Raw genomic sequence first — 113,741 nt, forward strand, 5'->3', positions numbered from 1 at the left:
CTGGGCGAGTTGTGGAACCTGACCGCCCTGGCCGCCGACTGCCGTACCACCGGCCGCTGGGACAGCCTCCTGACCGTCAAACCGCTCCACCTCACCGGCGGAGTCGGCTCACCCGCCAATGCCACCGCGCTGCGCTGACCTGGACTGCCGTGGCGTTTGCGCAGCGGATACCCACCGTGACCTGTAGGGAGAGATGCGCAGCACGCCGTCGAGTCCGAGTCGACGCAGGACGCGTTCGGAGTGAGGCGCGTGGACACCGGCATGTCCGGGAGCCCTGTCTGCCGCAGTGTGCCGTCGATCAGCACGTACAGGAGGGACTGGTCGTGCCGTTGGACGGAGTGGTGCCGCCCATGGCGGCCAGGTAGTCCACGATCGCCGAGAACCCGGCGCACCGGATGTGGCAGTCGGCAGTCGGCCGCCCGCGCCAAGGCAGGGGAGCAGTGGTACGAGTCCGGTTACGTCTTCACCACCCGCACCGGTCGCCAGGTCGAGCCGCGGAATGTCTACCGCTCCTCCACCCGCGTCGCCGAATCCAACGGCCTTCGCGTCATCCGGTTGCACAACGCTCGGCACGGCCACGCTCCTCACGGCGGCCGGAGTTGCGCCCCGCGTACGTAGGGGCCCGCTCCACCCGAATTCGGGTGGAGCGGGCCCTGTGAACTGGTGCCCCCGGCAGGATTCGAACCTGCGACACCCGCTTTAGAGGTCGTTTTCCTCTGTAATGCGGTGTTGTCTCTAGCTTTGCGCCCCCCTGATGGTCTGGTGCTGGCGAGTCTGCAGTGCGGGCCGCGGCTGGCGAGGCGGATGGTGTGGCGTCTGGGGCGAGAGCCGATCTACGCCTGTCTCATTCCAGGACGCCCGGATCTGTCCCGTGCTCCCGCGAGGCAGAACCCACGCCTGGGCGCACGCCCTCGATCGGCGGTATGCCCAGGTGATGACCGACCGTCGCGCGTATCCGAGTGATCTGTCCGATGCCCGCTGGGAGTTGATCGAGCCGGTGCTGTCCGCGTGGCGCTTCGAACGCCGCGGCCGGGCCCTGGACTTCGGCAGGCCGCCCCAGCACGACCTGCGCGAGATCATGAACGCGATTGACTACGTGGACCGCACCGGCTGCCAGTGGGCCTACCTCCCGCACGACTTCCCGCCCCACCAGACGGTCTACGGCTACTTCGCCAAATGGCAGACCGACGGCATCTTCGCCCAGCTCAACGGCCTATTACGGGAGTTGGTACGCCAGCAGGAAGGTAAGCACCGCCATCCCTCAGCCTGCGTGATCGACGCCCAGAGCGTGAAGACCTCCACCTCCGTCCCCGCCAGGACGCAGGGCATCGACGCGGGCAAGAAGATCGTGGGCCGCAAACGCAGCATTGTCACCGACACCCTCGGCCTGCTGCTGGCGGTGCTGGTGACCGCGGCCGACGTCCAGGACTCCACCGCCGGCCGCCCCCTCCTGGAGCAGGCCGCCACCGACCACCCCACCCTGCGCAAGGTTTGGGTCGACGGCGGCTACCGCAAGCACTTCGTCGAGCACGCTGCCGCCCTCGGCATTGACCTCGAAATCGTTCAACGCACCCCCGGGACCAGGGGATTCACCCCGATCCCGAAACGCTGGACGGTCGAGCGAACCTACGGCTGGCTCATGCTGCATCGGCGCCTGGCGCGCGACTACGAAACCCACCCGCACCGCTCCGAAGCCATGATCCATATCGCCATGACCGACCTGATGGCTCGCCGCCTCACCGGCGAGAACACCATCTCCTGGCGCGACCCGACATCAGCGGATCAAATTCGCATCCCGGGATGAAACAACGGGAGAAAACGACCTCTTAGGCCGGATGACCTCAATGAGCTTGCGGCGTCCGGCCTTTCGCAGTGCGGACGGGGACCCGTAGCGTTCCAGCAGCCAGGTCACCGCGATGTGGTCCAGACGCGGGCCCAGGACGCGTTCCAGCGACCGGTGGAACTGGGTGAGCAGGCCGCGGATCCGGTTGTTGGTGCGGGTGGCCTCGGCCGCCAGGTCCTGGTCGAAGCCGACCAGGACCGTGAGTTCGGCGGTGATCTCGTCGGTCAGTTCCAGCGAGCGCAGGGTATGCGGCATGGTGCGGGCCGCGTCCGCGATCACCGCAGCGTCCTTCACGTCGGTTTTCGCCTCGCCGGGGTAGAGGTCGGCGATCCGGCGCATGGACAGGCCGGGCAGGTAGGCGACCTTGCAGCCGGCGTCCCGGGCGACGGTCAAGGGCAGGGCGCCGATGGAGGCGGGCTGGTCCACGATCACCAAGACGGTGCCGAACTTGGTCTTCAGCTTGTCGAAGACGTCTCGCAGCTTCGTTTCGGTGTTGGGCAGTTGCTTGTCGAAGACCTTCTTGCCGGCCGGCGTGAGTCCGTGACCGTGGTGGGCGCTCTTGCCGACGTCCAAGCCGAGGAAGACGACGCCTATCTCGTCACTGTCGTTCAAGCCGTCCTCCCGAACGGATTCGTGCCGTGCTGGCCAGGGCGTTGGCGTCGTGCGCGCATCCACGTTATGCAGACCTGCCGCCCGCGAACGGCCGGGCGTTGCGCCTGGCCAGGCGGTAGTCGGACCTCTCATCAGCGTCTCCAACGGCGCCTCTCGGGCCCGGTGACACCCCCCCAGGTCATGCCTTCGACAGGGGGAACAGTCATGCCGGGCCCGGAGGCCAGCGGCCCTCTTGCAGGACCGCGGAAAACATAACGGGGGAGTTACGTGAGCGCCGACCTCAAACGAAGTGGGGCCAAAACAGCTTGGAACAAGGGGCGCACGAGACGATCCGCACGCCCCCTGTAGCCCCTCGTTGGAGCCAAAACAACTTGGCATCGTGGTCCCAAAAGAAGGATCTGGCTCACTTTGCGGATGCTGTTGGTGATCTTCAGATGGCCAAGTCCCGGCAGAGGCGCCGAAATTGGCTGGCTGGTGTGATGGGACGCGGTGGGGTGGTGCCGGGTGGAAGGCATCCGCTGAGGCGGATGATGTTCGTTCCTGCGGCGGTGAGTACGTGCTGGACGTGGGTTTTCGCGATGCCGTGGTAGCGGCAGTGCCGCAGGCCGTGGGTATGGACGGTTTCTGAGACAGTCGCCGGTGAGCACAGCGAGGGCGAGGCCGCCGCGGTGTGTGGTGACCACCGCGTCGACCTGCGGTACCGGCCGGTGTCCCCCCACGGCCCCTCGACCACCGCGACATCGGGTCGTGGGCTCCGGCCGGTCGCCATGCACGGCATCGTGTCCCAGTGAGGCTGGGCGAGTGATCCTACCGCCCGGCGGTACAGCGCGACCGCCGGGCGTTCCCGCGTCGTCCGCGGGTCGCAGATGGGTCAACTCCCTTGGCGGACACGGATCTTCTGGTGTTCCCCCAGTGATACGTTTACGCCGTCTGGAAATTCAGTTCGAATATGGGTGGGGTTCACTTCCATGGGCAATGTCCGAAGAAATCTCCTGACGGTGGCCGGCGTGATCGCGAGCGGCAGCGCAGTGGTCGCGATGGTGGCGACCCCGGCGGCTGCCACGACGTACGGCGCGGGGAGCAGGGGCCTGGACTCGTTCACGTACTTCAACAACGACGGCGAGATCCTCACCTCCGAGGACAACAACGCCGACGGCCACGGCGCCACGGCCCAGTGGCGTTACAGCGGCTCGTCCACCGTCAACTCGTACTACAATCCCAACGGCGCGGGAAACACGAAGACCTGGAACCTCTCCCTGCCTGAGAACAGGTTCATCGATATCCGCGCCTGCCTCCAGGACGGCGCCGGAGGTACTCCGTGGGACTGCGGCCCGTGGGAGGGTGCCTCCACTGGCTGACCCGCCTCCCGATACCTGAGGTCGATCGCATGGCGCTGGAAGCAGTGGTCCGGGACGTGGACGACATGATCTTCGACTACACCACCGCCAATCGTGTCGGCATGCACGGACACCTCGCGGCCGAGGGCCTTCTCGACGGGTACGACAGCGTCGAGGAGGCCCTCGTGAGCCGGCGGCAGGTCTGCGAGGTGCACGCCGGCAGGTAGCCAACGGTTGGCGGTGAGCGAGTTGTGTCCTCCTCGCCTCCTGGCTGACCTTCTCCCGGCCAGGACAGCCAGGTGAAGGAGGTATCGATGGGTGCAGTTCGTGTCTCACACAAGATCACCAACAGCATCCTTTGCGTGAAGCCAACACGGTGAGTGCTGGTCGGCAAACGGCCCGCCCACCGGCGGGACGTCGCTGGTTACGTATCGATGACAATGGGGCTGTCCCGATCAGGCTGGCGCCGGCCGATCGGAAGGAGACGCCTGGAAAGCGAGGCGTGCACGCGGGCGGCAAAAGCCTCGATGTCCTTGACGTCCGCGCCCGCCTGCACGGGGTTGTACCAATAAGCTTCAGGCTGGGATTGTGGCCTCAGTTCGTGCCACAGGATCCTGAGATACTTCGCGTCCATCTCGATCTCCAGTGCGCCGCTGGCTCGTTCACGAACTGGGCAGCGACCTTGTAGCCGCGCACATCGCCGGAGGGGAAGTACACGACCTCGACGAGCATGCCGTCGATGTGGCTGAGCAGGTGGACGAACTCCTCCATGGTGGAGGCGGCGGCCACGGCGGTCCGTACGATGGCGCGCGAGCGCTCGCGGGCGGGCTTGTCCTGGCCGGTGCGGCGGGCCTTCTCCTGCTCGGCGCGGGTGGGCCGCTTGGCGGCGGTGCGGTCGCCGCGGACGACTTGGAGCAGGCCGTATTCCTTCTCGATGGTGGCGAGTTCGCGGTCGGCGGTGTGGTAGTCGTTCCAGTGCCGGGCGGTGCGCAGATCTGCCCGGACCTTGGTGGCGGCGATGTGGATGTGGTCGGGGGCGTGGCGGACGGCGACCCACCGGCAGCCGTCTGGATCGCCTTCCGGCGCGATGCCGGTGGCCGCCACCACGCGGCGGGCGATGTCGGCCCATTCCTCGTCGCTGAGGATGCGGTCTTCGGGGGCGGCCCGGAGCGAGCAGTGCCACACGTGCTGCTCGGGCGCGCGGCCCAGCCGCTGGGCCTGCTTGACGTGCAGGTTGAGGTCGGCCACGAGGAGCTTCCTGGTGGCATCGAAGTCGTCACTGCGGCCGGGGTCGGGGGCAAAGCCGTCCCAGGAGGCGACCAGGTGCGGGTCGGTGTGGTCCTTGGCCTTCTTGGTGTCGAACAGGTACCGGACCAATCCGGCGGTCCCCTTGCCGCTTCGGATCTTCGCGATCACCGGGCCGCCTTCTTGGAGACGGCCTGGTTCGCGGCTGCCGCGATATGGCGGACGGTGGTGCCAACCGCGGTCAGGGTCTGCTCGGCCTGGGCCAGGACGACGGTGTCCCCAGGGTGTGGATGGCCACCGGAGTTCAGCTTCCTGGCGATCTGGTTGATGTTGTGGCCGATCTTGGCGACCTCGCTGCGGAGAGCGGTCAGTTCGTCGATGTAGTCGTCGAGCGGGGTGCGCTGACCGGGCAGGGCGAGGTCGCCGTGGACGCGGGCCATGACGACAGCGCCGACGTAGTGGGCGCCGGCGATGTTCAGCGAGCGAGCCTCGCGGAGGATTTCTGTCTTCTCGTCGACGCTGTAGCGCACGTCGACGCGTTCTTTGCGTTGCACGGCTTCGCGCTGGCGGCGGCGGGCGACGCGGTGCAGCTCGGCGGCGTCGGCGGCACGCGGCAGCTGGGCGGCGGCGGTGCCTGCGGGCTGTTCCCCCTCAGGCACCCCCTGGTGCCCGAGCCCCTCCGCCACCCCCGGGGCGGAGGCATCCCCGTTGATCCGGCCCTTGGACGGTCCAGCGGGATACCTTGCTGCGCTGTCTGGGGCTGAGGTGGTGTGCGTCTGCTGCTGAGCGGTGGGGAGTTCGTGGTGCTGTTCGTGCATGGTGGTGCTCCGATGGTGAGGGGCTGTGTCACGTGCGTCGCATCCGTCCCATGCCTGGTCAGGACAGGTACGGACACTCGGGCAGGTACGGAGAAGTCCGTCCCGGTGAGGACATCCGTCCCCGCGCTGACCTGCGCGGGGACGGATGCGACGCAGTGATACGGACCCAGGGGGAGGCGGGTCAGCGGGCGGGCTTGGGGTCGGCGGGGCCGCCGGGCGGGCCGACGGGCAGCTGGCCCGCCTGGGCGGCAGGTGGTTTGCCCTGGGCCGGGTGCGCAGGCCTGGCGTCGTGCGCGGGGGCGGGCGCCGTCTCGGTGAGGTCGGGGCAGTGCCGGGCCCAGCTGTCGAGGAACCGGTTGCGGGCGTACCCCTTGGCCTGCTTGCCCTTGTCGAAGGGGTAGTTGGCCGGGCGGATGTCGAAGTCCCGGAGCATGTTGCCCAGGTGGTGGGCGTTGAGTCCCTTGGTGCCGTGTTCCGCCCAGGGTGCGTCGGGGTTCTGGAGCAGGGCGGTGACCAGATCCAGGGAGGACAGGGCCTCGGGGTTGCCGTGTGCCTGGAAGATGCGGTGGATGTCGTGCAGCAGCCGGGTCTTCAGGTTGGTCTGCTCGTCCTGGACGGCCTCGTACCGGGTCATCGCGACACAGGCCGCACGGGCGCTGGCGGGCCAGTGGCCGCCGACCAGGTCGGCGATGATGACCAGCGGTTCCCAGGTGTCCGCCGCCCGGTCCTCCACGGGCATGGTCGGCGCCATGCGGCCGGCCGTGGCGCGCAGCGGGCCCAGCCAGGCGGCCAGCTTGTCCCGCAGTGCGTTCAGTTCCGGTGTGGCGTAGCGGGAGCGGAACGGGGTGACCTTCTCGCCTGGCTTGCGCTTTTGCATGCGGAGCACGACCGCCCGGTCCGTGATCGTGTCGGGCAGGTCGCCGATCGAGGCCAGCGCGGCCATGGCGAAGGTGGGATACGGGGTCGGCTTGTGCTCCGGACCGGAGATGCGCCAGGCGGGCCGGTTGCGCTGGTGCCCGGCGTTCAGCAGGCCGCGCAGTTCCTCGTTCTCGCCCGCCTTGCTGAAGATGGTGTCGGCCTCGTCCACCAGGATCGTGCGCGGGTTCTTGCCGATGACGCGGAAGAGCACCGCCGTGGACATGTTCACCGTCATGATCGGCTGGTGGACGGTCTCGTGGAGCACGTCCAGAACACGGGACTTGCCGCAGCCCTTCGTCGGGCCTACGACCGCCAGACACGGCGCGTGCTGCAGAACGCTCTGGATGTGCGTGGCCGCCACCCACAGGGTGGCTGCTGTCAGCGCCTCGTCACTGGGCAGTACGACGTACTTGCCAATCACCGCCCGCAATTCATCCAGCAGTTCCGCACCCTCACCGGAACCCGGTTCCCCAGGGTCTGCCGGTCCCCGAGGAGGCCAGGAGCGGGTCCCGTGATCCGGTCCCCGTGCGTCGACGGGACCGGTCCCCTCCTGCTGGGCGGCTCCCGCCACGGGGTTGTCGGTCCCCGGCGACTGGCGGGGACCGTGCTCACGGTCCCCATTGCGGTCCCCTGGTGCAATGGCCGTCTCTTGGGGATTGGTCCCCGTTTCCACGCCGCTGGCCTGCGGGTTTGCGCCGGATGTCGATACGGAGACCGGGGCGTGCGGGGACCGAGTACCGGGCACGTCGCGGGGTCGGTCCCCAACAGCTGCGTCAGCGGACGACTGGGGACGGTCCCCGTGTGCTTGCGCATCCGCCGGGGGCTCGACGGTCCCCGACGCCGGGGACCGTGTGTCCGCTGGATCCCTGCGGCGCCAGGGGATGCCCTCGCCGGGGACCGCGGGCGTGGGCCAGCCGGTGGGGGGAGGTGTTCGTGGTGCTGGGGGACGTAGAGTCCTCCATAGGCGTTCCTCTCCGGTGCGGGGCAGGACGGGCAAGGTCCCGCCCCTCACCAGCTTGTTCGTTCAGGGATGGGCAATTGGCAGGGGAGTCTTCGGCCCTCGGCGTTGGCGCGCCGGGGGCCGCTTCGTTGTCCGCGTCGGACGCGGGGGCAGGCCGTGAGGTCGTACGACGTCTGGGCGTCCAGCCACGCGTCCACCTCCCGCCAGCGGTAGCGCAGGTGACGGCCGACCTTGTGGACACTGGGGCCGATGCCCCGGTACTTCCACTGGTAGAGCGTCTTCACCGGCACCCCGAGGTACACGGCCACGTCGGCGGGAGTGGCGAGCCGGTCACGCTCGGCGTCGGCAAGGCGCGGGGAGTGGTTCGGCAATGAGGTCTCCATATCGGAATCAGGGTTTTGGACGGCAGGCGTGGACAACACAGCCACACCACCCGTGGAAGCATTCAGAGTGAATTCTGAACATCCCGGCTACTTCCCTCGGCGTCGCCGGGGAAGACCAAAACAGCAAGTGCGGATCCCCGGTTGCCGAAATCGCTCTCGCGGGAGCCGAAATTTTCTGCGGCGAAGCAACCGGCTGAGGTGCCGGAATCCGGTACCTCAGCAGCTCAGAGGCGGTGTCCAGCAATCAGCAGCGACACGGCCAGCCCGCCGGACAACGCATCCGATAGGCGCTCAAATCGCCCACCTCTTTGACGCGGCGGGAAGGTAGCACAACCTCCCCGCTGAAACGGCTCGTGATGTACCGGAATTCGACGAGACGAACACCACTTCGCCCTCGGACGGCTTTTGGGGAGTTTAAGAACTAACTCTTTCCATGACGGGCGGATGCAAGTTACAGCTATCTGTCATGCCGAACCGACCTGTCGAAATAGGCCCCGCCGGCCTCCACACCGCCCGCGCCATCGAGCACCTACGCCTCGTGCGCGGCCTGACCCAGCACCAGCTCGCCGCCCGCTGCACCGCACTGGGCCGCCCGATGGCCAACACCGCCCTCAGTCGCACCGAACGCGCCCGCCGCCGCTGCGACGTGGACGACCTCGTCGCCCTCGCCACTGCGCTCGGCGCCCCTCCCGCAAGCCTGCTCCTGCCGCTCCCGTCGGTGTCCGGTGATGACCGGAGGGGGTACTAGTTGGCGCGGGTCTGGATTGAGGACCGTATAGGGCACGCGGCGTACGTACGGGCCGTGGCGGACGCCAAGCGGGCAGGACGTACGCCACCGTGGCGCTACCGCGTGCGCTGGTACGACCCCGACGGCAAGCCGAAGATGAAGACCTTCACCCGCAAGGTCGACGCCGAGGCCGAGCGGACGAGAATGGAGTCCCGCCTCAACGACGGCTCCTACCGTGATCCGGCCGCCGCCCGCGTGAAGTTCGCAGAGGTGGCGGAGTCCTGGCTGGCGGCGCAGCTCCACCTCAAGCGTTCAACCCGGGCTCGCTACCGCGGCGTTCTCGACGTCCACGTGATCCCCAAGTGGGGCACAACCCCGCTGGACCGCATCCACTTCGAGGACATCGCCGAGTGGCTCGCGGACCTGCTGCCCGGCGAGGCGACCGGCGGCAGGAAGCTGAGCCCTCGGTCTGTCCGCAAGGCGTACGTCGTCCTCAGCCGCGTTCTCGGCTACGAGGTCAAGGCCCGCCGTCTGGCGGTCAACCCGGCTGTCGGCGTGCCCTTGCCGAAGGTGATGCCGGCTGACCACGTGTACCTCGACGACATGCAGGTCGACGCGCTGGCCAACGCTTCAGGCGCCTACCGGGTATTCATCCTGCTGCTGGCCTACACCGGACTGCGCTGGGGCGAGGCATCCGCGCTCAAGGTGGGCCGCGTCGACCTGGACGCCTGTCGGGCCCACATCGTGGAGGCGTACGCCGAGGACAACGGCAAGCTCTACCTCGACACCCCCAAGAACCACGAGCGCCGGTCCGTACCGATCCCGCGGTTCCTGGCCGAGGAGTTGAAGCCCCACGTCCAAGGGCGGGGAGACGAGCAATTGCTCTTCACGGCCCCGCAGGGCGGACCGCTACGGGCACGCAACTACCGTCAGCGGTTCTTCGCGCCGGCGGTCGTGAAGGCTGGGCTGGGGCACCTCAAGGTCACCCCGCACAAGCTGTGTCATACGGGCGGCCTCGCTCGCTATCGCCAGCGGCGCGGACGTCAACGTCGTACAGACGATGCTGGGCCACAAGTCCGCGACGCTGACCTTGGACACGTACGGGCACCTCTTCCCGGACCGCCTGGACGAGGTCTCGAAGAAGATGCACAAGCGCCGCGCCAAGCAACTGGCCAAGGCGAAGGCCAAGCTGGAGAAGGCGGAGCGGAAGGCCCGTGAGGCCGCCGAGGCGGTGGCCACCCTGGAGGAAGACGCCGCGTGATGTGTGCCTGACCCGTGCCGGGGCGCCGTAACCGAAGGGGGCACTCCGCCGCGCTGATGCGGAGGAGTGCCCCCTTGCGTCTCCCCGGATCAGGTCAGTCGCGGCCGGCGGCCTTCCTCCCAGAACCGGTCCATCGCAGCAGCGGCAGCATCCCCGACCAACCGCTCGATCCCCTCGGGCACCTCGCGCTCGTCGAGGACGAAGAGCCTCCCGCCGACGAGGTGCGTGGTCGTCTTCCAGCCGAGACGCCGTCCCGCTTCCCTGGCGGCACGCTGCACGTCCTTGAGCTCGCCCATCTCCGCAAGATCGTCAGCGCCAAGGATCAGCTGCCCGTAGTACCCCTCGTACTCCGGCTTCAGCGCAGCCCGCATCTGCGACTCAAGCCGGTCGACCAGCTTCTCGTACCGTCGCCGGGCCAGCTCATCCATCGCGGGCATCGCACAGCTCCGCACCTCCGCCCGCAGCCGCATGTGTGCCATATGTGTGCTGCGAGTACGAAGGCCCTCCCGTCCGACGGACGGAAGGGCCTCTGACCAGGTGTTTCTCTGTGCCCCCGGCAGGATTCGAACCTGCGACACCCGCTTTAGGAGAGCGGTGCTCTATCCCCTGAGCTACGAAGGCGGGGATCTCAGAGAGATCCGGCGACTAGCGTAGCGGATAAGGGATCGGCAGTGGACAGGTTCCCGTCTCCGCAGGTCAGAGGGTGCCCCGTAGAGGGCTGGGCTGGGCCGGCCAAGGCGCCGCGCCTGGACTCACATCCACCCCCACCCAAGAGCGAGCCAACACCCGAACCATCCCGAACTCGCCCAAACATCCCCCGCCCCCCACTACCCAACCCGCTGCATAGCCCTCCGACGCCGTTCCGCCATAGCGGACCCGGACTCGCGGCGGGCCATCCTGCGCAGTAGGGGTGGGGCGAGGAGCAGCCCGGTGATGGTCCAGGCGCTCAGTGCGCCGACTGTCTCCAGGTGCCGCCAGGATTCGCCGATTTCGGCGGTGACCGCGTCGGTGGGGAGGAGGGCTGAGCGGAGGGCGAGGCCCAGCCAGTAGACGGGGAAGGTCTGGCCGATGATCTGGAGCCAGTCGGGGAGCTTGGACAGGGGGAAGTAGATTCCGGAGATCACGATGAGGCCCATCACCGGAAGCATCAGCAAGCCGATGGTGCGGGGGCTGTCGACGAGGGAGCCGATGACGGCGCCGATCGGGAGGGTTGCCAGGAGGCCCAGCGGTACCGCCCAGGCCAGCGTCAGCCATGCTCCGGCGCCCTGTTGGGCGACGTCTTCGACCAGGAAGAGGCCGGCGGCGAGGGCCAGTGCCATGGAGACGAGTGCCGTACCCGAGACCATGATGATCTTGCCGACCAGGTGGCCGACCATGCCGTGAGGCACGGCCTTGGCCCGTAGCAGGGTGCCGTCCTCGCGTTCGGTGGCGAGTAGTTGGGCCGTGGTCATGATCCCGGTGAAGGCGAGCGTCATCCCCACCATGCTCGGCAGCATGAACGCGCCGGCCGAGATGCCGGCGCCCTTCAGCGCCTCGTCCCCGACCAGGAACAGCGGCACTATGAGCAGGACCGTCCAAAGGACGTGTCCGAACACGTCCTGGCCGGTGGTGAAGGTCTGCCGAAGCTCCGTGCAGCCGCGCCGCACGCCTGCCTTCGCCGCGTACCACACCGGGCTCATCGCGATCCCTCCGCGAAGGCGTCTGCCGCCCGCTCGCCGGAGATGTTCCCCGCCTCCGACTCGCGCACCATCGTCAGGTAGGCGTCCTCCAGGCTCGCCCGGCGCACCTCCAGTCCGCCGATCGCCTCGCCGTGCTCCTCGAACAGTCGGCGGACGAAGGGGGTCGGTTCTGTCGTCGCCTGTTCGAAGGGCTTCCCGTCCCGGGTCCAGCGCACGGTGGCCTCGGCCGACGCCTGCCGGGACAGCTCCTCGGCCGGGCCGTCGGCCACGATGCGGCCACCGGCAAGGATGAGGATCCGGTCGGCCAGCTTCTCCGCCTCGGCAAGGTCGTGCGTGGTCAGCAGAACGGTGGTGTTCTCGTCCGCGAGCCCGCGCACCAGGCCGTGGAACTCGTTCCTGGCCTCCACGTCCAGACCGGCCGTCGGCTCGTCCAGGAACAGCAGCTCGGGTCGGCCCACGATGCCGATGGCCACGTCGAGACGTCTGCGCTGCCCGCCGGACAGGGTCCCGACCCGTTTGTCCGTGTGTTCGGTGAGCCCCACGGCGGCGATGAGCTCGTCGATGTCCCACGGCCGCCGTACGAGGGCGGTGGAGTACGGCGCGTAGTACGAACCGAGCTGGGCCAGCAACTCCCGCACCCGCCACTTGCCGTGGTCGCGCCAGGACTGAAGCACGATGCCCAGGCGCGCACGCCACCGCTCGTCGCCGCGAGCCGGATCGGTGCCGAGGACGGTCACGTCACCGGCCGAGCGCATTCGGAAGCCTTCCAGGACCTCGATCGTGGTCGTCTTGCCCGCGCCGTTCGGGCCGAGCAGCACGACGACCTCCCCTCGACGGGCCGTGAAGCCAACCCCCTTCAGGACGTCCTGGCTGCGGTAGCGCATCCGCAGATCGCGTACGTCGATGACCGTGTCGCCCGCCTGCGGCGGGCTGCTCCCGGCCCCTGACAGGGCGTGAGCGGTCGTCATGGTGTTCCCCCGTCGGTCTTCAGTCTTCTCATGGTCGTGGTCGTGGTCGTGGTCAGGCAACGACCGTCTGGCTCTTTCCCGGGCGAACACATTACTTAACGTTTACCTACGCATGCCGGTCTCGAATGGTCGGGGTGCCGCCCCCGGAGCCGGCGGGTGCTCAAGCCGCCGGCACCCGCGTGAACCTCCCCGCCACATGCAGGTCCGCCTCGATGCGCCCGGCGGTGGTCCGCAGCTCGGGCAGGATGTCGCGGACGCATTCGTCGACGGTGTGGCGGGCCGCGTGCATCGCGACGTTCACGGCGGCCACGACCCGGCCGGTGCGGTCGCGGACCGGTACCGCGATCGAGCGCAGGCCTTCCTCCAACTCCTCGTCGACCAGGGCGTATCCGTGGGAACGGACCTCGTCCAGCAGGGCGGAGACGGCTGCGGTATCCGTGACCGTGCGAGGGGTCAGCGCGCGCAGTTCGCCGAGCACCAGGGCGGCTTTCGGTATGTCCGCCAGCATCACCCGCCCCAGCGAGGTCGCGTACGCGGGCAGCCGTGTGCCGACCGTGATGTTCACGCTCATCACCCGGCTCATGGCCACCCGGGCCGTGTACTGGACCTCCTCGCCCGACGGCGTCAGGACCGCCAGCGACGCGGACTCGTGGACCCGGGCGGACAGGTCGGCGAGGTGCGGGGTCGCGATGTGGGCGAGGTCCGTGCGGGAGAGGGGCGGGAAGCCCAGGGAGAGGACGCGCGGGGTGAGGGTGAACGTGCGGTGCGGGGCCGGGGCCACCAGGCCGAGGTGTTCGTAGGTGATCAGCGCCCGGCGGGCCGTCGCCCGTGCCAGGCCCGTCGCCTTCGCGACCTCCGTCAGGGTCAGCTCGGTGCGTCCCTCGCCGAAGGCCGTCAGCACCGTCAGTCCGCGGGCCAGCGACTCGACGAACTCCCGCCCGAGCTCCTGCTTCGACGCTCCCGTCCAGGTCGCCAGCCCCGACGGCGACGGAGCCGGCTCCGTCGGCGGGGTCTCCCGCAGTTCGCGTTCCATGTCCGCCACCGCTGCCCGCAGCCGGGGGAGGAGGGTGTCGCGCAGGTCGGCGGCGGTGTGGCGGCTGGTGTGGCTCACCACGCTTGCCACGCAGGCGACTTGGCCGGTGCGGGGATCCCGTACGGGAACGGCGACCGCCACCAGGCCCGGTTCGATCAGCTGGTCGTCCAGGGCCCAGCCGTCCGCCGCCGCCTGCGCCGTCCGGTGCTCGAACTCGTCGTCGGGGTGGGTGTGTTCACGCGGTGGTACGGCGGGGAAGTCCCGGTCCTGCGGGTCCGCCGCCCGGCGTGCGCGCCAGCGCGTCCACTCCTCGTCCGTCCACTCGGCGGCGAACAGCGGTCCGGGCGCGGTGCGTTCGGCCGGGAGCAGGTCGCCGATACGGAAGCTGAGGGACATCGCGCGGCGGCGGGTGGCCTGATGGATGAAGCGGATGCCGTCGCGGTCGCCGACCGCCAGCGACACGGACTCGTCGAGTTCGTCGGCGAGGGCGTCGGCGCGCGCGTCGAGCAGCGTCGGCAGGCGGAGGGCCGACAGATACGCGTTGCCCAGTTCCATCAGGCGGGGGGTGAGGACCACGTCCCGGCCGTCGAGACGGACGTATCCCATCCTCGCGAGCGTCGACGTGATCCGGTCGACGGTGGAACGGGCCAGGCCGGTCGCCCGTTCCAGACCGCTCGGGCTCAGCGTGCCGCCCGCCTCGGTCAGGTGCCGCAGCACGGCGATCCCGCGCATCAGCGGGGTGACCGCCTCAGCCGGAACGGCGGCGGGCTGACCGGCCGCCCCCAGGGCGGCCGTCGTGATGTTCGCGGGCATCGGTTCTCCGGTACGACGGTCGCGGCAGGCCTACGGTAATCCGCGCCCGGTTGCGCCATTGTCGCGCCGGCCATGGTGGACGGTCGCGGCAGGTTTCCGTCGGGCCTGCGTGCCCGGCGGCAAATGGCCCCGCCCGATTCGCCTCACCCCCGTCTCACCGGTACCCCCCGATTCCCCTCACTCCCGTCTCACCGGTACCCCCCGATTCCCCTCACCCCTGCCTCACCCGCACCCTCCGATCCCTCCGATCCCCCTCACCCCCGAGTCACCCGCACCCGATAGTCCCCACCAAGCTCCGCCCCCGTCACCGCGATCCGGATCCCGCGGCGGGGATCCCGGAAGTCCTCGCCGGGGGCGAAGGGGGCGTCGGAGAGTTCCGCGTGGACGTTCGGGCTGCGGGTGCAGCCGCCGCTGTCACGGCGTGAGTCGTACACCGTCACCGGTCCCTGGCCGGTGTCCACGCCGGCGTCGACCTTGTAGATGAGTACGCCGGGGCGGCAGACCGTCTCGTCGTTGCCGGAGCGGGTGCGCAGTTCCACGGCGTATCCGGTGCGGGTGTCGACGGGGACGAAGACCAGCTTGGGGCCGCCGGCGCGGGACAGCGGGGTCAGGGCGTAGTCGGTCGTGCCGCGGGTGGCCGCGCAGTTCACCTGGGCCGCGTCCAGCCAGCCCAGCTTCCACTTGTGCCAGCCGAGGAAGTCGTTGTTGGCGCCCCAGTCCTCGCTCATGATGTCCCAGTGGCCGACCGCGGCCCCGCCCTCCTGGGTGTAGAGGTCGGGCAGGCCGAAGACATGGCCGTTCTCGTGCGGCAGGACGCGGTAGCCGGTCTTCGCGTAGGTGCCGGAGCCGTCGTCCTGGCGGGAGTAGACGAAGGACGCGTTCGCCACCGGGACGCCGTCCGCCACCGGCGCCTCCGTGTTGCCGGCGAAGGTCACCGACAGGACGGTGTCCAGCGCGGAGGGGCCGGCGTTCGGGGTCATCAGCACGTTCAGGAAGTCGTACGACCGGAAGTCGACCTTGGGATCGGCCGTGGCGACGAGGTCCTGGACCAGATCACGGTAGCCGGGGTCGAAAGGGGCGCCGCGCTCTATGCCGTACGCCTTGAAGGGCTTCGGCAGGCGCAGCCACTGCCGTACCGGCATCTCGGGGCGGTAGTCCAGGCGGCCGTACGAACTGGTGCGGAACCATTCCTGGGTCTGCGGGAAGAACTCGGCGTAGCGGTCGAGCGCGGTGCCCTCGCCGGGCGCGTCCGAGAAGTCGATCATGAGGGTCAGGGCGCGGACGGTGCCGGTGGAGCGGGAGTAGCCGCGGGAGGTCGGGACGCCCTCCGACATCTGGACGGACGAGGTGCCGACGATCATGCAGGGACCGTGGGTGGCGGAGCGGGCCAGGGCGATCGAGCCGGCGCCGGCTGTCGTGGAGGTCGCCACCAGGTGCCCCGTACCGGCCGAGGTGCTGACCGTGAAGGTCAGTACGGTCACGGCGGCGAGGGCGACCAGGCGGCGCGGGCGTATCCGACGGCTGGCGGTCGGCTGCGGCATGCACGGCCCCCTTCGCTCCGGGCAGCCGCAGATCACCGGCCGCACCCTTCAGCCGCAGATCACCGGCTGCATCCTTTCGATCACCCTGGGGCGGAGGGTGGACGGGGCGCGCGCTGGAGGGGCCGAACGTGGGTTTCCCGCCAGTAGTGGTGTGACTCAGGTCACAGGAATTCTCTTCGAAGGCGGGAAATAACCGGGGATCGTTTCCCCGTTTAGACATGTGTCCGCGCGAAGCGGGGAGCTCTTCCCCGGATCGCACCACAGTCACATCGCACCACCGTCATATCGAGGAGTACACCGTGCAGACCGCGACCCCCGTGCAGAAGAAGGTGAGCCGGCCGCGCGCCGACGCCCTGCGCAACCGGGAGCGGATCGTCATCGCCGCCCGCGAGATGTTCGTCGAGTTCGGCCCTGACGTGCCGCTCGACGAGATCGCCCGCCGGGCCGGCGTCGGCAACGCCACGGTGTACCGCAACTTCCCCGACCGCGACGCACTGGTCCGCGAGGTGGTCTGCTCGGTCATGGACCGTACGGCCGAGGCGGCGCACCAGGCGCTCGCGGAGACCGGGGACGCCTTCGAGGCGCTGGAGCGCTTCGTGCACGCCGCCGCCGACGAGCGGATCAGCGCGCTGTGCCCGATGATCGCCAGCACCTTCGACCAGCACCATCCCGACCTGGTGGCGGCACGGGAACGGGTCGAGAAGCTCATCGAAGAGGTCATGGCACGCGCCGAGAAGGCCGGCCAGCTCCGCTCCGATGTGGCCGTCGGCGACGTCATGCTCGCCGTGGCCCAGCTCAGCCGGCCGCCGGCCGGCGTGGGCTGCATGAGCCTCGACCGTTTCGTCCACCGACACCTGCAGCTCTTCCTGGACGGACTGAGGGCGCCGGCCCGCTCTGTCCTGCCGGGGGTGGCCTCAACCATGGAGGACCTGCGGAGCCAAGTCTGACCGATTAGTTCAGAGCTTCACGCCAGTCGAGACACACAGCTTCCGGCCGTCAACGAGGACGAGCCGTCCCCTTACTTCACCGTTTTTCCGTCCCGAAGTCCCGAAGTGGGTATCCCCATGTCTGAAACAGCCTCAAAGGCTCCCGGCGCTCCGGCCCAGTCCGGTGATGCCAACCGCTGGAAAGCGCTCGTCTTCATAGCGCTCGCCCAGCTCATGGTCGTGCTCGACGCGACCATCGTGAACATCGCGCTGCCCTCCGCCCAGCAGGACCTGGGTATCTCCGACGGCAACCGGCAGTGGGTCGTCACGGCCTACGCCCTCGCCTTCGGCGGACTGCTGCTGTTCGGCGGGCGGATCGCCGACCTGTGGGGCCGCAAGCGCGCCTTCGTCGTCGGCCTGATCGGCTTCGCCGCGGCCTCCGCGCTCGGTGGTGCGGCCACCAATGAGGCCATGATGTTCGGCGCCCGCGCCCTCCAGGGCGTGTTCGGCGCGCTGCTCGCGCCCGCCGCGCTCTCCCTGCTCGCCGTGATGTTCACGGACGCCAAGGAGCGCGCCAAGGCGTTCGGCATCTACGGCGCGATCGCCGGTGGTGGCGGTGCCGTGGGCTTCATCCTCGGCGGTGTGCTGACCGAGTACATGGACTGGCGCTGGACGTTCTTCGTCAACATCCCGTTCGCGATCGTCGCCGCGCTCGGCGCGTACTTCGTCATCCGTGAGCCCGAGGGCGGCCGCAACCGCAACCCGCTCGACATCCCGGGCGTGCTCCTGTCCACCCTCGGCCTGGTCGCGCTGGTCTACGGTTTCACGCGCGCCGAGTCCAACGGCTGGGGCGACTCCACGACCGTCGGCATGTTCGTCGCCTCGGCGGTTCTCCTGATCGCGTTCGTGGTCACCGAGGCCAAGGTCAAGGCCCCGCTGCTGCCGCTGCGCGTGATCACCGACCGCAACCGCGGCGGTATCTACCTCTCGCTCGGTATCGCGATCATCGCGATGTTCGGCACGTTCCTGTTCCTGACCTACTACCTGCAGATCGTGAAGGGCTTCACGCCGATCAAGACAGGCTTCGCCTTCATGCCGATGATCGTCGGCATGATGATCGGCTCGACCCAGATCGGTACCCGCCTGATGACCCGGGTCCCGGCCCGGCTGCTGATGGGCCCCGGCTTCCTGGTCGCGGCGGTCGGCATGCTCCTGATGACCCAGCTGGAGATCGGGTCGTCGTACGCCTCGACGATCCTGCCGGCGATGGTGCTGCTCGGCCTCGGTATGGGTACGGCCTTCATGCCGGCCATGTCCCTGGCCACGTTCGGCATCGAGCCGCGTGACGCCGGTGTCGCCTCCGCGATGGTCAACACCTCGCAGCAGGTGGGCGGCGCGATCGGTACGGCCCTGCTGAACACGATCGCCGCCTCGGCGACGACGACGTACATCGCCGACCACATCGGCTCGGCGACCTCCCGCTCCCAGCAGCAGCTGGTCCAGCTGGAGGGCATGGTGCACGGCTACACCAACGCCATCTGGTTCGCCGTCGGCATGCTCGTGCTCGCCGCGGTCATCGTCATGGTCCTCGTCAACGCCGGCAAGCCCGACACCTCTGCGGTGGCCGGTTCCGGCGAAGCCGTCGAGGACGAGGTGGCGATACCGGTCGTCGCCCACTGAGGCAACGGCCACCCCTTCGGGACCGACTCGTATGCGCGGGGGAGGGGACGCCCTCGCACATACGACTCCCAGGACCTGCCCCGGCTACCGGGGCAGGTCCGCCCCTTTTTCGCCTACCGGAGCCAGGGCAGATCCGCACCCGCCTCGCTCGGCTGCAAGCCCTCCGCGATGATCTGCATGATCTCGCCGAGGGACTTCTGCTGCTGCGGGGTGAGCCGGTCGAACAGGGCCTGGCGTACGGCCTCGACATGGCCCGGCGCGGTGCGGCGCAGCTCCTCCACGCCCGCCTCCGTCAGCACCGCGAACTGGCCCCGCTTGTCGGAGGGGCAGTCCTCACGCCGTACCCAGCCGTTCTTCTCCAGGCGCGCGACGGCGTGCGAGAGACGGGAGCGGGTGATCTTCGCGGTCATGGCCAGCTCGGTCATCCGCAGCCGGCGGCCGGGGGACTCGGCGAGGGAGACCAGTAGGCCGTAGTAGATGTGCGGCATGCCCGCGTCGCGCTGGAGCTGGCGGTCGAGGTGGTCCTCGAGGAGGTAGGTGGCGTGCACATAGAAGCGCCAGGTGCGCTGCTCCTCGGGGGTGAGCCAGCGGGGCTCCCCAGCCTGTTTCTGCTCGGGCGCTGATGTGGATGCCGTGTTCATGTACTCCACTGTACGAGGCTCTCTTTGAAGGTTAAACAAATCAGGCGTAGCATGACGAGAGGAGTTATTTAGAGTTCAAGTAATGCTTCGAGTAACAGCTTCCGGGAGGGAGTCGCCGTCATGTCCGCCGCCACTCAGGAGCGCATGCCCGCCCTCTATCTCAGCCACGGCGCCCCACCCCTCGCGGACGACCCGATCTGGCCCGGCGAACTCGCCGCCTGGTCCGCCGGCCTGCCGCGCCCCACAGCGATCCTCATGGTCTCCGCCCACTGGGAGGAGGCCCCGCTCGCCCTCGGCGCCACCGAGACCCTCCCGCTCGTCTACGACTTCTGGGGCTTCCCCGAGCACTACTACCAGGTTCGCTACGAGGCTCCGGGCGCCCCCGAACTCGCCGATTCCGTACGGAAGTTGCTGCGCGCGCCCGGTATGCCCGTCCAGGACGTCCCGGACCGCGGCCTCGACCACGGCGCCTACGTCCCGCTGGTCGAGATGTTCCCCGAGGCCGACATCCCCGTCCTCCAGATCTCCATGCCGACCCTCGACCCGGCCGGGCTGATGGAGATCGGCCGCAAGCTCGCGCCGCTGCGCGACGAGGGCGTGCTGATCGTCGGCTCCGGCTTCTTCACCCACAACCTGGCCGCGCTGCGGCACACCGGCGGGGGAGTGCCGCGCTGGTCGTCGGAGTTCGACGACTGGGGCCGGCAGGCGCTTGAGGCGCGTGATGTGGACTCCCTGCTGGACTTCCTGAACAAGGCCCCGGCGGGCCGGTACGCCCACCCGCGCACCGAGCACTTCGCCCCGCTGTTCGTGACACTGGGCGCGGCGGACGTGGCCGGGGAGCTGGACTCGCAGCGGTCGGTGATCGACGGGTTCTGGATGGGGATGGCGAAGAGGTCGATTCAGTTCGGGTGACCTACGGAGCCTTCCCGGGTGACCTACAGCGCCTTTTCGTACCAGGCCACGTCCCAGTAGCGGCCGAACTTGCGGCCCACCTCGCGGTACGTGCCGACGTGGCGGAAGTCGAAGCGCTCATGCAGCCGCGTGGACGCTTCGTTGGGCTGGGCGATGCCCGCGTAGGCCCGGTGCAGGTCCTGGTCGGCGAGCGCCTCGAAGAGGGCCTTGTAGAGGAGCGTGCCGATGCCGCGGCGGCCCGTGCCGGGGGCGACGTAGACCGTGACCTCGACGGAGGTCCCGTAGGCGGGCTTCGCTCGGTAAGGGCTGGATGTGGCGTAACCCAGAATTTCCTGTGAGTCCCCCGACGTGGCAACCATCAGCCGGTACGGGCCGTCTACAGGGTGGGAGAGCAGCCAAGGGCGTCGCTCCTCCGCAGTGAAGGCGACCGTGTCGAAGGTGATGGGCGTCTCGCGTACGTAGTGGTTGTAGAGGTCGGTGAGGGCTTCGAGGTCGCTCTCGACTCCCGGCCTGACCTGCACCTCTGTACGTTCCGACGACATCATGCCTCCTCGTGTGGCGGCACAGGGTACTGCATGATCAGAAAAATAGAGGGACGGGTTGGGAATTCTGTCCTGATTCCAGTCGTTGTTTCCAACGGATGCAGGGAACCCGAGGGGTGAACCGAAGAGTTACTCAAGGTGTGGACCGGGCATCCGAAGGACCCACCCGCTGACCTCACCATCGCAAGGGAGCACGCATGGCAACCGGTGCCGTCGCCCGTCGTCAGTCCGCCAAGGGCCGGACCGACGCGGCACGCAGTGTTCGCGCCCACGGCGGCGAAATCGCCGACCGCGACCTGGTCGGCATGTACCTCGACGAGATCGCGCGCACACCTCTGCTCGACGCCGCCAAGGAAGTCGAGCTGTCCGAAACCATCGAGGCCGGAGTGTTCGCGCGACAGGTCCTCGACGGCGAGACGGAGTCCAAGGCGGACGCCACCCGCGAGGAGCTCGAGGCGCTGGTCGCCGAGGGTGAGCGGGCCAAGGACATCTTCATCCGCTCCAATCTCCGCCTTGTCGTGGCCGTGGCCCGCCGCTACCCGCGCAGCGGCCTGCCCCTGCTGGACCTCATCCAGGAGGGCAACGCCGGCCTGGTGCGCGCGGTGGAGAAGTTCGACTACCGCAAGGGCTTCAAGTTCTCGACGTACGCGACCTGGTGGATCCGCCAGGCCATCACCCGCTCGATAGCCGACCAGTCCCGCACCATCCGGCTCCCCGTCCACCTGGTGGAGGAGCTGGGCCGGATCCGTCGCATCCAGCGCGAGTTCAACCGGGAGAACGGCCGCGAGCCGGAGCCCGCCGAGATCGCCGCCGAGCTCGGCTCGACGCCGGAGCGCGTGACGGACGTCCTGGACTGGGCCCGCGACCCGGTCTCGCTGAACATGGGGGTCGACGACGACGGCGACACCCAGTTCGGCGACCTGCTGGAGGACACCTCCGCGGTCTCGCCCGAGCAGTCGGTGCTGACGCTGCTGCGCAGCGAGGAGCTCGACAGCCTCATCGGGCGCCTCGACCAGCGCACCGCCTCGATCATCAAGATGCGGTACGGCATCGAGGACGGCCGGGAGCGCACGCTGACGGAGGTCGGCAAGGAGCACGGCCTCACCCGCGAGCGGATCCGTCAGATCGAGAAGCACGCCCTGCTGGAGCTGAAGAAGCTGGCCCGCTCCACCGGGTTCGACGCGGCGGCGTAAAACCGGCGGTGTAAGGCGGATTTCCCGGGGCAGACGCATTCCGTCCGGAGCGCTCAGGACACTGGGCGCAACGGACGGCGTACGACTCCCCGAGTCGCGTACGCCGGGTGGCGAAAGACCGCGCAAACATGGCGGGGGAACGCCGCTTCAACCGTCGGACCCGCGGGAACAAGACCTCCGACCCCCCTGAACCACGTCCCGACGCCCTCCCCCCGGCGCCGGGACTTACCCAGAGCCGGGCTTCCGGCGCCCCTCCCCCCGGGCGTCGGAGCCCGGCTCTGCCTCGGTCGCCGTATCGGGGCATGCTGGAGGGCAGGCCACCCCGTACCTGAACCACGGGGTGGCCCGCCGAATGGCAGATTGTGTCACATGGGCATAGCCTGCCGAGTGTGAGCAGCCCCACCCCCGCACCGAACCGTGCCGCGTCCAAGGCGCCCTCCGGACCCCCGCCGATGTCGTTGACCGAGCGACGCAAGGCGGAGACCCGGATGGAGATCGCCAGGGCGGCGGCCGGCCTCTTCGTGAAACGCGGCCTGCGCGCCACCCGCGCCGAGGACATCGCCCAGGCCGTGGGTATCGCTCCGCGCACCTTCTATCGCTACTTCGCGACGAAGGAGGAGGCCGTGGCCCCGCTCTACGCGGCGGGCGCACAGCGCTGGGCGGAGGCCGTGCGGGCGGCTCCCGCCGAACTGCCGATCACCGAAGCCCTCGAACACGCGGTACGGCACACCCTCACGCCCGGTGCCGGTGTGTCGGCGTCCTCCTGGGAGTGGGTCCGCACGCTGGTGCGCCTGGCCGAGGCGAGCCCTGCCCTGCGGAAGGTGTGGGCCGAGGTCTGCCTGGCGTCCGAGGCGACGATGGCCGAGGTGCTGGCGGGGCGGGCCGCGACAACGGTCACAGAGGGCGACGACAACGTTGCCGAGAACTCCCCGGCCTCCTCTGAACTGCGCTTCGCCGCCGCCGTCGCCAGTTCCGCGGTACGGGTGGCGGTCGAGGCATGGGCATCGGGCGAGTCCCCCGCGTCGGGACCGGACGGGCCGGCCGCGTCGGCGCTGCGGAACCTGGAGGCGGTACGGGCTTTCTGGGGGAGTAGGGGACAGGGGACAGGGGGCAGGGCGGACCGGTGAACGGGCCCGCGGACGCCGGTCGCCGCAACCCCGCTACCCGTAACCCCGCTCCCCTTGGCCCCGCGCCCCGTATCCCCGTAACCCCGCTCACACTCCGCCCGCCCGGCTCAACCGCCCACCCAACTCCCGTACACACTCCACGAGTTCGGTGGGCCCCTGCACCGCGAAATCGGCCCCGAGCATCGCGAGCCGCACCGCCAGCCACTCCACCGGATCACTCGTGGACGCCCGCAGCCGGCACCTGTCCGCGCCCAGTGGCTCGGGCGTGCCGAGCCATGCCGGCACCCGTGCCCCGACGACCTCGGCGGACGCGGCGAACGTGACCATGAACTCGTAGGTCTCCTGCTGCCCCCGGATGGACTGCCGCAGATACTCCGCCGCGCTGCCCGTCGGCAGCTCCCGTGGCGCGAACCGCGCGCCGGTCGCGAAGGGCTCGCTCACCCGGTCGACGCGGAACGTACGCCAGTCGGCGCGATCGAGGTCGTAGGCGACGAGGTACCAGCGGCGCCCCGTGGACACCAGCCGGTAGGGCTCGGTCACGCGTCGGGACTCGGTGCCGTCCTTCGCCCGGTAGGCGAACCGCAGCCGCTCCCGCCCGGCGACGGTCGAGGCCATCACCGTCAGCGTCTCGGGTGCGATGCTCGCCCCGTCTCCGCTGGTCAGTGGGGTGGTCGCGGCCTGGAGGGTGGAGACGCGGTGCCGCAGTCGCGCGGGCAGCACCTGCTCCAGCTTCGCGAGCGCGCGTACGGAGGCCTCGTCGACGCCCTCGACCGCGTGCCCCGCGCCCGCCCGCAGGCCGACCGCGATCGCCACCGCCTCCTCGTCGTCGAGGACGAGCGGCGGCATCGCCTTGCCCGCGACCAGCCGGTAGCCGCCGTCGGACCCCTTGGTCGCCTGTACCGGATAGCCCAGTTCACGCAGCCGGTCGATGTCCCTGCGGACCGTACGTCGGGAGACGCCGAGCCGTTCGGAGAGCTCTCCGCCGGGCCATTCGCGGGGCGTCTGGAGGAGGGAGAGCAGTTGGAGGAGCCGGGCCGGAGTGTCCGTCGTCATGAGTTCGAGGATGCCGCAGAACTAGGACATGAACTGGCCTAATGCGGTCCTAGCTTGAGGACATGACTTCCAGCGAGACATCTGAAACATCTCCGGGCACGCCGACCGCCCCGGCGGACCGCCGCCGTTGGATCGCCCTCGCGATCGTGATGACCGCGGCCTTCATGGACCTCGTCGACGTCACGATCGTCAATATCGCGATCCCGTCGATCCAGCGGGAAGCCGGTGCGTCCTGGAGCCAGATCCAGTGGATAACGGCCGGTTACGCGCTCGCCTTCGCCGCAGGACTGATCACCGGCGGACGGCTCGGCGACATCCACGGCCGCAAGCGGGTCTTCCTCGTCGGCATCGGCGGCTTCACCGTCGCTTCCGCGCTGTGCGGTTTCGCCGCGAACCCGGAGATGCTGGTCGCCGCCCGCATTCTCCAGGGGGCGATGGCGGCGCTGATGGTGCCGCAGGTCCTGTCGATCGTGCACGCCACCTTCCCCGCGCACGAGCGGGGCAAGGTGTTCGGGCTGTTCGGCGCGATCGTGGGCCTTGGGGCGGTCTCCGGTCCGCTGCTGGGCGCGCTGCTGACCGAGTGGAACCTGTTCGGCCTGGAGTGGCGGCCCATCTTCCTGATCAACCTGCCGGTCGGCATCGCGGGTCTGGTCCTCGGCCGCCGCTTCATCACCGAGTCCAAGGCGCCGCGGGCGCTGAAGCTCGACCTCGTCGGCGTCGCCCTGGTGACGCTGGGTCTGCTGATGCTGCTCTACCCGCTGACCCGCGGCCGCGAGCTGGGCTGGCCGCTGTGGGGGTATGTGTCGATGGCGGGCGCGCTCGTCGTGTTCGGGTCGCTGGTGGCGTACGAGAAGCGGAAGGCCGTCCGTGACGGGTCCCCGCTGGTGGAGCTGTCCCTGTTCAAGGTGAAGAGCTTCGCGGCCGGCATCGCGGTGCAGACCGTCTTCGGGGTCGGACTCGGCGTCTTCTTCCTGGTCTGGACGCTGTACATGCAGACCGGGCTGGGCTGGAGCCCGCTGCGGGCGGGGCTGACGGGTGTGCCGTTCTCGATCGCCGTGTCGACGGCCGCCGGGATGTCGGTGCAGAAACTGGTCCCGCGCTTCGGACGCAAGGTGCTCCAGGCGGGCGCGCTGACGATGGCGGCCGGTGTGCTGCTCTACCTGTGGGAGTCGGAGCGGTACGGCCTCGGCATCGCCTCCTGGCAGATGGCGCTGCCCCTGATCGTGATGGGCGCGGGCATTTGCCTGATCTTCGCGCCGCTGACGGACGCCGTGCTGTCGGAGGTGCCGCGGGAGCACGCCGGTTCCGCGTCGGGGCTGATCAACACCGTGATGCAGATGGGCAACGCGCTGGGGCTCGGGCTGGTGTCGGTCGTCTTCTTCGGCCGGATCGGCGACCATCTGACGCGGGCTCAGGTGGGCCCGGCCTTCGTGGACGCCTTCCAGTACGCGCTGGGATGGGTGGCCGTGGTGATGGGCGCGATCTTCCTGCTGATGTTCGCGCTGCCGAAGCGGCCGGCTCAGCATGTGGAGGGTGCCGAGGACGAACTCCCGGTGGTCGAGAGGGAGCCCGAGTTGGTGTCCTGAACGAGGAGCCGCCGAGGGGCCGACGAGGAAGGGCCCGGTATCTGTTTCCGCAGGTGCCGGGCCCTTCGGGCATGAACGGAAGTCTGAACTAAGTCCGTTCATGCCCGAATGAGGTCCGAACCTGTTTACTTTCTGGAAATCCGAGCGTAGCCTCCGAAACGAAACCACAAGTTCGGGCAAGGGTCGGAGGCGAACGGGCATGTACGCACCGGAGCGGCAGCAGGAGATCCTCCGGCTCGCCCGTGATGGCGGGCGCGTGGATGTGGTCTCGCTGGCCGAGGAGTTCCAGGTCACGGCCGAGACGATCCGCCGGGATCTGAAGGCACTGGACCGCGCGGGCCTGCTGCGCCGGGTGCACGGCGGTGCCATCCCGGCCGGGCGCCTCGACTTCGAGCCGGACCTCGCCGAGCGCGAGACCACCGCGGCCGACGAGAAGGACAACATCGCCAAGGCGGCCGTCGCCGAACTGCCGACCGAGGGCACGATGATCCTCGACGCCGGTACGACGGTGGCGCGGCTGGCGGCGGCCATCCCGCTGGAGGCCTCCCTCACCGTCGTCACGCACAGCCTGCCGATCGCGGCCCGCCTCGCGGACCACCCGGGCATCCAGCTCCATCTCGTCGGAGGGCGCGTACGGCACCGTACGCGCGCCGCCGTGGATGCCTGGGCGCTGCGCGCATACGGCGAGATCCGGGCGGACGTCCTGTTCGTGGCGGCCAACGGCTTCTCCGCCGACCATGGCCTGACCACCCCGGACCTCGCCGAGGCGGCGGTCAAGCACGCGGCCCTCGCCGCCGCCCGCCGCGTGGTACTGCTCGCCGACTCCTCCAAGCACGGCCAGGAGCACTTCGCCCGGTTCGGCGCCCTGAGCGATGTGGACCTGCTGATCACCGACAGCGGGCTGAGCCCCGAAGACGCCACCGCGATCGAGCGCGGGGGCACGGAAGTAGTGCGCGCATGATCCTCACGGTCACCCCGAATCCGTCCCTGGACCGCACCTACGAGGTCCCTTCGCTCGACCGTGGCGAGGTCATCCGCGCCACCGGCGAGCGCATGGACCCCGGCGGCAAGGGCGTGAACGTCTCGCGTGCCGTCGCGGCCGCCGGACGGCGCACGGTGGCGGTTCTGCCCCTGGGTGGTGCGCCGGGCGCGCTCGTCGCCGATCTGCTCGACGCGCAGGGCATCGAGGTCGCACCGGTCCCGGTCGCCGGAGCCACCCGGTCGAACATCGCGCTCGCGGAGGCGGACGGGGTGCTCACGAAGATCAACGCACCGGGTCCCGAGCTGTCGGCGGAGGAGCAGGAGCTGCTGTTCGAGACGGTGCGCACGCAGTCGCGCGACGCCGACTGGATCGCGTGCTGCGGGAGCCTGCCGCGCGGGCTCGCGCCGTCGTGGTACGCCGAGCTGGTCGCGCGGGCACACGCAGGAGGTGCGCGCATCGCGCTGGACACCTCGGGGCGTGCGCTGCTGGAGGCCCTGCGTGAGCGGCCCGACGTGGTGAAGCCGAACGCCGAGGAACTCGCCGAGGCCGTCGGGCGACCGCTGGCGACGGTGGGCGACGCGGTGAAGGCGGCCGAGGAGTTGCGCGAGATGGGCGCCCGCGCCGTGCTCGCGAGCCTGGGCGCGGACGGACAGCTGCTCGTGGACGGCACGGGCGCCTGGTTCGGCAGCGCCCGCGTGGACGCCGTGCGCTCGAACGTGGGCGCCGGTGACTCCTCGCTCGCCGGCTTCCTGATCGCCGGCGGCACCGGCGCCGAAGCCCTAGCGTCCGCCGTCGCCCACGGAGCGGCCGCCGTCCAGCTGCCCGGCAGCGTGATGCCGACGCCGGGCGACCTGGACCCGGCGGGCGTCACGGTCACGACCGAGGTGCCGGTGGACCGCGTACTGAAGGAGCCGGTGTCATGACCGATGTGACGTCTTTCACCGCTCATACGGCTTTTGCGTCATTGACGGTATTTACGACGATGGCGTCATCGGCGTCGTCAGAGTCATCGGCGACACCGTGCGGACCGGCCTTGAAACGGCGAGGCGCCCCGTTGCCCGCGCCCGCCGCGGCCGACGGCCGGCAGGGCACCACCCTGAGCCGCTCTGCCGACCCGCGGAGGCGGGGTCTCCCCTACCCCGTCTCCGCACCCCCCGAAGCCCCACACTGCACCCCCGTCCCCACCCCTCCCGCCCACCCCACTCCCAGGGCGATACGCGAGCGAAGGAGCCCGCGATGAGCGACATGATCACCGCGGACCTGGTCGATCTCGACCTGTCCGCCGATACGAAGGAAGCGGCGGCCCGTGCCCTCGCCGAGCGCATGGTCGCCCTGGGCCGGGTGACCGACCTGGAGGGCTTCCTCGCCGACGTGGCCGCCCGCGAGGCACAGATGCCGACCGGTCTCGACGGCGGCATCGGCATCCCGCACTGCCGCAGCGAGCACGTCACCGAGCCGACGCTCGGCTTCGGCCGCAGCGCCGCCGGCGTCGACTTCGGTGCGGCCGACGGCCCCGCCGACCTGATCTTCCTGATCGCCGCGCCCGCCGGCGCCGACGACGCCCATCTGACGATCCTGTCGTCGCTGGCCCGGCAGTTGATGAACACCGAGTTCACGGACGCGCTGCGGGCGGTGGGCGACGCGGCGGCCGCGGCCGCACTGATCCGCGGGGACGAGGCGCCGGCGGAGAGCGGCGCCGAGGGCGCGTCCGAGGGCGTGCAGGGCGCCGAGCGCGCCTCCGAGGACACCGCTGCGGCGTCGGGGGCGGCCTCCGCCGGCGCCGCAGCGGTCAGCACGGCGCAGGCGCCGGAGCCGGACGCCCCGTCCGGCTCCGGTGAGCGTCCCTTCCGTATCGTCGCCGTCACCTCCTGCCCCACCGGCATCGCCCACACCTACATGGCGGCCGAGTCGCTGGAGAACGCGGGCCGCGAGGCGGGCGTCGAGGTCGTCGTCGAGCCGCAGGGCTCGGCCGGCTTCACCCGGCTCGACCCGGCGGTCATCGCGGCGGCGGACGGCGTGATCTTCGCGCACGACGTGCCCGTACGGGAGAAGGAGCGGTTCGCCGGGAAGCCGACGGTCGACGTCGGTGTGAAGGCGGGCATCAACCGGCCCGGCGAGCTGATCACCGAGGTGCGCGGGAAGGCGGAGCGCGGTGAGGCGACGGCGGCTTCGGGCGCCCCGACCCCTGTCGAGCGTGCCGGCGACTCCTCCGAGGGCTACGGCAGCAAGCTGCGCAAGTGGCTGATGTCCGGCGTCAGTTACATGGTCCCGTTCGTCGCCGCCGGCGGTCTGCTGATCGCCCTCGGCTTCGCGATCGGCGGCTGGGAGGTCAACAAGGCGCCGTCGGTCATGGACCACTTCGCGTGGACCCAGGTGGACAGCTGGGGCGCGCTGCTGTTCCAGATCGGCGGCGTGGCCTTCCAGTTCCTCGTCCCGGTCCTGGCCGGCTACATCGCCTACGGCATGGCCGACCGGCCGGGTCTCGTGCCCGGCTTCGTCGGCGGCGCGATCTCCCTCACCATCAACGCGGGCTTCCTCGGCGGTCTGGCCGCCGGTCTGATCGCCGGTGGCGTGGTGATGGCCATCCAGAGGGTCAAGATCCCCGCGGTGGTGCGCGGCATCATGCCGGTCGTGGTGATTCCGCTGATCTCCTCGGCGATCGTCGGCTTCCTGATGTTCGTGGTGATCGGCAAACCCATCGCCGAGGCCCAGAAGGGGATGACCGACTGGCTGAACGGCCTGTCCGGCGCCAACGCCGTCCTGCTCGGCGCCCTGCTCGGCCTGATGATGTGCTTCGACCTCGGCGGCCCGGTCAACAAGGTCGCGTACACCTTCGCCACCGCGGGCATCGCGGTCGCGAGCCCCAGCGACTCCGCGATGAAGATCATGGCGGCGGTGATGGCCGCCGGTATGGTGCCGCCCCTGGCCATGGCCCTGGCGACGACCGTGCGCGCGAAGCTCTTCACCCCGACCGAGCGCGAGAACGGCAAGGCCGCCTGGGTCCTCGGAGCCTCCTTCATCTCCGAGGGCGCGATCCCCTTCGCCGCGGCCGACCCGCTGCGCGTGATCCCCGCGTCCATGGCGGGCGGTGCGGTCACCGGCGCCCTGTCGATGGCCTTCGACGCCACGCTGCGCGCCCCGCACGGCGGTGTCTTCGTGGTCCCGCTGATCGGCAACCCGTTCCTCTTCCTGATCGCCCTCGCGGCGGGCGTGTGTGTCACCACGGCCCTGGTGATCGTCCTCAAGGGTCTGCGCAAGCCGGCCCCGGGCGCGGTGACCGCCGAGACGGCCGGTTCGCCCGCGGCGCCGGCGGAGGCCAAGCAGCCGGTGGCGGCGTAACGGCGCACACGGCAGGCATGGTGCGGTCGGCCGCGGCCCTCTCCGGAGGGCGGCGGCCGACCGCATCTCTGCTTGTGGCGCATGGGCCGTGAGCCGTCCGGCTACGGCAGCCGTGGGCCGCCCGGTGGGTCTCAGGAGACCTGCGCGCCCGGTGGGTCAGGAGACCTGCGCCGCCCGCCGCTCCATCGCATCGCGGGCCGCGTCCTCGGTGACGTAGACCTCGCACATGTGCCGTCCGTCCGGCGTCGCCGTGTGCTCGACCTCCCAGAGGGAGATCTCCTCGCCGTCGCGCAGCAGGAAGGCGTGCTCGTACAGCGCGTAGCACAGTCCCGCGCGTCCGGCGCGGCACGGGCGTCCGAAGGCCTGGGTGATCTGGTGCGCGCACGCCGTGGCCAGCAGTGCGGCCGTGTCCGTCCCCGGCCGGTCCGGGTTCTCCGCGCGGCGCAGGACCCGGCGCGCGTGGTCCGCCGAGTCGTCGTGCACATACGCGTGCCGGGGCACCGGGATCGGGGACAGCTGCACCGTCACCGGCAGTTCGAAGTCCGGCGCGTCCGCGGGCAGCGGCAGCCGGGCGGTGGCGGCGCGCAGCTCCTCCTCGTCGATGTACACCTCGTGCTGCGGGGCGCTGCCCGGCGCGGTGTTGTGGACGAGCTCCCAGAGAGTGAGCGCCGAGCCGTCGGCGAGAAGCCAGGTGTGGCGGTACGTCTCACGGTGCAGCCCCGCGCTGTGGTGCGCGGAGTGCAGCGAGCTGTCGTGCGCCAGCGCGCAGTCGAGCCGTCGTATCGTCTCGTCGGGCAGCTCGAAGGAGTTCAGGGCACGGCCGAGGAGTCGCGCGAGATGCTCCTCCGGAGACTCGGGCGACTCGGGTGGTTCGTACGCTGCCGTCTCGTACGGAACGCTCAAGGTTTCTCCCGGCGTTGCTGCATGTCACCTTGTGGGTGCATACCGTAGCCCCTCGGTCGGACATCATGTCCGGGAACCGAGAAAACGTGCGCACGGAAAACGCGCGGGCCGCGTGGGAAGTTCCCACGCGACCCGATGATCCGTCAAAACGTGCTGGTGAGAAGAGATTTGCCCGTCACTCGGCGACTAGGCCGCACTTCCTGCGAGCCACTCGCTCCACGGCATGTTCCAGCCGTTGAGCCCGTTGTCCGGTGACACCTGCTTGTCGGGGGAGTTCTTGACGATCACCACATCCCCGATCATCGAGCTGTCGTAGAACGACTTGGCGGGCGTGTCCCCCTGGGCGCCCTGCACGTCCTGAAGCCCGACGCAGCCGTGGCTGGTGCCCTGGTTGCCGAAGGGCGGATTGCCCTTGTTGTACCAGTAGTTGCCGTGGATGAAGGTGCCGGAGGTCGTGAGCCGCATCGCGTTCGGCACGTCCTTGATGTCGTACGCGTTGGCGAGATCGACCGTCCGGCTGTCCATACGCACCGTCTTGAACTTCTCGGAGATCACCATCTGCCCGTTGTACGTGGAGAACTCCGCGCTGCCCGCCGAGATCGGCACCGACTTGACCGTCTTGCCGTCCCGTACGACCGTCATCGTCTGCGTGTTGACGTCGACCGTGGAGACCTGCGAGCGCCCGATGGTGAAGGTGACGGTCTTCTTCTGCACGCCGTAGACGCCATTCGCGCCCTGCACGCCGTCCAGGTCGATCTTCATCGTGACCTTGGAACCGGCCTTCCAGTACTCCTGGGGCCTGAAGTCGAGCCGCTGCGCCCCGAACCAGTGCCCGGCCACCTTCTGCCCGCTGCTCGACGTCACCGTGATGTGCGACTGCACGGCCTTCTTGTCGCTGATCACCTTGTCGAAGTTGAACGACACCGGCATTCCGACACCGACCGTCGTCCCGTTGTCCGGGGTGTACGTCCCGATGAAGCTGTTCTCCTTGGACACGGTGGTGAAGAGGGACTTGGCCGCCACCGACTTGCCGTCCGCGTCCTTGGCGGTCGCCGCTATCTCGTACTTCGTCCCGCGCTCCAGCTGCTCCGCAGGCTTCCAGCCGGCGCCGTCGGCGGATATCTCGCCCGGTACGGCGGTCCCCGCGCCCGCGACCGTCATCTTCACGGCGGTCAGCTTGCCGTCGCTCACCTGCACGCCGGTCGTGTTGATCGACGCGTTCGTCGAGCCGTTCTTCGCCGAGATGACGACCTTTGCGGCGGACGACTTCGGATCGTCCTTGCCGTCTTTGCCGCCCTTGCCGTCGTTACTGGCGTTGGCATTGCCGCCGCACCCGGTGAGGGCGAGGGCGCCGACCATGAGGACGGCACAAGCCCCCAGTGCGCGCCGTGCTGCTATGTCCGGCGTTGTCACTAGCTGCTCCAGGTTCATGTGATGTGAGTGATCCGCTCCCGTGCGTGGAGAAAGAGCGGATCGGCACCTGGTCGGGTTCCCTCCAGTCGCAATGAATGCCATCACGTGACAGAACCGGGACAATTCCGCGCGGGAACCGGACCCGCACGCTCCCTGGCCGCGGGCCAACTCCTCCCGTATACCGGCAAAGGCACCGCCTGGCGCCCGCGCATCGGCCTGCCGCCGTCACTGCCTCCCGTTCAACTCCCCGTACAACTCCCCGTACGACGGCCACGCCCCGCCCGGTCCGTCCACCGACTCGGCGGCGTGCACGGCGCGCACGATGGCCCGCATCACCAGATCCGCACCCGCCGAGAGGAGCTCGTTCAGCGCGAGGGGCTGGGCGGCGTCGAGAGCGCGCTCTCCCGTCGCCAGCGTGAAGACGGTGTCCCCGTCGTTGAGCAGATGCACCGGCCGCACGGCGCGCGCGATCCCGTCATGCGCCGTGCCGGCCAGCTTCTGCGCCTGCGCCTTCGACAGATCCGCATCCGTGGCCACCACGGCAAGCGTGGTGTTCAGCGGCGGAGGGGCGTTCTTGGCCGCGATCTCGGCGAGACGCCGTCGCGCGGCATCGTGGACGCGCGCCTCCGGCCGGCTCATCCGCCCCTGGAACAACTCCCCGTACAGCACCCCCGTTTCCGGATCCATCGCCGAACCCGCCGCGTTCGCGACGACCAGCGCGGCGACCGTGATCCCGGAGTCGAGGACGGTGCTCGCGGTGCCCACACCGCCCTTCATCTGCCCGACCGCCGCGCCCGTACCGGCGCCCACGCATCCCTGCGCCACATGCCCGCCGAGCTCGCTCGCCGCAGCCGCCTCGACCGCCGCCCGCCCGGTGGCGGCGTCCGGCCTGGCCCGGAAGTCGCCGCCGCGGCCCAGATCGAAGACGCAGGCGGCAGGCACCACCGGAACGACATGCGCCGGGTCCATCCCCACCCGCACCCCGCGCCCCCGCTCCTCCAACCAGGCCATCACCCCGGACGCCGCGTCGAGCCCGTACGCGCTGCCACCCGTCAGCACGATCGCCTCGACCTTCTGCACGAGGTTGCGCGGATCGAGTGCGTCCGTCTCCTTGGTGCCGGGACCGCCGCCGCGTACGTCCACGGCGGCAACGGCGCCGCCCTCCGGCGCGAGGACGACCGTGGTGCCGGTGAGCCAACCGTCGCCGGTGCGCGTCGCGTGTCCCACCCGCAGCCCCGCGACGTCTGTCAGAGCATCAACTGTCATACGCCCAGTCTTGTCCAACCACGGACGTCGTCCTATGACCTCCCCGGCCCTAGGTGATCGGCTCGGTCACCTGCCCCTCTCTGTTCTCTCGGCCGGCCGTGCGGGCCGTCAGCGTTGTCCCGGTCGCGACCGCCATTGCCGAGACCAGGCCGGCCGCGAGCACCGCCCACTCGCCCAGGAACGTGCAGCAGATCACCAGCAGGGCGGTCGTCGGCAGCACCAGCTGCTGGGTGATGCCCACCTTGAAGTGGCGGGAGTGCAGTACCCAGACGGTGAGCAGGTAGAGCGCCGTCGGCAGCGTCACCGAGGCAGACGCGGCCAGCGTCGAGATGTGCGCCTTGCCCACGGCCTGCTCGACCGCCACCTCCAGGCCCGCACCGATCGCGGCCGCCGAGGCGAAGACCAGGTAGTGGCCGTAACCCCACAGGAACGACTGTCTGTTGGAACGCAGGTGAGCATGGATCGGCACCACGAAGTAGATCCACCACGCGGCGAAGATGATCAGCAGCCCGCCCGCGGCGATCGGCAGCAGGTCGCCCAGCTCGTCGTGCTCGTCGATACCGGCCTTCATGGCGACCGTGGCCGCGGCGACGGTCTCGCCCAGCACGATGATCGTGAACAGTCCGTACCGCTCGGCGATATGGCGTGGATGCCATGCCGTGGGGTGGTCCTTCTCCGCGTACGGCGGCACGCACATCTCGAGGATCGCCATCACCAGGAACAGCCAGGGCCTGGCGTCCTCGGGCAGGACCACCAGCCCCGCCCAGCCGACCATGCACAGCAGCACGCCGCCGGCGTACCGCAGGGCCATCGTCCTCTCCGGCCCCTGGCTCGACCTGGCCACCCGCAACCACTGAGTCGTCAGGGCGAGCCGCATGATCACGTAGCCCAGCCAGACCGCGAGGAACTCATGGTCCTCGAACGCCCGGGAGACCCCGGCCGCCAGAACCAGCACACCGGCGATCTGTACCAGGGTGACGACCCGGTAGAGGACGTCGTCGTTGTCGTACGCCGAGGCGAACCAGGTGAAGTTCATCCAGGCCCACCAGATGGCGAAGAAGACCATCGCGTAGTTGAGGATCCCCTCGCCCGCGTGCCCCTCGGCGACGGCGTGCACCAGCTGGATACCCGCCTGGGCGATGGCCACGACGAAACACAGGTCGAAGAAGAGTTCCAGCGGAGTGGAGGCCCGGTGCGCCTCACCACGGCCACGGGCCGTGAGCTTGCGCAGCGGCCGGTGGCTTTCGGGTGCGCGGGGGGAGTCCGGCGCGGGAGTCGAACTTGACGTCATGACTCCAAGCACAGCAGACAACCGGTGGAAATTTCTTGTGAACGCCTTCACAAGGGGGTGGCTATGGCGGCTCGGGCCGCCGCCCGCCCAGGCGCCGTACCCTGAAGGCATGAGCACCGCCCCCGAGCCCGAGCCGCGCGCCCCGAAGCCCGCGTTGATCTTCGACGACCCGCTGGACCAGCAGTCCTCGGACGACACGGACCGCGGCTGGGGCGAGCGGCCCGGCGCCGAGGGCAGCAGCGCGGCCGACCTGAAGCGCTTCCTCGACGAGAAGCCGCCGCACCACCTCTGAGCCCGGCGGGCCCAGCAGGCACCCGCCCGCCGGACCTCCCGAACCGTCGCCGCTACTGCTCGTTGTGCCCGGAGCCGCGCTGCGCGACCAGAGCGTCGCGGATCTCCTTGAGCACCTCCAGCTCGGTCACCTCGATGACCTCGTGCGTGCCCTCCTTCGCCTTCCTGCGGGCCTCCAGACGGGCCAGGTACTTCGCCATCGGCAGGACCATCAGGAAGTAGACGACCGCCGCGGTGATCACAAAGCTCAGCGCCGCGCCGAGGACCGAGCCCCACAGGAGCCGGATGCCCTGATCGCCCTGGCAGTCGTCGCTCAGACAGGAGCTGTAGTTGTCGAGGTTCTTCGTGCCGATCGCGCCGACGAGCGGGTTGATGATGCCCTTCACCACCGCATTGACGATGTTGGTGAAGGCGGCACCGATGACCACCGCAACTGCCAGGTCGACGACGTTCCCGCGCATCAGGAAGGCCTTGAAGCCGCTCCAGATGCTCGGTTCCTTCTTCTCGCTCACCGCGGAGCCTCTCCTCGCACACACAGGTTGTGGAACAAAACGCTCCGCAACCTACGTCAGCCCGAGGCGGCCGTGTCCAATCGGGTAGCTCGTACGAGGGGTTCGACACGAACTCACGCGTAAGGCAGGCCGGTTGACTCAGCACAGCGTCACCGCCAGCCGTGCCATCGCGCTCGCACCGGCGAGACGTGCCGCTGTGGCGCGCGGTACCGAGAGGACGACCAGCGCCCCGCTCTCGGTGGCTGCGTCCACCGGCTCCGGCACCTTCGTCACCCGCGCCCCACGGGCGACCACCCGCGCATCGCCGCCCGTCGCGGTCTCCTCGGCGGCGATGACGTCGACCCGGTCGCCGGGCCGCAGCAGCCGGACCGTCTCTCCGTCGGCGATCCGCACCGGCGCCGCCACCGACTCGACGGCGCGGTGCTGTCGTACGGGATCGGTCGCGGACGCCGACTCCGCGCGAGCCGGGGGACTCGCCTCCGGATGTCCGCGCGCGGGTTCGGGGCCACCGGGGCCGGCTGCCACCAGCGCCGCGGCGGTGACGGCCAGACCGGCTGCCACGGCCCGCCGCCGGTGCCGTACGAGACGGCGCAGTTGATATCGCCCGCCGCGCACCCGCACGGGGGCGAAGTGCGGCACCTCGCAGGTCGCGGGAGCATCGGTGCCGAGCGGACGCGGCGAAATCGGAGAGAGGGGAGAGGGGGAGGGAGCGGGAGTGAAGGGCATGCGGACCACCAACCGTGACGAGGAATCGGCTTTCCACGCCACGATGAGGCTTCGCGCCGCCGCTCGCTGAGGCCGGTGCGCTACTGGCGGGTTGTGGACAACTCCCTCACCCGAACGGGAAGTTCCGCCTGTCCGGGCGCGATGCTTCCCCGGGGCCGGGATTCCTCCCCGGCTACGGCAGCTCGAACCCGGGGTCCATCCCGCCCAGCGCCGTCGTGCACAGACAGTCCCGCTCCTCGACGGCGGGCAGCGCGGCGACGGCGTCGAACAGCACGCCCCGCAGCCGGTCCACATTCGCTGCGAAGACCTGGAGAACCTCGTCGTGCGAGACACCCTCGCCGGTCTCGGCGCCGGCGTCGAGGTCGGTGACCAGGGTCAACGACGTGTAGCAGAGCTGAAGTTCACGGGCGAGCGCCGCCTCGGGGTGCCCGGTCATACCCACCACGGCCCAGCCCTGCGCCCGGTGCCACAACGATTCGGCACGGGTGGAGAAGCGCGGTCCCTCGACCACGACCAGCGTGCCGCCGTCCACCGGCTCCCAGTCGCGCCCCCGCGCCGCCTTCAGCGCCGCCGCCCGTCCGGTCGGGCAGTAGGGGTCGGCCAGGGACACATGCACCACGTTCGGCACGGTGCCGTCGGGCAGCGGAAACCCGTCGAAGTACGTCCCCACCCGGGACTTCGTACGGTCGACCAGCTGATCCGGCACCAGCAGTGTGCCGGGCCCGTACTCGGGGCGCAGGCCGCCCACCGCGCACGGGCCGAGGACCTGGCGCACGCCGACCGACCGCAGCGCCCACAGGTTGGCCCGGTAGTTGATGCGGTGCGGCGGCAGATGGTGGCTGCGTCCGTGCCGGGGCAGGAAGGCGACCCGCCGTCCGGCGATCTCGCCGAGGAACAGTGAGTCGCTGGGCGCCCCGTAGGGGGTGTCGACCTGGATCTCGGTCACGTCGTCGAGGAACGAATAGAAGCCGGAGCCCCCGATTACGCCGATCTCTGCGTTCGCCATGACCAGCACACTAGCTGGCGTCGGCCGGGTGCAGCTGAGGGCCTCGGGAAATGCCGGGAACCCTGTCGTCGCGTGACGACAGGGTCCCGTGAGCGAGCGTTGCGCGCCTTACGCGGCGGAGCTGCTGCTGTTGGACGAGGTGCCGGTGCTCGACGACTTCGAGTCCGAGGACGACTTGGTGGTCGACGAAGACGAAGACGACGACGAAGAAGAAGACGAAGAGTCCGAGGAGGACGTCGACGGCTTCGACGACGCCGGCGCGCTGCTCGACGAGGAGCCGCGGCTGTCGTTGCGGTAGAAGCCGGAGCCCTTGAAGACGATGCCGACCGCGGAGAACACCTTCTTGAGGCGGCCCTGGCAGTTGGGGCACTCGGTCAGGGCATCGTCGGTGAACTTCTGCACCGCCTCGAGGCCCTCGCCGCACTCGGTGCACTGGTACTGGTAGGTCGGCACTGTCTTCCTCCTGGCACTCTCACTCAGTGAGTGCTAACGACGGTCCATAGTGACGTATTCCTCGGGATCAGTCCACTGCCACCGGACTGCGGTGACCGACGCCACGTGCGACCGTGCGGCTGCGGGGCCGCGTCGCCAGCCGCGAACGCAGTGCCAGCAGCGTCGCCAGGGCCAGCAGCGTGCCGCCCATCGGCACGAGGAATCCCGCACCGTCCCAGTAGCGATCCTCCAGCTGTCCGGCAGCCGTGACGGCGGCGGCCTGTCCGAGCGCCACCGCACCGGTCAGCCAGGTGAAGGCCTCGGTGCGGGCGCCGGCCGGGACCAGGCTCTCGACCAGCGTGTAGCCGGTGATCAGCGCGGGCGCGATGCACATGCCCACGAGCAGGCCGAGACCCGCGAGGACCAGAACGGAGTGCGCGGCCCACAGTCCGGAGGCCGTCAGCGCGAGTGCGCCGTACGCGACCACGAGGCGCCGCTGCGGAGCGACCTTCCAGGCGATCGCGCCGCACACGAGGCCGGAGAGCATGTTCCCCGCGGCGAAGACGCCGTACAGGACGCCGTTCAGGCCGGGTTCGCCGAGGGACTCGCTGAACGCGGCCAGCGAGACCTGCATGCCGCCGAAGACGGCGCCGATACCGAGGAACGTCACGATCAGGACGCGTACTCCGGGGACACGCAGCGCGGAACTGTGCTCCACGCGCGCGTGCCCGCCCGCCGTGACATGGGGCTGGGTGCTCTTGCGGGCGGCGAACAGCAGACCGCCGATCAGCGTCAGTGACGCCTCGGTCACCAGGCCCGCGGCCGGGTCCACGGCGGTGCACAGGGCGGTCGCCAGCAGCGGTCCGAAGACGAAGGTCAGCTCGTCGGTGACGGACTCGAAGGCCGCCGCGGTCGTCATCAGGGGTGTGCCCTGGAGCTTCACGCCCCAGCGAGCGCGCACCATGGGCCCGATCTGCGGCACGGAGGCACCCGTGGGCACGGCCGCCGCGAACAGTGCCCACAGGGGTGCGTGGGTGAGCGCGAGCGCCGTCAGGGTCAGGCCCGACAGTGTGTGCACCAGCACGCCGGGGATCAGTACGGTGCGCTGTCCGTGGCGGTCCGCGAGGCGCCCGCTGTAGGGCGCGAACAGCGCCATGGCGACACCGGTGACCGCGGCGACGGCGCCTGCCGCGCCGTACGAGCCGGTGGTGTGCTGCACGAGCAGCACGATGGAGATGGTGAGCATCGCGAACGGCTGGCGTGCCGCGAAGCCGGGGAGCAGGAACGTCCAGGCGCCGCGGGTGCGCAGCAGCTGTCCGTAGCCCGGGCGGGAGGCGGCCGGCGAGTTCTTCGACGGCTCGGTGGTGACCGTGGATGCCACGGCCCGTGCCTTTCTGCCACCTGGTGACGCGACCCCGTCAGCCGGGGGCGGCGCCGAGAGCTGTCCTCTTGCGCGGAACTGCGGTAGATACCGGCGCCCACTGCTTCAGGACGTCGCGGCCGCCATACGGTCGCGCCAGCTCTGCGTCAGGCAGAGTTGGTTCGATCAAGGTGCGCCTTCATCGTACAGGGATCACTGCTTGAAGCACCTGTGAATGCGAGAACCGTGGTGGTGTTCACCTGTGATTGTCGCCGCCGTTGGTGCCCAGCCATCCGGCCAGCTTGCCGCCGTGTCCCACGGCCCGCAGCCGTCGCTCCGCCGCGTCCCGGACCGGATCCGTGGCGACGACCAGCAGTTCGTCCCCGCGTCGCAGCACGGTCGTGGGCAACGGAACGAACGATTTTGCGTCGCGTACGACGAGTGTGACGGCGGCCCCGGCCGGCAGCCGCAGCTCGTTGATCTCCACGCCGTGCATCTTCGACCCCGCGGGGATCGAGAAGGACAGCAGATGCCCGCGCAGCCGCTCCAGGGGCGCCGATTCGATGCCGAGGTCGGCGGCCTCGGCCTCCTCGCCCAGATGCAGCTTGCGGGCCAGCCACGGCAGCGTCGGACCCTGGATCAGGGTGTAGACGACCACGAGGACGAAGACGATGTTGAAGATGCGGCGGCTGCCCTCCACGCCGTTCACCATCGGGATCGTCGCCAGGATGATGGGCACGGCGCCGCGCAGCCCGGCCCAGGACATCAGCGTCTGTTCCTGCCACGACACCCGGAACGGCGTCAGGCACAGCACGACGCTCAGCGGACGGGCCACCATCGTCAGCACCAGCCCGATGACGAGCGCGGGCCAGATGTCGTCGCCCAGCTCGTGCGGCGTGACCAGCAGGCCGAGCAGGACGAACATCCCGATCTGGGCGATCCAGCCGAGCCCGTCGGCGAAGCCGAGCGTCGCGGGCCAGTGCGGGAGCTTCGCGTTGCCCATGATCATCGCGGCGAGGTACACGCCGAGGAAGCCGCTGCCGTGGGCCATGGCACCCGCCGCGTACGCGGTGACGGCGATGGCCATGACGGCGATCGGGTAGAGGCCGGAGGCGGGCAGCGCCACATGTCTGAGCCCCCAGGAGCCCACCGCACCTACCGCGAGACCGATGGCGGCGCCGATGGCCAGCTCCAGGAGGATCTCGCCCATCAGCACGTACCAGTGCTCGACCGGGCCCGCGGTCGAGAAGGCGACCACCAGGATGACCACGGGGGCGTCGTTGAAGCCCGACTCGGCCTCCAGCGTGCCGGTCACGCGCGCGGGGAGGGGGAGTTTGCGCAGCACCGAGAAGACGGCCGCCGCATCCGTCGACGAGACGACCGCCCCGATGATGAGCGCCTGCCGCCACTCCAGCCCGATCAGATAGTGCGCCCCCGCCGCCGTGATCCCGACGCTCGCCGCGACCCCCGCCAGCGCCAGCGCGGTGGCAGCGGGAAGCGCGGGCTTGACCTCTTTCCACTTCGTGCCGAGACCGCCCTCGGCGAGGATCACGACCAGTGCCGCGTACCCGATCACCTGGGTCAGTTCGGCGTCGTTGAAGTGGATGTCGCCGATGCCGTCCTGGCCCATGAGGACGCCGATGCCCAGGTAAACGAGCAGGCCTGGGAGCCCGCTGCGCGAGGAGATCCGGACCGCTGCGACGGCGACGAGCAGGACGAGCGAGCAGACGAGCAGGAGTTCGTTGAGATCGTGGACTGTCAGCGGCCGTTCCCTTCCCTGGCTCACACGCGGCACGCGCGTGTGGGCTCACGTACATCGGACACGAAGTCACCGTGCTCCGCACCCAACTACTTCGTTACCTTACCTAACTCTTGACGATTTCTTGACGTTCCCGGGTGCATGATCGAACATCCGTACATCCCGGTTCCCCACTCCGCGTCAAGTGGCGTCGGGCCCTGCGCCTATGGTTGCTCCAGCGCTCATTCAAAAGGACAGCCGGCCCTGCCGCTCGCGTAAGGACAGCAAGGACAGCGATGCCCCCCAATACCACCGCCTCCTCGGGTCAGCAGCCCGGCAAGTCCCGGAGGAAAAAGGGGCGCAAAGCCCGTCTTGTCGTCCTCGTCCTGGTTCTGGCCATCGTCGGAGGCATCGCCTACGGGGCGTACTGGACCATCAGCACCGTCCGTGCCTCCTTCCCCCAGACCAAGGGTTCCATCACGCTCGACGGCCTGACGGCACCCGTCGACGTCAAGCGTGACGGCAACGGCATCCCGCAGATCTACGCCTCCTCCGACGAGGACCTGTTCATGGCGCAGGGCTACGTCCAGGCGCAGGACCGGTTCTACGAGATGGATGTGCGCCGCCACATGACGTCCGGGCGCCTGTCGGAGATGTTCGGCAAGGGCCAGGTCGGCAACGACGAGTTCCTGCGCACCCTGGGCTGGGACCGTGTGGCGAAGAAGGAGTACGACACCAAGCTGTCGGCGGCCACGAAGACGTACCTACAGGCGTACGCCAAGGGAGTCAACGCCTACCTGAAGGGCAAGGAAGGCAAGGACATCTCCCTGGAGTACGCGGCTCTCGGGTTCAGCAACGACTACAAGCCCACCCAGTGGACCCCGGTCGACTCGATCGCCTGGCTGAAGGCGATGGCCTGGGACCTGCGCGGCAACATGCAGGACGAGATCGACCGAGCCCTGATGACCAGTCGCCTGGGCCCCAAGCAGATCGACGATCTGTACCCGGACTATCCGTACGACCGGAACAAGGCGATCGTCCAGGAGGGCCAGTACGACGAGCTCACGCAGACGTTCGAGCAGAACGGCAGCGCGAGCGGCACGTCGGGGACGTCCGGGAGCGGCACGACCGGTCAGTCCGCGGGCTCGTCGTCCTCGGCCCTCCAGACCCAGCTGACGGGTCTCTACGACGTCCTGGACGACCTTCCGACGGCCGTCGGCGTGAACGGCAACGGCATCGGCTCCAACGCCTGGGTCGTCTCCGGCAAGCACACCATCACCGGCATGCCCCTGCTGGCCAACGACCCGCACCTGTCGGCGTCGCTGCCGTCCGTCTGGTACCAGATGGGCCTGCACTGCCGCAGCGTCTCCGCCAAGTGCCAGTACGACGTCAGCGGCTACACCTTCGCGGGCATGCCCGGCGTGGTCATCGGCCACAACCAGGACATCTCCTGGGGCATGACCAACTCCGGCGTCGACGTCACCGACCTCTACCTGGAGAAGCTGACCGGCGACGGCTACCTCTACGACGGCAAGGTCAAGCCGTTCACCTCGCGCGAGGAGACCATCAAGGTCGCCGGCGGCACCTCCAAGACGATCGTCGTCCGCGAGACCAACAACGGACCCCTGCTGTCCGACCGTGACGACGAGCTCGTGAAGGTCGGCAAGAAGGCCACCGTCGACGCAGCGGCCCCCGACCGCGGGGACGGCTACGGCATCTCACTGCGCTGGACCGCCCTGGACGCGGGCACCACCATGGACGCCGTCTTCGCCATCGACAAGGCGAGCGGCTGGAACGAATTCCGCGAGGCCGCCACGCTGTTCGAGGTGCCCTCGCAGAACCTGGTCTACGCCGACACCCAGGGCAACATCGGCTACACGCTGCCCGGCAGGATCCCCAAGCGCGGCCAGGACCACGACGGTTCGCTCCCGGCGCCGGGCTGGGACCCCAAGTACCAGTGGACCGGCTACATCGCACAGGACGAGCTGCCGTACGAGTACAACCCGCAGCGCGGCTACATCGTCACCGCCAACCAAGCAGTCGTCGACCAGGACAAGTACCCCTACACGCTCACCACGGACTGGGGCTATGGCACCCGCAGCCAGCGGATCACCGACTTGATCCAGTCGAAGATCGACGACGGCGGCAAGATCTCCACCGACGACATGCGCCAGATGCAGCTCGACAACAGCAGCGAGATCGCCAAGCTGCTCGTGCCCCAGCTGCTGAAGATCGACATAGACGACCCGGACGTCCGGGAGGCGCAGAAGCTCCTCGAGGGCTGGGACTACACCCAGGACGCCGACTCGGCGGCGGCCGCCTACTTCAACTCGGTCTGGCGCAACATCCTCAAGCTCGCCTTCGGCCACAAGCTGCCCAAGGAGCTGCGGGTCGAGGGTCAGTGCCTGTGGGTCGACCCGGTCAACACCACCGGCCCCGCAGACGAGACCGAGAAGGTGCGCGAGTGCGGTCAGCGCGAGGCCGACCAGGCGCAGCCGGACGGTGGCGACCGCTGGTTCGAGGTCGTGCGCAATCTGATGGACGACGAGAACAGCGACTGGTGGAAGACGCCCCGCTCGGGCACGCGCCCGGCCGCCGACAACCGCGACGACCTGTTCAAGCGCGCCATGATCGACGCCCGCTGGGAGCTCACCGCCAAGCTCGGCAAGGACATCGACACCTGGAACTGGGGCCGGCTGCACCGCCTGTTCCTGAAGAACCAGACCCTGGGCACCGAGGGCCCCGGCTTCCTTCAGTACGCCCTCAACCGCGGCCCCTGGAGGCTCAGCGGCGGCGAGGCGGCGGTCAACGCGACCGGCTGGAACGCCGCCGGCGGCTACGGCGTCGTCTGGGTGCCGTCCATGCGCATGGTGGTCAACCTCGGCGACCTCGACGAGTCGAAGTGGATCAACCTCACCGGCGCCTCGGGGCATGCCTACAGCGCCCACTACACCGACCAGACGAGCAAATGGGTCAAGGGTGAACTTCTCGACTGGTCCTTCTCGGACAAGGCGGTCGAGGAAAGCACCAGTGACACGCTCGTGCTGAAACCGTGAGGCACTGAAATGCCCCTCCACGCACGCGTGGAGGGGCATTTTCATGTTTCACGGGCGACGTTCTCGGCGGCTGAAACGCCGTACGCCCGACGGTGTCACCACCGCGTGCACCGGCCGGTCGTGCGCCTGGGCCGGAACGCGCTCGACGACCTCCGAGTCGTACAGGAGCACCACCAGCGCGGGGTGCGCGCCCGCACGCTCCAGGCGGGCGAGCACACGGTCGTACGATCCCCCGCCGCGCCCCAGCCGCACCCCGCGCGCGTCGACCGCCAGACCGGGCAGCAGGACCACGTCGGCGGCGGTCACCGCGTCCGGGCCCAGCCGCTCCCCGGCGGGCTCGAAGAGGGCCATCCTGCCGCCGTGTTGGACGCGCGCAAGGGAGCCCTCACCGGCGTACGCAGCCCAGTCGAGGTCGTTGTCCGGCAGAAGCGCCGGGAGCAGCACCCGTACGCCCCGAGCGCGCAGCGCGTCCAGGAGCGCGAGCGTTCCGGGTTCGCTCCCCACGGAGACGTACGCCGCCACGGTGCGGGCCCGCGCCAGTTCGGGCAGCTCCAGCGCGCGCTCGCTCAGCGCGTCCGCGGCCTCCCGCACGTCATCCGCAGTCAACCTGTTTCTCACCGCGAGGAAGGCTCGCCGCAACATTCGCTTGTCAGGCTCGGCCGGACGTCCGATGTGGCTCAAAGGTCGTACCCGTACCCTTCCATTGCGCTCATATGAGAGCCAATTAACCGGAGCCACAGATTCTCTACAAAGGCACCGGATAAGGTTGCGGGCATGACTCAGTCGCACCCAAGGATCAGCAAGGCTGTCATTCCCGCAGCGGGCCTCGGCACCCGGTTCCTGCCGGCCACCAAAGCCACTCCGAAGGAGATGCTGCCGGTCGTCGACAAGCCGGCGATCCAGTATGTGGTCGAGGAGGCCGCCTCCGCAGGCCTCGACGACGTCCTCATGATCACAGGACGCAACAAGCGCCCCCTGGAGGACCACTTCGACCGCAACTACGAGCTGGAATCCGCCCTTCAGAAGAAGGGCGACGCGAGCCGGCTCGCCAAGGTGCAGGAGTCCAGCGACCTCGCGACGATGCACTACGTCCGCCAGGGCGACCCCAAGGGCCTCGGCCACGCCGTCCTGTGCGCCGCCCCGCACGTGGGCAACGAGCCCTTCGCCGTCCTCCTCGGCGACGACCTGATCGACCCGCGCGACCCGCTGCTCAAGCGGATGGTCGAGGTCCAGGAGCAGCATGGCGGCAGCGTCATCGCGCTCATGGAGGTCGCGCCCGAGCAGATCCACCTCTACGGATGCGCGGCCGTCGACCCCACCGACGACAGCGACGTGGTCAAGGTCCACGACCTGGTCGAGAAGCCTGCCGCGGCCGACGCCCCGTCCAACTACGCGATCATCGGGCGCTACGTCCTCGACCCGCACATCTTCGACATACTGCGTAAGACCGAGCCCGGTCGCGGCGGCGAGATCCAGCTCACCGACGCCCTCCAGCAGCTCGCCGCGGACGAGAAGGTGGGCGGACCGGTGCACGGTGTCGTCTTCAAGGGCCGCCGCTATGACACCGGTGACCGCGGCGACTACCTGCGTGCCATTGTCAGACTCGCGTGCGAACGTGAAGACCTGGGCCCGGACTTCCGGACCTGGCTTCGCAGTTACGTAGCCGAGGAGATGTAGCAACGTTGAGCAGCGCCGCGCCCCGCACCGCCGGTCAGGACCACCTGTGGTCGGTGGACGAGCACCTGGAGGACATCCTCGCGACCGTCCGCCCCCTCGAACCCATCGAGCTGCAACTGCTCGACGCCCAGGGCTGTGTCCTGGTCGACGACGTCACGGTGCCGGTGTCCCTGCCGCCCTTCGACAACAGCTCCATGGACGGGTACGCGGTGCGGGTCGCGGATGTCGCGGGCGCGAGCGAGGAGTTCCCGGCGGCCCTGGAGGTCGTCGGTGACGTCGCGGCGGGCCAGGCCGAGCTCCTCCAGGTGGGGCCCGGCCAGGCCGCCCGCATCATGACCGGCGCCCCGCTGCCGCCCGGCGCCGAGACCGTCGTCCCCGTGGAGTGGACCGACGGAGGTCTCGGCGAGGGCCCGGTGACCGGGATGCGCGCGCGCAGCCTGGCCCCCGAGGGCGCCGACGGTCAGGTCCAGGTGTACCGGCCCGCCGAGGCACGCGCGCACGTGCGCGCGAAGGGCAGCGACGTGAAGGCCGGGGACCGCGCCCTGGAGGCCGGCACCGTCCTCGGCCCGCCGCAGATCGCGCTGCTCGCCGCGATCGGACGCGGCACGGTACGCGTGCACCCGCGCCCGCGCGTCGTCGTCATGTCCACCGGCAGCGAACTCGTCCAGCCCGACGAGGACCTCGGCAACGGCCAGATCTACGACTCCAACAGCTTCGCCCTCACCGCGGCGGCCCGCGACGCCGGTGCCATCGCCTACCGGGTGGGTGCCGTCGCCGACGAGGCCGAGACACTCCGGTCCACCATCGAGGACCAACTCGTCCGCGCCGACCTCATGGTCACCACGGGCGGCGTGAGCGTCGGCGCGTACGACGTCGTCAAGGAGGCGCTGTCGTACGTCGGGGACGAGGACGAGGCGGGCAGCGGCATCGACTTCCGCAAGCTCGCCATGCAGCCCGGAAAGCCCCAGGGCTTCGGTTCCATCGGCCCCGACCACACACCGCTGCTGGCGCTCCCCGGCAACCCGGTGTCGTCGTACGTCTCCTTCGAACTGTTCGTCCGCCCCGCGATCCGCACCCTCATGGGCCTGCCCGACGTCCACCGGCCCAGAACCCGCGCGACCCTCACCGCGGACAAGGCGCTGACCTCGCCGAAGGGGCGCCGGCAGTTCCTGCGCGGCACCTACGACGACGGCAAGGTGACGCCGGTCGGCGGAGCCGGATCCCATCTGGTGGCCGCCCTCGCGCACGCGGACGCGCTGATCGTGGTCCCCGAGGACGTGGAGTCCGTCGAGCCCGGCAGCGATGTCGAGGTGGTCCTGCTCGGCTGAGTGCCCCAGGTTGGGGGTACCGTGTCGCGCACAACAGGCCCGGCGCCGCACCGCGACGGGCCCGGACCGGGAGCGCCACACACGTCATGACTGTGCCTTCCCGGGGGAAGCCCCCCGGACCCCCTGTGCAGGACCGACTGACCCACATCGACGACGCGGGCGCGGCCCGCATGGTCGACGTGTCCGGGAAGGACGTGACCGCGCGCACCGCCCGTGCCAGCGGCCGCGTCCTCGTCTCACCCCGGGTGATCGAGCTGCTGCGCGGCGAGGGGGTTCCGAAGGGCGACGCCCTGGCCACCGCGCGGATCGCGGGCATCATGGGTGCCAAGCGAACGCCGGATCTGATCCCGCTGTGCCACCCGTTGTCGGTGTCGGGTGTGAAACTGGATCTGTCGGTCGCGGACGACGCCGTGGAGATCCTGGCCACCGTGAAGACGACGGACCGTACGGGTGTCGAGATGGAGGCACTCACCGCGGTCTCCGTCGCCGCGCTCACCGTGATCGACATGGTCAAGGCGGTCGACAAGGGAGCGGTCATCACGGACGTACGGGTGGAGGAGAAGACGGGCGGCAAGTCGGGCGACTGGAGCCGGGCATGACCTATCGCGCACTGGTGGTCACCGCCTCCAACCGAGCCGCCGCCGGGGTCTACGAGGACAAGGGCGGCCCGCTGATCGCCGATGGCCTCACGGGCTTCGGCTGCACCGTCGAGGGGCCGCAGGTCGTCCCCGACGGCGACCCCGTCGAGGCCGCGCTGCGCGCCGCCGTCGACGCCGGGTACGACGTCGTCGTCACCACCGGCGGCACCGGCATCTCGCCCACCGACCGCACGCCCGAGGCGACCCGCAAGGTGATCGACTACGAGGTACCGGGCATCGCGGAGGCCATCCGGGCGTTCGGCCGGGAAAAGGTGCCGACCGCCGCGCTCTCCCGGGGACTGGCCGGGGTGGCGGGCCGGACACTGATCGTCAATCTGCCGGGATCCACCGGTGGGGTGAAGGACGGACTGGCCGTCCTGGAGCCCCTGTTGGTGCACGCCGTCGACCAGATCCGCGGCGGGGACCACCCCAGACCCGGCGCCGGCAGTGGGGGTGCGAGCTGAACAGTCCATCCTGGCCGGCCGTGCTGGTGGACGGCGATGTCGTCCTCCGGCCGATAAAGCTGCGCGACCAGCGGGCCTGGCGTGAGGTCAACCGGCGCAACCGCGACTGGCTGCGGCCCTGGGAGGCGACGATTCCGCCGCCGACGCCGAGCGGGCCCATCGCGCACCGGCCGACCTACCGCCAGATGGTGCGTCACTTGCGCTCCGAGGCGAACGCGGGCCGGATGCTGCCGTTCGTCATCGAGTACCAGGGGCGGCTGGTCGGGCAGTTGACGGTCGCCGGGATCACCTGGGGCTCGATGTGCTCGGGGCACATCGGCTACTGGGTGGACGAGGCGGTGGCCGGCCGCGGGGTGATGCCGACGGCCGTGGCACTTGTCGTGGACCACTGTTTCCGGACCGTTGGTCTGCACCGGATCGAGGTCTGCATTCGCCCCGAGAACGGGCCCAGCCGTCGGGTCGTGGAGAAACTCGGATTCCGTGCGGAGGGGACGCGTCCGCGTTATCTGCACATCGACGGAGCCTGGCGCGACCACCTCGTCTTCGCACTCACCGCGGAAGAGGTCCCCGAAGGGCTGCTCGGCCGCTGGCGCCGGGTGCGTTCGCAGAAAACGCCGCGTACGAACCCGCAGAACACCCAGGGGAATCCCGCGTAGCCCGAAAATTGAATATGTGTTCGAAAATGATCGCTCGATGACCGCCTCCAGGCATTAAATTCACTCCGTCGGCGGCCTGCTGATCGCATCCGTCACAAAAAAAGTTCGAAATATCAGCCAGATCGTGCGACACACCGGCTCAATTGGCAGATGGCCTCACGCAAACCCCTCTACCGTGTGAGGCGTGAGCAGCAGCGGCCTCATCTACGCAGTCATTGTCGGGGCCTGGGCCGCCTACTTGGTGCCGATGTGGCTCCGTAGGCAGGACGAGCTGAACGAGGCCCGTCCGACGGAACGCTTCAGCACAGCCATCCGGTTGCTGTCCGGACGGGCGGGGATGGAGCGCCGATACGCCAAGGACCTGCGGGCGCGCTCCACCGACGAGGGGGAGCCCAGCGCCGCCGACGACCCGGGCACGGTCACCGATTCGGTGGACGTCCGGGCCTTCGCCGTGCCTCCGGCACGTCCGCAGGCGCGCGCGACGGTTCAGCAGCCGGAGCGCTCGGAGTCGGCGCGTGAACAGGCACCAGAAGCAACAGCGCCTGCGCCCAAATCCGCACCGGCACCCGCACCCGCGTCCAAAGCCCCGCACGGATCCGAATCCGCCGCCTCGGCGCGCAGGCGGGTGCCGCCCGCCCGGCGCACGCCCGCCATGGAGGCGGCCGAGGCGCGCGCCCGGCGTACGAAGGTCCTCGCGCGCCGACGACGTACGACGCTGGTGCTCTTCATCGCCTTCACGCTCGGCGCGATCGTCGCCGCGGTCGGAGGGCTGGCGTTCCTGTGGGCGCCCGGCGTGCCCGCCGTACTGCTCAGCGGGTACATCGTGTACCTGCGCTCCCAGGAGCGCCGTCGCTTCGCCTACCAGATGGACCGGCGCCGAGCCGAGGTCGCGGCACAGCGGCTGCGGGAGCGCACGCGTCAGCCGCGTCGGCGCACGTCCGCCGAAGCCGGCGCGGGGGCGGGAACCGACGACCGCGACGAAGGCGCCAAGCCGGAGCAGGACAGCGGGCTCTCGGCGCTCGCCGCCGACCGGCGCGCCCTCGTCGAGCAGACCGATCACGCCGAGTGGGTCGACCAGCAGCGCGAGCGCCAGCGGCGGCCGGGACAGGGCGACAGCTGGGAGCCGGTGCCGGTGCCCCTGCCGACGTATGTGACGGCGCCGGTCGCTCCGCGGGCCACCTCCGACGTGGATCTCGGAGCGCCGGATGCATGGAGCTCGGCGCGCTCCAGTTCGGTCGCCCGGGACAGCGATGCGGGAGCCGGCGCGCAGCAGCGCGGGACCGGCGCCGACTCCGGTGCCGTACGCAAGGGCGCCGAGCAGGAGGACGCGGGCGACCCCGGGGACGACAAGGGGGAAGAAGGCGGGCGCAGTGACGCCCGCCGGGCTGCCTCCGCCCGGCGGGCACGGGAGCGGGGGCGCACGCCGTTGTTCGACCAGTACGAGGACGGGGAGCGTCCGCGGGCGGCGAACGAGTAGCCGAGGCGGCACCGGCACGCGACGCGGCCACGGACCCGGGCGGCCTCTCCTACCCGCCCCACCTGTGCCGTCCCTCCCGACCGGCGACGGAACGGATTTCCAAGCAGCCGGATCGGGGTGCTAAGGTTTCACTCGTTGCAAGGGCCTGTGGCGCAGTCTGGTAGCGCACCTCGTTCGCATCGAGGGGGTCTGGGGTTCAAATCCCCACAGGTCCACCGCAGCGCCGTTCTTGAGGTAACTCAGGGCCGGTTGACGAAATCCCGCCCGGTCTTCGGACCGGGCGGGATTTCGTCGTTTGCGGCTGCGGTCCTCACCCGTCCATGGAGTTGAGCGGCTTCGCGAAGCAGCGGCTGGAGTCGTAGTGGCGGTAGTAGCCGAACTTCTCGCACGGGTCGTAGCCGCTGGATGTGTAGAGGCCTATCGCCTCCGGCTGCTCGATGCCGGTTTCCAGGACCATGCGGACCCGGCCCGCCGCACGTGCGTCCTCCTCGAGCGCGGCGAGCATGCGTCGGGCCAGCCCGCGCCCGCGCATCGCCCCGATGACGAACATCCGCTTCAGTTCGGCGTCGCCGTCCTGGTTGCCCTCGCCGTTCCTGTCCTGGCTGCGCCAGCCGCCGGTGGCCACGGGGCGGTCCTGGTCGTCGTACGCGATCAGGTACACGCCGTTCGGCGGGTCGAAGTCGGACGGGGCGAGGGAAGTGGCGTCGCCGCCGTCGCCGTAGCGCTCGTGGTACTCGGCCTGGACGTCGTCGTTGAGCTTGACGGCGTCGGGGTGGTCGAAGGGGACGCGACGTATATGCATGCTGGTCATCGTAATTCTGTGTAGGGACGCAAATCTGGACTCGGTCCAGTGTGCCGGTAGGGTGCCCGGGTGCTCACTGTGACCTCTGTGAATGTGAACGGGCTGCGCGCCGCCGCGAAGAAGGGCTTCGTGGAGTGGCTCGCGCAGACCGAAGCGGACGTGCTGTGCCTCCAGGAGGTGCGCGCCGAGCCGCAGCAGCTGCCGGAGCATGTGCGCACGCCCGACGGCTGGCACGTCGTACACGCCCCCGCCGCCGCCAAGGGCCGTGCCGGCGTCTCCCTCTACACCCGCCGCGAACCCGACCGCATCCAGGTCGGTTTCGGCTCGGCCGAGTTCGACGGCAGCGGCCGGTACGTCGAGGCCGACCTGCCCGGCGTCACCGTCGCCTCCCTCTACCTCCCCTCCGGCGAGGTCGGCACCGAGCGGCAGGACGAGAAGGTCCGCTTCATGGACGAGTTCCTCGCCTACCTCAAGGGGCTGCGCGAGCGGGCCGCCGCCGACGGGCGGGAGGTCCTGGTCTGCGGCGACTGGAACATCGCCCACCAGCAGGCCGACCTGAAGAACTGGCGCGGGAACACCAAGAATTCCGGGTTTCTGCCGGAGGAGCGGGAGTGGTTGTCCCGTGTGCTCGACGAGTACGTCGACGTCGTGCGGGCGCTGCATCCGGATGTCGAGGGGCCGTACACCTGGTGGTCGTATCGGGGGCGGGCCTTCGACAACGACGCCGGATGGAGGATCGACTATCACGTCTCCACGCCCGGTCTGGCCGCGAAAGCCCTCAAGGGGTACGTCGAGCGCGCGGCCACGCATGCGGAGCGGTGGTCGGACCACGCGCCGGTGACCGTGGTCTACGACCGCTAGGTCTCTTTCTGCATCCGCCGGTCCATCGCCAGCGAGAGCTCCGCCTCCACCACGCTGCGCGCGAGCGGGCGCAGGCGTTGCATGTCGGCCTCGGTGGCGTGGCGCAGGACCACGTCCGCGAAGAGTTCGGCGAGGGCGTCGACGTGTTCGCGTACCTGCTTGCCCGCAGCCAGGACCTCCGCCAGGGGGATGCCTTCGCGGACGAGGGCCGCTGACACGTCCAGCAGGCGGCGGCTGACGTGGACGATCTCGTCGCCGTCGGTACCGAGGTAGCCCAGGTCCATCGCGGCCGCGAGGTTCTCCGGATTGACCTCGCCCTCGAAGCGGGCGGCGAGTTCCTCGGGGGTGAGGCGGACCGGCTCCTCCTCGGTGGGTGGACCGACGCGGAGCAGGTCGGCGACATCGCGGCCGTGTTCGAGGGCCTCCGCCAGTTCCGCGATGCCGCTCAGTGTGTGGCCGCGTTCCAGCAGCGCCGTGATGGTGCGCAGACGGGCCAGGTGGTGGTCGTCGTACCAGGCGATACGGCCCTCGCGGCGGGGCGGCGGGATCAGCTTGCGTTCGCGGTAGAAGCGCAGGGTGCGCACAGTGATACCCGCCAGCCGGGCCAGCTCCGCCATGCGGTACTCGCGTAGTCCTCCGTCTTCTGCCACGTCGGCAGCCTATGTTGTACCGCCGGTAACTTCCTTCTTCCCTACCCCTACCCATCAGTACGGCGCTGCTCTACGCTCCCATTGCGCCAGTGTTCACTGGCAGAGTCGCGGAGCGGAGTGTGGAGGCAAGATGGCCGAGCACGAGCACAGGCATGTGCGGGTGGCGGTGGTCGGGTCCGGATTCGGCGGGCTCGGGGCGGCCGTACGGCTGCGGCGCGAGGGTGTCACCGACTTCGTCGTCCTGGAGCGGGCCGACAGCGTCGGCGGCACCTGGCGGGACAACAGCTATCCGGGGTGCGCGTGCGATGTGCCGTCCCATCTCTATTCGTTCTCCTTCGCGCCCAACCCGGACTGGCCCCGCACCTTCTCCGGACAGCGGCACATCCGCGCCTACCTGGAGCACGTGGCCGACGTCTTCCGGCTGCGGCCCCACATCCGCTTCAACTCCGAGGTCAAGCGCATGACCTGGAACAGCGAGCGGCTGTGCTGGGACATCGAGACGAGTGGGGGCACCTCCCGGGCTTTCGGCACTGGGGGAGGGTCGCTCTCCGCGGACATCGTCATCTCCGCCACCGGGCCGTTGTCCGACCCCAGGATCCCGGACATCCCGGGGCTCGACTCCTTCCCCGGCAAGGTCTTCCACTCGGCCCGCTGGGACCACGACTACGACCTGCGCGGCAAGCGGGTCGCCATGGTCGGGACGGGCGCGTCGGCCATCCAGATCGTGCCGGCCGTTCAGCCCCTCGCCGAGAAGCTCACCCTCTTCCAGCGCACCCCGCCATGGGTGATGCCCCGCGTCGACCGGGCGATCAGCGGCGCGGAGCGCTGGCTCCACAAGCAGCTGCCCATCACCGCCCAGGCCCGTCGTGGACTGCTGTGGGGCCTACGGGAGTTGCAGGTCCAGGCGTTCACCAAGCGCCCCAACGAGCTCGGCATGGTCGAGCAGTTGGCCAAACGCAACATGGGCCGCGCCATCAAGGACCCGGCCCTGCGCGCCAAACTCACTCCCGACTACCGCATCGGCTGCAAGCGGATCCTGCTGTCGAGCGACTACTACCCGGCGCTCGCCCGGCCCAATGTCGACGTCGTCGCGAGCGGGCTCAGTGAAATCAGGGGTTCCACCCTGGTCGCCGCGGACGGCAGCGAGGCCGAGGTCGACGCGATCGTCTTCGGGACCGGCTTCCACGTCACCGACATGCCCATCGCCGAGCGGGTGGTGGGCGCGGACGGGCGGACGCTCGCCGAGACCTGGAAGACGGGGATGCAGTCGCTGCGGGGGGCCTCGGCGGCCGGGTTCCCCAACTGGATGACCATCATCGGGCCCAATACGGGGCTGGGGAACTCGTCGATGATCCTGATGATCGAGTCCCAGCTGAACTACATGGCCGACTTCGTACGGCAGTTGGACGTGCTCGGCGGTCGCGCCGCCCTCGACGCCCGGGCGGATGCCGTGCAGGCCTGGAACGACCAGGTTCAGGAGCGCATGCAGCGCACGGTGTGGAACACGGGCGGCTGCACCAGTTGGTACCTGGACGCAAGTGGCCGCAACACCACCATCTGGCCGGGCACGACGACCGAGTTCCGGCGGGCGACGCGGCGGGTGGATCTGGGGGAGTACGAACTCCTGCGGGCGTCCGACGAGAAGAAGGCCGATCCCGTCGAGAAGAACAAGGCCGAGCCCTCAGAGAAGAACAAGACCGAGCCCTCCGAGCAGAACACCGAGCCCTCCGAGCAGAACACCGAGGTCGATGCATGAGCCGCCTGATGCACGTGGCGTCCGGACCGTACGCCCCGCCCGTCCCCGTCCGCGAGCTCACCGCCGTCTCGGCCGACGGCGCCCGGCTGCACGTCGAGGTGCACGGCCCCAAGGACGCGCCCGCCGTCGTCCTCGCCCACGGCTGGACCTGCTCGACCGCCTTCTGGGCGGCCCAGATACGCGAACTGGCCGCCGATCACCGGGTCATCGCCTACGACCAGCGCGGCCACGGACGTAGTCCGGCGAGCCCCGCGTGCAGTACGGATGCGCTCGCCGACGACCTCGAAGCCGTACTCGGAGCAACGCTCGCGCCGGGGGAGAAGGCCGTGATCGTCGGGCACTCCATGGGCGGGATGACGGTGCTGGCCGCGTCCGCGCGGGCCGGGTTCCGGGAGCATGCGGTGGCGGTGCTGCTGTGCAGTACGGGTGCGTCGCGGCTGGTCGCCGAGTCGACGGTCGTACCGATGCGGGCCGGACGGATGAGGACCGCGCTGACCCGGCGGGTACTCGGCTCCCGGGCGCCCCTCGGACCGGTCACGCCGCTCGCCCGGCGGATCCTCAAGTACGGGACGATGGGCCCGGGTTCGGCCCCGCACATGGTCGAGGCGTGCGCGCGGATCGTGCACGCGTGTCCACGGAAGGTGCGGTACGCCTGGTCGCAGGTGCTGGATCTGCTCGATCTCGGCCACGGCGTACGGGAGTTGGCGGTGCCGGCCGCAGTCGTCGTCGGTACGGCGGACCGGTTGACGCCGGTCGTGCAGGCCCGCTCGCTGGTCGCCGCGCTGCCGAACTGCGTCGGGATCACCGAGCTGCCGGGGCTCGGCCATATGACGCCGATCGAGGCGCCCCAGCTGGTCACCGGGAAGATACGGGAACTCGTCATGACGTACGCGCAGGTCAAGGAGGGCGCATGAGCAGGGTGAGCCTGGAGGGGCAGGTCGCGGTCGTCACCGGGGCCGCGCGGGGCGTCGGCGAACTGCTCGCCCGGAAGTTGTCCGCGCGCGGGGCGCGGATCGCGCTGGTCGGTCTCGAGCCGGACGCGCTCAAGCAGGTCTCCGAGCGGCTGCACGGCGACAGCGACCACTGGTACGCCGATGTCACCGACCACGTGGCGATGGCGCGGGTGGCGGACGAGGTCAAGGAGCGGTTCGGGAAGGTCGACATCGTGGTCGCCAACGCGGGTGTGGCGACCGGCGGTCCGTTCGCGGACTCCGATCCGGATGCCTGGCGGCGGGTGATCGAGGTCAATCTCATCGGGTCCGCGGTGACGGCCCGCGCCTTCCTGCCGGTGCTGCGGGAGAGCCGCGGCTATCTGCTCCAGATCGCCTCCCTCGCCGCGATCACTCCGGCGCCGATGATGACCGCGTACTGCGCGTCGAAGTCGGGTGTCGAGGCGTACGCGCACAGTCTGCGGGCCGAGGTCGGGTACCAGGGCGTGAAGGTCGGGGTCGGGTATCTGTCGTGGACCGACACGGACATGGTGCGCGGGGCCGATCAGGACGATGTGATGCGGGAGTTGAGGCAGCGGCTGCCGTGGCCCGCCAACAAGACGTATCCGCTGGGTCCCGCGGTGGACCGGATCGTCGCCGGGATCGAGCGGCGGTCGAGCCATGTGTACGGGCAGTGGTGGCTGCGGGGGATGCAGGGCGTGCGGGGGTATCTGCCGGGGGTCATCGGGGCCGTGGGGCAACGGGAGATGAAGAGGTTCGCCCATCGCGTCGAGGGCATGCGGACGGGGCTTGTCGGTGCGGGTGGCTCCGCCGATGAGCAGGAGAGGGCTACGCGGCGTAACTGATCGACATGCGTTGCGTCACCACGCGTGTGAATCTGGTCGAGCCCGATTCCCCTCACCCATTTCGGGAGTGAATCCACATGGGTATGAAGGACCAGTTCCAGGACAAGTCCGAGCAGTGGCAGCAGCAGGCCAAGGAGAAGGCCCAGCAGGGCCGCCAGCGCGAGGAGCATGGCCGCCCGCGCGAGGAGCGGGGGCGTGAGCAGGACCCCCAGCGCAGTGGCCGGCCGCGTGACGAGGAGATGGAGCGCCTCCAGCGGGAGGAAGAGGACCGTCTCAGCCAGGACTACGACGCGTAGCCGCTGCGCTCGGCTTTAGCCGTTGACGTGGGGTGCCCTGTGGTTTGGGGCGCCCCACGTTTGCGTTTCCCCGCGGGGTGCGGGTGTGTTGTCGGCTGTCGGCCGGTGGGGGCTTGTCGCGCAGTTCCCCGCGCCCCTAAAGGGGCGTCAGCTTGACCCTCTTCAAGACCTCGGCGGCAATTTCGGTCTTGAGTGGTCCGGTACGTGTGAGTAGTCCGGGGGTGTTGCCGGAGGTGCTGTCTGGAGTAGGTCCAGTGCCAGCTGTACCGCGTCGTCCAGTTGGGCGTGGCGGCCCTCTGCCCAGTCCAGTGGGGTGCGGAGGATTTCCAGGTCCGGGGTGACGCCGTGGTTCTCGACGGACCAGCCGTAGGCGTCGAACCAGGCGGCGTTCATGGGGACGGTGATGACCGTTCCGTCGCCGAGGCGGTGGCGGCCGGTCATGCCGACCACTCCGCCCCAGGTGCGTTGGCCGACCACCGGGCCCAGTTTGAGCAGCTTGAACGCTGCCGTGATCATGTCGCCGTCGGAGGACGTCGCCTCGTCGGCGAGGGCCACGACCGGGCCTCTCGGGGCGTTCGAGGCGTACGACACGGGCTGGGCGTTTCTCGTCAGGTCCCAGCCGAGGATGACGCGGGTGAGCTTCTCCACGACGAGTTCGCTGATGTGGCCGCCCGCGTTGCCGCGTACGTCGACGATGAGGGCCGGTCTCGACACCTCCATGCGCAGGTCGCGGTTGAACTGGGCCCAGCCGGAGCCGCCCATGTCGGGGATGTGGAGGTAGCCGCAGCGACCGCCGCTCAACTCCCGTACGACCGCACGGCGTTTGGCCACCCAGTCCTGGTAGCGCAGGGGGCGTTCGTCGAGCAGCGGGACCACGGCGACCCGGCGTGAGCGGCCTTCGCCCTCCGCCGGGGTGAACGTCAGCTCCACCGTCGTACCGCCTGCTCCGGCAAGGAGGGGGTACGGGCCCGTCTCCGGGTCCACGGGGCGGCCGTCGACGTGGGTGAGGACCGCGCCCTCCCGGATGCCGGTGCCGGCGAGCGGGGAGCGGGCCTTGGAGTCCGAGGAGTCGCCGGGCAGGATGCGCTTGACCGTCCAACCGCCGTCCCTGCATGCGAAGTTGGCGCCCAGCAGGCCCTGCCAGCGCTGATAGTGCGGCGGGCCTTCGTTGCGGCGGGCCGCCGAGACGTAGGCGTGGGAGGTGCCGAGCTCGCCCAGTACCTCGCGGAGCAGGTCCGCGAACTCGTCGGGGGAAGCGACCCGTTCGACGAGTGGGCGGTACTGCTCCAGCACGCCCTCCCAGTCGATGCCGCACATCCCCGGCTCCCAGAAGTACGCGCAGATCAGCCGGCCCGCCTCCTCGTACGACTGGCGCCACTCGGCGCCCGGGTCGACCTCGTGGAGGATGCGGCGCAGGTCGATCCAGACGGTCGTGTCGCCGTCGCCGGATTCGGTGGAGGGCACGGCCCGCAGTTCGCCCTCGTCCACCACGACCAGGCGGCTGCCGTCGCCGCTCACCGCGAACCAGTCCAGGTGCTCGACCAGTTCGGACTTCTTCGCCTTGGTGATGTTGAAGTACTCGAGGGTGGGGCGGCCGCTGGTGTCGTCGGGGTTCACGAACGTCTCGCCGAGGGCGCCCGAGATCGGCCAGCGCAGCCAGACCAGGCCGCCGCCCGCGACCGGATACAGCGCCGAGTACTTGGAGGCGGTGACCGGGAAGGGGGTCACCCTGCTCTCCAGGCCCTCCACCTCCACCGTCACCGCGCCGTCGCCGCCTTCGTCGTCCTCCACCGGGTCCAGTCCGCCCGCCGCCGGGCGGCCCTCCGGGTTCACGGCGAAGGGGGAGGGGGTGGCCGAGGAGAGGGGGACCAGGTAGGGGCGGCAGCCGAGGGGGAAGGAGAGGTCGCCGGTGTGGACGTCGTACACCGGGTCGAAGCCCCGCCAGGAGAGGAAGGCCAGATAGCGGCCGTCCCTCGTGAACACCGGGTTCTCGTCCTCGAAGCGGCCGTTGGTGACGTCGACGATGAAACGGTCCTTGATCCTCGCCATCTTGATCTGGCGGAGCGAGCGGCCGATCCCCGGGTGCGACCAGGTCAGCCAGGCGCCGTCCGGGGAGAAGGCCAGGTCCCGCACCGGGCCGTTGATCGACCGGATCAGCTCGGTGACCTCGCCTCCCCCGGGCTTCGTCCCGGAGGTGCCCCCGGAATCCTCCGTCCCCTCGGCGGTAGCCGCATCAGTGGACACAGTGATCAGCAGCACCCGTCCGTCGTGCGCGGCGATCGCCAGGCGCTCGCCCTGCGGGTCCGACACCAGCTCCAGGACCCGGCCGAGATCGCCGGAGGCGAGTCGGCGCGGTTCGCGGTCGCCCGTCGCCCGCGGCAGGTACGCGATCTCGACGGCGTCCTCGCCCTCCGCGTCCGTGACGTACGCGACCTGGCCGACCTTGCCGAGCATCTCCGGGAGCCGGACCCGTACGCCCGGAGTGTCGGTGATCGTGCGGGCCGGGCCGTCCCGGTGGGTCAGCCAGTACAGGCTGCCGCGCACGACCACCGCGCTCGCGCGGCCCGTCTCGTCGACCGAGATGCCGTCCACGTGCTGGGCGGCGGGCACCTGGTACCTACGGCGGCCCGCGCGCGGTCCGCTCAGACGTACGTCGAGCCTGCGCGGCGCCGAGTCCGCGGTCAGGTCGTCGACGATCCACAGATCGCCGGCGCACTGGTAGACCACGCGCGTGCCGTCGCTCGCGGCGTGCCGGGCGTAGAAGGCGTCATGGTCGGTGTGGCGGCGCAGACCGGAGCCGTCGTACGCGCACGAGTAGAGGTTGCCGACGCCCTCGTGGTCGGAGAGGAAGGCGATCCGGCCGCCGACGAACATGGGGGAGTCGAGGTGGCCGCCGAGGTCCGCGAGGAGCCGGTCGCCGTGCAGCCAGAGGCGGCCCATGGCGCCGCCGCGGTAGCGCTTCCAGGCGGCCGGTTCGTGCGGCGGGGTGCCGGTGAGGAGCAGGGTCCTGCGCTCGCCGTCGAGGTCGGCGACCTGGATGTCGGAGACCGGGCCCCAGGGGAGCTTGCGGCCGGGGGCGCCGTCGGGGGTGACCTTGTAGGCCCAGGTGAAATAGGAGAAGGGTTCGCCGTGTGAGGCGACGGCGAGGATCGTGCTGTGGTCGTCCTTGTCGGGGGGTGTCCAGCCGCAGACGCGGGTGTCGGCGGAGCCCCAGTAGGTGAGCTGTCTGCCGGGGCCGCCGTCCACGGGGACGGTGTGGATCTCGGGGACGAGGCTGCGCCAGGTCGAGTACGCGATGTGGCGGCCGTCCGGCGAGAAGCGGGGGTGGCCGGCCTTGGTGCGGTCGACGGTGAGGCGCCAGGCGCGGCCGGGGCCGTCGAGGGGGGCCAGCCACAGGTCGTCCTCGGTCACGAAGCACAGCAGGTCGCCGCTCAGGTGCGGCAGGCGCAGATAGCTCACCTCCCCATGCTTTTCCGGGGGATGGACCGGAGCAACTTATGAGAAATCGGCGTGCGTGACCCAGCACACGTACGAAACGGTTTCGTTTCGCGGAAGGGTGCGCTACATTCGTCTCGTACGAAACCGTGTCGTTCCCAGGTGGGGAAGAGGTGTGAAGCATGACTGAGGTCGCAGTGCCGCGTCGCAGTCGGATCACCCCCGAGCGCGAGGCCGAGCTGTACACGGCCGTGCTCGATCTCCTCCGGGAGGTCGGTTACGACGCCCTGACCATGGACGCCGTGGCCACCCGTACCCGATCCAGCAAGGCGACCCTCTACCGCCAGTGGGGCGGCAAGGCCGAGCTGGTGGCGAGAGCGGTACGACACAACAAGAAGCCGAGCGGTGCCATCGACGAGGTCGACACCGGGTCGCTCAAAGGCGACCTGCACGCCATGACGATGCGCTCGGACGACTGCGAGATGGAGCGGAACTCCGCGCTGATGCGGGGTCTGGCCATGGCCATGCACGGCAACCCGGACCTCCTGTCGGCGTTCCGGGAACATCTCGTCGAGCCGGAAATGGCGGAGTTCAAGAGCCTGGTGCAGCGGGGTATCGACCGGGGCGAGGTTCGCCCGGACAACCCGGCGATCGACTACATGGTGCACATGATGATCGGCGCCTTCGCTGCCTGCACACTGATCGACGAACAGCCGCCGACACAGGCTTTCCTCCTTTCGTACATCGACGCCGTGGTCCTCCCTGCCCTCGGCGTGTCCGCCTCCCAGTGATTCCCCGCAGTTAGCCCACACCTGACGTAACCGCTCACGTCGTCGGGCCGATCACCCCTGCCACCCACCAGGGCTGATCACCCCTGCCCCAGGGCCTGGGTCGGAACCCCGGCCGGGCGCCCGCCGCCCGGCACGCACGCTCGCCGCGTTGCCGAAACGCCCACGTGGCTCCGCCACGAGAGTGCTTCGGCGCCTTGCGATCGCACGCACCGGACGACGCGCGCTGATCCGGCCGGGATTCCGACCCAGGCCCTACATCCCACGACCTGACCGGGAGTACGCCCTCGTGGCTTCGTTCCTCTACAAACTCGGCCGGCTCGCCTTCAGGCGACGCCACTTCGTCGCCCTGATATGGGTGGCGCTGTTGACGCTCGCGGGTGTGGGCGCTGCAAGCGCGCCCGCTGCGGGCTCCTCCTCCTTCTCGATCCCCGGCACCGAGGCCCAGAAGGCCTTCGACCTGCTGGACGAACGCTTCCCCGGCACCAGCGCCGACGGCGCGACCGCACGGGTCGTCTTCCAGGCGCCCGACGGGGAGAAGATGACCGACGCCGCCAACAAGGCGACCGTCGAGAAGACCGTCCAGGAGCTGTCCGACGGCTCCGAGGTCACCTCCGTCGCCGACCCCTTCAAGGCCGACGCGGTCAGCAAGGACGGGACGGTCGCCTATGCGTCGGTGTCGTACGACGTCTCCGGCATGGAGCTGAAGGACGCCTCCAAGGAAGCCCTGGAGGATGCCGCGCAGGACGCGCGGGACGCCGGGCTGACCGTCGAGGTCGGGGGTGACGCGCTCCAGGCCACGCCTGAGACCGGCTCCACCGAGATCATCGGTATCGCCATCGCCGCCGTCGTCCTCGTCATCACCCTGGGATCCCTGGTCGCGGCCGGGCTGCCGCTGCTGACGGCGCTCATCGGCGTGGGAATCGGCGTCTCGGGCATCACGGCCCTCGCCAAGACCCTCGAACTCGGCTCCACCACCTCCACCCTGGCCATGATGATCGGCCTCGCGGTGGGCATCGACTACGCGCTGTTCATCGTCTCCCGCTACCGGGCCGAACTCGCCGAGGGCCGCGACCGCGAGGAAGCGGTCGGCCGGGCGGTCGGCACGGCCGGCTCCGCGGTGGTCTTCGCGGGCCTCACCGTCGTGATCGCCCTGGCCGGACTCGCCGTCGTCAACATCCCGATGCTGACGAAGATGGGCTTCGCGGCGGCGGCCACGGTCGTCATCGCCGTACTGATCGCGCTGACGATGATGCCGGCGCTGCTCGGATACGCGGGCCGCAAGGTCCAGCCGGCGGGCGAGAAGAGCAAGCTCTTCGGCCGCCGGAAGTTCGCGGCGGCGCAGGCCAGGCCGAACATGGGCACGCGCTGGGCGAGCTTCGTCGTACGCCGTCCCGTCGCCGTCCTCCTCTTCGGCGTCATCGGCCTCGGAGTCGCCGCGGTCCCGGTCAGCTCGCTGGAACTGGGCCTGGGGGACGACGGCTCACAGCCCACGTCCACGACCCAGCGACGGGCGTACGACCTCCTCTCCGAGGGCTTCGGGCCCGGCTTCAACGGGCCGCTGATGATCGCGGGCGACGCCAAGAACAGCGACGACCCGAAGGCGGTCGCGCAGACGACGATCGACGACATCAAGGACCTGGACGGTGTCGTGTCGGTGAGCCCGGCGGCGTTCAACAAGGCCGGGGACACCTTCACCATCACCGTGGTCCCCGACTCCAAGCCCTCGTCGACGCAGACCGAGGACCTCGTCCACTCCATCCGTGACCAGGGCACGGTGATCAAGGGCGACACGGACGCCGATGTGCTGGTCACCGGCAGCACCGCCATGAACATCGACTTCTCGCAGAAGATGAACGACGCGCTGGTCCCGTATCTGGCGCTGGTGGTGGGCCTCGCCTTCCTGCTCCTCATCGCGGTCTTCCGCTCGATCCTGGTCCCGCTGAAGGCGGCCCTCGGCTTCCTGCTGAGCGTGCTGGCGGCGCTGGGCGCCGTGGTCGCGGTCTTCCAGTGGGGCTGGCTGGCCGGCCTGATGGGCGTCGAGGAGACCGGCCCGATCATGTCGATGATGCCGATCTTCATGGTCGGCGTGGTCTTCGGCCTCGCGATGGACTACGAGGTGTTCCTCGTGACCCGGATGCGGGAGGCGTACGTCCACGGCGAGAAGCCGAGCCAGGCCGTGGTGACGGGCTTCAAGCACGGTGCCCGGGTGGTGACCGCCGCCGCGGTGATCATGATGGCGGTCTTCGCGGGCTTCATCGGCTCCAGCGAGTCGATGGTCAAGATGATCGGCTTCGGCCTCGCGATCGCGGTCTTCTTCGACGCGTTCGTCGTCCGGATGGCCATCGTCCCGGCGGTCCTCGCGCTGCTCGGCAAGAAGGCCTGGTGGCTGCCGAAGTGGCTGGACCGCGCGCTGCCGAACGTGGACGTCGAGGGCGAGGGGCTGAAGGACCACTCGAAGGACGTCGATCCCGACGAGGACAGGGAGCTGGTACGCGTCTGACGTACCGCTTCTGATCAAGACCAGCCGGTGAGGGTCCGTGGGGACGGGTGCCCTCACCGGCTTCCCATGTGGTGAGCTAGCGTGCCGCCCATGACGACCTCCGCCACCGAAGACTCCGGAGCCCACCCCCGATTCGCCGACGCCCTGCGGGAGCTGGGGCTCGACCATCTGCACGGCGAGATCCGCCGGTTCCCGGACGCCACCCGGACCGCCGCCGAGGCCGCCGCGGCCATCGGGTGTGAGCTCAGTCAGATCTGCAAGTCGCTCATCTTCGCGGCGGACGGAGTGCCGGTGCTGGTGCTGATGGACGGCGCGTCGCGGGTCGATCTGGAGCGCGTCCGCGAGGAGCTCGGGGCCGAGAAGGTCACGCGGGCCAAGGTGGACGTCGTACGCGAGTTCACCGGGTACGCGATCGGCGGCGTACCGCCCTTCGGGCATCGTACGAAGACCCGGGTGCTCGCCGACCGCTCCCTCCTCGACCACGATCTGGTCTGGGCCGCGGCCGGAACCCCGCACACCGTCTTCCCCATGGAGCCCAAGACGCTGATCGCCCACGCGGGCGGCACCCTCGTGGACGTGCGCGAGCAGACCGGGTGACCCCTCTGGTCACCGCCGCGGTCCTGCTCGCGGCCGTCACCCACGCCGGCTGGAACGCCATCGCCCACCGGATCACCGACAAGCTGGTCGGGTTCACGCTGATCGCGGGCGGCGGTGTGCTGATCGGGCTGGGCATCATCCCGTTCGCGGCGGTACCGGCGGCGGGCGCATGGCCGTATCTCCTCCTCTCCGCCGTCATCCACATCGCCTACTACGCGCTGCTGATGACGTCCTTCCGGCTGGGCGACTTCGGGCAGGCCTACCCCCTCGCGCGCGGCAGCGCGCCCCTCGTCGTGACCCTGCTCGCCGCCGTCTTCGCCCATGAGGTGCCGGACGCGTGGGCCGCCGCCGGGATCGCCCTGTCGTGTGCCGGGCTCACCGGCGTCGCCCTGTGGGGGCTGCGCGGGCGGCGGCCCGACTGGGCGGCCATCGGCGCCGCCCTGGCGACCGGGCTGACCATCGCGGCGTACACCGTGGTCGACGGTCTGGGGGTACGGGCCTCGGGGTCCCCGCTCGGGTACATCGGGTGGCTGATGGCGGTTCAGGGGACGGTCGTCCCGGCGTACGCCGTCCGGCGCTGGGGGCGCCAGACCGTCGCCCTGCTACGGCCGTTCGCCGGACTCGGGCTGCTGGGCGCCGCGCTGTCCGTGGCGGCGTACGGACTGGTGCTGTGGGCGCAGACCAGGGCCGCACTCGCGCCGATCGCCGCGCTGAGAGAGTCGTCGATCATCGTCGGAGCGGCCATCGGCGCCGTGTTCTTCAAGGAGCGGTTCGGGGGCGCGCGGATCGCCGCGGCCGGGCTGCTGGTCGTGGGGATCGGGCTGATGCTGCGGGCGTCATGACGCCCCAGTACCTAGCATCGGCCGCATGGCGACTCTCTGGGAGCTCCTGAAGGACTGCATCCCCGATGACCACGCACGTCAGGTGACGTCCCGGTACTACCTGGACGAGGCGATGAGATCACCGGGCCGGCCGGACCGGGTGGTCGACCTGGGGTGCGGGCGGGGAACCTCCGCGGCACTCTTCCGGCGGTACGACCCGCAACTGCGCTGGCTGGGTGTGGACATCCGTGACTCGCCCGAGGCCCGGCAGCGGACACCCGGTGGTGATCCGGTGCTGTACTACGACGGCGTCCGCCTGCCCTTCCGCTCGGACCGCGTCCCGCTGATCTACTCCCACCAGGTGTTCGAGCATGTCTCGCACCCGCGGGAGCTGCTCGCGGAGATCGGCAGGGTGCTGAGTCCTGGCGGGCTGTTCATCGGGAGCACCTCGCAGTTCGAGCCGTACCACTCCTACAGCCTGTGGAACTACACGCCGTACGGCTTCCGGGTGCTGGTCGAGGAGGCCGGGCTCGCCCTTCAGGAGATCCGGCCCTCGCTCGACGGCATCGCGCTGATCATGCGCTCCTACGACGACCGGGCACCGGAGTACAGCCGGTACTGGAGCGAGGAGTCCCCGCTCAACAACGAGATCGACACCTGGGCCAAGAAGTCCCGGCGCCGCCCGGCCCTGGTGAACCTGCGCAAGCTGACGTACTGCGGCCAGTTCGCGTTCCGGGTCATCAAACGCTGAGCGTCTAGGCTCCCACTGCCTCTGTTGACACCCGCGGTCGCGGCACGGTGATCCCGGACAAGTCGTGCGCCCGCACACTGTTGCGGTCGGCGGGAGAACGGCCCAGCGCGTGGTGCGGCCACAGGCCCCCGGCGACGCGACGGCTGCGCTCGCTCCACTCGCGGGACGCGTCGCCGCCGCACTTGTAGTAGTTCAGGGCATAGCCGCCGGTGTGGATGCGCAGCAGGCAGAAGCCGCCCGGGTAGTCCTTGACGGCGCTGACCTCCTGCTGGGTGACGTGCGGCGCGTGGGTCAGGACCGTGCGCTTGTTGCGGTGGGTGTGGCCCGCGTGGTGGAGGAAGACGCCGGGCGCGGCGGCGTACGCCTCGACGATGGAGCGGGCCTGGCGGCGGTCCAGGCGCTGCCCGCGCCCCATGGGGAAGACCGAGTCCCGCACGGTCAGCGGGTGGTGGCCGAAGACGAGCGTGGGCTGCTCCCGCTGCTCCCGCAGCGTTGCCCGGAACCACGACAGTTGCTCGTCCCCGAGCCCGCCCGCGTCCCCGCCGTTGCCCTGCTTCTCGTAGGTGTCGAGGCCGATCAGCCGCAGTCCGCCCAGGTCATGGGTGAGATAGCCGGGCCCGGTGCCGCCCAGGAAACCGTCGCGGAAGGTGTCTCCGGCGGGCCCGGAACGGTCGTGGTTCCCGCGTACGACGAAGTAGTCCCGCCCATGGACGCCGAAGCCGTCCAGGATCCGTCTCGCCTCGGCGAGGTCCAGCGGCGCCCCGCCCGCCGAGATGTCCCCGGCGGCCAGCAGCACGTCCGCCCCGCGCCGCCGCGCCTCCTCGACCAGAGCCCGGCCCATGATCTCCGGATACGGCGCGAGCCCCGGGTGCTGGGAGATGCCGCGCAGCATCGGCACCCCGGCCACCCGGCCGGCGGTGGTCTCACCGAGGTGCAGGTCGTTGCAGAGGGCGATGGACATCAGGTGGCGGCCGGGCGGGGGCTGCGGGGTGGTGAAGGAGTACGGTCCGCCGCGCGAGCCGATGCCGTGCAGGTTGGTGCCGACCGCGTTGCCGCGGACGAGGTGCAGGGGCGTGGGTGTGGCGGCCGTACCGCGGGCACGGGCCTGGTAGTAGTACGTCTGGCCCGGTTCCAGGCCGGTGATCTCCACCTGGTGGTGTGCGGTCAGTCGGCCTTCGGAAGCGGTGCGGTTGAGGCGGCCGGGGTGCGTGCCGTACACGACCTCGCCCTCGGTGACGGCGGGGAGCATATGGCCCCAGCCGTCGTCTGTGCCGGGGATGCCGGTGAACCAGGTGATGATCGCCCGGTCCTCGGTGAGGGTGACCAGTTCGAGGTGTACGGCGGACAGAGCGTCGGGGTGGGGGAGAGCGGGGCGTGCGAAGCGTGCACGCTGGGCGCGCGTGAGGGCACCGCGGAACATCGCGGGCGCCAGAAGTGCGCCGGAGCGCATGACGTCGCAGGGGCTGGGAAGGGCGGCCAGGACCGCCAGGGGAGCGGAAAGGCAGCAGCGCATACTTCAGGTTGTGCCCTGTTGACGTTAACTGTGACGGTTTTGACGGCGGCGACCTCCGGTCCGGTGTGCGACATCCGTCACCCTCGGCGTCACCCAGGCGCCTTCATGACGTGCTCATGGATGCGCCCGTACGCCGGAAGGAGCACTCTGGAAGCAGGTGTTCCGGAGGTGATCGTCATGATGCACACCACAGTGGGATGGCATGTCGAGATGGAGTTCCAGGAGGACGAGACCCACACCCGGACGGTTGCGCTGGTGCGCTTGCCCGACGGCACGGAGGTACGGGCCCACGGGCACGCCAGCCGGCATCACACCGACCCCAATCAGCCACGGGTCGGTGAGGAGATCGCCGCGGCACGTGCGCTCAACGAACTCGCCATGCAGCTGCTGACCAAGGCGCACGGCGAGATCGACACGGCGTCGGGGCGCACCTCGCATCCGATCCACGTCTGATCCATCCGCATCTGATCCAGTCACGCCTGATCAGGGAGGTTCACCGGGCCGGGCGGGCTCACACGGCTGAGGGAAATCGGCCCGCCCGAGCGGGTCAGGGCGGGCCGGGGCGGTGACGGCGGGCCACGATCACGGCATGACTGAGCGATCCATCGGCCGGCGCGGCGCGCTCGGCACCGTAGCGGCCCTGGGACTGGCCGCCCTGTTCCAAGCCGCGAGCCCCGCACGCGCGGCCGCACCTCTGCGCAACGGGCTCTACACGATCTCCCGCTATCGGCGGCAGCTCCTCACCCTGGAGGAGGCCGAGGGCGCCGTCGTGATCCTGCCGCCCAACTCCGGCGGCGGTCAGGCGTGGGAGGTCGAGACCCTGGCCAACGGCCACACCACCATCCGCAACGTCAAGGAAGGCTCCTACCTCGGCTACGGGGGTTCCCGCCAGGCCTACCAGCCGGTCGTGGGGAACGCCGTCCCGGTCGAGTGGTCCCTGCACGAGGCCGTGTACGGCTACCACGTCGTGGTCCCCGGCACCGCGCTGGCCCTGGACGGGAGCCGGCTGCTGATCCACCCGCCGCGCACCGACCTGACCGCCCTGCGGTCGCAGGACCCGGCGCAGGTCTGGCAGTTCCGGGCGACCTCGCTGTCCCCGCTGCCCTCCGGGTGACGGCCGAGCGCTCCGGAATGGCCTACCCGGCCGTCGCCTGCCGCACCGCCCGCACCAGTGCCTGCGCCCTCGGATCCGCCGTCACGCTCTTGCGGAAGCCGTTCGTGACGTAGCCGAGGGCGATCCCCGTCTCCGGGTCGGCGAGGCCGAGGGCGCCGCCGCGGCCGGGGTGACCGAAGGAGGTGGCGGTGAGCAGGGGGGAGGCGGCGCCGTGCAGCATGTAGCCGAGGCCGAAGCGGGTGCTGATGACGAGGGTGCGGTCGGGGCCCGCGGAACGCTCGCCGCGGGCCAGCTCCACCGTCTCCGGCGTGAACAGCCGTGTCCCGCCGTCCACTTCGCCGATCAGCGAGGCGTAGAAACGGGCCAGACCGTCGGCCGTCGCGATGCCGTTGGAGGCGGGCAGGACGGCGGCACGGTAGGCGGGGTCGTTCTCGTCCGGCTGCGGGGTGATCGCGCCGAAGGCACGGCGGGTGAGGGAGTCCGGGTCGGCGTAGGCGTCCGACACGGCACGCTTCGGGCGGGTCTTCAGGCCACCGGCCCGCTCCGGCGCCTCGACCTTGCCCACCCGTCCCACTCGCGGTATCTCGCCGTCGGGCAGCCCGATCCACAGCTCCGCGCCGACCGGCCTGGCGATCTCGTCCGCGACCAGGTCGCCGATCGACCGTCCGGTGACCCGCCGGACCAGCTCACCGGTCAGCCAGCTGTACGTCTGCGCGTGGTAGCCGTGGTCCGTCCCCGGCTCCCACACCGGCGCCTGCGCAGCGACCGCCGCCGCGCCGACCACGGGATCCGCGGCCTGGGCGGGCGTCAGCGGCCGGTCCAGCACCGGCACGCCGGCCCGGTGCGCAAGCAGCTGCCACACCAGCGTCCGCTCCTTGCCCGCCGCCTTGAACTCCGGCCAGTACTCGCCCACCGGCGCTTGAAGGTCGAGCTCCCCGCGCTGATGCAGCAGCAGGAGTACGGCGGCGGCGACGCCCTTCGTCGCCGAGCGCACGATCTGCGCGGTGCCGCGGACCCAGGGCTCGGTCCCGTCTGTGCCGTCTACGTTCTTCGTGCCGCCCCACAGATCGACGACCTTGTGCCCGTCCCGGTAGACGACGACGGCCGCGCCGCGGTCCCCGAGCACCTCGAAGTTGGCTGCGAACGCTTCCCTGACCGGCTCGAACCCCTCGGTCACCGCTCCGTGCACGTCCACGCCCGTACTTCCCTCCGGATCACCTGCGACAGTGGGTGCAACACCCCTCTGAAGCCTGCGATTCCTTCGTTGCGCTAGCCCAGGAGGATCGTTACGTCGATGTTGCCGCGGGTCGCGTTGGAGTACGGGCACACCTCGTGGGCCGCGTCGACCAGCTTGGCCGCGATGTCCGCGTCGAGGACCGGGAGCGAGACGCTGAGGGCGACCGCGAGACCGTAGCCGCGCTGCTTGTTGGGGCCGAGGCCGACCTTCGTGGCGACCGTGGAGCCGCTCAGGTCGTAGCCCTCGCGTCTGCCGACCATGACCAGCGCGCTGTGGAAGCAGGCGCTGTAGCCGGCCGCGAACAGCTGCTCGGGGTTGGTGCCGTTGCCGTCGCCGCCCAGCTCGGGCGGCATCGCCACCTTCAGCTCGATCTGGCCGTCCTGGCTGGTGACATAGCCGTCCCGGCCGCCGTGGGCGGTGGCCTCGGCGACGAACACGATCTTCGTGGGACGGGTGTCGGGACGGGTGGCGACAGGGCTGTCGGGACGGGTGTCGGCAGCGGTGCCGTCGATCATGGCAGGACCTCCCCCTGGTCGGACGGGGCAGCGGGCAGCACAGGTGTGTGCAGGTGCATCGTGCACAAGGTACTCGCCAGTAATGGGCCGCGTCGGCATCAGGGGGTGGAAACCCGCGGTAACCGGAGCTCAGCGGGAGCGCTCGGCCGCGGCCTGCGCCCGCCCCGCGAGCTGCCACAACTCGCCGCGGAGCCGGGCGACGTCGGTGCCGCCGAGTTGGGTGGCCGCGCGCAGCGCGCCGGGCAGACGGCCCGCGCGTTCCCTGAGGTCCTCTCCGCGGCCCGTGCAGGCGACGACCACCGAGCGCTCGTCGTGGGCCGCCCGGTCACGGCGCACCAGCCCCGCGCTCTCCAGCCGCTTGAGCAGGGGCGACACCGTGCCGTAGTCGAGCCGCAGCGCCGCCGCCAGCTCCTTCACCGTGGTCTCGCCGCGCTCCCACAGCACCAGCAGCACCAGGTACTGCGGGTAGGTGAGCCCCAGTTCGTCGAGGAGCGGACGGTACGCGGCCGTCACCGCGCGCTGGGCGGCGTAGAGCGCGAAGCACAGCTGCTCGTCCAGCAGCGGCGAACCGGCGTCCTCTTCGTTCGTCACGTGCCCATTGTCACGGACGACCGGGGACGGCCGTCACAAAAACGCGTCATGGACGGTTCGGGGCGGTCACGGAGCGCGGGTCGAAGCCGAACGGCAGCTCCAGGCGGTGCGCCCGCATCAGCTCCTCGTCGGCGAGCAGTTCGCCCGTCTTGCCGTCCGCCGCGATGACACCCTCACTCAGGATCAGCGAGCGCGGGCACAGCTCCAGGGCGTACGGCAGGTCGTGCGTGACCATGAGCACGGTCACGTCCAACGAACGCAGGATGTCGGCCAGTTCGCGGCGGGAGGCGGGGTCGAGGTTGGAGGAGGGCTCGTCGAGGACGAGGATCTCCGGCTCCATCGCGAGCACGGTCGCGACGGCCACCCGGCGGCGCTGGCCGAAGGAGAGGTGGTGCGGCGGCCGTTCCTTGAACTCCGCCATGCCGACCAGCTCCAGCGCGTGGTCGACGCGCGCCTCCAGCTCGGCACCCTTCAGCCCGGCCGCCGCGGGTCCGAAGGCCACGTCCTCCCGCACGGTCGGCATGAAGAGCTGGTCGTCCGGATCCTGGAAGACGATGCCGACCCGCCGCCGGATCTCGGCCATGTGCTGCTTGCCGACGGGCAGTCCGGCGACCCGCACGGTGCCGGTTCCGCCGGTCAGGATGCCGTTGAGGTGCAGGACGAGGGTCGTCTTGCCGGCGCCGTTCGGTCCGAGTAGCGCGACCCGCTCGCCGCGCGCGACGGAGAAGTCCACGCCGAACAGGGCCTGGTGGCCGTCGGGATAGGCGAAGGCGAGGCCGGAGACCTCCAGGGAAGCTGTCACAGCGTCCATCCCAGCAGACAGACGACGAGCGCGGCGAACGGGAGGGTCAGTGCGTACGACCACTGCGCCCGGTTCGCGGTCACCTCGTCGATCACCGGCATCGAACCGGCGTACCCCCGGCTGACCATGGCCAGATGTACGCGCTCACCGCGTTCGTAGGAGCGGATGAACAGCGCGCCCGCCGACTTCGCGAGCACGCCCCAGTGCCGGATCCCGCGCGCTTCGAAGCCGCGGGACTCGCGGGCGATCTTCATCCGCCGCATCTCGTCGGCGATGACATCGCCGTACCGGATCATGAAGGACGCGATCTGCACGAGCAGCGGCGGCAGCTTCAGCCGCTGCAACCCGAGCAGCAGCTCCCGCAGGTCGGTGGTGGCGGCGAGCAGCACGGACGCGGCGACGCCGAGGGTTCCCTTGGCGAGCACGTTCCAGGCGCCCCACAGTCCGTTGACGCTCAGCGAGAGGCCGAGCACGTCGACCCGCTCGCCCTCCGCGACGAACGGCATCAGCACCGCGAACGCGACGAACGGCACCTCGATCAGCAGCCGCTTCAGCAGAAACCCGGCGGGCACGCGCGCGAGGGACGCCACCGTCGCGAGCAGCACGGCGTACAGCCCGAACGCCCACATGGCCTCCCGGGGAGTCGACACGACGACGACCACGAAGGCGAACACCGCGGCGAGCTTGGTGTGCGGCGGCAGGGCGTGCACGGGCGAGTGCGCGTGCCGGTAGAGCTTGTGGGCGTGTCCGGCTCCCATGTCAGACGCTCGTGGACACGGGAGACGGAGCGTCGCCGGTACGACGCCTGCGCACCGCCCAGAAGACGCCGGTGCCGGCGACCACCGTCACGCCCACGCCGATCACGCCCGCCAGCCCCCCGGACAGGCGGGCGTTCTCGACATCCTTGACGCCGTAGTCGGCGAGCGGCGAGTCCGCGATGTCGTGCTCCTCGGCCTTCTGGTCGATGCCCTTGTCGGCGGCGACCTTCTCCAGGCCGTCCGGATTCGCGGACGCGTAGAAGCTGACGAAGCCGGCGAGTACGAGCGAGGTGACCAGACCGCCGATCCACACCTTGCGGTGGGAGGTGCGGGCGGCCACGGCGACCTCGGGAGCGGGCGCGTCGACGAGTTCGCCGTTCACCCGGAGCCGCAGCGGCTGACGCAGGTCACGCGCGCCGTGGACGAGATCCGGGCGTACGGCGATCACGGCGCCCACGGTCAGCGCGGTGATCGCGGCCTCGCCGATGCCGATCAGGACGTGCACGCCGATCATCGCGGTGGCGACCTTGCCGATGGAGACGTCGGTGGTGCCGCCGATCCAGTACAGGAGCGTGAAGGCGGCGGCCGCCGCCGGGACCGAGACGAGGGCGGCGACGAAGGAGGCGGCGGTCACGGAGCCACGGCTGCGCGGCAGCACCTTCACCAGGCCGCGGAAGAGGCCGTAGGCGACGACCGTCGTGACGACCGCCATGTCCGTGATGTTCAGGCCGAGCGCGGTCAGGCCGCCGTCCGCGAAGAGGATGCTCTGCATGAGCAGGACGACGGAGACGCACAGAACCCCTGTGCAGGGCCCGACGAGTATCGCGGCGAGCGCGCCGCCGAGCAGATGGCCGCTGGTCCCCGCCGCGACGGGGAAGTTGAGCATCTGCACCGCGAAGATGAACGCGGCGGCCAGGCCGGCCAGCGGCGCGGTGCGCTCGTCGAGTTCCCGGCGCGCGCCGCGCAGGCTCACCGCGACTGCGGCGGCGGCGACGACTCCCGTCACGGCGGAGGTGGGGGCGTCTATGAATCCGTCAGGTACGTGCACCGTCTGATGATGTGGCTTGTTGCGACTGTCTTGCAAGAGCGAGTGGCTCGTACATCGGCTACGTGAGATTTACGACTGCTATATGAGATGCACGACGTCAAGAGGCGTAATCGACAAAATATGGGACATTGGAGAGGGAGCGGATGCACAGCTTTCGCACAGGTTACGCAGGGTGAAGGGCCGTCCGATGTCTGCAGTCGAACAGTACGCGCGAGCCCATATCGTCACGGACGCCCCCATCGAGGAGGGCGACACGATTCCGGTCGTCCTGCGCTACGACCCCGAGGCCGACCCGCGTTCGGTGCAGGTCGGCCTGCCCGGTGCCTCGCATGAGTGGACGTTCTCGCGGGCCCTGCTGGAACAGGGGCTGCGAGCGCCGGTCGGCACCGGTGACGTACGTGTGTGGCCGTGCGGCCGGGTGCAGGCCGTGGTCGAACTGCATTCCGCGCAAGGTGTCTCGGTGGTGCAGTTCGAGACGAAGGCGCTGATGCGGTTCCTGCGAAGGACGTATCTAGCGACGCCGGTCGCTCACTAGTGCTTCGTCTGCGAGTCCGTCGTGGCTGGTCGCGCAGTTCCCCGCGCCCCTAAAGGGGCGCTCTCAGCCGCCCAATTTGAGCAGCGCCGCCACGATCGGGCCCGCCGTTTCGCCGCCGTGCCCGCCCGACTGGACCACTCCCGCGGCCGCGAGGTCGTCGCGGTAGGCGGTGAACCAGCCGTTGGGCTTCTTCTGGCCGTCGACCTCGGCGGAGCCGGTCTTCGCGCCGACGTCACCGGCGACACCCGACATCGCCTCCGCCGCAGTGCCGTAGGCCGCCGTGTACGCCATCAGTTCGCGCAGTTGGGACAGCGTGGACGCGGACATGGTGCGCGACGCGGTCGCGAGGGTGCGGTTGTCGACGTCCGGGGAGACCAGGTACGGCTGGTGGAAGACGCCGGTCTTGATCGTGGCCGAGACGGACGCCATGTTCAGCGGGTTCATACGGACCCCGCCCTGACCGATCAGCGAGGCGGCCATCTGGGCGTCCGACTGCACCGGCACCGAGCCGTCCATGGAGGGCACGCCGATCGCCCAGTTGTCCATGGACAGGCCGAAGACCTGCTGGGCCTGCTTGGTCAGGTCGTCGTCGGACAGCTTCGGGGCCTGGCTGATGAAGGCCGTGTTGCAGGAGCGGGCGAAGCTCGCCTTGAAGGTGCCGCCCTTGATCTCGAACTTGTCGTCGTTCTGGAACTTCCAGCCGCCGTAGGTGAAGAACTTCGGGCACGGATGTGCCTTCTCCGGCGAGGCCAGGCCCTTCTCGATCAGCAGCGACGAGGTGATGACCTTCATCGTGGAGCCGGGGGCGAGGGAGCCCTGGAAGGCCGTGTTGAAGCCGTGCGAGGCGTTGGCGGCGGCGAGGATCTCGCCGGTCGACGGGCGCAGCAGGACGACGGACGACTGCGCCTTCTTGGCCACCTGAGCCTCGGCGGCGGCCTGGAGGGCCGGGTCCAGGGTCGTCTTGACCGTGCCCGGGGTGCCCTCGCTGAGTTCGAGGACCGTCTCGTCGGAGAGTTCCTTGGCCTTGGAGGCCTTGCCGCGGATCACCCGCAGCTCGATGCCCGCCTTGCCGCCCGCCGTCTTGCCGTACTTCTCGCGCAGTCCGTCCAGCACCGTGTCCATCGACGGGTACTCGGCGGTCGTGATCTCCCCGCCGTCCCGGTCCAGCGCCTTGACCGGCGGGGTGCCGGACTCGCCGGTGACGAGGGTGTCGCCGTCCGCGAGGTCCGGGTGGACGACGGCGGAGTGCCAGTCGACGTACGGCTTGCCGTCCTTGGCGTTGCGCACCACGGTGAGCGAACTGTCGTACGTCAGCGGCTTGCTGGTGCCCTTGTACGACACCGTCGCCTTGACGGAGAAGGGGACCTTGTCGCCCGTGCGGGTGCCCGTGGTGAGGGTGACGCCCTCGATGTGGGCGTCCTTGGTGTAGCCGGTGAGCAGGGTGGTGGCCGCCGCGGTGTCGTTCGTGGCGGCGCCCGCCGTGGTCACCTTGCCCTGCTGCCAGGACGTGAGGAAGGTGCGGGCCGTCGTGGTGACCTCGGTCGCCGACAGCGGGCCGGTCTTGACCGCCTTCTCCTTGGCGCTCGCCGCCGTCGGTGACGTCCGGTCGTCCGCCGCGGCCCCGGCGCCGTACAGCGCGTAGACGCCTACTCCGGCGCCGATGACGACCACGGCGATCGTCCCGCCGATGACGGCGGGTTTCTTCGTGTTCCGTCGCTCGGCGACGCGCCTTCTGTTGCCCACAGTTCCCGAATCCTCCGCGAAATCCCCAGGGTCCCCGTTGCCCTCATGCACCTCATCAACGACGGCAACCACCCTAGAGTCCCGTCCTGTGGGGGTGAGTTCCTCCGCCCGTTCAGCCGCCGGTCCGTAGCACAGCTGCGACAATCGGCCCGGCCGCGTCGCTGCCGTGTCCGCCCTCCTCGGTCATTGCCGCGGCGGCGATGTCGTCGCGGTAACCGGTGAACCAGCTGTTGGACTTGGTCTTCCCGTCGACCTCGGCGGAGCCGGTCTTCGCGCCGATGCTGCCGGTCAGCCCGGACATCGCGCCGGCGGCGGTGCCGCTGGTCGCGGTGCGGTTCATCATGGCGCGCAACTGGCCGACGGTGTCCGCGGACAGGCCCTTGGCCGTGGCGAGCACCCGGTCGTCGAGGCTCTGCGCCACGATGACCGGCTGCCGGAAGGCCCCCGTCATCGCGGTCGCTGTGACCGACGCCATATTGAGCGGGCTCATCTGCACCTGGCCCTGGCCGAGCATGTTGGCCGCGGTGTCCGGGCCGCCGGAGGCGGGGACCCGGCCGTCGAAGGACGGGATGCCGACCTTCCAGTTGTCCTTGCCGAGCCCGAAGCGGTCCTGGGCCTCCTTGGTGAGGGAGTCCACCTTCACCTCGTCCGCGTACTTCACGAACGCCGTGTTGCAGGAGCGGGCGAAGCTCTCGGAGAGTGTCGCGTTCTCGTTCGGGGTCATGCCCTTGAGGTTGCGGAAGGTCTGGCTCTGCCACATCGCGTCGGACGGGCAGGGGGCCGGGCCGTTCGCGTTGGTGATGCCGTTGTCGATGAGCGTGGCCGCGCTGATGATCTTCATCGTGGAGCCGGGGGCCAGGGTGCCCTGAAAGGCCGCGTTGAAGCCGTCCGTGCGGTTGTTGGCCACGGCGAGCACCTCGCCGGTGCTGGGCTTGACGGCGACCACCGACGACTCGTCGAAGCTCTTCACCGCCTTCTCGGCCGCGGCCTGCGCGCTCGCGCTGAGCGTCGTCGGCAGCCGGCCCGGCTTGCCCTCCGCGAGGGTCAGCAGCGAGGTGTCGGCGGCCTCTGCGGCCTCGTGCCGGATCGCCAGCTCGACGCCCGGCGTACCGCCCGCCTTCGCGCCGTACTTGCTGCGGAGTTCGTCCAGGATCGGGCCGAGCGAGGGGTACTTGTCCTCCGTCAGCACGGTTCCGTTGCGGTCCACGGCCTCGATCGGCGGGTTCGCGGCCTCGCCCGTGACGAGCGTGTCGCCCCGCTTCAGTTCGGGGTGGACGACGGACGGCTGCCAGTCGACCAGCGCCTTCCCGGTGGTCTTCCCGCGCACCACGGTCAGCGTGCTCTTGTACGCCAGGGGCTTGGACTTCCCCTCGTACGACACCGTCGCCTTCACCGTGAACGGCACCGTCGCGCCGGCCGCGGCACCGGGCGTGATCTTCACGCCGGTGATGTGCGCGTCCTGGCCGTAGGCGGTGAACAACTGCCCGGCCACGCCCTCGTTGTTCGTGTACGACGCCGCCGTCGCCGCCTGCCCCTTCTCCCAGGCCGCGAAGAACTTCGCCGTCGTCTCCTTGACCTCCGCACCGCTCGGCGGCCCGGTCCTCACCGCCTCCGGTTCGCTCGCCCCCGCCGAGCCCCCGTCACCGTTCAGCGCGGACACGACGTTGAACGCGCCGTACCCGGCCCCTCCCACCATCACGGCGAACACCCCACCGATGACAGCGACCTTGACCCCCTTGCGCATGAAGCGCTCCCTCCCCGTTCCAGTGCTCGCACTGTAAGTGGCGGGGGAGGGAACTGTGAGGGGAGTTTCCGTATGTTGTCCGAACGGAGATCAGCCGACTGAATCAGACCCAGGTATCCAGCCACATACGTGAACGCCAGTCGTCGATCGGGATCGCCGTCCCGGTGTACAGCGGCCAGAAGTAAATAAAGTTCCACGCCATCAGCAGCACCAGCACGCCCGCCCCCGTCGCGCCTGCCACGCGGCGGGTGTCGGTGGAGCCCGGTGGGCCGATGATGGCGCCGAGGAGCATGGCGACGGCGAGGCAGAGGAAGGGCAGGAAGACGACGGCGTAGAAGAAGAAGATGGTGCGCTCCTGGTACATGAACCAGGGGAGGTAGCCGGCCGCGATGCCGCAGGCGATCGCGCCCGCGCGCCAGTCGCGGCGGAAGAACCAGCGCCACAGCACGTACAGGAGCGCGAAGGCGGCCACCCACCACAGCAGCGGTGTGCCGAGGGCGAGCACCTCGCGGGCGCACTTCTCGCCCGCGTCGACCGGGCAGCCGTCCTTGCCGGGCGAGGGGGACTCGTAGAAGTACGACACCGGGCGGCCGTCGACGATCCAGCTCCACGGGTTCGACTGGTACGTGTGCGGCGAGGAGAGGCCCACGTGGAACTCGTACACCTGGTGCTCGTAGTGCCAGAGGCTGCGCCACCAGTCCGGGAACAGCCAGGACCAGTCGCTGTTCTTGCCGTCGGTCGCGGCCCAGTTGCGGTAGTAGCCGCCGGTGCCGTCCGTCGGGGAGAGGATCCAGCCGATCCAGGAGGCGATGTACGTGACCACGGCGACCGGCACCGTCGACAGGAACGCCCAGCCCAGGTCGCGCCTCAGTACCGCCTGGTACGGGTGGCGGGCGCCGGCGACCTTGCGGGAGCCGACGTCCCACAGCACGGCCAGCACGCAGAAGGCCGCGAGGATGTAGAGGCCGTTCCACTTGGTGCCGATGGCCAGGCCCAGCATCAGCCCGGCGAGCAGGCGCCAGGGGCGCAGGCCGAACTTGGTGTTCTCGGCCGTGTACGCGTCCGGGCGGACCCGGCCGTCGGCGTCGGCGGGCAGCGCGGCGGCGAGTTTCTCGCGCGCCTTGTCGCGGTCGACGACCAGGCAGCCGAAGGCCGCGAGCACGAAGAACATCAGCACGCCGTCGAGCAGCGCGGTGCGGCTCATCACGAAGTGCAGTCCGTCCACCGCCATCAGCGCGCCCGCGAGGCAGCCGAGGAAGGTCGAGCGGAAGATCCTGCGGCCGATCCGGCACAGCATCAGCACCGAGAGCGTGCCGAGCAGCGCCGTCATGAACCGCCAGCCGAACGGGTCGAAGCCGAACATCAGCTCGCCGAGCCCGATGACGTACTTGCCGACCGGCGGGTGCACGACGTACGACGCGTCCGTCGGGATCGGCACGTTGCCGTTCGACGACAGGATCAGGTCGTTGACGTTCTTGTCCCAGTTGACCTCGAACCCGCGGTGGACCAGTGCCCACGCGTCCTTGGCGTAGTACGTCTCGTCGAATATCACCGCCTTCGGGTTGCCCAGGTTCCAGAACCGGATCACGCCCGCGAACAGCGTCACCAGCAGCGGACCGCCCCAGCCCGACCAGCGGATCAGCCGCTCGACCAGCGCCTGCGGCAGTCCGATGGCCGCCCACAGGCGCGGGCCGGGCCGGGTGTACGGCGGCGTCAGGCGGTCCCGCACATCGGTTCTGGGCCCTGCCGAATAGCCGAAACGGCGCAGCCGCTGCTGCCACGACGGCCGCTGGTCGTGCAGGGCCTCGCCCTGGCGGGTGTCCGTGGAGTCCATGGACGACGCTGTACTGGTCACCGCGCCATCGTAGGGAACCCTTCTGTGGGAGTCCCGCGCATGGGGGCTGCGAGGATGGAAACGTGACAGTTGCGCCCGGAACCCTGGTCCTTGCCGGTACCCCCATCGGCGACATCGCCGACGCCCCGCCCCGCCTCGCCGAGGAGCTGGCCGGCGCCGATGTCGTCGCCGCCGAGGACACCCGGCGGCTGCGGCGGCTCACCCAGGCGCTCGGTGTGACGCCCAAGGGGCGCGTGGTGTCGTACTTCGAGGGCAACGAGTCCGCTCGCACGCCCGAGCTGGTCCAGGAGCTGCTGGGCGGCGCGCGGGTGCTGCTCGTCACGGACGCCGGGATGCCGTCGGTGTCCGACCCCGGGTACCGGCTGGTGGCCGCGGCCGTGGAACAGGACATCCGGGTGACCGCGGTGCCCGGGCCGTCGGCGGTGCTGACCGCCCTTGCGCTGTCCGGGCTGCCCGTCGACCGGTTCTGCTTCGAGGGGTTCCTGCCGCGCAAGACGGGGGAGCGGCTGTCGCGGCTGCGGGAGGTCGCGGACGAGCAGCGGACGCTGGTGTATTTCGAGTCCACGCACCGCATCGACGAAACGCTCGTCGCGATGGCCGAGGTGTTCGGCGCGGACCGGCGGGCCGCCGTCTGCCGCGAGCTGACCAAGACCTACGAGGAGGTACGGCGGGGCGGGCTCGGCGAGCTGGCCGTGTGGGCGGCCGAGGGCGTGCGCGGCGAGATCACGGTCGTCGTCGAGGGGGCGCCCGCGAAGGGGGCCGGGGAACTCGACGCGGAGGAACTGGTGCGGCGCGTGCGGGTGCGCGAGGAGGCGGGGGAGCGGCGCAAGGAGGCGATCGCCGCGGTGGCGGTGGACGCTGGGGTGCCCAAGCGTGAAGTCTTCGACGCGGTGGTGGCGGCGAAGAACGCGGGGCGTGAGGGGGCGGGAAACGCGGGGGCGTAAGGGCGCAGGAGGGGCGTAAACGTGCTCTGAGCAGGGCGCATCTCCCTTGAGTATGCGCCCCATGTGTGGGCAAAAGACTGTTGCGAATGGCAAAGCGCAGACCCGGTGTTCGGGGGCCTTCCACAAGGGAACGCCAAATCGCCTCCAACACTCGACAGGCCCCGAGCGTTCATGCCGGTGGAGGAGTCCACTGGTCGAAGGGACGCAATCCGTCCCCCGTCCAGCGGACCAGAGGAGCTGGCATGAGTGAGATCGCAGGGCAGTCCGGCCTCCGCAATGGTGCGACAGCCGTCGTGAACGAGTCGTATTCCTTCGCCTGCATGCGCTGCGGGCATGGCTGGGAGCAGTCGTACGAGATAGAGCACCACAAGGACGCCGAGGACCGTGAGTTCGTCCTGTACGTGGCCGACGGGCGGGTCGTGCCGTCGCCGCTGAGCCGGCCCACCTGTCAGAACTGCGACAACCATGTCGTACGGATCATGCGGGCGGGGCAGGTGTCGTCGGTGCGGGAGGCCGCGCATCGCCCGCGCCCGCTGCCCGGTCAGGCGGAGCCGGTCGACGTGCCGGAGCCCGCCGCCCGGGAACCCCACCACTGGCACCTCTCCGATCTGCTGCACGTGTTCCAGCGCAAAGCGAGCTGATCCGGTCGCCCGCTGAGGAGGCGTGCCCCTTTCGTAGGATCGGGGCATGCCTTCGAACACGTCCGACAAGAACGCCGCACCGCCGCTGCCCGAGCCGCTCCGGGTGCCCGTCGCGGACTCGCACACCCACCTCGACATGCAGTCCGGCACGGTCGAGGAGGGCCTGGCGAAGGCCGCGGCGGTCGGCGTGACCACGGTCGTGCAGGTCGGGTGCGACGTACGCGGCTCGCAGTGGGCGGCGGACACGGCGGCGGCGCACGACGCCGTGCACGCGGCCGTCGCCCTGCACCCCAACGAAGCCCCCCGTATCGTCCACGGCGACCCCGACGGATGGTCCCGGCAGGGGGCGCGCAAGCCGGGCGGCGACGCGGGGCTCGACGAGGCGCTCGCCGAGATCGACCGGCTGGCCGCGCTGCCCCACGTGAAGGCGGTCGGCGAGACGGGACTCGACTACTTCCGTACCGGGCCCGAGGGCAAGGCGGCACAGGAGCGGTCCTTCCGCGCGCATGTCGAGATGGCCAAGCGGCACGGCAAGGCGCTGGTCATCCACGACCGCGACGCCCATGCGGACGTGCTGCGCGTGCTGAAGGAGGAGGGCGCGCCCGAGCGGACGGTGTTCCACTGCTACTCGGGCGACGCGGAGATGGCGGAGATCTGCGCCCGCGCCGGCTACTACATGTCCTTCGCCGGGAACGTCACCTTCAAGAACGCCGGCAATCTCCGCGACGCCCTCGCCGTGGCCCCGCTGGAACTGGTCCTCGTGGAGACCGACGCGCCCTTCCTGACACCGGTGCCGTACCGCGGACGGCCCAACGCCCCTTATCTCATTCCGATCACGGTGCGTGCGATGGCCGCCGTGCGGGGGATCGACGAGGACGCGCTGGCGGCGGCCCTCGGCGCGAACACGGAACGTGCCTTCGGCTACTGACGCACAACCATCAGATAACGCCCACTCCGGCACATTTCCCACCCGTCGACCACTCTGCGTAATCGCGTCGCTTTGGTGAGTGACCATCGCTCCGCTAGGTTCTGGGCCCGATCCGGACCCCTCTGGCCTTCTGGAGCGTGTCGGCGTGAGCAACTCGCAGTACGCGCGCAATTCGCAGTACGCGCAGAACGTGCAGGACTCGCAGTACGCATGGGAGTCGCCGTACGGAGTGGACGTGCCGTACGAGGCGTACGGTCCGTACGCGTCCGGAGCGGGACCGTCGTACACGGCGTACGACGCGTCCGGCGGCGCCTTCGATCCGTACGGCGCCGAGACGTTGGGGTACGGGGTGCCGGGGGAGACCACCTGGGAGTACGGGGACACCTACGCGCCTGCCTACGAGATGCTCGACCCGGTGCTGCCGCGGCAGGCGGACAGCGCGGTCGACGACGAGGAGCCCGCTCCCGTCCCGCGCGCCGCGGGAAGCCGGCGGGCCACGCGTCGGCGCAAGCCGCGGTACACCGAGCGCGCGGACGGCTCCATGCGCCGGCTGCTGCCGCAGGCGCTGGTCGTCGCGTTCCTCGCGGGTGGCACCTCCGCGTTCGTCGCCAAGGACAAGGCGATCGAGCTGAGCGTCGACGGGCAGCCGCGCACGCTGCACACCTTCGCGGACGACGTGAGCGAACTCCTTGCCGAGGAGGGCGTGGAGATGGGGGCGCACGACGTGGTGGCGCCCGGCCCCGGCGCGGCCCTCGCCAGCGGTGACGAGGTCGCGGTGCAGTACGGACGGCCCCTGCGGCTCACCCTCGACGGTCAGCGGCGCGAGGTGGTGTGGACGACGGCCCGCACGGTGAAAGCGGCGCTCAAGCAGCTGGGGGTGCGGGCGGAGGGCGCGTACGTGTCCACCTCGCGCCTGCGGTCCATCGGGCGTGAGGGGCTCGCGCTGGATGTCCGCACCGAGCGTTCAGTGACGGTCATGGCGGACGGACGCGCACGGACCGTCCGTACGAACGCGGCGACCGTGGGCGAGGTCGTCGAGGAGGCCGGGGTCAGCCTGCGGGGGCAGGACACCACGTCCGTCGCGCCGGAGAGTTTCCCGCGGGACGGGCAGACCGTCTCCGTACTGCGGATCACCCGGACCAAGGAGGTGCGGGAGGAGCCGATTCCGGTCGAGGTGCGACGGGTCGAGGACCCCTCGCTGTTCGAGGGGACGGAGGTGGTCGACCGCGCGGGACAGGCGGGGCTGCGGCGGATCACGTTCATGCTGCGCACCGTCAACGGGGTCAAGCAGAAGCCGCGGCGGGTCAAGGACGAGGTGGTCCGGGAGCCGCGGGATCGGGTGGTGAAGGTGGGGACGAAGCCACTGCCCACGTCCGTGCAGGGGGCCGACGGCCTGAACTGGCAGGGCCTGGCGGCGTGCGAGTCCGGGGGACGGGCCGGCGCGGTCGACCCTTCGGGGACATACGGAGGCCTGTACCAGGTCGACACGCAGACATGGCGGAGCCTCGGAGGCAGCGGGCGCCCCCAGGACGCGTCGGCCTCGGAACAGACCCTGCGGGCCAAGAAGCTCTATGTGCGGCGGGGCGCCAGTCCGTGGCCTCATTGCGGGGCGCGGTTGCACGGGTGAGCGTTGGCTGTGCGCGTAGCGGCGTCGGTGCCGGCCGGGGGCGGGTCGCGCAGCCCGGCGCTGACGGGGTGCCGCCTGCGCCCACCCGTGCCGCCCCAGGCGGCACGACTGCCCGCAGCTTACGAGCCCGTACCCTTGTCCCGTGAGTAGCCCCACCCCCGACGCCCTGTTCGGGCCCGCCGACATCCGTGAGCTGGCGGCCGCCCTCGGTGTGCGTCCCACCAAGCAGCGCGGTCAGAACTTCGTGATCGACGCGAACACGGTCCGCCGGATCGTCCGTACCGCGGAGGTGCGGCCCGATGACGTGGTCGTCGAGGTGGGGCCGGGACTGGGTTCGCTCACCCTCGCTCTGCTGGAGGCCGCCGACCGGGTCACCGCCGTCGAGATCGACGACGTCCTCGCCTCCGCGCTGCCCGCCACGGTCGCCGCCCGGATGCCGGAGCGGGCCGAGCGGTTCGCGCTGGTGCACTCCGACGCGATGCAGGTGACCGAGTTGCCGGGGCCCGCGCCGACCGCGCTGGTGGCGAATCTGCCGTACAACGTGGCCGTGCCGGTGCTGCTGCACATGCTCCAGACCTTCCCCACCATCGAGCGCACGCTGGTGATGGTGCAGTCGGAGGTCGCCGACCGGCTGGCCGCCCCGCCCGGGTCGAAGGTGTACGGCGTGCCGTCCGTGAAGGCCAACTGGTATGCCGACGTGAAGCGGGCCGGCGCCATCGGGCGGAGCGTCTTCTGGCCCGCGCCCAACGTCGACAGCGGACTCGTGGCCCTCACCCGGCGGACCGAGCCGATCAAGACGACGGCCTCCAGACGCGAGGTGTTCGCCGTCGTCGACGCGGCCTTCGCCCAGCGGAGGAAGACGCTGCGGGCCGCGCTCGCCGGGTGGGCCGGGTCGGCGGCGGCCGCGGAGACGGCCCTCGTCGCCGCCGGTGTCTCACCGCAGGCGCGCGGCGAGTCGCTGACCGTCGAGGAGTTCGCCCGTATCGCCGAGAACGCCCGGCACGCCGACACCGAGGAGCCCGGTCAGCAGTGAGCGTCACGGTTCGCGTCCCCGCCAAGGTCAATGTCCAGCTCGCCGTGGGCGCCGCCCGGCCCGACGGATTCCACGATCTGGCCAACGTGTTTCTCGCGGTCGGCCTCTACGACGAGATCACCGTCACCGAGGCCGACGAACTCGGCGTGACCTGTGAGGGGCCGGACGCCGGCCAAGTCCCGCTGGACCGTACGAACTTGGCGGCGCGCGCGGCGGAAGCGCTGGCCGCACGCCACGGCCGTACGCCCGATGTGCACATCCACATCGTCAAGGACATCCCCGTGGCCGGCGGCATGGCGGGCGGAAGTGCCGACGGGGCCGGAGCGCTGCTCGCCTGTGACGCGCTGTGGGGCACGAACGCCTCGCGTGACGAACTCCTCGACATCTGCGCCGAGTTGGGCAGCGACGTGCCGTTCAGCCTGGTCGGCGGGGCCGCGCTCGGGACCGGGCGGGGCGAGAAGCTGACGGTGCTCGAGGTCGGCGGCACCTTCCACTGGGTGTTCGCGATGGCGGAGCGCGGGTTGTCGACGCCGGCCGTGTTCCGTGAGTTCGACCGGCTCGCCGAGGGCCTGGACGTCCCCGAGCCCGTGGCCTCGCAGGAACTCCTGGACGCAACTGCGAAGGGCGACCCCGACGCGCTCGCCGCCGCCGTCTCCAACGACCTTCAGCCCGCCGCCCTTTCGCTCTTCCCGGAGCTGGCCGACACCCTCGCCGCGGGCCGCGCCGGCGGTGCGCTGACGGCGCTGGTCTCCGGCTCCGGTCCGACGACGGCGTTCCTCGCCCGGGACCGGGCGTCGGCGTCGAAGATCGCGGAGGCACTCCTCGCGTCCGGCACCTGCCGGTCCGTACGGCAGGCCTCGGGACCGGCTCCGGGCGCCACGGTGCTCACGGGCCCGCCCGGCTGAGCCACGCCAACCGGTGCGCTGACCTGCCTACTTGCGAGTACCTCCACTTCACGCCACGCACACAGTGAATTCACCGTTCCTTGTACCGTGACGGTGCGGATGGGGCGGAAGTGACTAGTAAGGTCCTTTTATCTTTCAAGCACTCGCCGTTCGCTGAGTGCGTCCGGCGTGGTGCCCCCAGCGAAAAGATGGAAGGCACCCCCGTGTCAGCTCCCCCCTCTCCCAACCCGTCCCACCGCAGGAAGCGGTCCCTCTCCCGACGCGGCGTCATAGCCGCCGGCGGTGCGGTGGCCGCCGGAGCGGCCCTGACCCCGGTCGTCTTCGCGGCCGCCGACTCGGACTCCGGCACGCCGGACGCCGCGCCCGGCACCTCGGGGACCGAACCCCAGAAGTTCCCGGCCACGCGCACCGAGGCCGCGACCGGCACCGACGCGACCACCACCGCTTTCGCCATCTCGTACGTCGGGGTCCGCTGGACCGGCGCGGCGGACGGCGCCGGCATCCGGCTGGCGGACGGCAAGTGGCAGGAGCTGCGCGGCGGTTGCGCGACCGTCGAGAACGGCGGGACGGCGCTCGTGGCGGCGGGGGACGTCACGGCGTACGAGCTGAAGGCGCCGGACGGGGTGAGCGCGAGCGTCGTGCACTCACTGGCGATCGACACGACCGGCGGGGCCGGCAGGACCTTCCGGGTGCCGACCGAGCCGACCCGGGTGCGCGGTGTGCAGTACCTGTCGCGGCCCGCATGGGGCGCCGACGAGTCGAAGCGCTACAAGGACGGGAAGGTCAACTCGCCCGAGACGTACTACCCGTTGCAGACGATCACCGTCCACCACACGGACACCCCGAACGCCGACCCCGACCCGGCGGCGACCGTGCGCGGCATCTACGAGTTCCACGCGATCACCAACGACTGGGGCGACATCGGCTACCACTTCCTCATCGACGAGGCGGGCAATGTCTATGAGGGCCGCTACTCCGGCGACGACCTCATCCCGGCCTTCGACGCGAGCGGCAACCTCGTCACCGCCTTCCACACGGCGGGCTTCAACTCCGGCAACCTCGGCATCGCGCTCCTCGGCAATCTGGTCGACCAGCCGCCGACGGACGCGGCCAAGGCCTCGCTGATCCGCCTGATCAAGGTGATCACCCGCTTCAAGGGCCTGGACCCGCAGGCGCAGGTCACCTTCGTCAACCCGGTCAACGGCGTGACCAAGGACGTGAACACGATCAGCGGGCACCGTGACTGGCTGGAGACCGACTGTCCCGGCCAGACGATGTACGACCTCCTCGGCGAGGTCCGCGCGGCAGCCGCCGGCGTGCGTTCCTGACTCGATGCTCCGACGGCCGGCCTGCATGAATGCGCAGGCCGGCCGTCACCCACATCACCGCGGTTGACCGGCGGTATCCCCCTGTGCGCGGCCTGCCTGGCCGCGCCATGCCCGAGAGGACCCCACATGGGGCACATGGACCACTTCAGCGCCGGATGGGTCACCCCCGTCCTGTCCTATGTGATGGCCTGCGTCGGTTCGGCCCTCGGACTGCGCTGCACGGTGAGGGCGTTGGAGGCGGTCGGCTCCTCCAAGCGGAACTGGCTGCTGCTGGCCTCCCTCGCCATCGGCTCCGGGATCTGGACCATGCACTTCGTGGCCATGCTGGGCTTCAGCGTCGACGGCTCCCCCATCCGCTACGACGTCCCGCTCACCGCCCTCAGCCTGCTGATCGCCGTCGCGGTGGTCGCGGCCGGTGTCTTCACCGCCGGCTACGGACGCTCCCGGGTGACATCCGTCCTGCTCGGCGGCCTCGGCACCGGACTGGGCGTCGCCGCCATGCACTACACCGGCATGGCCGCCCTCAACCTGCACGGCGAGGTCGACTTCGACCCCACGCTCGTCATCGCCTCGGTCCTGATCGCCGTCGTCGCCGCGACCGCCGCGTTGACGCTGACGCTGGTCGTGCGCGGTCCTGTGCTGGCCACCGTTGCCGCGCTGGTCATGGGGCTCGCGGTGAGCAGCATGCACTACACCGCGATGTACGCCGTGAGCATCTCGCTCAAGCCGAGCAGTGCGGCGCTGCCCGGTGCGACTGCCACGGAGTTCATCTTCCCGCTCGCCGTGGTGCTGGGGTCGTTCCTGTTCCTGGCCGCCGCGTATGTCGCTCTGTCTCCGACCGGCAAGCGGCATGAGTCTGCCGCGGAGTTGCTGCGCGAGGTGGAACTCAGCACCGCTGCGTAGCGCTTCGCGATTGGTCGTCGTTTGGCTGCGGGCCCGTTGTGGCTGGTCGCGCAGTTCCCCGCGCCCCTTTGGGGCGCCTGTCGTCCCCCGGTTTTGTCAGTTCCCTAACGAGGCTCCCCATGCGCGTCCCCCGACCCACCGACCGGCTGCGTCCCAGATCCGTCCGGGCCAGAATCATCGCCCTGCTTCTGTTGCCCATCGTGTCGTTGATGGCGTTGTGGGGCTTTGCCGCCGTGACCACTGCGTCCAGCATCGGCGCCACCGAGCGTGCCAAGGACGTCAACTCCGAACTGCTGGCGCCTGTGAGCGACTTCGTCACCGTGCTCCAGGCGGAGCGGACCGCCGTACTGCGCAACGCGGCCGCGCCGGACGCGTATGCGACCGCCCGCAAGGCCACCGACGAGACCGCTGCGGCGTTGCTGGACGGCATCAACGTCTCCAGCACCGATGCGGCCCTCCTCGACGCGAGTCTGCCGGGGCGTATCGACCGGTTGGAGAGCGATGCCGGTGGTCTCGCGGCGCTGCGTACCGAGGCGACCGCGAAGGGGACCAAGTCCTCGGCGACGTACACGAACTACACGACGGTCATCGAGCACGGCTTCGCGGTGATGGGTGCGCTCACCGACGACGACGGCACGGACGCCGCGTCCGAGGCGCGTGTGGTGCTCGAACTCGCCCGTGCGCGTGAGGCGGTCGCGCGCCAGCAGGCGCTGCTGGGCGCCGGTGCCGCGAGCGGGGCGCTGACGCAGGAGCAGTACGCGCAGTTCGTCGGCGCCGTCGCCACCCAGCGCGAGCTGCTCCAGCCGGCGGTGGACGATCTGAAGTCCGCGCACCGGGCGGCCTATGAGGACGTCCTGGACGGCGACGCGTACGCGCGCGTGCAGGCCATCGAGAACCGGGTCAGCAGTGCCGGACCCGGCGCGTCGGCCGTGTCGGCGGGTTTCCTCCAGGGCTGGGACACGGCCGTGTCCGATGTGCTCAAGGGCCTGACGGCGGCCGAGACCGAGGCGGGTACGGGCGCCACCGCCCAGGCCGACCCCTTCGGCTGGGACACGCTCGGCGCCTCCGGCATCGCCGTCGTCCTCGGTCTGGTCGGTGTGCTGCTGTCGCTGCTGGTCTCCGTACTCGTCGGACGCGGCCTCATCGTCGAGCTCCTCGACCTGCGCAACGACGCCCTGGAGGTGGCCGGCCGCCGGCTGCCCCAGGCCATGCGCAGGCTGCACGCCGGACAGGGCGTCGACATCGACGCCGAAGCCCCCATGCGACGCCTGGTCGGCGATGAACTCGCCCAGGTCGGCACGGCCTTGACCGCCGTGCAGCGGGCCGCCCTCAAGGCCGCCTCCGAGCGCGCCGAACTGCTCAGCGGGATCTCCGGGGTGTACGTCAGCCTCGCCCGCCGCAGCCAGGTGCTGCTCCACCGCCAACTCGACCTGCTCGCCGCGATGGAGCGGCGCCAGCAGGATCCGGTCGAGCGGGACGACCTCTACCGCGTCGACTACCTCGCCACCCGGATGCGCCGCCACTCCGAGAGCCTGCTGATCCTCTCCGGCATCGCGCCGGGCCGCGGCTGGCGCGACCCGATCCCGCTCTCCGACGTGCTGCGCGCCGCCGTCGCCGAGATCGAGAGCGCCTCGCGGGTGCAGATCTGGGCGGTTCCCCGGGTGTCCCTGGCCGGCGGCTCCGTCGCCGACGTCATCCATCTGCTCGCCGAACTCGTCGAGAACGCGACCGCCTTCTCGCCGCCCAGCACCCAGGTGCAGCTGCGTGCCGCGCGTATCCGGGACGGCGTGCTGATCGAGGTCGAGGACAGCGGCTTCGGCATGAACGAGGACGCCCTCGCCGAGGCCAACCGCAAGATCGAGTCCGAGAGGGTCGACCTCCTCGACGCCAAGCAGATCGGCCTGTTCGTGGTCAACCGGCTGCGTGAGCGGCAGGGTCTCGGCGTGGAGCTGCGCACCTCGCCGAACGGGGGCGTCACGGCCGCGGTCCACATACCCGAGTCACTGATACGCGACGACATGCCGGTGGGCGAGCAGGCGGCGCAGGGGCGTGGACTGGCCCCCGCGTCGGCGCTGATTCCGCAGCAGCGGCAGCAGTAGGCCTCGGCCAGGGGGCGGCGGAAGCGCCCCGGGGGGACGAACCCCGGGGCGCAGCTTGCCGGTTGCTCAGGGAACTCCTAGAAGGTCAGCTTCCAGCTGTTGATGTAGCCGGTGTCCGCGCTGTAGACGTCCTGGATCTCAACTGCCAGGTTCCGTTGACCGTCGTCTCGCTGGACGCGTCGACCGTGTATGTGGCGTCGACGTTGTCCGTGGTGTCGCTGCTGAGGACTTGGCCGCGGAGCGGCCGGGTGTCGTCCCCGGCGAGGCCGGGGGTGTGGCCGGACAGGGGCGGGTTCACCCGGTCGGGTGACGGAGGGGGAACGCGCGGCGGGGGGTCGTACGTGTGTGTACGTTGGGTGATCGTGAAGCTGACAGTGCAGGTGAGACTGCTGCCGACGCCCATACAGGCGGTGGCGCTGGAGGCGACCCTGCACGCCTGCAACGAGGCGGCCACCTGGGCCAGCGAGGTGGCCTTCGAGAAGGACGTGAAGAACAACTTCGTGCTGCGCAGGCTCACCTATGAGGCGGTGAAGGCGCGGTGGAACCTGGGGGCGCAGGCCGCCCAGCACGTCGTGAAGAAGACCTGCGACGCGTATGCCACGCTGAAGGCGAATCTGAAGGCCGGGAACCTCGGAAAGCCCGGCTCGAATCGGTACCGGCGGGCTACCGAGAGGCCGATCGCCTTCCGTGCGCAGGGCGCGCAGCCCTACGACGACCGGATGCTGTCCTGGCAGATCACCGAACGCCGGGTGTCGATCTGGACGACGGCGGGGCGCGTCAAGAACGTGGCCTTCACCGCGAGCCCCGAGCAGCTGGCCACCCTCACGCAGTACCGCAAGGGCGAGTCCGACCTGCTGGAGCGGGACGGCATGTGGTTCCTCAATGCCACCTGCGAGATCCCCGAAGCCGAGCCGAACACCGATCCGGTGGACTTCCTCGGCCTCGACCTGGGCATCGTCAACATCGCCACCACCTCGGACGGCGAGATCATGGCCGGACGGGAACTCAACCGTATCCGGGCCCGGGAGCGCGGCCTGCGCACCAAGCTGCAACGCAAGAACACCCCGTCCGCCAAGCGCCGGTTGAAGAAGAGGCGGCGTAAGGAGGCCCGGCGGGCCAGAGACATCAACCACAAGATCGCGAAGCATGTGGTGGCCGAGGCAGAACGCACCGGTCGTGGGATCGCCCTGGAGGACCTGACGGGCATCCGCGAGCGGGTACGGCTTCGCAAGCCCCAACGGGCCACCCACTCCAGCTGGAGCTTTGCCCAGCTGGGGCAGTTCATCGCGTACAAGGCCCGCAAGGCGGGGGTGGCGGTGGTGCACGTCGATCCGGCGTATACCTCCCGCACCTGCGCCGAATGCGGCCACATCGACAGGGCGAACCGGGTCTCCCAGGCCTGGTTCGCTTGCCGGAACTGCGGATTTGTTGATCATGCAGACCGGAACGGCTCCCGCAACATCCGCGCTCGTGCGTGGGAGTTGTGGCGACGCGGGGCCCCGTCAACGGCCCCCGCCCCACCACCGCGCAAGCGTGGCGGGGCCGGACGCAATCGCAGCATCACTGCCAGTGATGCCCGTTGTGCAAGCCCGGCGTTTTAGCGCCGGGTAGTTGACGGTGACGATGTAGCTGCCCTTGACGGCGCCCTCGGCGTCGGCGCCGACGATCACGCCTTCGGCGGGGGCGGCCGCGACCGCGGGGGCGGCGGTCGCGACACCCACGGCGAGTACGGCGGTGGCGGCGAGCAGCGCGGCGAGGGCACCTGGTCTGCGGCGACCTGGGGAGTGCGGACCGGACATGGGGGAGGTTCCCCTCTCGTGAAACGTGCACGGGATGTGGGGCGTGGGGGGTGGCGGTCCTGCGTGGCTACGGTGGCGGCCTTGTCGAGGTCACGTCAATTAGGGGAATCCCTACGTCCGGGTAGGGGTGAGTGACCGTCCGCTTGCCCGGGCTGCGTGAACCGCCGGACGGATCAAGTGGCGCGGCGACTACCCTGGAGGGTCGATCGATCCCCGTGTCAGGAGAGAAATGGCCGTCAACCTGGTCAATGTCGAGAACGTCAGCAAGGTGTACGGCACCCGTGCCCTGCTCGACGGCATCTCCCTCGGCGTCTCCGAGGGAGATCGCATCGGCGTCGTGGGCCGCAACGGCGACGGCAAGACCACCCTCATCCGGATGCTCGCCAAGCTGGAGGAGGCCGACACCGGACGGGTCACCCACTCCGGCGGCCTGCGCCTGGGCGTGCTCACCCAGCACGACTCCCTCGACCCCACCGCCACCGTCCGCCACGAGGTCATCCGAGATCTGGCCGACCACGAGTGGGCGGGCAACGCCAAGATCAGGGACGTACTCACCGGACTCTTCGGCGGCCTCGACCTGCCCGGCTTCCCGCAGGGACTCGACACCGTCATCGGCCCCCTCTCCGGCGGTGAGCGCCGCCGTATCGCGCTGGCCAAGCTGCTCATCGACGAGCCGGACCTGATCGTCCTCGACGAGCCGACCAACCACCTCGACGTCGAGGGCATCTCCTGGCTCGCGAACCACCTGCGCGAGCGCCGCTCGGCGCTCGTCTGCGTCACCCACGACCGCTGGTTCCTCGACCAGGTCTGCACCCGCATGTGGGACGTGCAGAAGGGCGACGTCTACGAGTACGAGGGCGGCTACTCCGACTACGTCTTCGCCCGCGCCGAGCGCGAGCGCATCGCCGCCACCGAGGAGACCAAGCGGCAGAACCTGGTCCGCAAGGAGCTGGCCTGGCTGCGGCGCGGCGCCCCCGCCCGTACGTCCAAGCCCCGCTTCCGCGTCGAGGCCGCCAACGAGCTGATCGCGGATGTACCGCCGCCCCGGGACAGCTCCGAGCTGATGAAGTTCGCGTCCTCGCGGCTCGGCAAGACCGTCTTCGACCTCGAGGACGTCACCGTCCAGGCCGGACCCAAGGTGCTGCTCAAGCATGTGACCTGGCAGCTCGGCCCCGGCGACCGCATCGGCCTGGTCGGTGTGAACGGCGCCGGCAAGACCTCCCTGCTGCGCGCCATGGCCGAGGCCGCCCGCAGCGAGGGCGAGACACAGCCGGCCGGCGGGCGGGTCGCCGTGGGAAAGACCGTCAAGCTGGCCTATCTCTCACAGGAGGTCGGCGAACTCGACCCGAACCTGCGGGTGCTGGAGGCCGTGCAGCAGGTGCGTGAGCGCGTCGACCTCGGCAAGGGACGCGAGATGACCGCCGGACAGCTGTGCGAGACGTTCGGCTTCAACAAGGACAAGCAGTGGACGCCGGTCGGTGATCTGTCCGGCGGTGAGCGGCGCCGGCTCCAGATCCTCCGGCTCCTCATGGACGAGCCGAACGTCCTCTTCCTCGACGAGCCCACCAACGACCTCGACATCGAGACCCTGACCCAGCTGGAGGACGTCCTCGACAGCTGGCCCGGCTCGATGATCGTCATCTCCCACGACCGGTTCTTCGTCGAGCGGACGACGGACCGTGTCTTCGCCCTGCTCGGCGACGCCACCCTGCGGATGCTGCCGCGCGGCATCGACGAGTACCTGGAGCGGCGCAGGCGCATGGAGGAGGCGGTGGCGGCCGCGTCGCCGGTCGCGGCCAAGCCCGCCGCCGAGAAGAGCGCCGCCGACCAGCGCGTCGCCAAGAAGGAGCTCCAGAAGATCGAGCGGCAGCTCGACAAGATCTCCGAGAAGGAGACCAAGCTGCACGCCCGGATCGCCGACAACGCCACCGACTTCGCGAAGGTGGCCGAACTGGACGCCGAGCTGCGCCAGTTGGCCGGCGAACGTGACGAACTGGAGCTGCGCTGGCTGGAACTCGCCGAGGACGCGTAACGACGGCATCACGGGCCGGTCCTCCCTTTGGGAACAGGGCGGAGCCGGGCCGGTGCGCCGGCGGTGCCGGGTGATAGAAAGGGCCGCTGATGAGCCAGCCGCCCCAGACCCCGCCGCCGCCCGCATCCGGGTCCCGCGACGCCTTCAAGGGCAGGCCCGCGCTTGCCGTCGGTGTCGCGGTCGTCGCCCTGTTCGTCATCGGCGGCACCGTGTTCGCGGCGACGAGCGGAGACGATGCCGCCCCGAAGCAGCCGGGGAGCGCCGCCTCGAAACCGTCCCTCTCGTACGACCCGGAAAGCCTCAACGAGGGCCGCCGGGCGGGCGAGTCGAAGCTGCTCTGGTACGCGGAGGCGCCGGACATGCCCGGTACCGGCGCCGACACCCCCGGCATGTGGATCACCGACACTGCAGCGGTGAAGGCGGTGCACAAGCAGCTCGTCGCCTACAACGTCGGTGACGGCTACCCGGCCTGGGACCCGATCGCCTTCCCGCAGAAGATCTGCGCGGTCACCCCGCGGCAGACCGCCGACGGCAGGATCGTCGTGGCGTACATGAGCGGCAGCGGCGACCGCGCCCAGTGCACCCGGCTGCGGGAGGTCGACCTCGACACCGGGGAGCAGGGCTGGGACAGCACGCTGTCCGACACCGCACCCGCCGTCGAGCTGTCCGTCACCGGCAGCACGCTGATGGTCGGCCGCGGGCAGTCCGGCACGGCGTACGACGTCACCAGCGGCAGCAAGCTCTACGACAAGAAGAAGTACGGCGACTCCTGCCTCCCGGCCGCCTTCGCGGGCGGCGAGAAGCTCGTCCAGGTCGCGTCCTGCGACGCCGGTACCAAGAGCGAGCACGAGGAGATGCAGGGGCTCGACCCGACGACCGGCAAGGTCCTGTGGACGCTGCCGATCGACAAGGGCTGGACGGTCGAACGCACCTATTCCCTACGCCCGCTGGTCATCTACAGCACCAACGAGGACAGACAGGCCTGGAACATCTCCACGTTCACCTCGGGCGGCACGTTCCGCTCCCAGGTCGGCTTCGACGAGGACTTCGCCCCCGACTGCACCTCGGCGCTCCTCGCCCGTGACCTCCGGGGCTGCACGGGCGTGGCCGCCGACGCCGACACGCTCTACCTGCCGACCGAGGCCACGAGCGGCGCCAACGAGATCGTCGCCATCAACTCGGCCACCGGCAAGGAGAAGTGGCGCGTCACGTCCCCGGCGGACGAGTCGATGCTGCCGCTGAAGGTCGAGGACGGCAGGCTCATCGCGTACGTCCGGCCGTCGCACGACGCGGGCGGCCGGGTCGTGTCGATCCCGACGACCGGAAGCAGCCACAAGCCGACCGAACTGCTGCGGAACCCGCGGGCCGCAGCGGACATCGAGGACGGTTTCCCCGCCACGGCCATCGACTGGGCCGACGGCCGCCTCTACCTCTCGGCCACGCGGCTGACCGGCGACGAACCGGTGGAGAAGCTGATACTCGCCTACGGCAATTGATCTCCTCGTTGCCGCCTCCGCTCCCCCCACCCCCCACGCTTCCGCTCGCGAGGTACTCACGTCATGACCCAGCCACCGCCGCCCCCACTGCCCAACCACCCACCGCAGAGCGCGGGTTACCGTCCGCCGCCCACCCCGCCGCCGCCCGGCTACGGGCGGAGGTCCAACGCCCGGTTGGTGATCATCGTCGCGGCGGTCCTGACGATTGCACTGCTCGTCGTGGGCGGTGGCTGGTATGCGAACTCCGGCGGTGACGAGGGACAGTACGACCCCGCGAGCTCCGTCGGCGGGGATCAGAACACCGGCGGCGGGGGCGATGAGAAGGTGCCGGCCGACACCGGAGCCGAGGCCCTCTTCCAGGTGCCGATGCCCGAGGTCAAGGACGCCGGAAGTGTGGACGTCCCCGGTTCCTGGCTCACCGACAAGGTGTACGCCAAGACAGGCATCGCCGAGATCGTCGGCTACGACGCCGACAGCGGCGCCAAGTTGTGGACGATCCCGCTGCCCGGCCCGGTGTGCACGGTCAGCCCGCACACCACCGAGGACAACCGGACGGCCGTTGTCTTCCGGCCAAGGATGCCGTCCAGGAACTCCTCGGCGGGGTGCAGTCAGGTCGCGGCGATCGACCTCGATGCCGGCAAGCGGCTGTGGACCAGGACCGCACAGGCCGGTGCACGGTTGATCGCCTTCGACGACGTCACCGTCAGCGGCGACACGGTCGCCGCAGGCAGCACCGGTGGCGGCGCGGCCTGGGACATCGCCTCCGCCAGGCAGCTGTGGGCGCCGAAACCGGCCGACAGCTGCCACGACGCGGGTTACGGCGGTGGCGCGAAGCTGGTCGCGGTGCGCAGCTGCGGCTCGTCCGCCGGGCCTCAGTTGCACATCCAGACCATCGACCCGACGTCCGGGACGGTGATCTCGGAGTACGGGATGGCACGGGGCATCGAGCACGTCGGCGTGGTGTCGACCGACCCCCTGGTCGTGGCCGCCGAAGTCGGCGACACCGCGCGTCCCGCTTCGGACATCTACTCCGTCGACAACAGCACCGGCAGACTGCGCTCCCGGATCTCGCTGCCGGACGATCAGTACGCGGTCGGCTGCGACGCCGCCGGCGAGGTCGAGAACTGCCGCAGGCTGGTGGTCGGCAACGACCGGCTCTACGTGGCGACCGAGGAGCACGTCGGCCGTGTCGGGGCCGGCCGGACCAACGAGATCGTCGCCTTCGACCTGGCCACCGGCAGACAGACCGGCCGGCGCGCCGCCGCGGGCGACGGCCGCACGATCTCCCCGCTGCGGATGGACGGCACCAATGTGATCGCGTACCAGCGTCCCGCGTACGGCCGGGGCGGCCGCGTCGTCAGCATCGACGGCGCCACCGTCGAGGAGACCGAGCTGCTGGCGAATCCGGCCACCCGGACCCTGCGGGACGCAGAGACAGACATGGTCCCCGACAATTCCGAGATCCTCTTCCGCGACGGTCGTCTCTACATCTCCCAGGCGCACACCTCCAGCCTGTCCGGCCCGGCCGGGAAGGAGTACCTGGCGATCGCATTCGGCACGAACGGCTGAACCATCGGCCCGTGTTGACGGTCCCGTCCCTGCTCAGGGACCAGGCCGTGCACGTACCGCTCAACACCCTCGAATGCGGGGAATTTCGGCGATCCGGGGCACTTCTCACCGGTAGGGGCAGCGCAGCGTCGAACAAGCGTGTAGCTTCCGGGGGCATGAAGAGCGGGGGAGCCGGGTGGGGGCTTCTGGCCGCGGGGACCAGTGGGCATGCATAGTGGGGCATCCATTGGGGGGACTGGGGGGTTGCTCGATGGGAGTGCGGCTCATGGTGGTCGACGACCACCGATTGCTGGCCGAGGCACTGGCCTCGGCGTTGAAACTGCGGGGGCATCGTGTCCTCGCCGCGGCGGCACCGGCTGCGGGCGCGGCGGAACTGGTGATCACCCGTGCGCCGGAGGTGTGCCTGCTCGGCACGGCCACGCCTGCCGAGCCCGGGATATTCGACCCGGTGGTGAAGATCAAACGAGAGCGTCCGCAGGTCGCGGTCCTGGTCCTCGGGCCGGTGCCCTCGCCACGCGGAATCGCCGCCGCCTTCGCCGCGGGCGCCTCGGGCTATGTACGGCACGACGAGCGCATCGAGGGCGTGGAGCGGGCGATCATGAAGGCAAGGGCGGGGGAGGCGGCCGTGGCCCCGCAACTCCTGCAAGGTGCCTTCAGCGAGCTCCTCAACCCGGCCGTCCAGCCCGACGACGAGGGCCAGCGGCTGCTTCAGATGCTGACACCCCGTGAGGTGGAGGTCCTGGTCAGGGTCGCGGACGGCGAGGACACCCGGCTGATCGCGGCGGGCATGGGCATCGCCCCGTCGACGGCCCGCACCCATGTCCAACGGGTCCTGATGAAGCTGGGCGTCGGCTCCCGTCTGGAGGCGGCGGCGCTGGCGGCGAGGACGGGCCTGCTGGACCGGGCGGGCCCGGTACCGCAGTCGTCCCCCGAGACGGGGACGGAGTGACTCGGGGCCGGGACCGTCTGCCGGTCCCGGCCCCGAGTCGCCGCAAGCCCGGCGTCACTCGGACGGCCGCTCCTCGGGCAGGACGTCCGGCGTCGGCGCGGCCGTGGGCCGCAGCCACAGCCAGGCCAGGAAGAACAGCCCCAGCGCCAGCATCCCCAACCCGGTCCACAGGTTGATGTTGACGCCCTCGGCCTTGTCGATGTCGGCGTCGGAGGCCGTGATCCCGGCGATCGTGACGATCACGCCGTAGAGCACGAACAGGCCGCCGATGATCCGGCGGATGTCGAAGAGGCGCGCGGCCGTCGTGGACTTGCCCTCCAGCTCGGTGACTTGACGCTGGAGGTCCTGCTCGGAATAACCGTGGTTCTCAGACATGGTTGATCGATCTCCCCTTTCTGCAGGCGATCAGAACGAGAACGGGATGTAGCAGGCCGCCGCCAGGATCACCGCGCCCCAGCCCAGCAGGGCCGGCCTGCGGTACCAGGCGTCGTCGCCGGCTGCGGGCGGCTCCTCCATGCCGGGGGAGCGGGTGCCGTAGACGAGGCCCGCCAGTGCTTCGGCCGGCTTCGGGGCCGTGAAGAGGGAGACGGCGACCATGACGACCGCGCCGGCCACGAATCCGGCGATCGCGGAGACGAAGTTGGCACCCTGGTCGGAGGGGATGTCGATGATGCCCTGCTTGTAGATCCAGAAGTAGTTCACCATCGCGGTCACGGTGCCGGCCAGCAGACCCCAGAAGCCGGACTTCGCGGACGCGCGCTTCCAGAACATGCCGACGATGAAGACGACGAACATCGGCACGTTGAAGAAGGAGAACAGCGTCTGGAGGTAGCTCATGATGTTCGAGAACGAGGACGCCAGGAACGCGGTGCCGATCGAGGCGCACACGCCGATCACCGTGATCAGCCGGCCGAACGTCACGTAGTAGCCGTCCTCGCGGTCCTTGACCACGTACCGCGCCCAGATGTCGGTGGTGAACACCGTGTTGAAGGAGGACACGTTGGCCGCCATGCCCGCCATGAAGGCCGCGAGGAGGCCGGTCACCGCGATGCCCAGGACACCGTTGGGCAGCAGCTCCTCCATCAGATACGGGATCGCGTCGTTGTACTGGTAGTCCGAGCCCTCGGCGCCGAAGCCCGGGATCAGCGCGGCGGCCGTCAGGCCCGGGATCATCACCAGGAACACGATGAAGATCTTGGGGAAGGCCGCGATGAGGGGGGTGCGCTGGGCCGCCGAGAGGTTCTTCGCCGACAGCGCCCGCTGGACCTCGGCGAAGTTCGTCGTCCAGTAGCCGAAGGACAGCACGAAGCCGAGGCCGAGGACGATGGTCAGCCAGTTCGCGCCCAGCGGGTTGTCGCTGCCGATGCCGGTGCCGCCCCATGCCGTGGTGAAGTCGGCGCCGTGGGTCTTGGTGAGGGAGTCGGTCAGTCCGTCCCAGCCGCCGACCTTCTTCAGGCTCAGCACGACGAGCGGGATGAGGGCCGCGAGGATCACGAAGAACTGAAGCACCTCGTTGTAGATCGCGGACGACAGACCGCCGAGGGTGATGTACGCCAGCACGAAGGCGCCCGCGACCACGATCGCCACCCACTGCGGCCAGCCCAGCAGCGCCTCCACGACGATCGCGAGGGCGTAGAGGTTGACACCGGCGATCAGGATGGCGGCGAAGGCGAACAGGAACGAACTGAGCAGGTGTGCCCACTTGTCGAAGCGCAGCAGCAGCATCTCGGGAACCGAGCGAACTTTGCTTCCGTAGTAGAAAGGCATCATCACCAGGCCCAGGAAGACCATGGCGGGGATGGCGCCGATCCAGTACCAGTGCACGGTGTACGCGCCGTACTGAGCGCTGTTGGCGGCCATGCCGAGGATCTCGGTGGCGGCCAGGTTCGCCGAGATGAACGCGAGACCGGTGATCCAGGCAGGCAGTGAACGGCCTGAGAGGAAGAAGTCGAGGCTGGTCTTCACCGAGCGGCGGGCGGCGAAGCCGATGCCGAGGACGACGACGAAGTAGATGCCGAGGATCGTGTAGTCGAGCCAGTTGGTGGGGAGTCGTAGCTCGGCGGCCAGATTTGTGGGGGTTTGCATAAGCACTCGCTTCGTTGCGCGAACTGATCCAGAGCGGAACCTACGCCTCTGTGTTCAGTAATTGAACACTTCGGATGGTGCTCTTTGTTTGATTGTGATGTTGACGGCCCTGGTGAGTTGTGTTTCGATATGTTGAGTTATGTTGGTTGGTTGAGTGGCCCTGACAGGGGAGTCCGCAGTGAAGAAGACCTCGACCCGGCTGGCCGACGGTCGCGAGCTGATCTACTACGACCTGCGCGACGACAAGGTCCGTGACGCCGTGGACCACCGCCCGCTGGAACGGACCGTCACCACGTCCGAGATCCGGCAGGACCCCCTGCTCGGCGACGCCGTCGCCGTGGCCTCGCACCGCCAGGGCCGCACCTACCACCCGCCGGCGAACGAATGCCCCCTGTGCCCGTCCCAGGGCGACCGGCTGAGCGAGATCCCCGACTCGTCGTACGACGTCGTGGTCTTCGAGAACCGTTTCCCCTCCCTCGCCGGCGACTCCGGCCGCTGCGAGGTCGTCTGCTTCACCTCCGACCACAACGCGTCCTTCGCCGACCTGACCGAGGAGCAGGCCGGCCTGGTGCTCGACGCCTGGACCGACCGGACGTCGGAACTGTCCCATCTGCCCTCCGTCGACCAGGTGTTCTGCTTCGAGAACCGTGGCGCCGAGATCGGCGTGACCCTGGGCCATCCGCACGGCCAGATCTACGCGTACCCGTTCACCACCCCGCGCACCGCGCTGATGCTGCGTTCACTCGCAACTCATAAGGAAGCGACCGGAGGTGAGAACCTCTTCGACGCCGTCCTGGAGCGTGAACTCGCCGGCGAGCGGGTCGTCCTGGAGGGTGAACACTGGGTCGCCTTCGTGCCGTACGCCGCGCACTGGCCGTACGAGGTCCACCTGTACCCCAAGCGCCGGGTGCCCGATCTGCTCGGGCTGGACGAGGCGGCGCGCACAGAATTCCCCCAGGTCTATCTGGAACTCTTGAGGCGCTTCGACCGGATCTTCGGAGACGCAGAACCGCCTACCCCGTACATCGCGGCCTGGCATCAGGCCCCGTTCGGCGCGCTGGACGAGTTCGACGGTGTGAGCAGGGACGACTTCGCCCTGCACCTCGAGCTTTTCACCATCCGCCGTACGTCAGGCAAGCTGAAGTTCCTCGCGGGTTCCGAGTCCGGCATGAACGTGTTCATCAACGACGTGCCGCCCGAGCGCGCGGCCGAGCGACTGCGAGAGGTAGCGAGTTCATGAGCGGTAAGTACCTGGTGACCGGTGGCGCGGGATACGTCGGCAGCGTGGTCGCCCGGCATCTGCTGGAGGCGGGCCACGAGGTCGTCGTCCTCGACAACCTCTCCACCGGCTTCCGCGAGGGGGTGCCCGCGGGCGCCTCCTTCGTCGAGGGTGACATCCGCGACGCCGCCAAGTGGCTGGACTCCTCCTTCGACGCCGTTCTGCACTTCGCCGCGTTCTCGCAGGTCGGCGAGTCGGTCGCCAAGCCCGAGAAGTACTGGGACAACAACGTCGGCGGCACCATGGCCCTGCTCGCCGCCATGCGCGAGGCCGGGGTGCGCAGGCTCGTCTTCTCCTCCACGGCGGCCACCTACGGCGAGCCGGTGAACACGCCGATCACCGAGTCCGACCCGACCGCTCCGACCTCGCCGTACGGCGCCACGAAGCTCGCCGTCGACCACATGATCACCGGCGAGGCGGCGGCGCACGGCCTGGGCGCGGTCTCGCTGCGCTACTTCAACGTGGCGGGCGCCCACGGTGCGTACGGCGAGCGCCACGACCCCGAGTCGCACCTGATCCCGCTGGTCCTCCAGGTCGCCCAGGGCAGGCGTGAGGCGATCTCCGTCTTCGGCGACGACTACCCGACCCCGGACGGCACCTGCGTACGCGACTACATCCACGTCGCCGACCTGGCCGAGGCCCACCTGCTGGCCGTCCAGGCCGCGCAGCCCGGCGAGCACCTGATCTGCAACCTCGGCAACGGCAACGGCTTCTCCGTCCGCGAGGTCATCGAGACCGTCCGCCAGGTCACCGGCCACCCGATCCCCGAGGTCATGGCCCCGCGCCGCGGCGGTGACCCGGCGGTCCTGGTGGCGTCCGCCGCGACCGCCCGCGAGCGGCTCGGCTGGAACCCGTCCCGCGCGGACCTCGCGGGGATCGTCGCGGACGCGTGGGAATTCGCGCAGAACATCGCAGAGGAGCGGTAAGTGGCGGCACAGCAGGTGCGCGACGGTTTCGTGGAGCTCTACGGAACCGAACCGGAGGGCGTGTGGGCGGCGCCCGGCCGCGTCAACCTCATCGGTGAGCACACCGACTACAACGACGGCTTCGTGATGCCGTTCGCACTGCCGCACACCGCGGTCGCGGCGGTGTCGCGTCGCGAGGGCGGCGTACTGCGCCTGCACTCGGCGGATGTCGAGGGCGGGGTGGTCGAGCTGCGGCTCGACGCGCTGGCCCCGCAGTCGGACCGGGAGTGGACGGCGTACCCCTCGGGCGTGGTCTGGGCGCTGCGCGAGGCCGGGCACCCGGTGACCGGCGTGGACATCCATCTGGCCTCGACGGTCCCGGCGGGCGCGGGCCTGTCGTCGTCGGCGGCGCTGGAGGTCGTGGTGGCCCTGGCCCTCAACGACCTGTTCGGGCTGGGCCTCGCGCGCTGGCAGCTGGCGCGGCTGTGCCAGCGCGCGGAGAACGTCTACGTCGGTGCCCCGGTCGGCATCATGGACCAGACCGCTTCGGCGTGCTGCGAGCAGGGCCACGCGCTCTTCCTCGACACCCGGGACCTCTCCCAGAAGCAGATCCCCTTCGACCTCGCTGCCGAAGGCATGCGCCTGCTGGTCGTCGACACGCAGGTCAAGCACTCCCACAGCGAGGGCGAGTACGGCAAGCGGCGCGCGGGCTGCGAGCGGGGCGCGGCGCTGCTGGGCGTGGACGCGCTGCGGGACATCCCCTACGCGGAACTGCGGTCCGCGCTGGAGCGGTTGGGCGACGACGAGGAGGCGGTCCGCCTGGTCCGCCATGTCGTGACCGAGGACGAGCGGGTCGAGAAGGTCGTCGCCCTCCTGGAGGCCGGCGACACCCGCGCGATCGGCCCGGTGCTGGTCGAGGGGCACGCCTCCCTGCGGGACGACTTCCGTATCTCCTGCCCCGAGCTGGACCTGGTCGTCGACACGGCGCTGGCGTCAGGCGCGCTCGGCGCCCGGATGACCGGCGGCGGCTTCGGCGGCTCGGCGATCGTGCTGGCGGAGACGGCCGACGTCGACACGATCACCAAGGCGGTGGAAGAGGCGTTCGCGGCGGCCGGATTCACGACGCCGCGTGTGTTCGAGGCGGTGCCCTCGGCGGGGGCGCGCAGGATCAGCTGAGCCGCTTCGTCAGCGTGTACTCCGTGATCCCCGGCGGATAGTCGGGGATCACGCACACCACGTCATAGCCCTGCTTGGTGTAGAAATCCGGCGCCTGGAAGTCCCATGTCTCCAGGCGCACACTGCGGCAGCCCCGCTCGGCGGAGGCGATGTGCTCCGCCTCCGCCAGCAGCCGGGAGCCCAGTCCCGCGCCCCGCAGGCGCTCGTCGACCCACAGATACGTCACATGCAGCCACGTGGCCCATGTGTACCCGACGAGCCCGCCCCCCAGCCCGTCGTGGTCGTCCAACGCCCAGACGTGGAGCGGAAGTTCCCGTTCACCAGGGGTTCCGCGCAGTGCTCGCAGGACCGGTGACGCCGCCGTGTTGGTGGCGCGAAGGCGGGAACGGAGCAAGTCGCGCAGCTCTTTATCGACTTCTGTCTCAATACGAAACATGCGGCTCACCATAAACGCGCTGGACAGCCAGTTCTGCAAATTACCTTCCGCTCCCCGCCCCCGGCCGTACCCTGATGAACAGCACCGGTGGGGGCCGGTGCTGATCAGGGGGCGAGACAAGTCGGGTACGACGCCCGCAGTGGGGGTAGCAGTTTCTGCACGGCGGCGGCCGTGCGATTGCGCCCACCCCTGGGCGTCGTACCCGCACCGGTCGTCGTGTCCCGGACCAGTGGGGGTTTCAGTGGTTCGCATCCGAGTCCTAGTCGTCGACGACCATCGCATCTTCGCCGAGTCGCTCGCCGCCGCACTGGCCGCCGAGCCGGACGTCGACGTGTCCGCGGCCGGCAGCGGCCCGGCCGCGCTGCGCAGCCTGGAGCGTGCGGCCGCCGAGGGGCGCCGGTACGACGTGCTGCTCGTCGACGCCGATCTGGGGGGCAATGTGCAGGGCCTCCGTCCGGCGCCCGTGCAGGAGGGCAACGAGGAGGGGCTCGTCGACGGGATCTCCCTCGTCGTCGGGGTCCGCACCGCACAGCCGTCCGTACGCATCGTCGTCCTCGCCGAGAAGGACGACCCACGCCGCGCCGCGCTCGCCCTACAGGCCGGGGCGTCCGGCTGGGTCGCCAAGGACTGTTCGCTGTCCCGGCTGCTCACGGTCATCCGGGGTGTCCTGCGCGACGAGACCCACCTCCCGCCCGCCCTGCTCACGGGCGTCCTGCGGGAGTTGACGGCCGCGCGCAAGCACCGCACCGAGAGCGAACGCCTGGTGGAGTCCCTGACCCCACGCGAGCGGGAGGTCCTCCGGTGCATGGTCGCGGGCCTGGGGCGCAAGGCGGTCGCCGAGCGCCTCTTCCTGTCCCCGCACACCGTCCGCACGCATATGCAAAACGTCCTCGGCAAACTCGGCGTCCACTCGACACTGGCGGCGGTAGCGCTGGCACGACGGGCGGGCGTCGGCCCGGTGGACCTGGGCCCGACAGGCCGGATCGGGGTGGAGGAAAGCAGCAGCGCCTGACCAACACCGCTGAACGGCACGCCCTCAGGGGCGCGGGGAACTGCGCGACCAGCCACAACGGCGCCGCAGCCGAACAACGACACAGCGGCACCCCCCAGCGGAGCGCCTGGCGCCTACCCGGGGATGTTGTCGAACGGCGCAGTCAACTGACGTAGCAGCGAGGCCAGCTCACCCCGCTGGGAGCGAGACAGCTCCGCCAGAATCGCCCGCTCCTGATCGAGCAGACCCGCGAGCGCCTGGTCGGCACGATCGCGCCCCTCGTCGGTCAGCCGGACCAGCACACCACGCCGGTCGCTGGGATCCGGCAACCGCTCCACCAGGCCCTTCTTGGCCAGCCGGTCGATGCGGTTCGTCATCGTGCCCGAGGTGACCAGGGTCTGGGTCAGCAGCTGTCCCGGTGAGAGCTGATACGGCGTCCCGGCCCGCCTGAGCGCGGTCAGCACGTCGAACTCCCAGGGCTCCAGACTGTGTTCGGAGAAGGCCAGCCGACGTGCGCGGTCCAGGTGCCGGGCCAGTCTGCTCACCCGGCTGAGCACCTCGAGCGGTTCCACGTCGAGGTCCGGGCGCTCCCGGCGCCATGCTGCGACCAGCCGATCGACCTCGTCCTCCATGACGATCAGTGTAGTGGTTGTGTCGACGTGAAGTCTCTTGACGTCAAGTCTCTTGACGTCGAGCTAATTATGCGGGCAGTCTGGGTACCCGTCAGCCACGGTCGAAACCCCTCCCGGAGGCCTCCCCATGTCCGCCCCCACCTGGGACCCCGCCCAGTACCTGCGCCACGCCGACCACCGCGCCCGCCCCTTCACCGACCTCCTGGCCCGCGTCCCGGACCTGCCCGGTGCCCCGCCCCGCATCGCCGACCTCGGCTGCGGCCCCGGCAACGTCACCACGCTGCTCGCCGAGCGCTGGCCCACCGCGCACATCACCGGCTACGACAACTCGCCCGAGATGCTCGACAAGGCGCACGTCGACCACGCGGGCCCCACCCCGGGCGGCGGGCGCATCGACTTCGCCCCCGCCGACGCCCGCACCTGGGAGCCCGTACGGCCGTACGACCTGATCGTCAGCAACGCCACGCTTCAGTGGGTCCCCGGGCACGCGGACCGTTTCGCCGACTGGATCGCCGGCCTCACTCCCGGCGGCACCTTCGCCTTCCAGGTCCCCGGCAACTTCGACGCCCCCAGCCACCGGCTGATGCGCGAACTCGCCCACTCCGCCCGCTGGAGCGACCGCCTCGCCGACACCCTCCGCCATGCCGACGCAGTCCTCGCCCCCGAGACCTACCTGGCGCGGCTGACCGCCCTCGGCTGCACGGCCGACGTCTGGGAGACGACGTACATCCACCTGCTCACCGGCGAGGACCCGGTCCTCGACTGGGTGAAGGGGACGGGACTGCGCCCCGTCCTCACGGCGCTCGCCGACGCCCCGGGGGAACGGGAGGCGTTCATGGCCGAGTACCGCACCGCCCTGCGCGAGGCCTATCCGTCCGGTCCGCACGGCACCCCGTTCCCGTTCCGCCGCATCTTCGCCGTGGCCCGCAAGGAGGCGTGATGATCACCGCCGTCGACCATGTCCAGCTCGCCGCCCCGCCCGGCTCGGAGGAGCGGCTGCGGTCCTACTACGTCGACGTCCTCGGCCTGACCGAGATCCCCAAGCCGCCCGCGCTGGCCGCGCGCGGCGGCTGCTGGTTCCGGACGGGTTCGGTGCAACTGCACCTGGGCATCGAGGAAGACTTCCGGCCCGCGCGGAAGGCGCACCCGGGGCTGCGGGTCGTGGACATCGAGACGTATGCCGCCCGGCTGGAAGCCCATGGTGCGACCGTCGTCCGGGACGAGAACCTGCCGGGATACCGGCGCTTCTACTCCGCCGACCCCGTCGGCAACCGCCTGGAGTTCCTCGAAGCATCCGCCCCGTGACCCGTCGGGTCAGCTCTTGCGGCGCCCTATCAGGTGCGGCTTCGCCTCCATGCCGTCCAGGCCGTGCCAGGCCAGGTTCACCAGGTGGGCGGCGACCTCGGCCTTCTTCGGCCTGCGGACGTCCAGCCACCACTGGCCGGTCAGGGCGACCATGCCGACCAGGGCCTGGGCGTAGAGGGGGGCCAGCTTGGGGTCGAAGCCGCGGCTCTTGAACTCGCGGCCGAGGATGTCCTCCACCTGCGTGGCGATGTCCGAGATGAGCGAGGCGAAGGAACCCGTCGACTGCGGGATGGGGGAGTCGCGGACGAGGATGCGGAAGCCGTCCGTGTACTCCTCGATGTAGTCGAGCAGCGCGAAGGCGGCCTGTTCGCAGAGTTCGCGTGGGTGGCCCGCCGTGAGAGAGCTCGTGACCATGTCCAGCAGACAGCGCATCTCGCGGTCCACCACGACCGCGTAGAGGCCCTCCTTGCCGCCGAAGTGTTCGTACACCACCGGCTTGGACACCCCGGCCTTCGCCGCGATCTCCTCCACCGACGTGCCCTCGAACCCCTTCGTCGCGAAGAGGGTGCGACCGATCTCCAGCAGCTGCTGGCGACGCTCCGCACCGGTCATCCGGGTACGGCGCGCTCGCCGCGGCTTCTCATTGCTGGGGGTACTGCTGGGATCGGTCGCCACGGCGTCAATCATGCCGCCTCGGCGGTCGCCTTCCCGCGTCGGGAGCTGTCCAGGTCGTCGTTACGGCGTGAATCGATACGTGAGCGTGACGGCCAGCGCACGTCGTACGCCCAGCCGAGCTGCTCGCACCAGCGGATGATCCGGGCCGAGGAGTCCAGCTGGCCGCGCTCCACACCGTGCCGCGCGGACGTCGGGTCGGCGTGGTGCAGGTTGTGCCAGGACTCGCCACAGGACAGGATCGCCAGCCACCACACGTTGCCCGACTTGTCACGCGACTTGAAGGGGCGCTTGCCGACCGCGTGGCAGATCGAGTTGATCGACCAGGTCACGTGGTGCAGCAGGGCCACTCGAACGAGCGATCCCCAGAAGAAGCCCGTGAACGCGCCCCACCAGGACATCGTCACCAGTCCGCCGATCAGCGCGGGCAGGGCGAGGGAGAGGATCGTCCAGTAGATGAACTGACGGGAGATCGTCCGGATCGCGTTGTCCTTGATCAGATCCGGCGCGTACTTGTCCTGCGGCGTCCGCTCCTCGTCGAACATCCAGCCGATGTGCGCCCACCACAGGCCCTTCATCAGTGCCGGGAGCGTCTCCCCGAAACGCCACGGAGAGTGCGGGTCGCCCTCCGCGTCGGAGAACTTGTGGTGCTTGCGGTGGTCGGCGACCCAGCGGACCAGCGGGCCCTCGACCGCCATCGAACCGGCGACGGCCAGCGCGATGCGCAGCGGGCGCTTCGCCTTGAAGGAGCCGTGGGTGAAGTAGCGGTGGAAGCCGATCGTCACGCCGTGACAGCCGAGGTAGTAGAAGAAGACCAGCAGAGCGAGGTCCAGCCAGCTCACTCCCCAGCCCCAGGCGAGCGGCACCGCCGCCACGAGCGCGATGAAGGGGACGACGATGAAGAGGAGGAGTGCGAACTGCTCGAGCGATCCTTTCTTCTCCCCGCCGAGCGTGGCCGCAGGGAGTGGGGTGTCGTTGGGCGCCTTCGGGGCGTCGTCGATCACGTCGGAGCTAGTGGTCATGGGGCGTCCCCTGTGGGGTCGTGGGTCGAGGCAGGTGCCCGGGCAGGGAACCCAGGGTTGTGGAGGGCTCTGACGGGAGTCCCTACGGTTCCGTAACCTACGGCGACGTAAGTATGGCAGTGCGTCGCCGAGCAGCAAGAGCCCGTGAGCCTGCGCGTCCGACCGGACACCTATCCTGGAGTCGGTCGGACAGCGCGGTCCGCTCTGAATAGTTCCCTCCCGGACGAGCTTCAACACTGCAAGGAGCCGCACCTGTGAGCAGTGCCGACGACCAGACCACGACCAGCAGTGAGCTGCGCGCCGACATCAGGCGGCTGGGCGACCTCCTCGGCGAGACCCTCGTCCGACAGGAGGGCCCCGAGCTGCTCGAACTCGTCGAGAAGGTCCGCCGCCTCACCCGAGAGGACGGCGAGGCCGCCGCCGAGCTGCTGCGCGGCACCGAACTGGACACCGCGGCCAAGCTGGTCCGCGCCTTCTCCACCTACTTCCATCTCGCCAATGTCACCGAGCAGGTCCACCGCGGCCGCGAGCTGCGCGCCAAGCGCGCCGCCGAAGGCGGTCTCCTCGCCCGTACGGCCGACCGGCTGAAGGACGCCGACCCCGAGCACCTGCGCGAGACGGTCAGGCATCTCAACGTTCGGCCAGTGTTCACGGCCCACCCGACCGAGGCCGCGCGCCGTTCGGTCCTCAACAAGCTCCGGCGCATCGCAGCGCTTCTGGAGACCCCGGTCATCGAGGCCGACCGCCGCCGCTACGACACCCGACTGGCCGAGAACATCGACCTCGTCTGGCAGACGGACGAGCTGCGCGTCGTACGCCCCGAGCCCGCGGACGAGGCCCGGAACGCGATCTACTACCTCGACGAACTGCACGCCGGAGCCGTCGGTGACGTCCTGGAGGACCTGACCGCCGAGCTGGAGCGCGTCGGTGTGCGGCTCCCCGACGACACCCGCCCGCTCACCTTCGGCACCTGGATCGGCGGCGACCGCGACGGCAACCCCAATGTGACCCCCCAGGTCACCTGGGAGGTGCTGATCCTCCAGCACGAGCACGGCATCAACGACGCCCTGGAGACGATCGACGAACTCCGCGGCTTCCTGTCGAACTCCATCCGCTACACCGGCGCCACCGAGGAACTGCTGGAGTCCCTCCGGGCCGACCTGGAGAGCCTTCCCGAGATCAGCCCCCGCTACAAGCGGCTCAACGCCGAGGAGCCCTACCGGCTCAAGGCCACCTGCATCCGGCAGAAGCTCGAGAACACCAAGCACCGCCTCGCCACGGGCACGCCCCACGAGCCGGGCCGCGACTACCTCGGCACCGCCGAGCTGGTGCAGGACCTGACCCTGATCCAGACGTCGCTCAGGGAGCACCGCGGCGGACTGTTCGCGGACGGCCGCATGAACCGTACGATCCGTACGCTCTCCGCCTTCGGCCTCCAACTCGCCACGATGGACGTACGCGAACACGCGGACGCCCACCACCACGCCCTCGGCCAGCTCTTCGACCGTCTCGGCGAGGAGTCCTGGCGGTACGAGGACATGCCCCGCGAGTACCGCGCCAAGCTGCTCGCCAAGGAACTGCGCTCGCGTCGCCCGCTGGCCCCGACCCCGGCCCCCGTGGACGCGGCCGGTGAGAAGACGATCGGCGTGTTCGAGACCGTCAAGCGGGCCCTGAAGGTCTTCGGACCCGAGGTCATCGAGTCGTACATCATCTCGATGTGCCAGGGCGCCGACGACGTCTTCGCCGCCGCGGTCCTCGCCCGCGAGGCCGGCCTCGTCGATCTGCACGCCGGCTGGGCGAAGATCGGCATCGTGCCGCTGCTGGAGACCACCGACGAGCTCAAGGCCGCCGACACCATCCTGGAGGACATGCTCTCCGACCCGTCCTACCGGCGCCTGGTCGCGCTGCGGGGCGACGTCCAGGAGGTCATGCTCGGCTACTCCGACTCCTCCAAGTTCGGCGGTATCACCACCTCCCAGTGGGAGATCCACCGCGCCCAGCGCCGCCTGCGTGACGTGGCCCACCGCTACGGCGTGCGCCTCCGGCTGTTCCACGGCCGCGGCGGCACCGTCGGCCGCGGCGGCGGCCCCTCGCACGACGCCATCCTCGCCCAGCCCTGGGGCACCCTGGAGGGCGAGATCAAGGTGACCGAGCAGGGCGAGGTCATCTCCGACAAGTACCTCGTGCCGTCGCTGGCCCGGGAGAACCTCGAACTCACCGTCGCCGCAACGCTCCAGGCCTCCGCCCTGCACACCGCCCCCCGCCAGTCCGTCGAGGCGCTGGCCCGCTGGGACGCCGCGATGGACGTGGTGTCGGACGCGGCGCACTCCGCGTACCGGCGACTGGTCGAGGACCCGGACCTCCCGGCGTACTTCTTCGCCGCCACGCCCGTGGACCAGCTCGCCGATCTGCACCTGGGCTCGCGCCCCTCGCGCCGCCCCGACTCCGGTGCCGGACTCGACGGTCTGCGCGCCATTCCGTGGGTGTTCGGCTGGACCCAGTCACGGCAGATCGTGCCGGGCTGGTTCGGCGTCGGCTCGGGCCTGAAGGCGCTCCGCGAAGCGGGCCTGCGGCAAGAAGGGGACACCGTCCTCGCCGAGATGCACGAACAGTGGCACTTCTTCCGCAACTTCGTCTCCAACGTCGAGATGACCCTCGCCAAGACGGATCTGCGGATCGCCGCGCACTACGTCGACACCCTCGTCCCCGACGACCTCAAGCACGTCTTCGACACCATCAGGGCCGAACACGAGCTGACCGTCGCCGAGGTGCTGAAGGTGACCGGCGAGCGGGAACTGCTGGACGCCACCCCGGTCCTGAAGCAGACCTTCACCATCCGGGACGCCTACCTCGACCCGATCTCGTACCTCCAGGTCACCCTGCTCAAGCGCCAGCGTGACGCGGCGGCCGCCGGCGAGCAGCCCGACCCGCTGCTGTCGCGGGCCCTGCTGCTCACGGTGAACGGCGTGGCGGCGGGACTGCGCAACACCGGCTGATCCCTCCCGGTCCCTCCTGGTACGACAGTGCCCCCGGCCTCGGTTACGAGGCCGGGGGCACCGCCGTGTCAGAGCACCAGGAACGCCGCTGTGAGCAGGGCGATTCCGCTCCCCGCCATGACCCACGCGGCCCGGATCCGGCCCAGCCCACCCGCCACCACGACCGACGCGAGCAGCAGCGCGCCACCCAGCGGGGCCCAGGAGTAGAGGACACCGGCGGGACCGGACCGCACGACGTCACTGCTGCCGGGCTTCACCACGACCGCATACGTCCGGCCCTTCTGCACGGCGACCGTCTGGTCGATGACCACGCTCTCGCGGGCCCGCGACCCCGGCGAGACCGGCGTATAGGGCCCGGAACAGGAATCCGCACCGCACCGTGTCACCTCGACCGTGCCGCGCTCGCGCCCCTTGGTGAGCATCACGTACTGCGCCGTCCCCCACGACGCCCACACCCCGGCGATCAGAATCAGCACGGCGACCGCACCCATCGCCGCGAGCCGGCCGAGGTGCAGCGCGGACTCGGCGCCCCGTGGGGAAATGACGGCAGAAGGCATGGCGGGGATCATTGGCCATGCCTGCGCGCTCGGTCAACTCCCGTGGGGAGATGTCAGGAGTTGTACGTACGTTTCTCCGGGCTCAGGAGTTGTACGTCCCCTGCGCCCGCTCCAACCCCTCGATCACCAGGCACTCCAGGGCGTCCGTCGCCCGGTCCACGAAGTAGTCCAGCTCCTTGCGCTCCGCCGACGAGAAGTCCTTCAGCACGAAGTCGGCCACCTGCATCCGCCCCGGCGGCCGCCCGATCCCGAACCGCACCCGGTGGTAGTCGGGACCCATCGTCTTCGTCATCGACTTCAGCCCGTTGTGCCCGTTGTCCCCGCCACCGAGCTTCAGCCGCAACGTGCCGTAGTCGATGTCGAGTTCGTCGTGCACGGCCACGATGTTCGCGACCGGCACCTTGTAGAAGTCGCGCAGTGCGTTCACCGGACCGCCGGAGAGGTTCATGTACGACATCGGCTTCGCCAGGATCACCCGCCGGCTCGCCGGACCCGGCGGCCCGATCCGCCCCTCGACGACCTGCGCCTGCGCCTTACCGGCCCGCTTGAACTTCGCCCCGACCCGGTCGGCCAGCAGATCGGCCACCATGAAACCCACGTTGTGCCGGTTCATGGCGTACTCCGGCCCCGGATTGCCCAGGCCCACGATCAGCCAGGGGGCGCCTGCGTCGGTCGTCACGTGCATGTCTCCTTGATACGCGCCAGCCGCTGTCCCGTACGGGAACAGCGGCTGACGAAACGACGAAAGTGAGGATCAGGCCTCGGCGGCCTCGTCGCCCTCGGCCTCTTCGCCTTCGGCCTCCTCGGCCTGCGCGGCCAGGACCTGGAGGACGACGGTGTCGCCCTCGACGGCCAGCTTGGTGCCCTGCGGCAGGGTGATGTCCTTGGCGAGGACGGAGGCGCCGGCCTCCAGGCCCTGGACGGACACGGTGACCGACTCGGGGATGTGCGTGGCCTCGGCCTCGACCGGAAGGGCGTTCAGCACGTGCTCGAGCAGGTTGCCACCGGCGGCCAGTTCGCCCTCGGCGTGCACCGGGATCTCGACCGTGACGGTCTCGCCGCGCTTGACCAGCTGGAGGTCGACGTGGTCCAGGAAGCCCTTGATCGGGTCACGCTGCACGGACTTCGGGATCGCCAGTTCCTGGGACTTGCCGTCGATGTCCAGGGCGATCAGGACGTTGGACGTGCGCAGCGCGAGCTGGAGCTCGTGGCCCGGAAGGGTCAGGTGGATCGGGTCGGAACCGTGACCGTAGAGAACACCGGGGACCTTGCTGTCGCGGCGGATACGGCGGGCGGCGCCCTTGCCGAACTCGGTGCGGGTCTCGGCGGAGATCTTTACCTCGGACATGCTTTTCACTCCTCGTATGGGTGAGAACGAACTGGTCACCCGGCCACGAACGGCCTGCTACGAAGAGCGCGTCGATAACGGACCGCCGACACCTGCCTGAACAGGTACGGCCTCCCTCGCCGAGCAACTGGAGCAGTCTACTCGGCGAGGGAGGCCGTTCCCAAAAGGATCTTTACTGCTCGTCGAAGAGGCTCGTCACCGAGCCGTCCTCGAACACCTCACGCACCGCGCTCGCGATCGTCGGCGCGATCGACAGCACCGTGATCTTGTCGAGGTCGGCGCTCAGCTCACCCGGGGTCGGCAGGGTGTCGGTGAACACGAACTCGCTCACCCGCGAGTTCTTCAGCCGGTCCGCCGCCGGACCCGACAGCACACCGTGGGTCGCCGTCACGATGACGTCCTCGGCACCGTGCGCGAACAGCGCTTCGGCCGCCCCGCAGATGGTGCCACCGGTGTCGATCATGTCGTCGACGAGAACGCACACGCGCCCCTTGACCTCACCCACGACCTCGTGGACGGTCACCTGGTTCGCCACGTCCTTGTCACGCCGCTTGTGCACGATCGCCAGCGGCGCACCGAGCCGGTCGCACCAGCGGTCGGCCACGCGGACCCGGCCGGCGTCCGGAGAGACGACCGTCAGCTTCGCCTTGTCCACCTTCTTGCCCACGTAGTCCGCGAGAAGGGGCAGGGCGAAGAGGTGGTCCACCGGGCCGTCGAAGAAGCCCTGGATCTGGTCCGTGTGCAGATCGACCGTCAGGATGCGGTCGGCACCGGCCGTCTTCATCAGGTCCGCGATCAGACGCGCCGAAATCGGTTCACGTCCGCGGTGCTTCTTGTCCTGCCGTGCGTAACCGTAGAAGGGCACGATGACGGTGATGGAGCGGGCCGACGCACGCTTCAGGGCGTCGATCATGATCAGCTGCTCCATGATCCACTGGTTGATCGGAGCCGTGTGGCTCTGGATCACAAAGCAGTCCGCACCGCGCGCCGACTCCTCGTAACGGACGTAGATCTCGCCGTTCGCGAAGTCGAAGGCCTTCGTCGGGACGACCCCGACACCCAACTGCTGGGCGACCTCCTCGGCAAGCTCGGGGTGGGCGCGGCCGGAGAAGAACATCATCTTCTTCTCGCCGGTCGTCTTGATCCCGGTCACAGCACTGTCTCCTCAGAGGTGTCTCAGCTGGGTGTGCGAGTGTGCACTTATCACGGTACGCCGAGTT

The 113,741-nt window shown here is 70.0% G+C and carries 103 protein-coding genes, 2 tRNA genes and 5 pseudogenes (1 of these 110 cut by a window edge); 59 read left to right on the plus strand and 51 right to left on the minus strand.

The genetic code is table 11. The features are described from left to right. From ACIHFB_RS33210 to ACIHFB_RS33220, 3 genes and pseudogenes are all read left to right on the plus strand, one after another. Positions 1-138: the final stretch of a cyclase family protein gene (locus tag ACIHFB_RS33210; RefSeq protein WP_400128891.1), read on the plus strand. The gene continues 840 nt to the left of window position 1, outside the view; 138 of the gene's 978 nt are visible here — the last part of the coding sequence; its start codon lies off the left edge, out of view; it ends in the stop codon at positions 136-138. Positions 139-405: 267 nt separating this feature from the next. Beyond that, a pseudogene (locus tag ACIHFB_RS33215) lies at positions 406-613 on the plus strand (site-specific integrase); the annotation flags it as partial. A 321-nt stretch (positions 614-934) separates the two neighbouring features. Beyond that, complete coding sequence (locus ACIHFB_RS33220; RefSeq protein ID WP_365276157.1) at positions 935-1,804, plus strand: IS5 family transposase; 870 nt, start codon at positions 935-937, stop codon at positions 1,802-1,804. 21 nt (positions 1,805-1,825) lie between these two features. Here the strand turns inward: ACIHFB_RS33220 and ACIHFB_RS33225 are convergent. From ACIHFB_RS33225 to ACIHFB_RS33235, 3 genes and pseudogenes are all read right to left on the minus strand, one after another. Beyond that, positions 1,826-2,455 (minus strand): annotated as a pseudogene (locus ACIHFB_RS33225) (IS110 family transposase); the annotation flags it as partial. 430 nt (positions 2,456-2,885) lie between these two features. Further along, complete coding sequence (locus tag ACIHFB_RS33230) at positions 2,886-3,104, minus strand: transposase (protein ID WP_400128967.1); 219 nt, start codon at positions 3,102-3,104, stop codon at positions 2,886-2,888. Next, positions 3,082-3,197, minus strand: a pseudogene (locus tag ACIHFB_RS33235) (laccase); the annotation flags it as partial. The gene ACIHFB_RS33230 and the pseudogene ACIHFB_RS33235, both read right to left, overlap by 23 nt. Positions 3,198-3,423: 226 nt before the next feature. On the opposite strand from ACIHFB_RS33235, the gene ACIHFB_RS33240 reads away from it, so the two are divergent. Together ACIHFB_RS33240 and ACIHFB_RS33245 are read left to right on the plus strand one after the other, a co-directional pair. Then, on the plus strand, positions 3,424-3,813 hold the full coding sequence (locus tag ACIHFB_RS33240; RefSeq protein ID WP_400128892.1) for a hypothetical protein: 390 nt from the start codon (positions 3,424-3,426) through the stop codon (positions 3,811-3,813). A gap of 29 nt (positions 3,814-3,842) precedes the next feature. Further along, complete coding sequence (locus ACIHFB_RS33245) at positions 3,843-4,019, plus strand: hypothetical protein (RefSeq protein ID WP_365276163.1); 177 nt, start codon at positions 3,843-3,845, stop codon at positions 4,017-4,019. Positions 4,020-4,216: 197 nt separating this feature from the next. On the opposite strand, the gene ACIHFB_RS33250 is transcribed toward ACIHFB_RS33245, so the two are convergent. From ACIHFB_RS33250 to ACIHFB_RS33270, 5 genes and pseudogenes are all read right to left on the minus strand, one after another. Further along, positions 4,217-4,426, minus strand: coding sequence for a hypothetical protein (locus ACIHFB_RS33250; protein WP_365276841.1), 210 nt, complete (start codon positions 4,424-4,426; stop codon positions 4,217-4,219). A 35-nt stretch (positions 4,427-4,461) separates the two neighbouring features. Next, positions 4,462-5,208: pseudogene (locus ACIHFB_RS33255) on the minus strand (relaxase/mobilization nuclease domain-containing protein); the annotation flags it as partial. Beyond that, positions 5,205-5,855: a MobC family plasmid mobilization relaxosome protein gene (locus ACIHFB_RS33260; protein WP_400128893.1), complete on the minus strand. Its 651-nt coding sequence runs from the start codon at positions 5,853-5,855 to the stop codon at positions 5,205-5,207. The gene ACIHFB_RS33260 and the pseudogene ACIHFB_RS33255, both read right to left, overlap by 4 nt. A 181-nt stretch (positions 5,856-6,036) precedes the next feature. Continuing rightward, the gene (locus ACIHFB_RS33265; RefSeq protein WP_400128894.1) at positions 6,037-7,203 is read right to left on the minus strand and encodes a DUF3631 domain-containing protein; all 1,167 of its coding nucleotides are present in this window, start codon (positions 7,201-7,203) and stop codon (positions 6,037-6,039) included. Positions 7,204-7,892: 689 nt separating this feature from the next. Then, positions 7,893-8,105: pseudogene (locus ACIHFB_RS33270) on the minus strand (helix-turn-helix transcriptional regulator); the annotation flags it as partial. Positions 8,106-8,583: 478 nt separating this feature from the next. Here ACIHFB_RS33270 and ACIHFB_RS33275 point away from each other — a divergent pair. Together ACIHFB_RS33275 and ACIHFB_RS33280 are read left to right on the plus strand one after the other, a co-directional pair. Further along, positions 8,584-8,865: a helix-turn-helix domain-containing protein gene (locus tag ACIHFB_RS33275; RefSeq protein WP_400128895.1), complete on the plus strand. Its 282-nt coding sequence runs from the start codon at positions 8,584-8,586 to the stop codon at positions 8,863-8,865. A 54-nt stretch (positions 8,866-8,919) separates the two neighbouring features. Next, positions 8,920-10,062: a tyrosine-type recombinase/integrase gene (locus ACIHFB_RS33280; protein ID WP_400128896.1), complete on the plus strand. Its 1,143-nt coding sequence runs from the start codon at positions 8,920-8,922 to the stop codon at positions 10,060-10,062. A 132-nt stretch (positions 10,063-10,194) separates the two neighbouring features. Here the strand turns inward: ACIHFB_RS33280 and ACIHFB_RS33285 are convergent, their stop codons facing one another. The 6 genes from ACIHFB_RS33285 to ACIHFB_RS33310 form a co-directional block, all read right to left on the minus strand. Beyond that, positions 10,195-10,542, minus strand: coding sequence for a hypothetical protein (locus ACIHFB_RS33285; RefSeq protein ID WP_400128897.1), 348 nt, complete (start codon positions 10,540-10,542; stop codon positions 10,195-10,197). Positions 10,543-10,653: 111 nt separating this feature from the next. Next, positions 10,654-10,726, minus strand: a tRNA-Arg gene (locus ACIHFB_RS33290). A gap of 206 nt (positions 10,727-10,932) precedes the next feature. Next, a complete protein-coding gene (locus ACIHFB_RS33295; RefSeq protein WP_365276183.1) occupies positions 10,933-11,784 on the minus strand; it encodes an ABC transporter permease in 852 nt (283 codons plus the stop codon). Next, complete coding sequence (locus ACIHFB_RS33300; RefSeq protein WP_400128898.1) at positions 11,781-12,752, minus strand: ABC transporter ATP-binding protein; 972 nt, start codon at positions 12,750-12,752, stop codon at positions 11,781-11,783. The genes ACIHFB_RS33295 and ACIHFB_RS33300 overlap by 4 nt, the downstream gene beginning before the upstream one ends. Positions 12,753-12,912: 160 nt before the next feature. Further along, the gene (locus ACIHFB_RS33305) at positions 12,913-14,598 is read right to left on the minus strand and encodes an IclR family transcriptional regulator C-terminal domain-containing protein (RefSeq protein ID WP_400128899.1); all 1,686 of its coding nucleotides are present in this window, start codon (positions 14,596-14,598) and stop codon (positions 12,913-12,915) included. 254 nt (positions 14,599-14,852) lie between these two features. Continuing rightward, complete coding sequence (locus tag ACIHFB_RS33310; protein WP_400128900.1) at positions 14,853-16,139, minus strand: M6 family metalloprotease domain-containing protein; 1,287 nt, start codon at positions 16,137-16,139, stop codon at positions 14,853-14,855. A gap of 299 nt (positions 16,140-16,438) precedes the next feature. On the opposite strand from ACIHFB_RS33310, the gene ACIHFB_RS33315 reads away from it, so the two are divergent. Together ACIHFB_RS33315 and ACIHFB_RS33320 are read left to right on the plus strand one after the other, a co-directional pair. Beyond that, complete coding sequence (locus ACIHFB_RS33315) at positions 16,439-17,086, plus strand: TetR/AcrR family transcriptional regulator (protein WP_365276194.1); 648 nt, start codon at positions 16,439-16,441, stop codon at positions 17,084-17,086. A 117-nt stretch (positions 17,087-17,203) separates the two neighbouring features. Continuing rightward, positions 17,204-18,745, plus strand: coding sequence for an MFS transporter (locus ACIHFB_RS33320; RefSeq protein ID WP_365276197.1), 1,542 nt, complete (start codon positions 17,204-17,206; stop codon positions 18,743-18,745). Positions 18,746-18,858: 113 nt separating this feature from the next. Here ACIHFB_RS33320 and ACIHFB_RS33325 read toward each other — a convergent pair whose 3' ends face one another. Next, the gene (locus ACIHFB_RS33325) at positions 18,859-19,386 is read right to left on the minus strand and encodes a MarR family transcriptional regulator (protein WP_365276200.1); all 528 of its coding nucleotides are present in this window, start codon (positions 19,384-19,386) and stop codon (positions 18,859-18,861) included. Positions 19,387-19,506: 120 nt separating this feature from the next. Here ACIHFB_RS33325 and ACIHFB_RS33330 point away from each other — a divergent pair, with 120 nt between their 5' ends. Beyond that, positions 19,507-20,298, plus strand: a complete 792-nt coding sequence (locus ACIHFB_RS33330; protein WP_365276203.1) for a class III extradiol ring-cleavage dioxygenase — start codon at positions 19,507-19,509, stop codon at positions 20,296-20,298. A 23-nt stretch (positions 20,299-20,321) separates the two neighbouring features. Here the strand turns inward: ACIHFB_RS33330 and ACIHFB_RS33335 are convergent, their stop codons facing one another. Beyond that, complete coding sequence (locus ACIHFB_RS33335) at positions 20,322-20,840, minus strand: GNAT family N-acetyltransferase (RefSeq protein WP_400128968.1); 519 nt, start codon at positions 20,838-20,840, stop codon at positions 20,322-20,324. Between the two features lie 197 nt (positions 20,841-21,037). Here ACIHFB_RS33335 and ACIHFB_RS33340 point away from each other — a divergent pair, with 197 nt between their 5' ends. Both ACIHFB_RS33340 and ACIHFB_RS33345 read left to right on the plus strand, forming a co-directional pair. Beyond that, a complete protein-coding gene (locus ACIHFB_RS33340) occupies positions 21,038-22,033 on the plus strand; it encodes a sigma-70 family RNA polymerase sigma factor (protein WP_365276206.1) in 996 nt (331 codons plus the stop codon). A gap of 488 nt (positions 22,034-22,521) precedes the next feature. Continuing rightward, positions 22,522-23,160: a TetR/AcrR family transcriptional regulator gene (locus ACIHFB_RS33345; RefSeq protein WP_400128969.1), complete on the plus strand. Its 639-nt coding sequence runs from the start codon at positions 22,522-22,524 to the stop codon at positions 23,158-23,160. Between the two features lie 87 nt (positions 23,161-23,247). On the opposite strand, the gene ACIHFB_RS33350 is transcribed toward ACIHFB_RS33345, so the two are convergent. After that, on the minus strand, positions 23,248-24,213 hold the full coding sequence (locus ACIHFB_RS33350; protein ID WP_400128901.1) for a helix-turn-helix transcriptional regulator: 966 nt from the start codon (positions 24,211-24,213) through the stop codon (positions 23,248-23,250). 62 nt (positions 24,214-24,275) lie between these two features. On the opposite strand from ACIHFB_RS33350, the gene ACIHFB_RS33355 reads away from it, so the two are divergent. From ACIHFB_RS33355 to ACIHFB_RS33370, 4 genes are all read left to right on the plus strand, one after another. Then, complete coding sequence (locus ACIHFB_RS33355; RefSeq protein ID WP_400128902.1) at positions 24,276-25,799, plus strand: MFS transporter; 1,524 nt, start codon at positions 24,276-24,278, stop codon at positions 25,797-25,799. Positions 25,800-25,998: 199 nt separating this feature from the next. After that, positions 25,999-26,760 (plus strand): DeoR/GlpR family DNA-binding transcription regulator, encoded by a 762-nt coding sequence (locus ACIHFB_RS33360; RefSeq protein WP_365276215.1) that lies wholly within the window; start codon positions 25,999-26,001, stop codon positions 26,758-26,760. Beyond that, positions 26,757-27,704: a 1-phosphofructokinase gene (pfkB, locus tag ACIHFB_RS33365; RefSeq protein WP_365276217.1), complete on the plus strand. Its 948-nt coding sequence runs from the start codon at positions 26,757-26,759 to the stop codon at positions 27,702-27,704. Before ACIHFB_RS33360 ends, pfkB begins: the two co-directional genes overlap by 4 nt. Positions 27,705-28,017: 313 nt before the next feature. Continuing rightward, positions 28,018-30,120 carry a fructose-specific PTS transporter subunit EIIC gene (locus tag ACIHFB_RS33370; protein WP_365276220.1) on the plus strand — a complete coding sequence of 701 codons (2,103 nt, stop codon included), beginning with the start codon at positions 28,018-28,020 and terminating at the stop codon, positions 30,118-30,120. Positions 30,121-30,276: 156 nt separating this feature from the next. Here ACIHFB_RS33370 and ACIHFB_RS33375 read toward each other — a convergent pair whose 3' ends face one another. The 4 genes from ACIHFB_RS33375 to ACIHFB_RS33390 form a co-directional block, all read right to left on the minus strand. Continuing rightward, entirely contained in the window at positions 30,277-31,023 is a 747-nt protein-coding gene (locus tag ACIHFB_RS33375; RefSeq protein ID WP_365276222.1) for a DUF6227 family protein, read from the minus strand. 186 nt (positions 31,024-31,209) lie between these two features. After that, on the minus strand, positions 31,210-32,436 hold the full coding sequence (locus ACIHFB_RS33380; RefSeq protein WP_365276797.1) for an Ig-like domain-containing protein: 1,227 nt from the start codon (positions 32,434-32,436) through the stop codon (positions 31,210-31,212). A 225-nt stretch (positions 32,437-32,661) separates the two neighbouring features. Further along, entirely contained in the window at positions 32,662-33,702 is a 1,041-nt protein-coding gene (locus ACIHFB_RS33385; protein ID WP_365276225.1) for a P1 family peptidase, read from the minus strand. A gap of 49 nt (positions 33,703-33,751) precedes the next feature. Further along, complete coding sequence (locus ACIHFB_RS33390) at positions 33,752-34,993, minus strand: low temperature requirement protein A (protein WP_365276228.1); 1,242 nt, start codon at positions 34,991-34,993, stop codon at positions 33,752-33,754. A gap of 109 nt (positions 34,994-35,102) precedes the next feature. Between ACIHFB_RS33390 and ACIHFB_RS33395 the strand changes: the two genes are divergently transcribed. Further along, positions 35,103-35,285 (plus strand): hypothetical protein, encoded by a 183-nt coding sequence (locus tag ACIHFB_RS33395; RefSeq protein ID WP_365276231.1) that lies wholly within the window; start codon positions 35,103-35,105, stop codon positions 35,283-35,285. Positions 35,286-35,337: 52 nt separating this feature from the next. Here the strand turns inward: ACIHFB_RS33395 and mscL are convergent, their stop codons facing one another. The 6 genes from mscL to ACIHFB_RS33425 all read right to left on the minus strand — a co-directional run bounded on the left by mscL (position 35,338) and on the right by ACIHFB_RS33425 (position 41,115). Further along, complete coding sequence (mscL, locus tag ACIHFB_RS33400; RefSeq protein ID WP_365276234.1) at positions 35,338-35,796, minus strand: large conductance mechanosensitive channel protein MscL; 459 nt, start codon at positions 35,794-35,796, stop codon at positions 35,338-35,340. A 138-nt stretch (positions 35,797-35,934) separates the two neighbouring features. After that, positions 35,935-36,522: a hypothetical protein gene (locus ACIHFB_RS33405; protein WP_365276237.1), complete on the minus strand. Its 588-nt coding sequence runs from the start codon at positions 36,520-36,522 to the stop codon at positions 35,935-35,937. A gap of 172 nt (positions 36,523-36,694) precedes the next feature. Beyond that, positions 36,695-37,528: an S-methyl-5'-thioadenosine phosphorylase gene (locus tag ACIHFB_RS33410; RefSeq protein ID WP_365276240.1), complete on the minus strand. Its 834-nt coding sequence runs from the start codon at positions 37,526-37,528 to the stop codon at positions 36,695-36,697. Between the two features lie 108 nt (positions 37,529-37,636). After that, positions 37,637-37,981, minus strand: a complete 345-nt coding sequence (locus ACIHFB_RS33415; protein WP_365276242.1) for an FmdB family zinc ribbon protein — start codon at positions 37,979-37,981, stop codon at positions 37,637-37,639. Positions 37,982-38,048: 67 nt separating this feature from the next. After that, on the minus strand, positions 38,049-39,341 hold the full coding sequence (locus tag ACIHFB_RS33420) for an MFS transporter (RefSeq protein WP_365276245.1): 1,293 nt from the start codon (positions 39,339-39,341) through the stop codon (positions 38,049-38,051). A 235-nt stretch (positions 39,342-39,576) separates the two neighbouring features. Next, complete coding sequence (locus ACIHFB_RS33425) at positions 39,577-41,115, minus strand: potassium/proton antiporter (protein ID WP_365276247.1); 1,539 nt, start codon at positions 41,113-41,115, stop codon at positions 39,577-39,579. Between the two features lie 239 nt (positions 41,116-41,354). Between ACIHFB_RS33425 and ACIHFB_RS33430 the strand changes: the two genes are divergently transcribed. Further along, positions 41,355-44,114, plus strand: coding sequence for a penicillin acylase family protein (locus tag ACIHFB_RS33430; RefSeq protein ID WP_365276250.1), 2,760 nt, complete (start codon positions 41,355-41,357; stop codon positions 44,112-44,114). A 48-nt stretch (positions 44,115-44,162) separates the two neighbouring features. Here the strand turns inward: ACIHFB_RS33430 and ACIHFB_RS33435 are convergent, their stop codons facing one another. After that, complete coding sequence (locus tag ACIHFB_RS33435; RefSeq protein ID WP_365276253.1) at positions 44,163-44,756, minus strand: 5-formyltetrahydrofolate cyclo-ligase; 594 nt, start codon at positions 44,754-44,756, stop codon at positions 44,163-44,165. Between the two features lie 132 nt (positions 44,757-44,888). Between ACIHFB_RS33435 and galU the strand changes: the two genes are divergently transcribed. The 7 genes from galU (at position 44,889) to ACIHFB_RS33470 (ending at position 50,569) form a co-directional block, all read left to right on the plus strand. Continuing rightward, entirely contained in the window at positions 44,889-45,791 is a 903-nt protein-coding gene (gene galU / locus ACIHFB_RS33440) for a UTP--glucose-1-phosphate uridylyltransferase GalU (protein ID WP_365276256.1), read from the plus strand. A gap of 5 nt (positions 45,792-45,796) precedes the next feature. Beyond that, positions 45,797-47,119 (plus strand): gephyrin-like molybdotransferase Glp, encoded by a 1,323-nt coding sequence (gene glp, locus ACIHFB_RS33445; protein ID WP_365276259.1) that lies wholly within the window; start codon positions 45,797-45,799, stop codon positions 47,117-47,119. An 86-nt stretch (positions 47,120-47,205) separates the two neighbouring features. After that, on the plus strand, positions 47,206-47,718 hold the full coding sequence (gene moaC, locus ACIHFB_RS33450; RefSeq protein ID WP_365276262.1) for a cyclic pyranopterin monophosphate synthase MoaC: 513 nt from the start codon (positions 47,206-47,208) through the stop codon (positions 47,716-47,718). Continuing rightward, positions 47,715-48,221, plus strand: coding sequence for a MogA/MoaB family molybdenum cofactor biosynthesis protein (locus ACIHFB_RS33455; protein ID WP_365276265.1), 507 nt, complete (start codon positions 47,715-47,717; stop codon positions 48,219-48,221). The genes moaC and ACIHFB_RS33455 overlap by 4 nt, the downstream gene beginning before the upstream one ends. Positions 48,222-48,241: 20 nt before the next feature. Then, positions 48,242-48,877, plus strand: a complete 636-nt coding sequence (locus tag ACIHFB_RS33460) for a GNAT family protein (protein WP_365276268.1) — start codon at positions 48,242-48,244, stop codon at positions 48,875-48,877. A gap of 184 nt (positions 48,878-49,061) precedes the next feature. Continuing rightward, a complete protein-coding gene (gene glpR / locus ACIHFB_RS33465; protein ID WP_365276271.1) occupies positions 49,062-50,354 on the plus strand; it encodes a gephyrin-like molybdotransferase receptor GlpR in 1,293 nt (430 codons plus the stop codon). Positions 50,355-50,495: 141 nt separating this feature from the next. Beyond that, a tRNA-Ala gene (locus ACIHFB_RS33470) sits at positions 50,496-50,569 on the plus strand. Between the two features lie 95 nt (positions 50,570-50,664). Here ACIHFB_RS33470 and ACIHFB_RS33475 read toward each other — a convergent pair. Continuing rightward, positions 50,665-51,156 carry a GNAT family N-acetyltransferase gene (locus tag ACIHFB_RS33475; protein WP_365276274.1) on the minus strand — a complete coding sequence of 164 codons (492 nt, stop codon included), beginning with the start codon at positions 51,154-51,156 and terminating at the stop codon, positions 50,665-50,667. Between the two features lie 69 nt (positions 51,157-51,225). Between ACIHFB_RS33475 and ACIHFB_RS33480 the strand changes: the two genes are divergently transcribed. After that, positions 51,226-52,017, plus strand: coding sequence for an exodeoxyribonuclease III (locus tag ACIHFB_RS33480; protein WP_365276277.1), 792 nt, complete (start codon positions 51,226-51,228; stop codon positions 52,015-52,017). Here ACIHFB_RS33480 and ACIHFB_RS33485 read toward each other — a convergent pair. Continuing rightward, positions 52,014-52,634 carry a MerR family transcriptional regulator gene (locus ACIHFB_RS33485; RefSeq protein WP_365276799.1) on the minus strand — a complete coding sequence of 207 codons (621 nt, stop codon included), beginning with the start codon at positions 52,632-52,634 and terminating at the stop codon, positions 52,014-52,016. The genes ACIHFB_RS33480 and ACIHFB_RS33485 overlap by 4 nt on opposite strands. A 163-nt stretch (positions 52,635-52,797) precedes the next feature. On the opposite strand from ACIHFB_RS33485, the gene ACIHFB_RS33490 reads away from it, so the two are divergent. The 4 genes from ACIHFB_RS33490 to ACIHFB_RS33505 all read left to right on the plus strand — a co-directional run bounded on the left by ACIHFB_RS33490 (position 52,798) and on the right by ACIHFB_RS33505 (position 56,514). Then, complete coding sequence (locus ACIHFB_RS33490; RefSeq protein WP_365276280.1) at positions 52,798-54,423, plus strand: NAD(P)/FAD-dependent oxidoreductase; 1,626 nt, start codon at positions 52,798-52,800, stop codon at positions 54,421-54,423. Then, positions 54,420-55,337, plus strand: coding sequence for an alpha/beta hydrolase (locus ACIHFB_RS33495; protein ID WP_365276283.1), 918 nt, complete (start codon positions 54,420-54,422; stop codon positions 55,335-55,337). Before ACIHFB_RS33490 ends, ACIHFB_RS33495 begins: the two co-directional genes overlap by 4 nt. After that, positions 55,334-56,218: an SDR family oxidoreductase gene (locus ACIHFB_RS33500; RefSeq protein WP_365276286.1), complete on the plus strand. Its 885-nt coding sequence runs from the start codon at positions 55,334-55,336 to the stop codon at positions 56,216-56,218. Before ACIHFB_RS33495 ends, ACIHFB_RS33500 begins: the two co-directional genes overlap by 4 nt. A gap of 77 nt (positions 56,219-56,295) precedes the next feature. After that, a complete protein-coding gene (locus tag ACIHFB_RS33505; protein WP_365276289.1) occupies positions 56,296-56,514 on the plus strand; it encodes a hypothetical protein in 219 nt (72 codons plus the stop codon). Positions 56,515-56,676: 162 nt separating this feature from the next. On the opposite strand, the gene ACIHFB_RS33510 is transcribed toward ACIHFB_RS33505, so the two are convergent. Next, positions 56,677-59,973, minus strand: a complete 3,297-nt coding sequence (locus ACIHFB_RS33510; RefSeq protein ID WP_365276292.1) for a S41 family peptidase — start codon at positions 59,971-59,973, stop codon at positions 56,677-56,679. 158 nt (positions 59,974-60,131) lie between these two features. Here ACIHFB_RS33510 and ACIHFB_RS33515 point away from each other — a divergent pair, with 158 nt between their 5' ends. From ACIHFB_RS33515 to ACIHFB_RS33535, 5 genes are all read left to right on the plus strand, one after another. Next, the gene (locus ACIHFB_RS33515) at positions 60,132-60,740 is read left to right on the plus strand and encodes a TetR/AcrR family transcriptional regulator (RefSeq protein WP_365276295.1); all 609 of its coding nucleotides are present in this window, start codon (positions 60,132-60,134) and stop codon (positions 60,738-60,740) included. Between the two features lie 286 nt (positions 60,741-61,026). Further along, on the plus strand, positions 61,027-63,240 hold the full coding sequence (locus tag ACIHFB_RS33520; RefSeq protein WP_365276298.1) for an MMPL family transporter: 2,214 nt from the start codon (positions 61,027-61,029) through the stop codon (positions 63,238-63,240). A 90-nt stretch (positions 63,241-63,330) separates the two neighbouring features. Then, positions 63,331-63,837, plus strand: coding sequence for a YbaK/EbsC family protein (locus ACIHFB_RS33525; protein ID WP_365276301.1), 507 nt, complete (start codon positions 63,331-63,333; stop codon positions 63,835-63,837). Further along, complete coding sequence (locus ACIHFB_RS33530) at positions 63,834-64,679, plus strand: EamA family transporter (protein WP_400128903.1); 846 nt, start codon at positions 63,834-63,836, stop codon at positions 64,677-64,679. Before ACIHFB_RS33525 ends, ACIHFB_RS33530 begins: the two co-directional genes overlap by 4 nt. A 25-nt stretch (positions 64,680-64,704) precedes the next feature. Continuing rightward, the gene (locus ACIHFB_RS33535; protein WP_365276307.1) at positions 64,705-65,409 is read left to right on the plus strand and encodes a class I SAM-dependent methyltransferase; all 705 of its coding nucleotides are present in this window, start codon (positions 64,705-64,707) and stop codon (positions 65,407-65,409) included. 4 nt (positions 65,410-65,413) lie between these two features. Here ACIHFB_RS33535 and ACIHFB_RS33540 read toward each other — a convergent pair whose 3' ends face one another. Next, the gene (locus ACIHFB_RS33540) at positions 65,414-66,922 is read right to left on the minus strand and encodes a metallophosphoesterase family protein (RefSeq protein WP_365276310.1); all 1,509 of its coding nucleotides are present in this window, start codon (positions 66,920-66,922) and stop codon (positions 65,414-65,416) included. 177 nt (positions 66,923-67,099) lie between these two features. On the opposite strand from ACIHFB_RS33540, the gene ACIHFB_RS33545 reads away from it, so the two are divergent. After that, positions 67,100-67,375 carry a DUF1876 domain-containing protein gene (locus ACIHFB_RS33545; protein ID WP_365276313.1) on the plus strand — a complete coding sequence of 92 codons (276 nt, stop codon included), beginning with the start codon at positions 67,100-67,102 and terminating at the stop codon, positions 67,373-67,375. A 136-nt stretch (positions 67,376-67,511) separates the two neighbouring features. Beyond that, positions 67,512-68,036, plus strand: coding sequence for a hypothetical protein (locus ACIHFB_RS33550; protein ID WP_365276316.1), 525 nt, complete (start codon positions 67,512-67,514; stop codon positions 68,034-68,036). A gap of 22 nt (positions 68,037-68,058) precedes the next feature. Here ACIHFB_RS33550 and ACIHFB_RS33555 read toward each other — a convergent pair whose 3' ends face one another. The 6 genes from ACIHFB_RS33555 to ACIHFB_RS33580 all read right to left on the minus strand — a co-directional run bounded on the left by ACIHFB_RS33555 (position 68,059) and on the right by ACIHFB_RS33580 (position 72,987). Beyond that, the gene (locus ACIHFB_RS33555) at positions 68,059-69,231 is read right to left on the minus strand and encodes a serine hydrolase domain-containing protein (protein WP_365276319.1); all 1,173 of its coding nucleotides are present in this window, start codon (positions 69,229-69,231) and stop codon (positions 68,059-68,061) included. A 74-nt stretch (positions 69,232-69,305) separates the two neighbouring features. Further along, positions 69,306-69,788, minus strand: a complete 483-nt coding sequence (locus ACIHFB_RS33560) for an organic hydroperoxide resistance protein (protein WP_365276321.1) — start codon at positions 69,786-69,788, stop codon at positions 69,306-69,308. Between the two features lie 129 nt (positions 69,789-69,917). Beyond that, complete coding sequence (locus tag ACIHFB_RS33565; protein WP_400128904.1) at positions 69,918-70,379, minus strand: MarR family winged helix-turn-helix transcriptional regulator; 462 nt, start codon at positions 70,377-70,379, stop codon at positions 69,918-69,920. A gap of 46 nt (positions 70,380-70,425) precedes the next feature. Then, on the minus strand, positions 70,426-71,190 hold the full coding sequence (locus ACIHFB_RS33570; protein WP_365276327.1) for an ABC transporter ATP-binding protein: 765 nt from the start codon (positions 71,188-71,190) through the stop codon (positions 70,426-70,428). Continuing rightward, positions 71,178-71,939 carry a cobalt ECF transporter T component CbiQ gene (gene cbiQ / locus ACIHFB_RS33575; RefSeq protein WP_365276330.1) on the minus strand — a complete coding sequence of 254 codons (762 nt, stop codon included), beginning with the start codon at positions 71,937-71,939 and terminating at the stop codon, positions 71,178-71,180. The genes ACIHFB_RS33570 and cbiQ overlap by 13 nt, the downstream gene beginning before the upstream one ends. A 1-nt stretch (position 71,940) precedes the next feature. Continuing rightward, complete coding sequence (locus ACIHFB_RS33580) at positions 71,941-72,987, minus strand: energy-coupling factor ABC transporter permease (RefSeq protein ID WP_365276333.1); 1,047 nt, start codon at positions 72,985-72,987, stop codon at positions 71,941-71,943. A 187-nt stretch (positions 72,988-73,174) separates the two neighbouring features. Between ACIHFB_RS33580 and ACIHFB_RS33585 the strand changes: the two genes are divergently transcribed. Beyond that, the gene (locus ACIHFB_RS33585; RefSeq protein ID WP_365276336.1) at positions 73,175-73,522 is read left to right on the plus strand and encodes an SsgA family sporulation/cell division regulator; all 348 of its coding nucleotides are present in this window, start codon (positions 73,175-73,177) and stop codon (positions 73,520-73,522) included. 63 nt (positions 73,523-73,585) lie between these two features. Here ACIHFB_RS33585 and ACIHFB_RS33590 read toward each other — a convergent pair whose 3' ends face one another. The 3 genes from ACIHFB_RS33590 to ACIHFB_RS33600 all read right to left on the minus strand — a co-directional run bounded on the left by ACIHFB_RS33590 (position 73,586) and on the right by ACIHFB_RS33600 (position 78,864). Further along, on the minus strand, positions 73,586-75,265 hold the full coding sequence (locus ACIHFB_RS33590) for a penicillin-binding transpeptidase domain-containing protein (protein WP_365276339.1): 1,680 nt from the start codon (positions 75,263-75,265) through the stop codon (positions 73,586-73,588). Positions 75,266-75,377: 112 nt separating this feature from the next. Further along, the gene (locus ACIHFB_RS33595) at positions 75,378-77,009 is read right to left on the minus strand and encodes a penicillin-binding transpeptidase domain-containing protein (RefSeq protein WP_365276341.1); all 1,632 of its coding nucleotides are present in this window, start codon (positions 77,007-77,009) and stop codon (positions 75,378-75,380) included. A 103-nt stretch (positions 77,010-77,112) separates the two neighbouring features. Continuing rightward, positions 77,113-78,864: a dolichyl-phosphate-mannose--protein mannosyltransferase gene (locus ACIHFB_RS33600; RefSeq protein ID WP_400128905.1), complete on the minus strand. Its 1,752-nt coding sequence runs from the start codon at positions 78,862-78,864 to the stop codon at positions 77,113-77,115. 62 nt (positions 78,865-78,926) lie between these two features. On the opposite strand from ACIHFB_RS33600, the gene rsmI reads away from it, so the two are divergent. From rsmI to ACIHFB_RS33670, 14 genes are all read left to right on the plus strand, one after another. After that, positions 78,927-79,808: a 16S rRNA (cytidine(1402)-2'-O)-methyltransferase gene (gene rsmI, locus ACIHFB_RS33605; protein ID WP_365276346.1), complete on the plus strand. Its 882-nt coding sequence runs from the start codon at positions 78,927-78,929 to the stop codon at positions 79,806-79,808. A gap of 242 nt (positions 79,809-80,050) precedes the next feature. Further along, positions 80,051-80,449, plus strand: coding sequence for a hypothetical protein (locus ACIHFB_RS33610; protein WP_400128906.1), 399 nt, complete (start codon positions 80,051-80,053; stop codon positions 80,447-80,449). 46 nt (positions 80,450-80,495) lie between these two features. Beyond that, complete coding sequence (locus ACIHFB_RS33615; protein WP_365276352.1) at positions 80,496-81,377, plus strand: TatD family hydrolase; 882 nt, start codon at positions 80,496-80,498, stop codon at positions 81,375-81,377. A 145-nt stretch (positions 81,378-81,522) separates the two neighbouring features. Next, complete coding sequence (locus tag ACIHFB_RS33620; RefSeq protein WP_400128907.1) at positions 81,523-83,004, plus strand: ubiquitin-like domain-containing protein; 1,482 nt, start codon at positions 81,523-81,525, stop codon at positions 83,002-83,004. A gap of 142 nt (positions 83,005-83,146) precedes the next feature. Beyond that, on the plus strand, positions 83,147-84,037 hold the full coding sequence (rsmA, locus tag ACIHFB_RS33625) for a 16S rRNA (adenine(1518)-N(6)/adenine(1519)-N(6))-dimethyltransferase RsmA (RefSeq protein ID WP_365276355.1): 891 nt from the start codon (positions 83,147-83,149) through the stop codon (positions 84,035-84,037). Beyond that, a complete protein-coding gene (locus tag ACIHFB_RS33630) occupies positions 84,034-84,942 on the plus strand; it encodes a 4-(cytidine 5'-diphospho)-2-C-methyl-D-erythritol kinase (protein ID WP_365276358.1) in 909 nt (302 codons plus the stop codon). The genes rsmA and ACIHFB_RS33630 overlap by 4 nt, the downstream gene beginning before the upstream one ends. 203 nt (positions 84,943-85,145) lie before the next feature. Next, positions 85,146-86,270 (plus strand): peptidoglycan recognition family protein, encoded by a 1,125-nt coding sequence (locus ACIHFB_RS33635; RefSeq protein ID WP_365276360.1) that lies wholly within the window; start codon positions 85,146-85,148, stop codon positions 86,268-86,270. Between the two features lie 126 nt (positions 86,271-86,396). After that, entirely contained in the window at positions 86,397-87,173 is a 777-nt protein-coding gene (locus ACIHFB_RS33640; RefSeq protein ID WP_365276363.1) for an MHYT domain-containing protein, read from the plus strand. 119 nt (positions 87,174-87,292) lie between these two features. After that, positions 87,293-89,272: a nitrate- and nitrite sensing domain-containing protein gene (locus ACIHFB_RS33645; protein ID WP_365276366.1), complete on the plus strand. Its 1,980-nt coding sequence runs from the start codon at positions 87,293-87,295 to the stop codon at positions 89,270-89,272. A 362-nt stretch (positions 89,273-89,634) separates the two neighbouring features. Then, the gene (locus ACIHFB_RS33650; protein WP_400128908.1) at positions 89,635-90,873 is read left to right on the plus strand and encodes an RNA-guided endonuclease InsQ/TnpB family protein; all 1,239 of its coding nucleotides are present in this window, start codon (positions 89,635-89,637) and stop codon (positions 90,871-90,873) included. A 427-nt stretch (positions 90,874-91,300) separates the two neighbouring features. Beyond that, complete coding sequence (locus ACIHFB_RS33655) at positions 91,301-93,103, plus strand: ABC-F family ATP-binding cassette domain-containing protein (RefSeq protein WP_400128909.1); 1,803 nt, start codon at positions 91,301-91,303, stop codon at positions 93,101-93,103. A gap of 89 nt (positions 93,104-93,192) precedes the next feature. Next, positions 93,193-94,599, plus strand: coding sequence for a PQQ-binding-like beta-propeller repeat protein (locus ACIHFB_RS33660; RefSeq protein WP_400128910.1), 1,407 nt, complete (start codon positions 93,193-93,195; stop codon positions 94,597-94,599). Between the two features lie 63 nt (positions 94,600-94,662). After that, positions 94,663-96,168, plus strand: coding sequence for a PQQ-binding-like beta-propeller repeat protein (locus ACIHFB_RS33665; RefSeq protein ID WP_400128911.1), 1,506 nt, complete (start codon positions 94,663-94,665; stop codon positions 96,166-96,168). Positions 96,169-96,418: 250 nt separating this feature from the next. Then, the gene (locus ACIHFB_RS33670; protein WP_365276380.1) at positions 96,419-97,117 is read left to right on the plus strand and encodes a response regulator transcription factor; all 699 of its coding nucleotides are present in this window, start codon (positions 96,419-96,421) and stop codon (positions 97,115-97,117) included. A gap of 54 nt (positions 97,118-97,171) precedes the next feature. On the opposite strand, the gene ACIHFB_RS33675 is transcribed toward ACIHFB_RS33670, so the two are convergent. Continuing rightward, positions 97,172-97,492 (minus strand): hypothetical protein, encoded by a 321-nt coding sequence (locus ACIHFB_RS33675; protein ID WP_365276383.1) that lies wholly within the window; start codon positions 97,490-97,492, stop codon positions 97,172-97,174. Between the two features lie 30 nt (positions 97,493-97,522). Next, entirely contained in the window at positions 97,523-99,202 is a 1,680-nt protein-coding gene (locus ACIHFB_RS33680) for a sodium:solute symporter family protein (RefSeq protein WP_365276386.1), read from the minus strand. 178 nt (positions 99,203-99,380) lie between these two features. Between ACIHFB_RS33680 and galT the strand changes: the two genes are divergently transcribed. The 3 genes from galT to galK are packed head-to-tail and all read left to right on the plus strand — an operon-like array spanning position 99,381 to position 102,562. Then, a complete protein-coding gene (gene galT / locus ACIHFB_RS33685) occupies positions 99,381-100,442 on the plus strand; it encodes a galactose-1-phosphate uridylyltransferase (RefSeq protein ID WP_365276388.1) in 1,062 nt (353 codons plus the stop codon). Then, positions 100,439-101,407 (plus strand): UDP-glucose 4-epimerase GalE, encoded by a 969-nt coding sequence (gene galE / locus ACIHFB_RS33690; protein WP_365276391.1) that lies wholly within the window; start codon positions 100,439-100,441, stop codon positions 101,405-101,407. The genes galT and galE overlap by 4 nt, the downstream gene beginning before the upstream one ends. Continuing rightward, positions 101,408-102,562: a galactokinase gene (galK, locus tag ACIHFB_RS33695; RefSeq protein ID WP_400128912.1), complete on the plus strand. Its 1,155-nt coding sequence runs from the start codon at positions 101,408-101,410 to the stop codon at positions 102,560-102,562. On the opposite strand, the gene ACIHFB_RS33700 is transcribed toward galK, so the two are convergent. Then, the gene (locus ACIHFB_RS33700; RefSeq protein WP_365276397.1) at positions 102,555-103,010 is read right to left on the minus strand and encodes an N-acetyltransferase; all 456 of its coding nucleotides are present in this window, start codon (positions 103,008-103,010) and stop codon (positions 102,555-102,557) included. The genes galK and ACIHFB_RS33700 overlap by 8 nt on opposite strands. A 229-nt stretch (positions 103,011-103,239) precedes the next feature. On the opposite strand from ACIHFB_RS33700, the gene ACIHFB_RS33705 reads away from it, so the two are divergent. Further along, on the plus strand, positions 103,240-104,010 hold the full coding sequence (locus ACIHFB_RS33705) for a response regulator transcription factor (RefSeq protein WP_365276400.1): 771 nt from the start codon (positions 103,240-103,242) through the stop codon (positions 104,008-104,010). Between the two features lie 113 nt (positions 104,011-104,123). Here ACIHFB_RS33705 and tamR read toward each other — a convergent pair whose 3' ends face one another. After that, entirely contained in the window at positions 104,124-104,621 is a 498-nt protein-coding gene (gene tamR / locus ACIHFB_RS33710) for a MarR family transcriptional regulator TamR (protein ID WP_365276403.1), read from the minus strand. A 127-nt stretch (positions 104,622-104,748) separates the two neighbouring features. On the opposite strand from tamR, the gene ACIHFB_RS33715 reads away from it, so the two are divergent. Continuing rightward, entirely contained in the window at positions 104,749-105,561 is an 813-nt protein-coding gene (locus ACIHFB_RS33715; RefSeq protein WP_400128913.1) for a trans-aconitate 2-methyltransferase, read from the plus strand. Then, complete coding sequence (locus ACIHFB_RS33720; RefSeq protein WP_400128914.1) at positions 105,561-105,926, plus strand: VOC family protein; 366 nt, start codon at positions 105,561-105,563, stop codon at positions 105,924-105,926. The genes ACIHFB_RS33715 and ACIHFB_RS33720 overlap by 1 nt, the downstream gene beginning before the upstream one ends. 9 nt (positions 105,927-105,935) lie before the next feature. Here ACIHFB_RS33720 and ACIHFB_RS33725 read toward each other — a convergent pair whose 3' ends face one another. Both ACIHFB_RS33725 and ACIHFB_RS33730 read right to left on the minus strand, forming a co-directional pair. After that, positions 105,936-106,613, minus strand: coding sequence for a TetR/AcrR family transcriptional regulator (locus tag ACIHFB_RS33725; protein ID WP_365276412.1), 678 nt, complete (start codon positions 106,611-106,613; stop codon positions 105,936-105,938). Then, entirely contained in the window at positions 106,610-107,620 is a 1,011-nt protein-coding gene (locus ACIHFB_RS33730; RefSeq protein WP_365276415.1) for a fatty acid desaturase, read from the minus strand. Before ACIHFB_RS33730 ends, ACIHFB_RS33725 begins: the two co-directional genes overlap by 4 nt. 254 nt (positions 107,621-107,874) lie before the next feature. Here ACIHFB_RS33730 and ppc point away from each other — a divergent pair, with 254 nt between their 5' ends. Further along, positions 107,875-110,616 (plus strand): phosphoenolpyruvate carboxylase, encoded by a 2,742-nt coding sequence (gene ppc, locus ACIHFB_RS33735; protein WP_400128915.1) that lies wholly within the window; start codon positions 107,875-107,877, stop codon positions 110,614-110,616. A gap of 68 nt (positions 110,617-110,684) precedes the next feature. Here the strand turns inward: ppc and ACIHFB_RS33740 are convergent, their stop codons facing one another. The 4 genes from ACIHFB_RS33740 to ACIHFB_RS33755 form a co-directional block, all read right to left on the minus strand. Continuing rightward, positions 110,685-111,173: a hypothetical protein gene (locus tag ACIHFB_RS33740; RefSeq protein WP_365276421.1), complete on the minus strand. Its 489-nt coding sequence runs from the start codon at positions 111,171-111,173 to the stop codon at positions 110,685-110,687. A gap of 82 nt (positions 111,174-111,255) precedes the next feature. After that, on the minus strand, positions 111,256-111,858 hold the full coding sequence (gene pth / locus ACIHFB_RS33745; protein ID WP_365276424.1) for an aminoacyl-tRNA hydrolase: 603 nt from the start codon (positions 111,856-111,858) through the stop codon (positions 111,256-111,258). A 69-nt stretch (positions 111,859-111,927) separates the two neighbouring features. Next, complete coding sequence (locus tag ACIHFB_RS33750; RefSeq protein ID WP_365276427.1) at positions 111,928-112,521, minus strand: 50S ribosomal protein L25/general stress protein Ctc; 594 nt, start codon at positions 112,519-112,521, stop codon at positions 111,928-111,930. Between the two features lie 172 nt (positions 112,522-112,693). Beyond that, the gene (locus ACIHFB_RS33755; protein WP_365276430.1) at positions 112,694-113,674 is read right to left on the minus strand and encodes a ribose-phosphate diphosphokinase; all 981 of its coding nucleotides are present in this window, start codon (positions 113,672-113,674) and stop codon (positions 112,694-112,696) included. Positions 113,675-113,741 lie beyond the last annotated feature (67 nt).

The sequence above is a fragment of the Streptomyces sp. NPDC051963 genome (assembly GCF_044593495.1).
Lineage (GTDB): Bacteria > Actinomycetota > Actinomycetes > Streptomycetales > Streptomycetaceae > Streptomyces.

Coding starts and splice junctions, on each gene's coding strand:
- ACIHFB_RS33385 (WP_365276225.1), bottom strand. CDS start 33,702: ATGACAGTTGATGCTCTGACAGACGTCGCGGGGCTGCGGGTGGGACAC.
- cbiQ (WP_365276330.1), bottom strand. CDS start 71,939: ATGGGAGCCGGACACGCCCACAAGCTCTACCGGCACGCGCACTCGCCC.
- ACIHFB_RS33660 (WP_400128910.1), top strand. CDS start 93,193: ATGAGCCAGCCGCCCCAGACCCCGCCGCCGCCCGCATCCGGGTCCCGC.
- ACIHFB_RS33405 (WP_365276237.1), bottom strand. CDS start 36,522: ATGCCCTTCACTCCCGCTCCCTCCCCCTCTCCCCTCTCTCCGATTTCG.
- ACIHFB_RS33370 (WP_365276220.1), top strand. CDS start 28,018: ATGAGCGACATGATCACCGCGGACCTGGTCGATCTCGACCTGTCCGCC.
- ACIHFB_RS33740 (WP_365276421.1), bottom strand. CDS start 111,173: ATGCCTTCTGCCGTCATTTCCCCACGGGGCGCCGAGTCCGCGCTGCAC.
- moaC (WP_365276262.1), top strand. CDS start 47,206: ATGACTGTGCCTTCCCGGGGGAAGCCCCCCGGACCCCCTGTGCAGGAC.
- ACIHFB_RS33535 (WP_365276307.1), top strand. CDS start 64,705: ATGGCGACTCTCTGGGAGCTCCTGAAGGACTGCATCCCCGATGACCAC.
- ACIHFB_RS33545 (WP_365276313.1), top strand. CDS start 67,100: ATGATGCACACCACAGTGGGATGGCATGTCGAGATGGAGTTCCAGGAG.
- ACIHFB_RS33390 (WP_365276228.1), bottom strand. CDS start 34,993: ATGACGTCAAGTTCGACTCCCGCGCCGGACTCCCCCCGCGCACCCGAA.
- ACIHFB_RS33670 (WP_365276380.1), top strand. CDS start 96,419: ATGGGAGTGCGGCTCATGGTGGTCGACGACCACCGATTGCTGGCCGAG.
- ACIHFB_RS33430 (WP_365276250.1), top strand. CDS start 41,355: ATGCCCCCCAATACCACCGCCTCCTCGGGTCAGCAGCCCGGCAAGTCC.
- ACIHFB_RS33665 (WP_400128911.1), top strand. CDS start 94,663: ATGACCCAGCCACCGCCGCCCCCACTGCCCAACCACCCACCGCAGAGC.
- ACIHFB_RS33515 (WP_365276295.1), top strand. CDS start 60,132: ATGACTGAGGTCGCAGTGCCGCGTCGCAGTCGGATCACCCCCGAGCGC.
- ACIHFB_RS33675 (WP_365276383.1), bottom strand. CDS start 97,492: ATGTCTGAGAACCACGGTTATTCCGAGCAGGACCTCCAGCGTCAAGTC.
- ACIHFB_RS33725 (WP_365276412.1), bottom strand. CDS start 106,613: ATGATTGACGCCGTGGCGACCGATCCCAGCAGTACCCCCAGCAATGAG.
- pfkB (WP_365276217.1), top strand. CDS start 26,757: ATGATCCTCACGGTCACCCCGAATCCGTCCCTGGACCGCACCTACGAG.
- ACIHFB_RS33260 (WP_400128893.1), bottom strand. CDS start 5,855: ATGCACGAACAGCACCACGAACTCCCCACCGCTCAGCAGCAGACGCAC.
- ACIHFB_RS33570 (WP_365276327.1), bottom strand. CDS start 71,190: ATGGACGCTGTGACAGCTTCCCTGGAGGTCTCCGGCCTCGCCTTCGCC.
- ACIHFB_RS33310 (WP_400128900.1), bottom strand. CDS start 16,139: ATGCCGCAGCCGACCGCCAGCCGTCGGATACGCCCGCGCCGCCTGGTC.
- ACIHFB_RS33250 (WP_365276841.1), bottom strand. CDS start 4,426: ATGGACGCGAAGTATCTCAGGATCCTGTGGCACGAACTGAGGCCACAA.
- ACIHFB_RS33490 (WP_365276280.1), top strand. CDS start 52,798: ATGGCCGAGCACGAGCACAGGCATGTGCGGGTGGCGGTGGTCGGGTCC.
- ACIHFB_RS33730 (WP_365276415.1), bottom strand. CDS start 107,620: ATGACCACTAGCTCCGACGTGATCGACGACGCCCCGAAGGCGCCCAAC.
- ACIHFB_RS33525 (WP_365276301.1), top strand. CDS start 63,331: ATGACGACCTCCGCCACCGAAGACTCCGGAGCCCACCCCCGATTCGCC.
- ACIHFB_RS33645 (WP_365276366.1), top strand. CDS start 87,293: ATGCGCGTCCCCCGACCCACCGACCGGCTGCGTCCCAGATCCGTCCGG.
- ACIHFB_RS33560 (WP_365276321.1), bottom strand. CDS start 69,788: ATGATCGACGGCACCGCTGCCGACACCCGTCCCGACAGCCCTGTCGCC.
- ACIHFB_RS33595 (WP_365276341.1), bottom strand. CDS start 77,009: ATGCGCAAGGGGGTCAAGGTCGCTGTCATCGGTGGGGTGTTCGCCGTG.
- ACIHFB_RS33220 (WP_365276157.1), top strand. CDS start 935: ATGACCGACCGTCGCGCGTATCCGAGTGATCTGTCCGATGCCCGCTGG.
- ACIHFB_RS33615 (WP_365276352.1), top strand. CDS start 80,496: ATGCCTTCGAACACGTCCGACAAGAACGCCGCACCGCCGCTGCCCGAG.
- ACIHFB_RS33345 (WP_400128969.1), top strand. CDS start 22,522: ATGGAGATCGCCAGGGCGGCGGCCGGCCTCTTCGTGAAACGCGGCCTG.
- ACIHFB_RS33455 (WP_365276265.1), top strand. CDS start 47,715: ATGACCTATCGCGCACTGGTGGTCACCGCCTCCAACCGAGCCGCCGCC.
- tamR (WP_365276403.1), bottom strand. CDS start 104,621: ATGGAGGACGAGGTCGATCGGCTGGTCGCAGCATGGCGCCGGGAGCGC.
- ACIHFB_RS33410 (WP_365276240.1), bottom strand. CDS start 37,528: ATGGCGAACGCAGAGATCGGCGTAATCGGGGGCTCCGGCTTCTATTCG.
- ACIHFB_RS33500 (WP_365276286.1), top strand. CDS start 55,334: ATGAGCAGGGTGAGCCTGGAGGGGCAGGTCGCGGTCGTCACCGGGGCC.
- ACIHFB_RS33275 (WP_400128895.1), top strand. CDS start 8,584: ATGCCGAACCGACCTGTCGAAATAGGCCCCGCCGGCCTCCACACCGCC.
- ACIHFB_RS33640 (WP_365276363.1), top strand. CDS start 86,397: ATGGGGCACATGGACCACTTCAGCGCCGGATGGGTCACCCCCGTCCTG.
- ACIHFB_RS33550 (WP_365276316.1), top strand. CDS start 67,512: ATGACTGAGCGATCCATCGGCCGGCGCGGCGCGCTCGGCACCGTAGCG.
- ACIHFB_RS33475 (WP_365276274.1), bottom strand. CDS start 51,156: ATGCATATACGTCGCGTCCCCTTCGACCACCCCGACGCCGTCAAGCTC.
- ACIHFB_RS33395 (WP_365276231.1), top strand. CDS start 35,103: ATGAGCACCGCCCCCGAGCCCGAGCCGCGCGCCCCGAAGCCCGCGTTG.
- ACIHFB_RS33485 (WP_365276799.1), bottom strand. CDS start 52,634: ATGGCGGAGCTGGCCCGGCTGGCGGGTATCACTGTGCGCACCCTGCGC.
- ACIHFB_RS33325 (WP_365276200.1), bottom strand. CDS start 19,386: ATGAACACGGCATCCACATCAGCGCCCGAGCAGAAACAGGCTGGGGAG.
- ACIHFB_RS33610 (WP_400128906.1), top strand. CDS start 80,051: ATGAGTGAGATCGCAGGGCAGTCCGGCCTCCGCAATGGTGCGACAGCC.
- galE (WP_365276391.1), top strand. CDS start 100,439: ATGAGCGGTAAGTACCTGGTGACCGGTGGCGCGGGATACGTCGGCAGC.
- ACIHFB_RS33360 (WP_365276215.1), top strand. CDS start 25,999: ATGTACGCACCGGAGCGGCAGCAGGAGATCCTCCGGCTCGCCCGTGAT.
- ACIHFB_RS33285 (WP_400128897.1), bottom strand. CDS start 10,542: ATGCCCGCGATGGATGAGCTGGCCCGGCGACGGTACGAGAAGCTGGTC.
- ACIHFB_RS33330 (WP_365276203.1), top strand. CDS start 19,507: ATGTCCGCCGCCACTCAGGAGCGCATGCCCGCCCTCTATCTCAGCCAC.
- ACIHFB_RS33680 (WP_365276386.1), bottom strand. CDS start 99,202: ATGCAAACCCCCACAAATCTGGCCGCCGAGCTACGACTCCCCACCAAC.
- ACIHFB_RS33305 (WP_400128899.1), bottom strand. CDS start 14,598: ATGCCCGCGAACATCACGACGGCCGCCCTGGGGGCGGCCGGTCAGCCC.
- ACIHFB_RS33355 (WP_400128902.1), top strand. CDS start 24,276: ATGACTTCCAGCGAGACATCTGAAACATCTCCGGGCACGCCGACCGCC.
- galU (WP_365276256.1), top strand. CDS start 44,889: ATGACTCAGTCGCACCCAAGGATCAGCAAGGCTGTCATTCCCGCAGCG.
- ACIHFB_RS33240 (WP_400128892.1), top strand. CDS start 3,424: ATGGGCAATGTCCGAAGAAATCTCCTGACGGTGGCCGGCGTGATCGCG.
- ACIHFB_RS33700 (WP_365276397.1), bottom strand. CDS start 103,010: ATGGTGAGCCGCATGTTTCGTATTGAGACAGAAGTCGATAAAGAGCTG.
- ACIHFB_RS33350 (WP_400128901.1), bottom strand. CDS start 24,213: ATGACGACGGACACTCCGGCCCGGCTCCTCCAACTGCTCTCCCTCCTC.
- ACIHFB_RS33715 (WP_400128913.1), top strand. CDS start 104,749: ATGTCCGCCCCCACCTGGGACCCCGCCCAGTACCTGCGCCACGCCGAC.
- ACIHFB_RS33335 (WP_400128968.1), bottom strand. CDS start 20,840: ATGTCGTCGGAACGTACAGAGGTGCAGGTCAGGCCGGGAGTCGAGAGC.
- ACIHFB_RS33505 (WP_365276289.1), top strand. CDS start 56,296: ATGGGTATGAAGGACCAGTTCCAGGACAAGTCCGAGCAGTGGCAGCAG.
- ACIHFB_RS33655 (WP_400128909.1), top strand. CDS start 91,301: ATGGCCGTCAACCTGGTCAATGTCGAGAACGTCAGCAAGGTGTACGGC.
- ACIHFB_RS33750 (WP_365276427.1), bottom strand. CDS start 112,521: ATGTCCGAGGTAAAGATCTCCGCCGAGACCCGCACCGAGTTCGGCAAG.
- ACIHFB_RS33495 (WP_365276283.1), top strand. CDS start 54,420: ATGAGCCGCCTGATGCACGTGGCGTCCGGACCGTACGCCCCGCCCGTC.
- ACIHFB_RS33340 (WP_365276206.1), top strand. CDS start 21,038: ATGGCAACCGGTGCCGTCGCCCGTCGTCAGTCCGCCAAGGGCCGGACC.
- ACIHFB_RS33720 (WP_400128914.1), top strand. CDS start 105,561: ATGATCACCGCCGTCGACCATGTCCAGCTCGCCGCCCCGCCCGGCTCG.
- ACIHFB_RS33300 (WP_400128898.1), bottom strand. CDS start 12,752: ATGACGACCGCTCACGCCCTGTCAGGGGCCGGGAGCAGCCCGCCGCAG.
- ACIHFB_RS33585 (WP_365276336.1), top strand. CDS start 73,175: ATGTCTGCAGTCGAACAGTACGCGCGAGCCCATATCGTCACGGACGCC.
- ACIHFB_RS33245 (WP_365276163.1), top strand. CDS start 3,843: ATGGCGCTGGAAGCAGTGGTCCGGGACGTGGACGACATGATCTTCGAC.
- pth (WP_365276424.1), bottom strand. CDS start 111,858: ATGCACGTGACGACCGACGCAGGCGCCCCCTGGCTGATCGTGGGCCTG.
- ACIHFB_RS33295 (WP_365276183.1), bottom strand. CDS start 11,784: ATGAGCCCGGTGTGGTACGCGGCGAAGGCAGGCGTGCGGCGCGGCTGC.
- ACIHFB_RS33435 (WP_365276253.1), bottom strand. CDS start 44,756: ATGTTGCGGCGAGCCTTCCTCGCGGTGAGAAACAGGTTGACTGCGGAT.
- ACIHFB_RS33540 (WP_365276310.1), bottom strand. CDS start 66,922: ATGCGCTGCTGCCTTTCCGCTCCCCTGGCGGTCCTGGCCGCCCTTCCC.
- ACIHFB_RS33320 (WP_365276197.1), top strand. CDS start 17,204: ATGTCTGAAACAGCCTCAAAGGCTCCCGGCGCTCCGGCCCAGTCCGGT.